This window comes from Pseudomonas sp. PDM24 (assembly GCF_019218905.1).
Classification (GTDB): domain Bacteria; phylum Pseudomonadota; class Gammaproteobacteria; order Pseudomonadales; family Pseudomonadaceae; genus Aquipseudomonas.
On record NZ_JAHUWR010000007.1, the window covers coordinates 115,203 to 229,203 of the forward strand.

At 59.4% G+C, this 114,001-nt stretch carries 102 protein-coding genes, 3 tRNA genes and 2 pseudogenes (2 of these 107 only partly in view); 62 read left to right on the top strand and 45 right to left on the bottom strand.

The genetic code is table 11. The features are described from left to right. The 13 genes from glmM to KW837_RS22300 all read left to right on the top strand — a co-directional run. Positions 1 to 109, top strand: the end of a protein-coding gene (gene glmM, locus KW837_RS22240; protein ID WP_218398643.1) for a phosphoglucosamine mutase. The gene continues 1,229 nt to the left of window position 1, outside the view; the window shows 109 of its 1,338 coding nt (coding positions 1,230-1,338); its start codon lies beyond the left edge, outside the window; its stop codon occupies positions 107 to 109. Positions 110 to 175: 66 nt separating this feature from the next. After that, the gene (gene tpiA / locus KW837_RS22245) at positions 176 to 931 is read left to right on the top strand and encodes a triose-phosphate isomerase (protein ID WP_218398644.1); all 756 of its coding nucleotides are present in this window, start codon (positions 176 to 178) and stop codon (positions 929 to 931) included. 4 nt (positions 932 to 935) lie between these two features. Continuing rightward, positions 936 to 1,319: a preprotein translocase subunit SecG gene (secG, locus tag KW837_RS22250; RefSeq protein WP_030128079.1), complete on the top strand. Its 384-nt coding sequence runs from the start codon at positions 936 to 938 to the stop codon at positions 1,317 to 1,319. A 22-nt stretch (positions 1,320 to 1,341) separates the two neighbouring features. Continuing rightward, positions 1,342 to 1,427 (top strand) — tRNA-Leu (locus tag KW837_RS22255). Positions 1,428 to 1,523: 96 nt separating this feature from the next. After that, positions 1,524 to 1,600 (top strand) — tRNA-Met (locus KW837_RS22260). A gap of 138 nt (positions 1,601 to 1,738) precedes the next feature. Then, on the top strand, positions 1,739 to 2,197 hold the full coding sequence (gene rimP / locus KW837_RS22265; RefSeq protein ID WP_010463487.1) for a ribosome maturation factor RimP: 459 nt from the start codon (positions 1,739 to 1,741) through the stop codon (positions 2,195 to 2,197). Positions 2,198 to 2,244: 47 nt separating this feature from the next. Beyond that, positions 2,245 to 3,726 (top strand): transcription termination factor NusA, encoded by a 1,482-nt coding sequence (gene nusA, locus KW837_RS22270; protein ID WP_007900474.1) that lies wholly within the window; start codon positions 2,245 to 2,247, stop codon positions 3,724 to 3,726. 27 nt (positions 3,727 to 3,753) lie between these two features. Continuing rightward, entirely contained in the window at positions 3,754 to 6,279 is a 2,526-nt protein-coding gene (gene infB, locus KW837_RS22275) for a translation initiation factor IF-2 (RefSeq protein ID WP_063341586.1), read from the top strand. Positions 6,280 to 6,438: 159 nt separating this feature from the next. Beyond that, positions 6,439 to 6,840, top strand: a complete 402-nt coding sequence (rbfA, locus tag KW837_RS22280) for a 30S ribosome-binding factor RbfA (protein ID WP_123355979.1) — start codon at positions 6,439 to 6,441, stop codon at positions 6,838 to 6,840. Positions 6,841 to 6,843: 3 nt separating this feature from the next. Beyond that, complete coding sequence (gene truB, locus KW837_RS22285) at positions 6,844 to 7,761, top strand: tRNA pseudouridine(55) synthase TruB (RefSeq protein ID WP_008067213.1); 918 nt, start codon at positions 6,844 to 6,846, stop codon at positions 7,759 to 7,761. Between the two features lie 142 nt (positions 7,762 to 7,903). Continuing rightward, positions 7,904 to 8,173: a 30S ribosomal protein S15 gene (rpsO, locus tag KW837_RS22290; protein ID WP_003176135.1), complete on the top strand. Its 270-nt coding sequence runs from the start codon at positions 7,904 to 7,906 to the stop codon at positions 8,171 to 8,173. A 195-nt stretch (positions 8,174 to 8,368) separates the two neighbouring features. Continuing rightward, positions 8,369 to 10,474, top strand: a complete 2,106-nt coding sequence (pnp, locus tag KW837_RS22295) for a polyribonucleotide nucleotidyltransferase (protein WP_052965657.1) — start codon at positions 8,369 to 8,371, stop codon at positions 10,472 to 10,474. A gap of 242 nt (positions 10,475 to 10,716) precedes the next feature. Beyond that, positions 10,717 to 10,792, top strand: a tRNA-Thr gene (locus KW837_RS22300). An 8-nt stretch (positions 10,793 to 10,800) separates the two neighbouring features. On the opposite strand, the gene KW837_RS22305 is transcribed toward KW837_RS22300, so the two are convergent. Next, positions 10,801 to 11,229: a hypothetical protein gene (locus KW837_RS22305; RefSeq protein WP_218398645.1), complete on the bottom strand. Its 429-nt coding sequence runs from the start codon at positions 11,227 to 11,229 to the stop codon at positions 10,801 to 10,803. A 303-nt stretch (positions 11,230 to 11,532) separates the two neighbouring features. Between KW837_RS22305 and KW837_RS22310 the strand changes: the two genes are divergently transcribed. Then, entirely contained in the window at positions 11,533 to 11,838 is a 306-nt protein-coding gene (locus tag KW837_RS22310) for a DUF6388 family protein (RefSeq protein ID WP_218398646.1), read from the top strand. Between the two features lie 114 nt (positions 11,839 to 11,952). On the opposite strand, the gene nadC is transcribed toward KW837_RS22310, so the two are convergent. Continuing rightward, positions 11,953 to 12,801 (bottom strand): carboxylating nicotinate-nucleotide diphosphorylase, encoded by an 849-nt coding sequence (gene nadC, locus KW837_RS22315; RefSeq protein WP_218398647.1) that lies wholly within the window; start codon positions 12,799 to 12,801, stop codon positions 11,953 to 11,955. Between the two features lie 364 nt (positions 12,802 to 13,165). Here nadC and KW837_RS22320 point away from each other — a divergent pair, with 364 nt between their 5' ends. The 5 genes and pseudogenes from KW837_RS22320 (at position 13,166) to KW837_RS29155 (ending at position 19,216) form a co-directional block, all read left to right on the top strand. Continuing rightward, positions 13,166 to 15,373 (top strand): DUF1631 domain-containing protein, encoded by a 2,208-nt coding sequence (locus tag KW837_RS22320; RefSeq protein WP_218398648.1) that lies wholly within the window; start codon positions 13,166 to 13,168, stop codon positions 15,371 to 15,373. Between the two features lie 64 nt (positions 15,374 to 15,437). Beyond that, on the top strand, positions 15,438 to 16,007 hold the full coding sequence (ampD, locus tag KW837_RS22325) for a 1,6-anhydro-N-acetylmuramyl-L-alanine amidase AmpD (protein WP_218398649.1): 570 nt from the start codon (positions 15,438 to 15,440) through the stop codon (positions 16,005 to 16,007). 2 nt (positions 16,008 to 16,009) lie between these two features. Continuing rightward, positions 16,010 to 16,846 carry a regulatory signaling modulator protein AmpE gene (gene ampE / locus KW837_RS22330; RefSeq protein WP_218398650.1) on the top strand — a complete coding sequence of 279 codons (837 nt, stop codon included), beginning with the start codon at positions 16,010 to 16,012 and terminating at the stop codon, positions 16,844 to 16,846. Between the two features lie 1,308 nt (positions 16,847 to 18,154). Then, positions 18,155 to 18,358 (top strand): annotated as a pseudogene (locus KW837_RS29150) (HAMP domain-containing protein); the annotation flags it as partial. Positions 18,359 to 18,511: 153 nt separating this feature from the next. Next, positions 18,512 to 19,216: a methyl-accepting chemotaxis protein gene (locus KW837_RS29155; protein ID WP_371317165.1), complete on the top strand. Its 705-nt coding sequence runs from the start codon at positions 18,512 to 18,514 to the stop codon at positions 19,214 to 19,216. Between the two features lie 125 nt (positions 19,217 to 19,341). Here the strand turns inward: KW837_RS29155 and KW837_RS22340 are convergent, their stop codons facing one another. Together KW837_RS22340 and cra are read right to left on the bottom strand one after the other, a co-directional pair. Next, entirely contained in the window at positions 19,342 to 20,121 is a 780-nt protein-coding gene (locus KW837_RS22340) for a TatD family hydrolase (RefSeq protein ID WP_218398652.1), read from the bottom strand. A 3-nt stretch (positions 20,122 to 20,124) separates the two neighbouring features. Continuing rightward, a complete protein-coding gene (gene cra, locus KW837_RS22345; protein ID WP_007900424.1) occupies positions 20,125 to 21,120 on the bottom strand; it encodes a catabolite repressor/activator in 996 nt (331 codons plus the stop codon). 300 nt (positions 21,121 to 21,420) lie between these two features. Between cra and ptsP the strand changes: the two genes are divergently transcribed. The 4 genes from ptsP to KW837_RS22365 all read left to right on the top strand — a co-directional run bounded on the left by ptsP (position 21,421) and on the right by KW837_RS22365 (position 28,612). Next, complete coding sequence (gene ptsP, locus KW837_RS22350; protein ID WP_218398653.1) at positions 21,421 to 24,282, top strand: phosphoenolpyruvate--protein phosphotransferase; 2,862 nt, start codon at positions 21,421 to 21,423, stop codon at positions 24,280 to 24,282. Continuing rightward, positions 24,282 to 25,223 (top strand): 1-phosphofructokinase, encoded by a 942-nt coding sequence (pfkB, locus tag KW837_RS22355; protein ID WP_218398654.1) that lies wholly within the window; start codon positions 24,282 to 24,284, stop codon positions 25,221 to 25,223. The genes ptsP and pfkB overlap by 1 nt, the downstream gene beginning before the upstream one ends. A gap of 11 nt (positions 25,224 to 25,234) precedes the next feature. Continuing rightward, positions 25,235 to 26,974, top strand: coding sequence for a PTS fructose-like transporter subunit IIB (locus KW837_RS22360; RefSeq protein ID WP_218398655.1), 1,740 nt, complete (start codon positions 25,235 to 25,237; stop codon positions 26,972 to 26,974). Between the two features lie 96 nt (positions 26,975 to 27,070). Continuing rightward, a complete protein-coding gene (locus KW837_RS22365; protein ID WP_218398656.1) occupies positions 27,071 to 28,612 on the top strand; it encodes an alkaline phosphatase in 1,542 nt (513 codons plus the stop codon). Positions 28,613 to 28,743: 131 nt separating this feature from the next. Here KW837_RS22365 and KW837_RS22370 read toward each other — a convergent pair whose 3' ends face one another. Beyond that, positions 28,744 to 31,272 carry a sulfite reductase flavoprotein subunit alpha gene (locus KW837_RS22370; RefSeq protein WP_218398657.1) on the bottom strand — a complete coding sequence of 843 codons (2,529 nt, stop codon included), beginning with the start codon at positions 31,270 to 31,272 and terminating at the stop codon, positions 28,744 to 28,746. 277 nt (positions 31,273 to 31,549) lie between these two features. Further along, positions 31,550 to 33,808, bottom strand: a complete 2,259-nt coding sequence (locus KW837_RS22375) for a TonB-dependent siderophore receptor (RefSeq protein ID WP_218398658.1) — start codon at positions 33,806 to 33,808, stop codon at positions 31,550 to 31,552. A 207-nt stretch (positions 33,809 to 34,015) separates the two neighbouring features. Between KW837_RS22375 and KW837_RS22380 the strand changes: the two genes are divergently transcribed. Continuing rightward, complete coding sequence (locus KW837_RS22380; protein ID WP_218398659.1) at positions 34,016 to 34,696, top strand: Fe2+-dependent dioxygenase; 681 nt, start codon at positions 34,016 to 34,018, stop codon at positions 34,694 to 34,696. 57 nt (positions 34,697 to 34,753) lie between these two features. After that, entirely contained in the window at positions 34,754 to 35,452 is a 699-nt protein-coding gene (locus KW837_RS22385; RefSeq protein WP_218398758.1) for a tetratricopeptide repeat protein, read from the top strand. A gap of 87 nt (positions 35,453 to 35,539) precedes the next feature. On the opposite strand, the gene KW837_RS22390 is transcribed toward KW837_RS22385, so the two are convergent. Continuing rightward, complete coding sequence (locus tag KW837_RS22390) at positions 35,540 to 36,703, bottom strand: type III PLP-dependent enzyme (RefSeq protein ID WP_123355945.1); 1,164 nt, start codon at positions 36,701 to 36,703, stop codon at positions 35,540 to 35,542. 579 nt (positions 36,704 to 37,282) lie between these two features. Between KW837_RS22390 and KW837_RS22395 the strand changes: the two genes are divergently transcribed. Beyond that, positions 37,283 to 38,203: a hypothetical protein gene (locus KW837_RS22395; protein ID WP_218398660.1), complete on the top strand. Its 921-nt coding sequence runs from the start codon at positions 37,283 to 37,285 to the stop codon at positions 38,201 to 38,203. 76 nt (positions 38,204 to 38,279) lie between these two features. Here KW837_RS22395 and KW837_RS22400 read toward each other — a convergent pair whose 3' ends face one another. Genes KW837_RS22400 through KW837_RS22415 form a run of 4 tightly spaced genes read right to left on the bottom strand, consistent with a single transcriptional unit; the run spans position 38,280 to position 41,730 of the window. Beyond that, positions 38,280 to 39,437 carry a betaine/proline/choline family ABC transporter ATP-binding protein gene (locus KW837_RS22400; RefSeq protein ID WP_218398661.1) on the bottom strand — a complete coding sequence of 386 codons (1,158 nt, stop codon included), beginning with the start codon at positions 39,435 to 39,437 and terminating at the stop codon, positions 38,280 to 38,282. Next, a complete protein-coding gene (locus KW837_RS22405; RefSeq protein WP_063341568.1) occupies positions 39,434 to 40,087 on the bottom strand; it encodes an ABC transporter permease in 654 nt (217 codons plus the stop codon). The genes KW837_RS22400 and KW837_RS22405 overlap by 4 nt, the downstream gene beginning before the upstream one ends. A 12-nt stretch (positions 40,088 to 40,099) precedes the next feature. After that, positions 40,100 to 40,993: a glycine betaine ABC transporter substrate-binding protein gene (locus tag KW837_RS22410; RefSeq protein ID WP_218398662.1), complete on the bottom strand. Its 894-nt coding sequence runs from the start codon at positions 40,991 to 40,993 to the stop codon at positions 40,100 to 40,102. Positions 40,994 to 41,013: 20 nt separating this feature from the next. Then, positions 41,014 to 41,730, bottom strand: coding sequence for an ABC transporter permease (locus KW837_RS22415; RefSeq protein WP_192346293.1), 717 nt, complete (start codon positions 41,728 to 41,730; stop codon positions 41,014 to 41,016). Between the two features lie 489 nt (positions 41,731 to 42,219). Between KW837_RS22415 and KW837_RS22420 the strand changes: the two genes are divergently transcribed. Both KW837_RS22420 and KW837_RS22425 read left to right on the top strand, forming a co-directional pair. Beyond that, entirely contained in the window at positions 42,220 to 43,803 is a 1,584-nt protein-coding gene (locus KW837_RS22420) for a peptide chain release factor 3 (RefSeq protein ID WP_123498922.1), read from the top strand. A gap of 351 nt (positions 43,804 to 44,154) precedes the next feature. Then, complete coding sequence (locus KW837_RS22425) at positions 44,155 to 44,370, top strand: hypothetical protein (protein ID WP_123498924.1); 216 nt, start codon at positions 44,155 to 44,157, stop codon at positions 44,368 to 44,370. A 178-nt stretch (positions 44,371 to 44,548) separates the two neighbouring features. Here KW837_RS22425 and KW837_RS22430 read toward each other — a convergent pair whose 3' ends face one another. From KW837_RS22430 to KW837_RS22480, 11 genes are all read right to left on the bottom strand, one after another. Next, positions 44,549 to 45,529, bottom strand: a complete 981-nt coding sequence (locus KW837_RS22430) for a peptide ABC transporter ATP-binding protein (protein ID WP_192346289.1) — start codon at positions 45,527 to 45,529, stop codon at positions 44,549 to 44,551. Then, on the bottom strand, positions 45,529 to 46,497 hold the full coding sequence (locus tag KW837_RS22435; protein ID WP_218398663.1) for an ABC transporter ATP-binding protein: 969 nt from the start codon (positions 46,495 to 46,497) through the stop codon (positions 45,529 to 45,531). Before KW837_RS22435 ends, KW837_RS22430 begins: the two co-directional genes overlap by 1 nt. A gap of 10 nt (positions 46,498 to 46,507) precedes the next feature. Next, on the bottom strand, positions 46,508 to 47,419 hold the full coding sequence (locus KW837_RS22440) for an ABC transporter permease subunit (protein WP_095631254.1): 912 nt from the start codon (positions 47,417 to 47,419) through the stop codon (positions 46,508 to 46,510). A gap of 10 nt (positions 47,420 to 47,429) precedes the next feature. Next, complete coding sequence (locus tag KW837_RS22445) at positions 47,430 to 48,440, bottom strand: ABC transporter permease subunit (RefSeq protein WP_007900379.1); 1,011 nt, start codon at positions 48,438 to 48,440, stop codon at positions 47,430 to 47,432. A gap of 73 nt (positions 48,441 to 48,513) precedes the next feature. Continuing rightward, positions 48,514 to 50,109 carry an ABC transporter substrate-binding protein gene (locus KW837_RS22450; protein WP_218398664.1) on the bottom strand — a complete coding sequence of 532 codons (1,596 nt, stop codon included), beginning with the start codon at positions 50,107 to 50,109 and terminating at the stop codon, positions 48,514 to 48,516. A 75-nt stretch (positions 50,110 to 50,184) separates the two neighbouring features. Continuing rightward, complete coding sequence (locus KW837_RS22455) at positions 50,185 to 51,618, bottom strand: OprD family porin (RefSeq protein ID WP_218398665.1); 1,434 nt, start codon at positions 51,616 to 51,618, stop codon at positions 50,185 to 50,187. Positions 51,619 to 51,788: 170 nt separating this feature from the next. After that, positions 51,789 to 53,390 carry an ABC transporter substrate-binding protein gene (locus KW837_RS22460; RefSeq protein ID WP_192346281.1) on the bottom strand — a complete coding sequence of 534 codons (1,602 nt, stop codon included), beginning with the start codon at positions 53,388 to 53,390 and terminating at the stop codon, positions 51,789 to 51,791. Positions 53,391 to 53,685: 295 nt separating this feature from the next. Then, on the bottom strand, positions 53,686 to 55,311 hold the full coding sequence (locus tag KW837_RS22465; RefSeq protein WP_218398666.1) for an ABC transporter substrate-binding protein: 1,626 nt from the start codon (positions 55,309 to 55,311) through the stop codon (positions 53,686 to 53,688). Between the two features lie 258 nt (positions 55,312 to 55,569). Beyond that, the gene (locus tag KW837_RS22470; protein ID WP_218398667.1) at positions 55,570 to 57,180 is read right to left on the bottom strand and encodes an ABC transporter substrate-binding protein; all 1,611 of its coding nucleotides are present in this window, start codon (positions 57,178 to 57,180) and stop codon (positions 55,570 to 55,572) included. 281 nt (positions 57,181 to 57,461) lie between these two features. After that, entirely contained in the window at positions 57,462 to 57,695 is a 234-nt protein-coding gene (locus tag KW837_RS22475) for a hypothetical protein (protein WP_218398668.1), read from the bottom strand. A gap of 4 nt (positions 57,696 to 57,699) precedes the next feature. Beyond that, positions 57,700 to 58,182, bottom strand: a complete 483-nt coding sequence (locus tag KW837_RS22480) for a hypothetical protein (RefSeq protein ID WP_192346274.1) — start codon at positions 58,180 to 58,182, stop codon at positions 57,700 to 57,702. 478 nt (positions 58,183 to 58,660) lie between these two features. Here KW837_RS22480 and KW837_RS22485 point away from each other — a divergent pair. Further along, positions 58,661 to 59,012, top strand: a pseudogene (locus KW837_RS22485) (DUF6124 family protein). A 172-nt stretch (positions 59,013 to 59,184) separates the two neighbouring features. Here the strand turns inward: KW837_RS22485 and KW837_RS22490 are convergent. Then, positions 59,185 to 59,904: an SIMPL domain-containing protein gene (locus tag KW837_RS22490; protein ID WP_218398669.1), complete on the bottom strand. Its 720-nt coding sequence runs from the start codon at positions 59,902 to 59,904 to the stop codon at positions 59,185 to 59,187. A 322-nt stretch (positions 59,905 to 60,226) separates the two neighbouring features. Between KW837_RS22490 and KW837_RS22495 the strand changes: the two genes are divergently transcribed. The 4 genes from KW837_RS22495 (at position 60,227) to KW837_RS22510 (ending at position 64,793) form a co-directional block, all read left to right on the top strand. After that, positions 60,227 to 61,489 carry an ATP-binding protein gene (locus tag KW837_RS22495; RefSeq protein WP_218398670.1) on the top strand — a complete coding sequence of 421 codons (1,263 nt, stop codon included), beginning with the start codon at positions 60,227 to 60,229 and terminating at the stop codon, positions 61,487 to 61,489. Continuing rightward, a complete protein-coding gene (locus tag KW837_RS22500; protein ID WP_007901386.1) occupies positions 61,482 to 62,042 on the top strand; it encodes a response regulator transcription factor in 561 nt (186 codons plus the stop codon). Before KW837_RS22495 ends, KW837_RS22500 begins: the two co-directional genes overlap by 8 nt. Before the next feature lie 96 nt (positions 62,043 to 62,138). Beyond that, positions 62,139 to 63,866, top strand: a complete 1,728-nt coding sequence (locus tag KW837_RS22505) for an ABC transporter ATP-binding protein/permease (protein WP_218398671.1) — start codon at positions 62,139 to 62,141, stop codon at positions 63,864 to 63,866. Positions 63,867 to 64,043: 177 nt separating this feature from the next. Then, positions 64,044 to 64,793 carry a FadR/GntR family transcriptional regulator gene (locus KW837_RS22510; protein ID WP_007901399.1) on the top strand — a complete coding sequence of 250 codons (750 nt, stop codon included), beginning with the start codon at positions 64,044 to 64,046 and terminating at the stop codon, positions 64,791 to 64,793. Here KW837_RS22510 and KW837_RS22515 read toward each other — a convergent pair. From KW837_RS22515 to KW837_RS22525, 3 genes are all read right to left on the bottom strand, one after another. Then, positions 64,790 to 64,936: a hypothetical protein gene (locus KW837_RS22515; RefSeq protein WP_225603831.1), complete on the bottom strand. Its 147-nt coding sequence runs from the start codon at positions 64,934 to 64,936 to the stop codon at positions 64,790 to 64,792. The genes KW837_RS22510 and KW837_RS22515 overlap by 4 nt on opposite strands. Positions 64,937 to 65,247: 311 nt before the next feature. Continuing rightward, the gene (locus KW837_RS22520) at positions 65,248 to 65,439 is read right to left on the bottom strand and encodes a hypothetical protein (protein ID WP_218398672.1); all 192 of its coding nucleotides are present in this window, start codon (positions 65,437 to 65,439) and stop codon (positions 65,248 to 65,250) included. A gap of 14 nt (positions 65,440 to 65,453) precedes the next feature. Continuing rightward, a complete protein-coding gene (locus KW837_RS22525; protein ID WP_218398673.1) occupies positions 65,454 to 66,785 on the bottom strand; it encodes a phospholipase in 1,332 nt (443 codons plus the stop codon). Positions 66,786 to 67,019: 234 nt separating this feature from the next. Between KW837_RS22525 and kdgD the strand changes: the two genes are divergently transcribed. The 5 genes from kdgD (at position 67,020) to KW837_RS22550 (ending at position 73,663) form a co-directional block, all read left to right on the top strand. After that, entirely contained in the window at positions 67,020 to 67,931 is a 912-nt protein-coding gene (kdgD, locus tag KW837_RS22530; RefSeq protein WP_192346260.1) for a 5-dehydro-4-deoxyglucarate dehydratase, read from the top strand. A 60-nt stretch (positions 67,932 to 67,991) separates the two neighbouring features. Further along, positions 67,992 to 69,437: an aldehyde dehydrogenase family protein gene (locus tag KW837_RS22535; protein WP_218398674.1), complete on the top strand. Its 1,446-nt coding sequence runs from the start codon at positions 67,992 to 67,994 to the stop codon at positions 69,435 to 69,437. 148 nt (positions 69,438 to 69,585) lie between these two features. Next, positions 69,586 to 70,974: an MFS transporter gene (locus KW837_RS22540; protein WP_371317166.1), complete on the top strand. Its 1,389-nt coding sequence runs from the start codon at positions 69,586 to 69,588 to the stop codon at positions 70,972 to 70,974. Between the two features lie 11 nt (positions 70,975 to 70,985). Beyond that, positions 70,986 to 72,539 (top strand): galactarate dehydratase, encoded by a 1,554-nt coding sequence (gene garD / locus KW837_RS22545; protein WP_218398675.1) that lies wholly within the window; start codon positions 70,986 to 70,988, stop codon positions 72,537 to 72,539. 182 nt (positions 72,540 to 72,721) lie between these two features. Beyond that, on the top strand, positions 72,722 to 73,663 hold the full coding sequence (locus tag KW837_RS22550) for an AEC family transporter (protein ID WP_123498954.1): 942 nt from the start codon (positions 72,722 to 72,724) through the stop codon (positions 73,661 to 73,663). 154 nt (positions 73,664 to 73,817) lie between these two features. Here KW837_RS22550 and KW837_RS22555 read toward each other — a convergent pair whose 3' ends face one another. The 6 genes from KW837_RS22555 to gatC all read right to left on the bottom strand — a co-directional run bounded on the left by KW837_RS22555 (position 73,818) and on the right by gatC (position 79,042). Further along, positions 73,818 to 74,198, bottom strand: coding sequence for a carboxymuconolactone decarboxylase family protein (locus tag KW837_RS22555; protein WP_218398676.1), 381 nt, complete (start codon positions 74,196 to 74,198; stop codon positions 73,818 to 73,820). Further along, complete coding sequence (locus KW837_RS22560) at positions 74,195 to 75,256, bottom strand: calcium/sodium antiporter (RefSeq protein ID WP_218398677.1); 1,062 nt, start codon at positions 75,254 to 75,256, stop codon at positions 74,195 to 74,197. The genes KW837_RS22555 and KW837_RS22560 overlap by 4 nt, the downstream gene beginning before the upstream one ends. A gap of 50 nt (positions 75,257 to 75,306) precedes the next feature. Then, positions 75,307 to 75,681 carry a septal ring lytic transglycosylase RlpA family protein gene (locus KW837_RS22565; RefSeq protein ID WP_123355900.1) on the bottom strand — a complete coding sequence of 125 codons (375 nt, stop codon included), beginning with the start codon at positions 75,679 to 75,681 and terminating at the stop codon, positions 75,307 to 75,309. Between the two features lie 149 nt (positions 75,682 to 75,830). Next, the gene (gene gatB / locus KW837_RS22570; protein ID WP_217857637.1) at positions 75,831 to 77,276 is read right to left on the bottom strand and encodes an Asp-tRNA(Asn)/Glu-tRNA(Gln) amidotransferase subunit GatB; all 1,446 of its coding nucleotides are present in this window, start codon (positions 77,274 to 77,276) and stop codon (positions 75,831 to 75,833) included. Positions 77,277 to 77,286: 10 nt separating this feature from the next. Beyond that, positions 77,287 to 78,738 carry an Asp-tRNA(Asn)/Glu-tRNA(Gln) amidotransferase subunit GatA gene (gene gatA / locus KW837_RS22575; protein WP_218398678.1) on the bottom strand — a complete coding sequence of 484 codons (1,452 nt, stop codon included), beginning with the start codon at positions 78,736 to 78,738 and terminating at the stop codon, positions 77,287 to 77,289. Positions 78,739 to 78,754: 16 nt separating this feature from the next. Next, positions 78,755 to 79,042, bottom strand: coding sequence for an Asp-tRNA(Asn)/Glu-tRNA(Gln) amidotransferase subunit GatC (gatC, locus tag KW837_RS22580; RefSeq protein ID WP_047537661.1), 288 nt, complete (start codon positions 79,040 to 79,042; stop codon positions 78,755 to 78,757). A gap of 210 nt (positions 79,043 to 79,252) precedes the next feature. On the opposite strand from gatC, the gene mreB reads away from it, so the two are divergent. The 8 genes from mreB to tldD all read left to right on the top strand — a co-directional run bounded on the left by mreB (position 79,253) and on the right by tldD (position 90,524). After that, a complete protein-coding gene (mreB, locus tag KW837_RS22585; RefSeq protein WP_002555108.1) occupies positions 79,253 to 80,290 on the top strand; it encodes a rod shape-determining protein MreB in 1,038 nt (345 codons plus the stop codon). Between the two features lie 142 nt (positions 80,291 to 80,432). Beyond that, positions 80,433 to 81,569, top strand: a complete 1,137-nt coding sequence (gene mreC, locus KW837_RS22590; protein WP_218398759.1) for a rod shape-determining protein MreC — start codon at positions 80,433 to 80,435, stop codon at positions 81,567 to 81,569. Continuing rightward, positions 81,569 to 82,060 carry a rod shape-determining protein MreD gene (gene mreD, locus KW837_RS22595; protein ID WP_218398679.1) on the top strand — a complete coding sequence of 164 codons (492 nt, stop codon included), beginning with the start codon at positions 81,569 to 81,571 and terminating at the stop codon, positions 82,058 to 82,060. Before mreC ends, mreD begins: the two co-directional genes overlap by 1 nt. Before the next feature lie 44 nt (positions 82,061 to 82,104). Further along, positions 82,105 to 82,701, top strand: a complete 597-nt coding sequence (locus KW837_RS22600) for a nucleoside triphosphate pyrophosphatase (protein ID WP_218398680.1) — start codon at positions 82,105 to 82,107, stop codon at positions 82,699 to 82,701. A 57-nt stretch (positions 82,702 to 82,758) separates the two neighbouring features. Then, entirely contained in the window at positions 82,759 to 84,216 is a 1,458-nt protein-coding gene (gene rng, locus KW837_RS22605; protein ID WP_008067330.1) for a ribonuclease G, read from the top strand. A gap of 75 nt (positions 84,217 to 84,291) precedes the next feature. Beyond that, complete coding sequence (locus KW837_RS22610; protein WP_218398681.1) at positions 84,292 to 88,095, top strand: YhdP family protein; 3,804 nt, start codon at positions 84,292 to 84,294, stop codon at positions 88,093 to 88,095. Positions 88,096 to 88,214: 119 nt separating this feature from the next. Next, the gene (locus tag KW837_RS22615; protein WP_218398682.1) at positions 88,215 to 89,069 is read left to right on the top strand and encodes a carbon-nitrogen hydrolase family protein; all 855 of its coding nucleotides are present in this window, start codon (positions 88,215 to 88,217) and stop codon (positions 89,067 to 89,069) included. Between the two features lie 12 nt (positions 89,070 to 89,081). Then, complete coding sequence (gene tldD, locus KW837_RS22620; protein ID WP_123498976.1) at positions 89,082 to 90,524, top strand: metalloprotease TldD; 1,443 nt, start codon at positions 89,082 to 89,084, stop codon at positions 90,522 to 90,524. 51 nt (positions 90,525 to 90,575) lie between these two features. Here tldD and yjgA read toward each other — a convergent pair whose 3' ends face one another. Further along, on the bottom strand, positions 90,576 to 91,100 hold the full coding sequence (gene yjgA, locus KW837_RS22625; protein WP_007901505.1) for a ribosome biogenesis factor YjgA: 525 nt from the start codon (positions 91,098 to 91,100) through the stop codon (positions 90,576 to 90,578). A gap of 108 nt (positions 91,101 to 91,208) precedes the next feature. On the opposite strand from yjgA, the gene pmbA reads away from it, so the two are divergent. The 6 genes from pmbA (at position 91,209) to KW837_RS22655 (ending at position 96,594) form a co-directional block, all read left to right on the top strand. Then, positions 91,209 to 92,555 (top strand): metalloprotease PmbA, encoded by a 1,347-nt coding sequence (pmbA, locus tag KW837_RS22630; RefSeq protein WP_192346239.1) that lies wholly within the window; start codon positions 91,209 to 91,211, stop codon positions 92,553 to 92,555. 247 nt (positions 92,556 to 92,802) lie between these two features. After that, a complete protein-coding gene (locus KW837_RS22635; protein WP_218398683.1) occupies positions 92,803 to 93,198 on the top strand; it encodes a FagA protein in 396 nt (131 codons plus the stop codon). Continuing rightward, on the top strand, positions 93,191 to 94,567 hold the full coding sequence (locus KW837_RS22640; protein ID WP_218398684.1) for an aspartate ammonia-lyase: 1,377 nt from the start codon (positions 93,191 to 93,193) through the stop codon (positions 94,565 to 94,567). The genes KW837_RS22635 and KW837_RS22640 overlap by 8 nt, the downstream gene beginning before the upstream one ends. 27 nt (positions 94,568 to 94,594) lie before the next feature. Continuing rightward, entirely contained in the window at positions 94,595 to 95,032 is a 438-nt protein-coding gene (locus tag KW837_RS22645) for a hypothetical protein (RefSeq protein ID WP_218398685.1), read from the top strand. A 1-nt stretch (position 95,033) separates the two neighbouring features. Continuing rightward, entirely contained in the window at positions 95,034 to 95,645 is a 612-nt protein-coding gene (locus KW837_RS22650) for a superoxide dismutase (protein WP_218398686.1), read from the top strand. 55 nt (positions 95,646 to 95,700) lie between these two features. Beyond that, positions 95,701 to 96,594 (top strand): ZIP family metal transporter, encoded by an 894-nt coding sequence (locus KW837_RS22655; RefSeq protein WP_218398687.1) that lies wholly within the window; start codon positions 95,701 to 95,703, stop codon positions 96,592 to 96,594. Between the two features lie 105 nt (positions 96,595 to 96,699). Here the strand turns inward: KW837_RS22655 and KW837_RS22660 are convergent, their stop codons facing one another. From KW837_RS22660 to KW837_RS22705, 10 genes are all read right to left on the bottom strand, one after another. Beyond that, complete coding sequence (locus KW837_RS22660) at positions 96,700 to 96,975, bottom strand: HPr family phosphocarrier protein (protein WP_123498991.1); 276 nt, start codon at positions 96,973 to 96,975, stop codon at positions 96,700 to 96,702. 15 nt (positions 96,976 to 96,990) lie between these two features. Next, positions 96,991 to 97,848, bottom strand: a complete 858-nt coding sequence (rapZ, locus tag KW837_RS22665; RefSeq protein WP_123498993.1) for an RNase adapter RapZ — start codon at positions 97,846 to 97,848, stop codon at positions 96,991 to 96,993. Between the two features lie 2 nt (positions 97,849 to 97,850). Next, entirely contained in the window at positions 97,851 to 98,315 is a 465-nt protein-coding gene (gene ptsN, locus KW837_RS22670) for a PTS IIA-like nitrogen regulatory protein PtsN (RefSeq protein WP_007901530.1), read from the bottom strand. 12 nt (positions 98,316 to 98,327) lie between these two features. Beyond that, on the bottom strand, positions 98,328 to 98,636 hold the full coding sequence (gene hpf, locus KW837_RS22675; protein ID WP_003178005.1) for a ribosome hibernation-promoting factor, HPF/YfiA family: 309 nt from the start codon (positions 98,634 to 98,636) through the stop codon (positions 98,328 to 98,330). A 79-nt stretch (positions 98,637 to 98,715) separates the two neighbouring features. Continuing rightward, on the bottom strand, positions 98,716 to 100,209 hold the full coding sequence (locus KW837_RS22680) for an RNA polymerase factor sigma-54 (RefSeq protein ID WP_032830276.1): 1,494 nt from the start codon (positions 100,207 to 100,209) through the stop codon (positions 98,716 to 98,718). A 185-nt stretch (positions 100,210 to 100,394) separates the two neighbouring features. Next, complete coding sequence (gene lptB, locus KW837_RS22685; RefSeq protein ID WP_030128011.1) at positions 100,395 to 101,120, bottom strand: LPS export ABC transporter ATP-binding protein; 726 nt, start codon at positions 101,118 to 101,120, stop codon at positions 100,395 to 100,397. Beyond that, positions 101,120 to 101,668 carry a lipopolysaccharide transport periplasmic protein LptA gene (lptA, locus tag KW837_RS22690; RefSeq protein WP_007901540.1) on the bottom strand — a complete coding sequence of 183 codons (549 nt, stop codon included), beginning with the start codon at positions 101,666 to 101,668 and terminating at the stop codon, positions 101,120 to 101,122. The genes lptB and lptA overlap by 1 nt, the downstream gene beginning before the upstream one ends. After that, on the bottom strand, positions 101,655 to 102,227 hold the full coding sequence (gene lptC, locus KW837_RS22695) for an LPS export ABC transporter periplasmic protein LptC (RefSeq protein ID WP_218398688.1): 573 nt from the start codon (positions 102,225 to 102,227) through the stop codon (positions 101,655 to 101,657). Before lptC ends, lptA begins: the two co-directional genes overlap by 14 nt. 7 nt (positions 102,228 to 102,234) lie before the next feature. After that, on the bottom strand, positions 102,235 to 102,759 hold the full coding sequence (locus KW837_RS22700; protein WP_123498995.1) for an HAD family hydrolase: 525 nt from the start codon (positions 102,757 to 102,759) through the stop codon (positions 102,235 to 102,237). Then, positions 102,759 to 103,733 (bottom strand): KpsF/GutQ family sugar-phosphate isomerase, encoded by a 975-nt coding sequence (locus KW837_RS22705; protein ID WP_123498997.1) that lies wholly within the window; start codon positions 103,731 to 103,733, stop codon positions 102,759 to 102,761. Before KW837_RS22705 ends, KW837_RS22700 begins: the two co-directional genes overlap by 1 nt. Positions 103,734 to 104,010: 277 nt before the next feature. Here KW837_RS22705 and KW837_RS22710 point away from each other — a divergent pair, with 277 nt between their 5' ends. The 10 genes from KW837_RS22710 to hisC all read left to right on the top strand — a co-directional run bounded on the left by KW837_RS22710 (position 104,011) and on the right by hisC (position 111,965). After that, positions 104,011 to 104,820, top strand: coding sequence for an ATP-binding cassette domain-containing protein (locus KW837_RS22710; protein ID WP_218398689.1), 810 nt, complete (start codon positions 104,011 to 104,013; stop codon positions 104,818 to 104,820). Further along, entirely contained in the window at positions 104,820 to 105,617 is a 798-nt protein-coding gene (mlaE, locus tag KW837_RS22715) for a lipid asymmetry maintenance ABC transporter permease subunit MlaE (protein WP_123499001.1), read from the top strand. Before KW837_RS22710 ends, mlaE begins: the two co-directional genes overlap by 1 nt. Further along, positions 105,617 to 106,084, top strand: coding sequence for an outer membrane lipid asymmetry maintenance protein MlaD (gene mlaD / locus KW837_RS22720; protein WP_008070583.1), 468 nt, complete (start codon positions 105,617 to 105,619; stop codon positions 106,082 to 106,084). Before mlaE ends, mlaD begins: the two co-directional genes overlap by 1 nt. Before the next feature lie 11 nt (positions 106,085 to 106,095). Further along, on the top strand, positions 106,096 to 106,749 hold the full coding sequence (locus KW837_RS22725; RefSeq protein ID WP_218398690.1) for a phospholipid-binding protein MlaC: 654 nt from the start codon (positions 106,096 to 106,098) through the stop codon (positions 106,747 to 106,749). After that, the gene (locus tag KW837_RS22730; protein WP_008070580.1) at positions 106,746 to 107,051 is read left to right on the top strand and encodes a lipid asymmetry maintenance protein MlaB; all 306 of its coding nucleotides are present in this window, start codon (positions 106,746 to 106,748) and stop codon (positions 107,049 to 107,051) included. Before KW837_RS22725 ends, KW837_RS22730 begins: the two co-directional genes overlap by 4 nt. Before the next feature lie 115 nt (positions 107,052 to 107,166). Further along, the gene (locus KW837_RS22735; protein WP_007912386.1) at positions 107,167 to 107,406 is read left to right on the top strand and encodes a BolA family protein; all 240 of its coding nucleotides are present in this window, start codon (positions 107,167 to 107,169) and stop codon (positions 107,404 to 107,406) included. Positions 107,407 to 107,428: 22 nt separating this feature from the next. Further along, on the top strand, positions 107,429 to 108,694 hold the full coding sequence (murA, locus tag KW837_RS22740) for a UDP-N-acetylglucosamine 1-carboxyvinyltransferase (protein WP_123499005.1): 1,266 nt from the start codon (positions 107,429 to 107,431) through the stop codon (positions 108,692 to 108,694). 128 nt (positions 108,695 to 108,822) lie between these two features. Next, a complete protein-coding gene (hisG, locus tag KW837_RS22745; RefSeq protein WP_007901570.1) occupies positions 108,823 to 109,458 on the top strand; it encodes an ATP phosphoribosyltransferase in 636 nt (211 codons plus the stop codon). A 126-nt stretch (positions 109,459 to 109,584) separates the two neighbouring features. Next, on the top strand, positions 109,585 to 110,910 hold the full coding sequence (hisD, locus tag KW837_RS22750; protein WP_123499007.1) for a histidinol dehydrogenase: 1,326 nt from the start codon (positions 109,585 to 109,587) through the stop codon (positions 110,908 to 110,910). A gap of 2 nt (positions 110,911 to 110,912) precedes the next feature. After that, entirely contained in the window at positions 110,913 to 111,965 is a 1,053-nt protein-coding gene (gene hisC, locus KW837_RS22755; RefSeq protein ID WP_218398691.1) for a histidinol-phosphate transaminase, read from the top strand. 119 nt (positions 111,966 to 112,084) lie between these two features. Here hisC and KW837_RS22760 read toward each other — a convergent pair whose 3' ends face one another. Both KW837_RS22760 and KW837_RS22765 read right to left on the bottom strand, forming a co-directional pair. Next, positions 112,085 to 112,804, bottom strand: coding sequence for a DUF4198 domain-containing protein (locus KW837_RS22760; RefSeq protein ID WP_218398692.1), 720 nt, complete (start codon positions 112,802 to 112,804; stop codon positions 112,085 to 112,087). Positions 112,805 to 112,817: 13 nt separating this feature from the next. Beyond that, positions 112,818 to 114,001: the 3' portion of a TonB-dependent siderophore receptor gene (locus KW837_RS22765; RefSeq protein ID WP_218398693.1), read on the bottom strand. Its footprint extends 922 nt past the window's final position; the window shows 1,184 of its 2,106 coding nt (coding positions 923-2,106); its start codon lies beyond the right edge, outside the window; the stop codon is at positions 112,818 to 112,820.

Consider the following 114,001-nt stretch of genomic DNA (forward strand, 5'->3'; position numbering starts at 1 on the left):
GTCCGGGACAGAGCCGCTGGTGCGGGTCATGGTCGAGGGCGAGGACGAAACGCAGGTTCGCGGTTACGCCGAAGAGCTGGCAAAACTGGTAACTGAAGTTTCTGTCTGATTTCGGCTTGCCAGCCATGATTGTGTTGGGTAACATCTGCGCCCACTTTGACCGACGAGGTACAGCATGCGTCGCCCTATGGTAGCTGGTAACTGGAAGATGCACGGTACCCGCGCCAGCGTCGCTGAGCTGATCAATGGCCTTAGTCATCTGGCCTTGCCAAGCGGTGTTGATGTTGCGGTATTTCCGCCTTGCTTGCATATCAATCAAGTGATTGATGGCTTGAAAGGTAAGTCGATTTCGGTCGGCGCGCAGAATTCTGCAGTGGAATCCATGCAAGGTGCATTGACCGGTGAAATTGCGCCGAGTCAGTTGGTGGATGCAGGTTGTTCCCTGGTGCTTGTCGGGCACTCCGAGCGCCGCCAGGTAATGGGCGAGCAGGATGGAATGCTGATTCGCAAGTTCGCAGCGGCGCAGGCATGTGGCTTGATTCCGGTGTTGTGCGTAGGGGAGACCCTTGAAGAGCGCGAAGCTGGAAAAACTCTTGAGGTTGTCGGGCGTCAGCTTGGCAGTATCATTGAGGAGCTGGGTGTAGGTGTCTTTGCAAAGGCAGTAATCGCTTACGAGCCGGTCTGGGCCATTGGCACCGGGCTGACTGCTTCGCCGCAACAGGCGCAGGATGTGCACGCAGCCATTCGCGCTCAGTTGGCGGCAGAGAATTCTGAAGTCGCGCAAGGTGTGCGGCTTCTATACGGCGGCAGCGTGAAGGCGGCCAATGCGGTCGAACTGTTCGGCATGCCGGATATCGATGGGGGGCTCATTGGTGGGGCTTCCCTGAATGCAGATGAGTTCGGTGCGATTTGTCGCGCCGCGGGAAACTGAAAAAATGCTGGAAACAGTCGTAGTCGTTTTTCATCTGCTGGGTGCATTGGGCGTAGTTGCTCTGGTTTTGCTGCAGCAGGGTAAAGGTGCGGATGCTGGCGCGTCTTTCGGAGCAGGTGCTTCAAATACTGTGTTCGGAAGCCAAGGTTCCTCTACCTTTCTTAGTAAGTTTACTGCTATACTTGCCGCCGGTTTCTTCATAACCAGCTTGGGGTTAGGTTACTTTGCTAAAGAGAAGGCTCATGAGCTGACTCAAGTAGGTTTGCCAAATCCAGCAGTGTTGGAAGTTCCAAAGCAACAACCGGCTTCTGATGATGTCCCGGTGCTTCAAGAGCAAAAGTCGGCTACTCCAGCGACTGACGTGCCTCCAGCTCAAGAGCAGAAGTAAGAAGGGTTTCAAACGTAGTATTGCCGAGGTGGTGGAATTGGTAGACACGCAACCTTGAGGTGGTTGTGCCCATAGGGTGTAGGGGTTCGAGTCCCCTTCTCGGTACCAATTATCAGGAGAGCCCGCTGTTGCGGGCTTTCTTGTAGGTGGAAGGTTACATTGACCCTGTCAGGGATCGGTCGTATACTTCCGCCCCAGCTTTGTCGCGGGGTGGAGCAGTCTGGTAGCTCGTCGGGCTCATAACCCGAAGGTCGTCGGTTCAAATCCGGCCCCCGCAACCAGTTTAAGGAGCCCCTTTTCAGGGGCTTTTTGTTAGCTGGACACTTTCAACGCCGCTGTTCAACGGCGTTTCAAGGATGGGCGTTTCGCCCATTTTTTTATTTTGCACAGCATGCACATACATGCACGAGGGGGTTCAGGTGTCGAGCAAGCTAGAAGAGTTGCAGGCCTTGCTGGCCCCGGTGGTCGTGGCCCTAGGCTATGAATGCTGGGGTATTGAGTTTTCGGCTCAAGGTCGCCACTCAATGTTGCGCGTTTATATTGATAAAGAGGGCGGCGTGCTGGTGGACGATTGTGCCATCGTCAGCCGTCAGATCAGCGGTGTACTGGATGTTGAAGATCCGATCGCCGTTGAATACACCCTTGAAGTTTCCTCGCCTGGCATGGAACGCCCACTGTTCACTATTGAGCAGTTTGCAAAATTTGCCGGTGAACAAGTGAAGATCAAGCTGCGCTCGCCTTTTGAAGGTCGGCGCAACTTTCAGGGCCTTCTGCGCGGTGTAGAAGAGCAGGACGTTGTGGTGCAGGTTGAAGACCATGAGTTCCTGTTGCCGATCGATATGATCGACAAGGCCAACATTATTCCCAGTTTTGACTGAGACGCGGATCCCGCGGATCCAATGGCTTGCGAAAGGCGAGGCGTACGATGAGCAAAGAAGTACTGCTGGTTGTTGAGTCGGTATCCAATGAAAAGGGCGTACCGGCAAACGTAATTTTTGAAGCGCTGGAGCTGGCTCTGGCCACTGCTACCAAAAAGCGTTTTGAGGACGAAGTCGATCTGCGTGTGGAAATCAATCGCCACACCGGTGCTTACGAGACATTCCGTCGCTGGACGGTCGTCGAAGAAGCAGACCTGGACGATCCGGCCATCGAAACCTGGCCAAGCAAGGTTGCCGAAACGCATCCTGGCGCCAAGGTCGGCGATGTTGTCGAAGAAAAGATCGAATCCATCGAGTTCGGCCGCATTGCTGCACAGACTGCCAAGCAAGTCATCGTGCAGAAAGTTCGCGAAGCCGAGCGTGCTCAAGTCGTCGACGCCTACCGCGAGCGCCTGGGGGAAATCATCTCCGGCACCGTGAAGAAAGTCACCCGCGACAACGTGATCGTCGACCTGGGCAATAACGCTGAAGCGTTGCTGGCCCGTGAAGACATCATTTCTCGCGAAACCTTCCGGGTTGGCGTGCGTCTGCGTGCGCTGCTCAAGGAAATCCGCACCGAGAACCGCGGCCCTCAGTTGATCCTGTCGCGTACCGCGCCGGAAATGCTGATCGAGTTGTTCCGCATCGAAGTGCCGGAAATTGCTGAAGGCCTGATCGAAGTAATGGCTGCGTCCCGCGACCCGGGTTCGCGCGCCAAGATCGCGGTCCGCTCCAAGGACAAACGCATTGACCCGCAAGGCGCTTGCATCGGTATGCGCGGTTCGCGCGTCCAGGCAGTGTCCGGCGAGTTGGGCGGTGAGCGTGTGGATATCGTCCTGTGGGACGATAACCCGGCGCAGTTCGTGATCAATGCAATGTCGCCGGCTGAAGTGGCGGCAATTATCGTTGACGAAGATGCCCATGCAATGGACATCGCCGTTGGCGCAGACAATCTGGCTCAGGCCATCGGTCGCGGTGGTCAGAACGTGCGTCTGGCTAGCCAGTTGACTGGCTGGACCCTGAACGTGATGACCGAATCGGACATCCAGGCTAAGCAGCAAGCAGAAACCGGCGACATCCTGCGCAACTTCATCGACGAGCTGGAAGTCGACGAAGACCTGGCACAGGTGCTGGTAGATGAAGGCTTCACCAGCCTGGAAGAGATTGCCTACGTACCGTTGGAAGAAATGCTCAACATCGACGGCTTTGACGAAGAAACCGTCAACGAGCTTCGCGCTCGCGCCAAGGATCGTTTGTTGACTAAAGCCATCGCTACTGAGGAAAAGCTGGCAGACGCCCATCCGGCCGAAGACCTGCTCTCGCTTGAGGGTATGGACAAGGATTTGGCGATGGAACTGGCGGTGCGCGGCGTAATTACCCGCGAAGACCTGGCCGAGCAGTCTATTGACGACCTGCTCGACATCGACGGCATTGACGATGATCGTGCCGGCAAGTTGATCATGGCCGCCCGAGCCCATTGGTTCGAGTAATTAGGCGCGGCCTGAGGAGAGAAGTGCATGACGCAAGTCACGGTGAAACAACTGGCCGATGAGGTCAAAACACCGGTAGAGCGCCTGTTGCAGCAGATGCGTGAGGCAGGTCTGCCGCACACCGCCGCCGATGAAGGTGTGAGCGATAGTGAGAAGCAGTCTTTGCTGACTCACTTGAAGAGCAGCCACAAGGCGAAAGTGGAAGAACCGCGCAAGATTACATTGCAGCGCAAAACCACCAGCACCCTGCGTGTTGCTGGTAGCAAGAGCATCAGCGTTGAAGTACGCAAGAAGAAAGTCTTCGTACAACGCAGCCCGGAAGAAATCGAAGCCGAGCGCAAACGCGAACTGGAAGAACGCCGCGCAGTAGAAAATGCTGCTCGTCAGAAGGCTGAAGAAGAAGCCAAGCGTCGCGCCGAAGAAGAAGCGCGTCGCCAGCCTGCTGCTGCGCAAACCGCTACTAACGACGCCGTTGCAGCGCCTGCTGCAGTTGCCGAACCAGTGCGTGAAAGCGCGCCGGTTGTTGCAGCTGCACCAGCACCTGCGGCCGACACTCGTAAGCGCGACGAACAGCGTCGTCCGGACAAACCACGTGCCGACGATGCCAATCGTCGTGGCAGTGGCGATGGCGAGCGCAAAAACGCTCCGCATCGTGCTTCGGTCAAGGAAAAAGCGCCTGCTCCACGTGTTGCGCCACGTACTACCGACGAAGAAAGCGATGGCTTCCGTCGTGGTGGTCGCGGCAAGGCCAAGCTGAAGAAGCGCAACGCCCACGGTTTCCAGAGCCCAACCGGCCCTGTTGTGCGCGAAGTGAAGATCGGCGAGACCATCACTGTTGGCGATCTCGCCCAGCAGATGTCGGTCAAGGCTGCTGAAATCATCAAGTTCATGTTCAAACTGGGTACTCCAGCGACCATCAACCAGGTACTGGATCAGGAAACTGCCCAACTGGTTGCCGAAGAGCTGGGCCACAAAGTGACCCTGGTCAGCGACACCGCCCTGGAAGATTCCCTGGCCGAGTCCCTGAAGTTTGAAGGTGAAGCGTTCTCCCGTGCACCGGTTGTGACCGTAATGGGTCACGTTGACCACGGTAAGACCTCGCTGCTCGACTACATCCGTCGTGCCAAGGTAGCTGCTGGCGAAGCCGGTGGTATCACCCAGCACATCGGTGCGTACCACGTTGAAACCGAGCGCGGCATGGTCACCTTCCTCGACACCCCTGGTCACGCCGCGTTTACCGCCATGCGTGCCCGTGGTGCCAAGGCGACCGACATCGTGATCCTGGTGGTTGCAGCGGACGACGGCGTAATGCCGCAGACCGTTGAAGCCGTTCAGCACGCCAAGGCTGCTGGTGTTCCGCTGGTTGTTGCAGTGAACAAAATCGACAAGCCGGGCGCCGATCTTGATCGCATCCGTAGCGAATTGTCGGTTCACGGCGTGACCTCGGAAGAGTGGGGCGGCGACACCCCGTTCGTATCGGTTTCGGCGAAAGTCGGTACTGGCGTGGACGAGTTGCTTGAAGCGGTCCTGCTGCAAGCTGAAGTTCTCGAACTGAAAGCGACCCCTTCGGCTCCTGGCCGTGGCGTTGTGGTTGAATCGCGTCTCGACAAAGGTCGTGGTCCGGTTGCAACCGTTCTGGTTCAAGACGGTACCCTGCGCCAAGGCGACATGGTGCTGGTCGGTTCGAACTATGGCCGCGTTCGCGCCATGCTCGACGAGAACGGCAAGCCAATCAAGGAAGCCGGTCCTTCCATTCCTGTCGAGATTCTCGGCCTGGACGGTACCCCGGACGCTGGCGACGAGATGAGCGTTGTTGCCGACGAGAAGAAAGCCCGTGAAGTGGCTCTGTTCCGTCAAGGCAAGTTCCGCGAAGTCAAACTGGCCCGCGCTCACGCTGGCAAGCTTGAAAACATCTTCGAGAACATGGGGCAGGAAGAGAAGAAGACGCTCAACATCGTCCTCAAATCCGACGTCCGTGGTTCGCTGGAAGCGTTGAACGGTGCCTTGAATGGCCTGGGTAACGACGAAGTGCAAGTGCGTGTGGTCGGTGGCGGTGTCGGTGGTATCACCGAATCCGACGCCAACCTGGCCCTGGCCTCCAACGCTGTACTGTTCGGCTTCAACGTGCGTGCCGATGCTGGCGCTCGCAAGATCGTCGAGCAGGAAGGTCTGGATATGCGTTACTACAACGTGATCTACGACATCATCGAAGACGTCAAGAAAGCCCTCACCGGTATGCTGGGCAGCGATGTTCGCGAGAACATCCTGGGTACCGCTGAAGTGCGTGACGTGTTCCGTTCGCCGAAGTTTGGCGCGATCGCCGGTTGCATGGTTATCGAAGGTGTTGTTCACCGTAACCGTCCAATCCGTGTACTGCGTGAAGACATCGTTATCTTCGAAGGCGAGCTGGAATCCCTGCGCCGCTTCAAGGATGACGCTTCCGAAGTACGTGCCGGCATGGAATGCGGTATCGGCGTGAAGAGCTACAACGACGTCAAGGTCGGCGACAAGATTGAAGTCTTCGAGAAGGTGCAGGTTGCTCGCAGCCTCTAACTCGCGCACTTCAAGGGCCACGATGAGCCGCCGCATGCAGATGCGCGGCGCAACGTCCGGACTCTAAACGCAACGCCCGGTCTGGCTTTTGTCAGGCCGGGCGTTTGCCGCTTTCAGACCCCTCGGGTTTCACCGTGGGGCAGTAACAGGTAACAAGACATGGCAAAAGAATACAGCCGTACCCAACGTATCGGCGATCAGATGCAGCGTGAGCTGGCACAGCTGATCCGTCGTGAAGTCAAAGACCCGCGCGTCGGTCTGGTCACCATTACCGCTGTTGAAGTCAGCCGTGACGTCGGTCACGCCAAGATCTTCATCACTGTGATGGGCCAGGACAGCGCTGAAGACATCGCCCAAAGCATCAAGGTGCTCAACGCAGCCGCCGGTTTCCTGCGTATGCAGTTGGCTCGCGAAATGAAGTTGCGCAGCGTTCCGCAGTTGCACTTCCATTACGACGAAAGCGTCGTGCGTGGCGCGCACCTGTCGGCCCTGATCGAGCGTGCGGTGGCTGAAGACAATCAGCACCCGGTAGCGGCTGAACCCGAAGACGCCAAGGAGTAATCGGTGGCTCAGGTCAAACGTATCCGTCGTAACGTCAGCGGCATCATCCTGCTCGACAAGCCGCTGGGGTTCACCTCCAATGCGGCGTTGCAGAAGGTTCGCTGGTTGCTCAATGCCGAGAAGGCCGGGCACACCGGCAGTCTCGATCCGCTGGCCACCGGCGTGCTGCCGTTGTGCTTTGGCGAGGCCACCAAGTTCTCGCAATACTTGCTCGATTCCGACAAGGCTTATGAAACCCTGGCGCAACTGGGCAAGACCACCACCACGGCCGATGCCGAAGGTGAAGTTTTGCTGGAACGCCCGGTGACCGTTGGTCGCGCCGATATCGAAGCTGTGCTGCCGAAATTTCGTGGGCAAATCAGTCAGATACCGCCGATGTACTCGGCGCTCAAGCGTGATGGGCAGCCGCTGTACAAGCTGGCCCGTGCAGGCGAAGTAGTGGAGCGCGAACCGCGTTCTGTTACTATTGCGCGCTTGGAATTACTGGCCTTTGAGGGTGATACTGCGCGGCTTGCGGTGGATTGCAGCAAAGGCACCTATATCCGCACCCTGGTGGAGGATATCGGTGAGCAACTCGGTTGTGGCGCTTACGTGGCTGAATTGCGACGTACCCAGGCCGGGCCTTTCACGCTTGCACAGACCGTCACTCTGGAAGAGCTTGAAGCGGTACATGCTGAAGGTGGCAACGAAGCGGTCGACCGCTTTCTGATGCCCTCGGACAGCGGCCTGCTGGACTGGCCACTGTTGCATTTCTCGGAGCACAGCGCGTTCTACTGGCTTAACGGCCAACCGGTACGTGCCCCGGATGCACCGAAGTTCGGCATGGTACGGGTACAGGATCACAATGGTCGTTTCATCGGTATCGGTGAAGTGAGCGAAGACGGGCGCATCGCGCCACGTCGACTGATTCGGTCAGAATGACCGAAACCGGCCTGTGTAACAGCAGGTCGGCGAGTGTGGCTGTTAACAGGCACGGTCACTACTCATTTATAGATACAGGGATTTGTCCCTGGCCTGTTGAAGCTGTTTCTTTGAAACAGTTTCCTGATAAAAGGATTGCCTCATGGCTCTCGACGTTCAAGAAAAAGCTCAAATCGTAGCTGACTACCAGCAAGCTGTTGGTGACACTGGTTCGCCAGAAGTGCAAGTTGCACTGCTGACCCACAACATCAACAAGCTGCAAGGTCACTTCAAGGCCAACGGTAAAGATCACCACTCCCGTCGTGGTCTGATCCGCATGGTAAACCAGCGCCGTAAGCTGCTGGACTACCTGAAAGGCAAGGATCTGGGCCGTTACCAGGCTCTGATCGGTCGCCTGGGTCTGCGTCGCTAATAAGCGATTGCGCTAGAGGTTGGTTGTTTGCTGTGTGCCAGCGGGTTTCCCGCCGGTACATGGCAGGCTCCCAGCCTCAAGTTTTATCTGGATAGTCGTTTTACCCTGGACAGGCGTTGGGCCGATTCCCGACATTGCCCAAGAATTTCGCAAGAAGACAAGTTCCCCAAGAGCCACAAAAGAAGGTAGGACACCGTGAACCCGGTAATCAAAAAATTCCAGTTCGGTCAGTCGACCGTTACCCTCGAGACTGGCCGTATCGCCCGTCAGGCCTCCGGCGCAGTATTGGTCACCGTTGACGACGACGTCAGCGTATTGGTGACCGTAGTCGGTGCCAAGCAAGCCGATCCAGGCAAGGGCTTCTTCCCTCTGTCCGTTCACTACCAGGAAAAGACTTACGCTGCCGGTAAGATCCCTGGCGGTTTCTTCAAGCGTGAAGGCCGTCCTTCCGAGAAAGAAACCCTGACTTCCCGACTGATCGACCGTCCGATCCGTCCGCTGTTCCCGGAAGGCTTCATGAACGAAGTGCAGGTTGTCTGCACCGTCGTTTCCACCAGCAAGAAAACCGATCCGGACATCGCTGCGATGATCGGTACCTCGGCTGCCCTGGCCATCTCCGGCATTCCTTTCGATGGCCCGATCGGCGCTGCCCGCGTTGCGTTCCATGAAAGCACCGGTTACCTGCTGAACCCGACTTACGAACAACTGAAAGCTTCGAGCCTGGACATGGTCGTTGCCGGTACTTCGGAAGCCGTGTTGATGGTTGAATCGGAAGCCAAAGAGCTGACCGAAGACCAGATGCTGGGCGCTGTACTGTTTGCTCACGACGAGTTCCAGGTGGTAATCAACGCCGTTAAAGAACTGGCCGCTGAAGCCGCCAAGCCAACCTGGACCTGGGCTCCTCAGCCAGAAGCCACCGCACTGCTGGGCGCTATCCGTGCCGAGTTCGGCGAAGCGATCTCCCAGGCTTACACCATCACCGTCAAAGCCGACCGTTATGCGCGTCTGGGCGAGCTGAAAGACCAGGTTGTTGCCAATCTGTCCGGTGAAGAAGGTCAGCCGACCTCCGCTGAAGTCAAAGCGGCTTTCGGTGAAATCGAATACCGCACCGTTCGCGAAAACATCGTTAACGGCAAGCCACGTATCGACGGTCGCGACACCAAGACCGTACGTCCGCTGAACATCGAAGTCGGCGTTCTGCCAAAGACCCACGGTTCGGCACTGTTCACCCGTGGCGAAACCCAGGCCCTGGTAGTCGCGACGCTGGGTACTGCCCGTGACGCACAGCTGCTGGACACCCTGGAAGGCGAGAAAAAAGACCCGTTCATGCTGCACTACAACTTCCCTCCGTTCTCGGTAGGTGAGTGTGGTCGCATGGGTGGCGCTGGTCGTCGCGAAATCGGTCACGGCCGTCTGGCCCGTCGTTCGGTTCAGGCCATGCTGCCTGCTGCCGACGTGTTCCCGTACACCATTCGTGTGGTGTCGGAAATCACCGAGTCCAACGGTTCGAGCTCCATGGCTTCGGTCTGCGGCGCTTCCCTGGCTCTGATGGATGCTGGCGTTCCGATGAAGGCACCAGTTGCCGGTATCGCCATGGGTCTGGTTAAAGAAGGCGAGAAATTCGCCGTCCTGACCGACATCCTGGGCGACGAAGATCACCTCGGCGACATGGACTTCAAAGTAGCGGGTACCGCCAAAGGTGTTACCGCGCTGCAGATGGACATCAAGATCAAGGGCATCACCGAAGAAATCATGGAAATCGCTCTGGGCCAAGCCCTGGAAGCGCGCCTGAATATCCTCGGTCAGATGAACCAGATCATTGGTCAGTCGCGTACCGAGCTGTCGGAAAACGCTCCGACCATGATCGCGATGAAAATCGACACCGACAAAATCCGTGATGTCATCGGTAAAGGCGGCGCGACCATTCGTGCGATCTGTGAAGAAACCAAGGCTTCGATCGATATCGAAGACGACGGTTCGATCAAGATCTTCGGCGAAACCAAGGAAGCTGCAGAAGCTGCGCGTCAGCGCGTTCTGGGCATCACCGCTGAAGCCGAGATCGGCAAGATCTATGTCGGTAAGGTTGAGCGCATCGTCGACTTCGGCGCATTCGTCAACATCCTGCCGGGCAAGGACGGTCTGGTTCACATCTCGATGCTGAGCGATGCTCGCGTTGAGAAAGTGACCGACATCCTGAAAGAAGGCCAGGAAGTGGAAGTACTGGTACTGGACGTGGACAACCGCGGCCGTATCAAGCTGTCCATCAAAGACGTAGCAGCAGCCAAGGCTTCGGGTGTTTAATCACTCCCACGCCTGACCGCTTCAACGTTATAAAAAATGCCCCGCCGTGAAAACGGTGGGGCATTTTTTTGCGTGCAGAAAGATCAAAAGATCGCAGCCTGCGGCAGCTCCTACCCGAGATTGTGTTCAGCCACGATATGGCGGCGTACATCGAAGCTGTGAGCTGCCGCAGGCTGCGATCTTTTGATTTTGCGGTGCGCTAAGTTGCCGGACCCCGAAGCCAGTGCTAGGTTTAGCCCACAGCCCGTGTAGCTCAGCCGGTAGAGCAGCGCACTCGTAACGCGAAGGTCGCAGGTTCGATTCCTGTCTCGGGCACCACTTCTCGCTTATTTCACCTTTCTGCTCAAATCCTCAACAGTGCGCTTGAGCTGATCCATCGCGCGCTCCTGATCACTGATTTCCCGTTTGAGGCTCGAGATTTCGCTGTTGTTCGAGCTTGAGCTGGAGCCGCTGTTGCGTTTGAGTTCTTCGATCTGACGGGCCTGCTCGCTGAGGGTGCGCTTCTGGCTTTCCAGTTCGGTGGCATTGGCCTTCACGGTTTTTTGCAGGCTCTCCAGATCATCGATGCTGACGCTGGTTCTGACGAGTGTGTCCTTGCCGAACGAATTGTGGAGGGCGCAGATTTTGTCGGAGTACAACGCAGGGTCAGAGGTGACTTCGACAGCCGCTTGAGCGGCACTGGCCAATGTCAGGCTGCCAAGCAGCAGGGTAGCGGTGGCAAGCTGGGCAGACAAAAGCTTCGAAAAACTGCGCATCACTGGGGTTCCTTGTGAAGTGCCGATATGGCACATCGCTATGACTTTGGATTTCAACTTATGTTCCTAAAGCCTCCTGCTCCTTATGCACGTGGCTTTTTATGGGATAGATGTAAAGACCCGTGTAATTCATCGACAAAACGTCCTATATTCGTTGTCTGCATGAGCATCGCCCAGCAGTTTTCAGATGATCCCGAATGGTTCTGAAGGCCAGACAAACCGGGCTTCAAACGGTTTTTCTGCGTCAGAGAGATCCTTGATGATCCAGATCCATCTTCCATTCCCCAGATCAGCGAGAACGCCATGACCGTTAAAGAATTGACCCAAGAAGCCAGAAACGAAGAAGCACTTAAAAAGTACCTGCTTGAGTCGCCTCAGTTGGCTGAAGAGATCAAGGACTTGCCAGCCGACGATCAGAAAGACCAGATCCAGTGGGCGTTCGAGGATGAGGCGGAAGCTCAGGGCTTGCAGCCGTGGGAGCTGACGCTCAAGTACACCTCAAGCCCGGAAGAGTACGAGGCTGCGCGCCTGGCGCTGCACAAGGAGGCGGCCGAGGTTTTGGGCGTCGAGTGGGAAGAGTACTGCGAGATGAACAATCTGGTGGTCTGACCTGTGGGAGCGGGCTTGCTCGCGAAAGCGGTGAGTCAGGCGACAATTGCGTCGACTGACACGCCCTCTTCGCGAGCAAGCCCGCTCCCACATTTGAAATGTACGTTTTCTCAATCAGAGGCTTAAACGCATCGACAGGTCCACAGCCTTCACATCCTTGGTCATCGCACCAATCGAAATATAATCCACCCCGGTTTCGGCGATTGGCAGCAACGTGCTTTCGTTGATACCACCGCTGGCTTCCAGTTTTGCCTTGCCGGCGTTCAAGCGTACAGCTTCGCGCATGTCATCCAGGCTCAGCTCATCGAGCATGATGATGTCGGCACCGGCCGCCAGTGCTTCCTTCAGTTCCTCCAGGCTTTCCACTTCGATCTCCACCGGTTTGCCCGGGGCGATCTTGTGTGCGGCGTAGATAGCTTCAGGAATGCCACCGCAGGCGGCGATATGGTTTTCCTTGATCAGGAAGGCGTCATACAGGCCGATGCGATGATTGTGGCAACCGCCGCAGGTTACGGCGTATTTCTGGGCCAGGCGCAGCCCCGGCAGGGTTTTGCGGGTGTCGAGCAACTTCACCTGGGTCTCGGCGACGAAATCGGCCAGGTACTGCGCGCGAGTGGCCACGCCAGACAGCAATTGCAGGAAATTAAGAGCACTGCGTTCACCCGTCAGCAGCGAGCGCGCCGGGCCTTCGAGATGGAACAACACCTGATTGGGTTTCACCCGCTCGCCGTCGCGCACCTGCCAGTGAACGGCAACCCGAGGGTCCAGTTGCCGGAAAACCGCATCCACCCACGCGGTGCCAGCAATGACAGCCTCATCGCGGGTGATGATGGTGGCTTTGGCCAGGCGTTCGGCCGGGATCAGTTGCGCGGTGATGTCGCCGCTGCCGATGTCCTCGAGCAACGCACGGCGCACGTTGGCTTCGATTTCGGCGGTCAAATCGGCGAGACGTAGATTCGGCATAACGGGCTCCACAAACAAAGTGGCCCGATTATAGGGCCATGCTGCGAGGCAACCCAAGGCATCAACGACCATTCCATCGTTAGCAAACCTGCATTTGGTCGATTGGCGCGAGCGATCAGTGCTAAGCAAAGGTCTCTCTCATAACGTCTATTTCTTGGGGAAGGGCAGAGTCTGCTGGCACAAAGAAGGTCTTTTGCAGATAATCCGCCTTGCATTTGACGTCATAGCTTTGACGTAGCTTTGGATTCCTTACTATTGAATGACAACGGGTGGTGACTGTCCCCGTTGAGTGTCGGCTGTATGGCCGGCGTACTCGATCTTTCTTACGAACCGAACCGAAGAATCACCGTTTCAGGAGGCTTGGATGCACAACGACGGGAATGTAGTGCCTTTGCACAAGGCCGCTACCGACCAGGCGACTCACTCGCCGCTCGCCCGCCTGCCCGTGATTCTGCTTCAGGTTCGCGACAAGGCTGCTCAACAGCTCAAGCAAGGTTTGCAGGAGCTGTTCGATAACGCCGATGACACCCTGTTCGAAATGGCCGACCGCGCCCGCAACGACGTCGAGCAAAACATCTTCTTCGAAGCCATGCGCGATTTGCGCCTCAAGCGCAAAAGCATCGAACGCGGTTTTCTTGAGCAATTCTCCGAGGCTTTCGTCGGCCTCATTCATCACGACACCTCTCAGGCTGCCTTTCCCCCGGCACTGGTTTTCGATGCCGCGGTGCCGTTACCCCATGACGACATGGAACGTAATGTGGCGGTGGAGGGCATGGTCGGCAAAGTGCTGAACCGCGACGGTTTCGCCCTCGACCAGCTTACCGCCCGACTCAGCACACTGTTGAGCAAGACGCTGGTCGAACAGCACAACCCCCTGGGGCCGACGCTGCTCTGCGAGTATTTCTTGCAGGCCGGGCGCAACCTGGGGATGGAGATCAAGGTCAAGCTGATCATTCTCAAGCTGTTCGAACGCTATGTGCTCAGCAATGCTGATCAGCTCTACGCCGAAGCCAATCAACTGCTGATCGCCACCGGTGTGCTGCCGGACCTCAAGCCCGCCCCGACGCGGCGTGCCACCGATCGGGCGGCTGCGAGTGTTCGTGCTGACCCCGCCGAGACAGGCGTGCGAACTGGCAATACGCAGATTGACGAAGGCGTGCAGGAAGTCTTCGCCGCCTTGCAGGAATTGCTGTTCCACGTGCGTGGCAGCGTTGCGCCGACCCTGGAGGTCAGCGCCCAGACCCAGCCCATCTCAACCCGCGACCTGCTGCGCCTGCTCTCGCATTTGCAGCAATACGTACCGGTACTGGCGGCTCCAGACGACTTCGATCTGCGTAGCCAGCTCGAACAACTGCTGACCCGGGGCAGTGTCAAAAGCGGCAAGTCGCGCGTGGTGGGGGTGGCCGACGAAGACGTGATCAACCTGATCGCCATGCTCTTCGAATGCATCCTCGATGACCGCAACCTGCCGGACTCGCTCAAGGCGCTGATCGGCCGTTTGCAGATCCCGATGCTGAAAGTCGCGGTGCTCGACAAGAGCTTCTTTAGCCGCAGCAGCCATCCGGCCCGGCGTTTACTCAACGAAATCGCCGCTGCAGCCATGGGCTGGGGCGAGTGTGATGACCATGAGCGCGACAGCCTGTACCTGCGCATCGAGCAAGTGGTGCAGCGCTTGTTGAACGACTTTGTCGATGACCCGGCAATCTTTTCCGAATTGCTGGCGGATTTTCTCGCCTTCACCAGTGACGAGCGCCGTCGCAGCGAATTACTCGAACAACGGACCCGTGACGCCGAAGAAGGCCGCGCCAGGACCGAACTGGCGCGTCAACGCGTAGAGCAAGCACTGAACCAGGCGTTGGTGGGCAAGGTGCTGCCGCACAGTGTGGTGGCGTTTGTCCAGGAGGCCTGGAGCAAGGTGCTGTTGCTGACCTGCCTCAAGCACGGTGATCAGTCCGCCGAATGGCACGCCGATGTGCAGACCATGGCGCAACTGATCTGGAGCGTGCAACGCCATGACGAGCCCGACGCGAGTCTGCGCTTGTTGTCGCTGGTACCGGGGTTGCTCAAGTCGTTGCGCGATGGTTTGAACAGCTCGGCATTCGATCCGTTCGCCACCGGCGAGTTTTTCAGCAAACTGGAAGCTTTGCATGTGCAGCTGTTCGAACGTCCGGGCCAGAAAAGCATGGCTGTTGACGCACCGATGATGGTCCAGGTGCAGCAGCAAATCGTGCTTCGCACCGCTGACGAAGGCCCGGTCGAGACCGCATCGATGCGTTTGCCCCAGGACGATGTCGCTTTGCTTCAAGTCGATCAGTTGCGCCTGGGCTGCTGGGTCGAGTTTCAGGAATATGAGGAAAACACCCTGCGCTGCAAGCTGGCGGCGATCATTGAAGCCACCGACAAGTACATCTTCGTCAACCGTACCGGGATGAAGGTGCTGGAGCACAGTCGCACCGGTCTGGCCCTGGAGTTTCGGCGTGGCGCGGTGCGAACGCTGGACGACACCTTGCTGTTCGACCGGGCGCTGGAATCGGTGTTGGGCAACCTGCGGCGTCTCAATCGCGGCAAGTGATCGCGCGCCGAGGGTCTATCGCGGCATACTGGGCACCAACACAGTCGTCGTTGAAGGAACCTGTATGCAGTTGGACCCCGCGAGCGGTTGGTGTCAGGGCGTGCGCATATGCCCCTCGCCCAACTTCAATGCGCGCCCCGAGGGCGAAATTTCCCTGCTGGTGATCCACAACATCAGTCTGCCGCCAGCGCAGTTTCTGACCGGCAAGGTGCAGGAATTTTTCCAGAATCGTCTGGATGTCACGGAACATCCCTACTTTGCAGGAATTGCCGACCTGCGGGTGTCTGCGCACTTTCTGATTGAACGTGACGGCACCGTCACTCAGTTTGTCTCTTGTCTTGAGCGTGCTTGGCACGCTGGCGTCTCGTGTTTCGAAGGACGGGAAACCTGTAACGATTTTTCCGTGGGCATCGAACTCGAAGGCACGGATGATCTGCCGTTCACCGACGCCCAATATCAAGCGTTGACGGCCCTGACGCGACAGCTGCAAAGCACCTTTACGGGGATCACCGCACAACGCATCTGCGGGCATAGCGACATCGCACCCGGGCGCAAGACTGATCCGGGACCGGCGTTTGACTGGGCACGCTATCGCGTGTCTCTGGCAAAAGCTGCTCTGGAAAAAAAGGAGTAACAATGAGTTTTCTGGTGCTGCTGTTGGCGGTGTGGATCGAGAAGTTCTCGGCCCTGCGCCATCAGGTTCAACGTGATGGCGGTTGGGTGCGCGAGCTGAACAAGCTTGAAACCAACCCACGCATGACAAACCGTCCGTGGCTGATACTGGTGGTGCTGGTGTTGTTGCCGGTGGCGCTGCTGGGTTTGCTGTTGGTGGTGCTGGAGCCGGTAGCCTACGGTTTGCTGGCGTTACCGGTGCACCTGCTGGTGGTGATTTACAGTCTGGGCCGAGGTGATCTGCTGGCCGGCCTCGGGCCGTTTCGCGATGCCTGGCGCCGGGAAGACCTGCAAGCCGCCGCCCATGTGGCCAAACGCGACCTGAATATTTGCGCCGACAGCGGCGAGCAACTGCTGGAGCGAGTTGAAGGGCATCTGCTGTGGCAGGCCTATCAGAGCTTTTTCGCGGTGATCTTCTGGTACTTCCTGCTGGGCCCGGTTGCCGCGTTGAGCTATCGACTGCTGGCGCTGGCCGAGGAGCACGGGCAGAACCCGGCCGTGGTCGAGCGAGCGGCACAGCTGCGTCATGCATTCGATTGGGTACCGGTGCGACTGCTAGCAGCGAGTTTTGCGCTGGTCGGCAACTTTGTCGCGGTCGGCCGGGTGATGTTGAACGAGCTGCTGAATTGGAACATCAGCGCAGTTCAACTGATCGAGAAGGTCGGGTTGGTGGCCGGTGAAATTCCGGCGCCGGTGGTCGGGCCGGACGGTATCAACAGCCTCGACCGGATCTGGGAACTGCTGCTGCGCGCGGCGGTGCTTTGGTATGCCGGGTTTGCGTTGTGGACCGTTTTGTCCTGATTTCTGCTTTGAATCGAAAAGATCGCAGCCCTGTAGCAGCTGGCGAAGCCTGCGTTCGGCTGCGCAGCAGTCGTCATTCCAATCACCTTGGTTTACCTGAAACACCGCATTGGATGACTTTACGACTGCTTCGCAGCCGAACGCAGCCTCGCTGGGGCTCGACAGCTGCTACAGCCGAACGCAGGCTTCGCCAGCTGCTACAAGGCTGCGTGTCTGTCGTTAACCTTAAGTTACAAAACCCTCCGCCGATTTAGGCTATACAGAGATAGCGCCAATAGTGGCTATCTGCTGTCTCTGCGCGCCTGCCATAAAAATAAGAATTCAAAGGGAGACTTCACAGTGAAGAGCTTGCTCTATCCCGCCGTCGCGCTGATGAACCGCTTGAGCTTCGGCATGAAGTTCAGCCTGATCAGCGTGCTGTTCCTCGTGCCGATGCTGGTGACCAACTTCTATCTGGTGCGCGATTCCTATCGCGAATTCCAGGGCACTCGGGTCGAGCTGCAGAGCCTCGACCTGCTGGGCAGCGGCCTGAGCCTGCGCCGGGATCTGGAAACCCTGAACAACCTGGTGCAGATCAACGTTACCCTTGGCCAGTCCGGCAAGGCCGGTCATGTCGAGTCGAATATCAGTGCGCTGGAGCAAAGCGTGCTGGCCCGTTTGCAAGGGCTGGCGGCGATGACCACTGACCCGGAACAAATCACCTTTTTCGATGGCAAGCGCGATGAAATGATCGCCGCGTTCAAGGCCCAGCAAACGGAAACCTCCCTGCAAAGCAAAAGTGCGCTGATCGGCAAGTTGCTCGGCAACGCGCAGATTTTCAGCCAGATCATTGCCAGTCAGGCGGGACTGAGCCGCGACAGCCAGAGCGACATGCGCCAGCTGAGCGAACTCATTACCAACGTCACGCCGGCCGTGACCCAGACGCTCGGCGATGGCCGGGCGATGGGTTCTTACTCGTTGGGGCAGGGCTTTCTCAATTCGGCGTCGAGCACCCGTTTCGATGAGTTACTGGCGCAGATCGAAAAGCTTCAGGCCGAATACGGTCTGAAATTGCAGGACGCTCTGGGCTCCAGTAAAGCGGCGCACGAAACCCTGGCCGCCCAGGCCGAAAGCAGCAAGGCCTCTCTGAAAAAGGCCAGTGAACTGTTCGAAGAGCAGGTGGTGATGGCTGACACCCTCGATGCACCGTGGCAGGCCTTTTACGATCAGGTCACGGGCCTGATCGACCAGACCTACCAACTCAACGAAGCCACCCTGAAGTTTCTCGGTACCCAGCTGCAGCAGCGGCTGGAGCAGCACCGCACTCACATGATCCTGCAGGCAGTGGCGCTGACGGTGGTGTTTGTGTTGATTTTTTACCTCTATGGCGGTTTCTACGCCTCGACCCGCACCACCCTCAAGCGGCTTGGCGCGGTGATGGATAAAGTGGCGGCCGGGGACATGACCGTGACCTTCAGCGCCAACAGCCGCGATGAACTGGGCGAGTTGGGTGAGGTATTCACCGGCACCGTGAAGAAAATCCATGACCTGATCGAGCGGGTGGGCCAGACCGTTGGTGAGGTCGAGCGTCAGGCCGGCCAGGTCGAAAATGTGTCCGCCCAGAGTAATCAGGCGGTAGCGGGGCAACGCACGCAGATCGAGCAGGTCGCCACCGCGATGAACCAGATGTCAGCCACGTCTCTGGAGGTGGCGCGCAGTGCCGCGGCGGCCGTCAGCAGCGCCCATAGCGTCAACGACGAGACCATCAGCGGGCGCGGGCTGGTGGAGTCCCAGCAGGGCAGCATCGCTGCGCTGGCCAATGAGATCGATCAGTCGGTGCGGGTGATCAATCAACTGGCCAGCGACAGTCAATCCATCAGCCGTGTGCTGGAAGTGATTAAAAGCATCGCCGAGCAGACCAACCTGCTGGCCCTCAACGCGGCCATCGAAGCCGCGCGCGCAGGCGAGCAGGGCCGTGGTTTCGCGGTGGTGGCGGACGAGGTCCGGACCCTGGCCAAACGCACCCAGCAATCGACCGAAGAAATCGAGCAGATGATTGCCAAACTGCACAGCGGTGTCGGTGCGGCGGTCAAGGCGATGGGCACCAGCCATCAGATGGCCAACGGCACAGTCGGGCAGTCGGAAAAGGTTCAGCAGGCGCTGGAAAACATCCTCGGCGCCGTCGGCATGATCGTCGACCAGAACCAGCAGATTGCCGCCGCGGTTGAGCAGCAGACTGCGGTGGCTCACGACATCGACCAGAACATCGTCGAGATCAACCGTGCCGGCGAGCGCACCGCCGACGGCGCGCACCAGACCGAAAATGCCAGCCGGGCGTTATCGGCGCAGGTGCTGGAACTCAAGCAATTGATCAGCGCGTTCCGGGTTTGATGCCGCGCAGAGGATCCAATGTGGGAGCGGGCTTGCTCGCGAAAGCGGTCTATCAGTCACATAAAATTTGAATGTGACGGCCTCTTCGCGAGCAAGCCCGCTCCCACAGGGGATGTGTGCGGTGACTAACGCCAGTTGAACAGCTCACAGGCATTTGCAGTGCTGGCGGCAGCCAGTCGTTCGGGGCTGACTGCCATGATGGCGGCCAGTGCCGCGCAGATCGCCGGCAAATGAGCCGGGCTATTACGTTGGCCGGGGAACATGGCGGGGGCCATGTCCGGTGAGTCGGTTTCCAGTACCACCGACTCAACGGGTAAACCGGCGAGCACGCGGTGCATGCGCAGGGCCTGCGGCCAGGTCGCGGCGCCGCCGAGGCCGAGTTTGAAACCCAGCTTGATGTATTCGCGAGCCTCTTCCTGGCTACCGGCGAAGGCGTGAATGATTCCCGCGCGCTTCAAGCGAAACCGTTTGAGCGTGGCAATCACCGCCGCATGGCTGCGTCGTACATGAATCAGCGCCGGCAGATTGAAGTCTGCCGCCAGTTGCAGTTGGGCGTCGAACAGCGCTTGCTGGCGTTCACGATCCAGGGTTTCGATGAAGTAATCCAGACCGATCTCACCCACTGCGCATAGCTGTCGATGGCCCGCCAGACGCGTCAGCCAATCACCGAGTTCGGTCAAATCCTCAGGGCGATGGTCATCCAGATACACCGGGTGCAAACCGAACGCCGCATGCAGATCGGGATCGCTTTGCACCAGATCCCAGACCCGCTGCCAATTGGCCTGATAAACCCCCAGCACCACCATCCGCCGCACGCCGAGGGCGCGGCTCTCGGCCAGCAGCGCCTGACGATCCACGTCGAAATCCGGGAAATCCAGATGAGTGTGGGTGTCGATCAGTTCCACGGCTCAGTCCTGATGAATTCGCTGCTTGAAGGTCCGCGCGATGGCCTGCACGCCGGGTTGGTAATCGGCCTGTTCAATGGCCGCCAACGCCAGTTGCAAAGCTTTGTCGGCGATCAGCTGATGCTGCTGGGACATGGCGTTGACCGGCAGTGGCAGGAAGTCCAGCAACTGCGTATCACCGAAGGTGCCCAGGCGTAGCGGACGGGTTTTCAGCGGGAAGTCATGCAAGGCATCGAACACGCCCTGAAGCAGCACGTAGGAGGTGGTCACCAACGCATCCGGCAAATGGCCCAGGCGCTGAAGCAACTCTTCCATCAATTGCTTGCCGCACTCACGGCTGAACGACTCGCCGTGTTCGATCAGCGCCTCGCCTTTGAAGCCGTTCAGCGCTTCCTTGAAACCCGCCGCCCGTTCCTGGCTGATACTCAATTCGGGACGGGCACCGATCAAGGCGATCTGCTTGGGCAACGGGTCCAACAGGCTGCGGGTAAGCTGCAGACTGGCTTCGCGGTCGTCACTGATCACCGAGCAAAAGTGCTCAGGCTCCATCACCCGGTCGATGGCGATGATTGGAATGCCTTTGGCCTGCAACTGGCGGTAACTGTCATCGCCGGCCGGCAGGCAACTGGCGACGATCAGTGCATCGCAGCGGCGGGCGCGGAACAGTTGCAGCAATTGCCGTTCGCTGTCTGGCGCATCGTCGGAGCTGGCGATCAGCAGCTGATAGCCGCGAGCCCGGGCGCCTTGTTCCAGCAGTTTGGCGATTCGCGCGTAACTGGGGTTTTCCAGGTCCGGCAGAATGAAGCCCAGGGTGCGGGTGTGCCGACTGCGCAGTCCGGCGGCCTGAGGGTTGGGTGTGAAGCCATGTTGTTCGACAACTGCTCGCACGCGCTCGACGGTGGCGCTGCTGATACGTTGCTGTTCGGCCTTGCCGTTGATGACATAACTGGCGGTGGTCACGGAGACGCCGGCCAACTGTGCAATATCACTGAGTTTCAACCCGGTATTTCCTTGTTTATTCGAGCGTGCCCGGCATTTTCGCCAATCCTACCCGATTCGGCAGGCGATCATTGTGGCAGCACATCCGACAATTGGACTTCAAGGATGAGACATTATCGAGTAACGTGCCTAACATTCTAGATTAAACGTTTCAGCAGGCGTATTTTCTACGTTATAGGTCGCTTTGGTCGGTTCTGCCGCGAAACCGCCAAAACTGCCCCTGAAAAGGCGCTCCCAAGGGCCTAAGCTGAATCAATCAAAACAATACCTGGCGTCACACGGCGCCAAAAAGGAGAAAGCATGCTCGAGCTCACCATAGAGCAGATATCCATGGGCCAGTCGGCTGTGGATAAAGCCACCGCCCTGCAATTACTCGCTGACCGACTTGTGACCGATGGCCTGGTGGCGGATGGTTACCTTGCGGGATTGCAGGCCCGGGAAGCCCAGGGCTCGACCTTTCTCGGTCAAGGTATTGCCATCCCCCACGGCACCCCGCAAACCCGCGATCTGGTGTTTTCCACTGGCGTGCGGCTGATGCAGTTTCCTGACGGCGTGGACTGGGGTGATGGCCAGATCGTTTACCTGGCGATTGGTATCGCCGCCAAATCCGATGAACACCTGCGCCTGCTGCAACTGCTGACCCGCGCCCTCGGTGAAACCGATCTGGGCCAGGCTCTGCGTCGCGCCAGCTCCGCCGAAGCCTTGCTGAAACTACTGCAAGGCGCGCCGCAAGAATTGGCGCTGGACGCACAGATGATCGGCCTCGGAGTCTCCGCCGATGACTTCGAAGAACTGGTCTGGCGCGGCGCCCGCTTGCTGCGTCAGGCCGATTGCGTGAGCAACGGTTTTGCCGGCGTCTTGCAGCAGGTCGACGCGCTGCCGCTGGGCGATGGTCTGTGGTGGCTGCACAGCGAACAAACGGTGAAGCGTCCGGGCCTGGCGTTCGTTACCCCGGACAAACCCATGCGCTACCTCGGTCAGCCGTTGAGCGGGCTGTTCTGCCTGGCCAGCCTCGGTGAAGCCCATCAGGCATTGCTCGAACGCCTTTGCGCGTTGCTGATCGAAGGCCGTGGTCATGAGCTGGGCCGTGCCACCAGCAGCCGCGCGGTGCTGGAAGTCCTCGGCGGTGAAGTGCCGGCTGATTGGCCGAGCGCACGCATTGCCTTGGCCAACGCCCACGGTTTGCATGCGCGCCCGGCGAAGATTCTCGCGCAACTGGCGAAAAGTTTTGAAGGCGAAATCCGCGTACGCATCGTCGATGGCCACGACAGTGCGGTGTCGGTGAAGAGTTTGAGCAAGCTGCTCAGCCTCGGCGCCCGTCGCGGTCAGGTGCTGGAATTCATCGCCGAACCAACGATCGCTGCCGACGCCTTGCCCGCCTTGCTGGCAGCCATTGAAGAAGGCCTCGGTGAAGAAGTCGAGCCGCTGCCGGCAGTGAGCCAACATCGCGAAGTGATTGCCGATGTTGCCGAAGTGCTGCTTGCACCGGCCTCCGGCAGTTTGATTCAGGCGATTGCTGCCGCGCCGGGTATCGCCATCGGCCCGGCGCATATTCAAGTGCTGCAAGTTATCGATTACCCGCTGCGCGGTGAGTCCGCCGCCATCGAGCGTGAACGTCTCAAGCAAGCGTTGGCGGATGTGCGTCGCGACATCGAAGGCCTGATCGAGCGCAGCAAGGCCAAAGCGATTCGCGAGATTTTTATCACCCATCAGGAAATGCTCGACGACCCGGAACTGACCGACGAAGTCGACACCCGCCTCAAGCAAGGCGAAAGCGCCGAAGCGGCGTGGATGGCGGTGATCGAAGCCGCCGCCAAACAACAGGAATCGCTGCAGGATGCCTTGCTCGCCGAACGTGCCGCCGACTTGCGCGACATTGGCCGTCGGGTGCTGGCGCAATTGAGTGGCGTCGAAACGCCAGCCGAGCCGGAGCAGCCGTACATTCTGGTGATGGACGAAGTCGGCCCGTCCGACGTGGCACGTCTTGATCCGGCGCGTGTGGCCGGCATCCTCACCGCTCGCGGTGGCGCCACGGCCCACAGCGCCATCGTCGCGCGTGCCCTCGGTATTCCCGCGTTGGTGGGCGCCGGTGCCGCCGTGTTGTTGCTGAAGCCGGGCACGCCGCTGTTGATCGATGGTCAACGTGGTCGCCTGCACGTGGACGCCGATGCTGCGACCTTGCAGCGCGCCACCGAAGAGCGCGACACCCGTGAACTGCGCCTGAAAGCCGCCGCCGAACAACGCCATCAACCGGCGCTGACCACCGATGGTCACGCGGTGGAAGTGTTCGCCAATATCGGTGAAAGCGCCGGCGTCACCAGTGCGGTGGAGCAGGGCGCCGAAGGGATTGGCCTGCTGCGCACCGAACTGATTTTCATGGCCCACTCGCAAGCGCCGGACGAGGCGACTCAGGAAGTCGAGTACCGTCGCGTCCTCGATGGCCTGGCCGGTCGACCGCTGGTGGTGCGCACCCTTGACGTCGGTGGTGACAAACCGCTGCCGTACTGGCCGATCGCGAAAGAAGAAAACCCGTTCCTCGGTGTGCGTGGCATTCGCCTGACCCTGCAACGCCCGCAGGTCATGGAAGCGCAGTTGCGCGCCTTGCTGCGTGCGGCGGACAACCGTCCATTGCGAATCATGTTCCCGATGGTCGGCAGCGTCGATGAGTGGCGTCAGGCTCGGGACATGACCGAACGTCTGCGCCTGGAAATCCCGGTTGCGGACCTGCAATTGGGGATCATGATCGAAGTGCCGTCGGCCGCTTTGCTGGCGCCGGTGCTGGCCAAGGAAGTGGATTTCTTCAGCGTTGGCACCAACGACCTGACGCAATACACCCTGGCCATCGACCGTGGTCATCCGACCTTGTCGGCCCAGGCCGACGGCTTGCATCCGGCGGTGCTGCAACTGATCGACATCACCGTGCGTGCGGCTCATGCTCATGGCAAATGGGTCGGCGTGTGCGGTGAACTGGCGGCCGATCCGCTGGCGGTACCGGTGCTGGTGGGCCTGGGTGTGGATGAGTTGAGCGTGTCGGGCCGCAGCATTGCCGAGGTCAAGGCGCGCATTCGTGAACTCAGCCTGACCCAGACTCAAACCCTTGCTCAACAGGCCCTGGCCGTGGGCAGCGCGAACGAAGTCCGTGCATTAGTGGAGGCCCTGTAATGGCCAAGATCTTAACCCTGACCCTTAACCCGGCGCTGGACCTCACCGTTCAATTGCCGCTACTTACCCCCGGTCAGGTCAATCGCAGCGACGAAATGCACACCCACGCCGCCGGCAAAGGGGTGAACGTGGCGCAGGTGCTGGCCGACCTCGGACATCAGCTGACCGTCAGCGGTTTTCTCGGGGAAGATAATCTTCAGGCGTTCGAAACCCTGTTTGCCAAACGCGGTTTTACCGACGCGTTTGTCCGCGTTCCCGGCGAGACCCGCAGCAACATCAAACTGGCGGAAAGCGATGGGCGCATCACCGACATCAACGGCCCGGGGCCGAGGGTCAGTGAAGCGGCGCAGCAGGCCTTGCTCGATCGACTCGATCAGATTGCTCCAGGGCATGACGCGGTCGTCGTGGCCGGGAGTCTGCCCCGTGGCGTGAATCCTCAGTGGTTGCGGGAGTTGATCCAGCGCTTGAAAAAGCGCGGTTTGAAAGTCGCGCTCGACACCAGCGGTGAAGCCTTGCGCGCAGGTCTGGCGGCCGGCCCCTGGCTGATCAAACCCAACACCGAAGAACTGGCGCAAGCGCTGGATTGCGAAGTGGTTTCCGTGGCCGCCCAAGCCGAGGCCGCGAGCCGTTTGCATGCACATGGTATCGAGCACGTGGTGATTTCCGACGGCGCCGACGGGGTGAACTGGTTCAGTGTCGGCTCGGCCATGCACGCCACGCCGCCCAAGGTCAGCGTGATCAGCACCGTCGGTGCGGGGGATTCGTTGCTGGCGGGCATGCTGCACGGTTTGCTCAGTGCCGATACGCCCGAACAAACCTTGCGCACCGCCACCGCGATTGCTGCCATGGCCGTGACCCAGATCGGTTTTGGTATCGGCGACACCGCGCAACTGGCGCACCTCGAACAGGGCGTGCGCCTGCGCCCCCTGACAGAACAATAAGAGGGTTTGCAATGAAGTTAGCCATTGTTACGGCCTGCCCGAACGGCATGGTCACCAGTGTGCTGTGCGCTCGTCTGCTCGATGCAGCGGCCCAGCGTCAGGGCTGGAGCACCAGTGTTGAAGTCGTTGATGCGGCCCATCCGGAACGCCAGCTGTCGGCTGCGACCATCGAAGCCGCCGAGTGGGTGTTGCTGGTCACCAGTGCGCCGGTGGATATGTCACGGTTCGTCGGCAAACGGGTGTTTCAGAGCACCCCGGCCCAGGCCCTGCAGGATGTCGAAGCGGTGCTGCGTCGTGGGGTGGAAGAGGCTGAGGTTTATGTCGCGCCCGAAGTCGCCGCCGAGCCTGCCGCCGCCGTTAAAAGCGCGCCACGCCTGGTAGCTGTCACCGCGTGCCCGACCGGCGTCGCCCACACCTTCATGGCCGCCGAAGCCTTGCAGCAAGCGGCCAAGCGTCTGGGCTACGATCTGCAAGTGGAAACCCAAGGCTCAGTCGGCGCGCGCAATCCACTCAGCGCAGAGGCGATTGCCGATGCTGACGTGGTGCTGTTGGCGGCAGATATTGACGTTGCAACCGAGCGTTTCGCTGGCAAGAAAATCTACCGTTGCGGCACCGGCATTGCGCTGAAACAGGCCGAAGCGACGCTGAACAAAGCCTTGGCCGAAGGCAAGCAGGAAAGCGCTTCGACCGGCGCCAAAGGCCCGGCCAAGCAAGAGAAAACCGGCATCTACAAGCACCTGCTGACCGGCGTGTCGTACATGTTGCCGATGGTGGTGGCGGGCGGTCTGATGATCGCCTTGTCCTTCGTGTTCGGCATCACCGCGTTCAAGGAGGAAGGCACGCTCGCGGCGGCGCTGATGCAGATCGGCGGCGACACCGCGTTCAAACTGATGGTGCCGTTGCTGGCGGGCTATATCGCCTACTCGATCGCCGACCGCCCGGGCCTGGCGCCGGGGATGATCGGTGGTTTGCTGGCGAGCACCCTGGGTGCCGGTTTCATCGGCGGGATCATTGCCGGTTTCATAGCCGGTTATGCCGCCCAGGCGATCAACCGTTATGCGCGTTTGCCGCAAAGTCTTGAGGCGCTGAAACCGATCCTGATCATTCCGTTGCTGGCGAGCCTGTTCACCGGTTTGGTGATGATCTATGTGGTCGGCAAACCGGTGGCCGGGATGCTTGCAGGGCTCACGCACTTCCTCGACAGCATGGGCACCACCAACGCCATTCTGCTGGGTGTGCTGCTGGGCGGCATGATGTGCGTCGACCTCGGCGGGCCGATCAACAAAGCCGCTTACGCGTTTTCGGTGGGGCTGCTGGCGTCGCAAAGTTATGCACCGATGGCCGCGACCATGGCGGCTGGTATGGTGCCGCCGATTGGCCTGGGCATCGCCACATTCATCGCCCGGCGCAAGTTCGCCCAGACTGAACGCGAGGCCGGTAAAGCGGCGCTGGTGTTGGGGCTGTGCTTTATCTCCGAAGGGGCGATTCCGTTTGCGGCGAAAGACCCGCTGCGGGTGATTCCGGCAAGCATCGCCGGCGGTGCGCTGACCGGCGCGTTGTCGATGTATTTCGGCTGCAAGCTCATGGCACCCCACGGTGGGTTGTTCGTGATGCTGATTCCGAATGCGATCAACCATGCACTGTTGTATCTGCTGGCGATCGTGGCCGGGAGTTTGCTGACGGCGGTGACGTATTCGGTGCTCAAACGGCCTGAGACGGTGGAGTTGGCAGTAGAACCAGTCAGCGCCTGACCCCGCTCCCACAGGGATCTGCAGCATCGGCAGACTTTTGTGTCATGCCGCAGTCATACAGCCATGCTTAAGTTTTCCTTTTTCAGGGAGAACACCATGGGCGAATTCGACCTCGGCCGCCGTCGTGTCATGCAAGCCGTTGGCGCCGGGCTGTTGCTGCCCGGCCTGGCCCCGGCAGTGATTGCTTCGGTCAAGGATCGGCCGCAACTCACCGATGGCGTGCAGTCCGGCGACCTGTTGGGCGACCGGGCGATGATCTGGAGCCGTAGTGACCGTGCGGCGCGGATGGTGGTGGAATGGGACACCCGCAGCCTGTTCAATAACCCTCGTCGATTCGTCTCGCCATTGGCCGATGCCCGCACCGACTTCACCGCCCGGGTCGAACTCACGGGCCTGCCCGCCGATCAGGCGATTTTCTACCGCGTGACCTTCGAAGACGCCCAGAGCGGTGTCGCCAGTGAACCCTGGTTCGGTCATCTGCGCAGTGTGCCAACCGCCCGGCGGGATATTCGGTTTGTCTGGAGCGGCGACACAGTCGGCCAGGGCTTCGGCATCAACCCGGACATCGGCGGCATGCGCATCTACGAAGCCATGCGTCTGCGCCTGCCGGATTTTTTTATCCACAGCGGCGACACCATCTACGCCGACGGCCCGGTGCCGGCGCAACTGACCACCGAAAGCGGCCGGGTGTGGCGCAACATCACCAGTGAAGCCAAGAGCAAAGTCGCCGAAACCCTCGACGACTATCGTGGCAATTACCGCTACAACCTGATGGACGAAAACATCCGCCGCTTCAACGCTGAAGTGCCGCAGATCTGGCAGTGGGACGACCATGAAGTGGTGAACAACTGGTCGCCGGGCAAACAACTGGATGAGCGTTACAAAAGCAAAGATATCCACAGCCTGGTGGGCCGTGCGCGTCAGGCCTGGCTGGAATACGCGCCGATGCGCTTGCAGAGTGCCGATGACGGCGGGCGGATTTATCGCAAGCTGAATTATGGGCCGATGCTGGATGTGTTCGTGCTCGACATGCGCAGTTATCGCGAAGCCAATGACGACAACCTGGGTGCCGCCAAACCGTTTCTCGGTCGCGAACAATTGGACTGGCTCAAACGTGAGTTGAAAGGCTCCCAAGCCCAATGGAAAGTCATCGCCGCCGACATGCCCATCGGTCTCGGCGTACCCGACGGTGAAGTCAGCCCCGGTGTGGCGCGGTGGGAAGCGGTGGCCAATGGTGACCCTGGCCCGGCTCAGGGCCGTGAATTGGAAATCGCCGAACTGCTCGGTTTTCTGCGGGCGCAGCGGGTGCGTAATTTCGTATTCCTCACGGCGGATGTGCATTACTGCGCGGCGCACCATTACCACCCGGACCGCGCGGCGTTTCAGGACTTCGAACCGTTCTGGGAATTTGTCGCGGGGCCGTTGAATGCGGGGAGCTTCGGGCCGAATGCGCTGGATAAAACCTTCGGCCCCGAAGTGGTGTTCGAGAAAGCACCACCGGCGCAGAACACCTCGCCGTTTGCCGGGTTTCAGTTTTTTGGCGAGGTGAACATCGATGGGCAGACGGGGGAGATGAGTGTGGTGTTGCGGGATCTGGATGGGGTGGGGGTGTTTGAGCGCACGTTGCAGCCGGTGTGAGAAGAAGTAAGCCGATACATCGATCAATGTGGGAGCGGGCTTGCTCGCGAAGGCGGCCTGACAGCCAACATCTTTGTTGACTGTTAAATCGCTTTCGCGAGCAAGCCCGCTCCCACATTTTATGGGTTGTGTCAGTAGACGTCGCGGCGGTAGCGGCCTTGTTCGATCAGGCGGTCGACCTCTTCAATCCCAAGCAATTCGTTGAGCGCGTGATCCACCCCTGAAGCCATCCCCTGCAAACTGCCGCAGATGTAAATCACGGCGCCATCGGCCAGCCATTTTTTCAATTCATCGGCAGACTCGCGCAGGCGATCCTGCACATAGATCTTCTCGGCCTGATCTCGCGAGAACGCCAGATCCAGTCGCGTCAGATCACCGTTGATCAACCACTCTTCCAGTTCCGCGCGGCATAGGTAGTCGTGCTCGCGATGACGCTCACCGAACAGCAGCCAGTGACGCTGCTGCCCGTCGGCAATCCGCGCCTTGAGCAAACTGCGCAGCCCGGCCAGCCCGGTGCCGTTGCCCAGCAGAATCATCGGCACGGGTTCGTTCGGTAGATGGAAACCACTGTTGCGGCGTACCCGCAAACTGATGCTGCTACCCACAGGCGCGTGTTCGGTCAGCCAACCGGAACCAACGCCCAGGCTGCCGTCGGCATGCAATTCCTGACGCACGATCAATTCCAGCACGCCGTCGGCGGCGATCGAGGCGATGGAGTATTCGCGCATGGCCAACGGCACCAAGGCGTCTGCCAGCGCTTGTGCATGCAGACCGACCAGATGCGCGCGGTTCTCGGGCAGTTGGCGGCTGGCCAGGGCTTGTTCCAGCGTTTGCGACAGGCCATCGAACTCAACCGTGGCCCGACCGTCGATCCCCAGGCCGTCGAGGAAATGCTCGATGGCCCACGGACAATTGCGCGGCAGCACTTCCACCAGATCCCCGGCCAGCCAACTGCTGGTGGTGGGGGCGCTGAGGCCGAGCAAATACACGGGCGAACCGCTGCTGTCCGGGTTCATCAATTCGCGGCGGGTCAGGGTCCAGTTGTCGTAGCTCGGCGCTTGCCAGGTATCCACCGGCGCCTGGCCCGTCAGCAGGCCGAGTTGCTGTTGCCAGTGACGCAGGGCGTAGGGGTCGCCGCTGTCGACCTCCACCGGGGCGAACAAAGTCTTGCCGCCGTGCTCACCCAGCCAGGTGTGCAAGCGACGGGCGAAGCCGCAGAAGTGTTGGTACTGACGGTCACCGAGGCCGAGCACGGCATAGTTCAGGCTGTCGAAGCTCAGCGCACGCCCCAGTACTTTGCGTTCGAATCCTCGGGCGCTGTCCGGCGCTTCACCGTCGCCGAAGGTGCTGACCACAAACAGCGCGTTGCTGGAATCCTGCAGGTCCTGTTCGCTGACATTGGCCAACGGTTGGACCTTCACCGGCAACCCGGCGGCCTGCAATTGTCCGGCGGTCTGCCAGGCGAGCTGTTCGGCGAACCCGCTCTGGCTGGCGAAGCCGATCAGCCATGCCGGTGCATCACCGCCCGGTTGTGCGAGGCCTTTGCGGGCGTCGTTGATCTGGCGTTTCTTGCGTCGACGGTCCAGGTACAGCAACCAGCCAGTGATGAAAAACAGCGGCATGGTCAGCGCGGCGATGGTCAGGATAATCCGCCCGATCATCCCGAAATAACTGCCGACGTGCAGCGCATAGATGCTGGTCAGCAGTTGTGCCTTGAGGCTCTTGTCGCTGTAGCGGTCATGACGGCTGACGATGCCGGTCGCCGGATCGAGGGTGAGCTGGTTCCGTGCCTGGTCGTGGGGGGAATTCTTCAGCAGGTAGAACACCGTTGCCGGTTGCCCGGCCACGGGCGGCATACGCACGTTGTAGGAGGCAAGCCCTGGGCCGGCGGCGCTGTAGATGCTGCTCCATATCGCCGCGTAATCGGCAGTGGGGGCCGGGCCGCTTGGCGCAGGACCGCGACCACTGCGCACCCGTTCGTTCTGCGGCGAATCGGAAAGCAGTCGGGTCAGGCCTTTGTTGTACCACTCGTACGACCAGGATAGCCCGGTGAGCGCAGCCAAAAGATAGAACACCAGGCACCAGGTACCAGCCACTGAGTGCAAATCCCAGTTGAAGCTGCGACCTTTTTTATTCCAGTCCAGGGTCAGCCAGGCGCGCCAGCTTTTCCACTGGCGTGGCCAACGCAGGTACAGGCCGGACAGGCAGAAGAACAGCAGAATCAGGGTACAGGCGCCGGTGATCTGCCGGCCGATATCGCCCATGGCCAGGACCCGGTGCAGTTGCAGCATCAGGCCAAAGAAATCCTGGCCGGTGACGTCGCCCATGAACTCGCCGGTGTACGGGTCGAAGTAACGCATCGGCCCGCGACGTTCACCGGGTGGCGCCGTGAAGATCACCCGCGCGGCGTTGCCGCTGTCGCTCTCGACCCAGAGCATCGAGACTTTCTTGCCCGAAGCACCTTCGATTTTTTCTACCAGCTCGGCAGGTGGCAGTACGCCGGCAATCTGCTTTTCGACGTGCAGCACAGAGGGGTTCAACGCCCGCAGGATTTCATCCTGGAACGATACCGCCGCCCCGGTGATGCCCATCAGGGCCAGGACCAGTCCGGCGCTGATGCCGAAAAACCAGTGCAACTGGAACAGGGATTTCTTCAACACGTCGCTCGCCTTGTTCGTTCAAAAGTCATCATCACGGCGCGCATTATGCCGTGAGTTGTCGAGAAGCATTCTTTTTTACACACAAAAGCCCCGTTCACTTCGATGAACGGGGCTTTGGCCTGATGCCAGTCAGTTAAGTGAATGAACCGCTTTTCGTAGGAGCCAGGCTTGCCGGCGAAGGCGCTCTTAAGGACGTCTTCGCCGGCAAGCCTGGCTCCTACAGGTCCGATTTACCCTTAACCAACTGGCATTGGGCTTTGGCCTTTCGCTTCTGTTATCAGAAGTGGAAGTTGGCGCTCAGCAGGGCAGTACGGCCCGCTGCAACGTGGGCGTAGTGGTTCTGGAGTATCTGGTCGAAGTAACGCTCGTCGGTCAGGTTCTGTACGTTGAGTTGCAGGTCGACGTTCTTGGTCAGGCGATAGCTGGCCATCGCGTCGTAACGCCAGTAAGACGGGATCTCCACCGAGTTGGCGACGTTGCCGAACTGGGAATCGACGTAGGTCGCACCGGCACCGATGGTCAACTTGTCCGGCACCAGGTCGTAGGTCGTCCAGAACGTGAAGTTGTTCTGGGGAGTGCTTGGCATGTGGTTGCCTTCATCGGCGGCGAGGGTGGTTTTGACCACTTCGCTGTCCATGTAGGTGTAGCCGCCGAAGACTCTCCAGTTACGGGTCAGCTTGCCGGCGTAGCTCAGTTCCAGGCCATTGACCTGCTGTTCGCCGTCCAGTACTTGCGTGGTGCCGCCGTCCGGATCGTTGATCCGCGCGTTGGTTTTCTCGGTGCGGAACAGCGCGGCGGTCAGCGACAGATCGTCACCGAAGAAGTCCCACTTGGTGCCGATTTCGTAGTTGCGGTTCTTTTCCGGATCCAGACGGCTGTTGTTCGCGGCCAGTTCAAGGCCACCGTTGCCGCTGGTTTCGCCGGCCGGGTTGCTGGAGGTCGAGTAGGCCGCGTAAATGCTGCCGTTAGGCAACGGGTTGTAGACCACGCCGATCTGGTAGTTCACCAGGTCGCTGGTGTTCGCACGGGAGAAGTCGTTCGCTGGCGCTGTGCTGCTGGCGTTGGCGTGGCCGCTGGATTCGACCTGGTAGTTGTCATAACGCAGGCCCAGGTTCAGGGACCATTGCTCGTTGAACTTCAGGGTGTCGAATACGTAGGCTGCGGCGGTTTTGGTGTTGGTGTCAGTGAACGCGGTGCTGTCGGTGATCCTGCCATTCCAGTTATCCCCAGGCGTCGGGTTGTACAGGCTGGTGCAGTCGCCGGAGTTGAACAGGGCGCGGTTGCATCGAGTGCCGCTGGCGGTGGAGGTCAGGGTGTACGGGCGGTTGTGGGTGTCCTGATAGGAAAACTCCAGACCGGTCACCAGACTGTGCTCGATGGCGCCGGTGTTGAACTTGGCGCTCAGGTCGGTCTGGTTGATCCAGCCGCTGGACGTCGAGTTACGGCTCTTCGCACCCCGGTACACGTTGCCATTGACCACGTTGCCCTTGCTGTCGTCCGGGTTGGTGACGATGTAGTCCAGGGTCGAACGGGACATGCGGAAGCTGTTCGAGACGGTCAGGTCATCATTCAGATCGTGTTCGATCTTGAGGGTGCCGCTGTCATTGGTGGTCTGGCGAAAGTCGCGACCGGTGAGGCCGTAGAAGTTGTCGCGATCGACATGTGCAGGTTTATCGACGTTGTACTTGCTGCGGTTGGGACTCAAGGTCAACGGGATGCCGTAGTCCGGCATGTCGTCGGTCTCGACGTGGTAGTAGCCGACGGTCAAGCGGGTATCGGTGCCCAGGCCGAAGGCGAAGGACGGTGCGACGCCCCAGCGACTGACATCCACGGTATCGCGGCCGGCGACGTTGGCTTCGTGCTTCATCAGGTTCAGGCGCAAGGCCGAGGTGTCGGTCATCTGCTGGTTCAGATCGAGGGTGGTGCGCTGGGTCTGGTCCGAGCCCCAGGTGAAGCCGCCGTTGTAGGAATTGCCCAGCTTGGGGGTCTTGCTCACCAGGTTCAGGCTGCCACCGGTGGAACCGGCGCCAGTGAAGGCTGAGCCCGGGCCCTTGCTGACTTCGATCGATTCAACGTTGAAGATCTCGCGGCTTTGGGACGCAGGGTCGCGCATGCCGTCGACGAACGTGTCGCTTTCGGCGTTGAAGCCGCGAATGATCGGACGATCGCCGGCCGGGTTACCGCCCTCGCCGGCACCGAAGGTGATGCCCGGGGTGGTGCGCAGGGCGTCGACCAGGCTGGTGGCGCCGGTGTCGCGAATCACTTGTTGCGGGATTACGGTGACGCTTTTCGGCGTCTCGCGCAGTGGCGCGGTGTACTTCTTGGAGGCCGAAGTATCGGTCTTGTAGGAGGTGTCGTTCTGCTCGCCCACAACGCTGGTCGCGTCCAGGGAAATCGCATTGTTCGGTGCTTTTTCGTCAGTCTTTTCGGCCGCGAAAACCATATGGCCCGCAGAGCCGGCAGTGATCGCCACGCCAATTGCAGACGCGAGCAAACGCGGTGAACCGACCGTTAATTGTAGTTGTTGGCGTGACATGTGAATTCCCCTCCCCAAGGATTTGAGGCCGCGGAATGTAGAGTAAATACGTATCTGTATCAATTGCGAAAAGTTGCTATTCGCGACAAATTTACATTCTTTACAATTTACCTTTACGGTTTTTGCGGTTTCATTCGTCACGCGGGTTTTACACGGGCAATAAGAATCAATACCATTGGCGCCCCTTTGCCTTCAGGTGGTCTTTCCATGTTGCTGCATATTCCCGGCGTGTTCGCGAAAGAAGAAGTGCAGCGCATTCGCGAGGCCCTGATGCAGGCGGATTGGGCCGATGGCAAAATCACCGCCGGTTACCAGTCGGCCAAGGCCAAGCACAATCTGCAACTGCCGGAAGGGCATCCGTTGGCCAAGGAAATCGGTGCGGCGATGCTCGAGCGGTTGTGGAAAAATCCGCAGTTCATGTCAGCGGCATTACCGCACAAGGTCTTCCCTCCGTTACTGAACTGCTATACGGCCGGTGGCAGTTTCGACTTCCACATCGACAACGCCGTGCGTCAGCCCAAGGGCAGCATCGAGCGTGTGCGCACCGACCTGTCGGCGACGCTGTTCTTCAGTGAACCGGAGGACTACGACGGCGGCGAACTGGAAATCCAGGACACCTTCGGCACCCAACGCGTGAAATTGCCGGCAGGCGACATCGTCCTGTATCCCGGCACCAGCCTGCACAAGGTCAACGCCGTCACTCGCGGCACCCGTTACGCCTCGTTTTTCTGGACGCAAAGCCTGGTGCGTGAAGACAGCCAGCGCGCCTTGCTGTTCGAGATGGATGGGGCGATTCAACAGTTGACCCAGGACATGCCCGACCATCCTTCATTGATCCGCCTGACCGGCACCTACCACAACCTGTTGCGTCGCTGGGTCGAGGTGTAAGTGACGGACTTTCGGTTGCACCGCGAGGAAATCCTCGACGGCGACCGCCTCAAATCGATGCTCGAAGAAAGCCCGACGCGAGCGGCTCAGGCGATCCTGATCGCCGCCCGTGAAGGCGTGCTCGATGCTCAGGCGTTGCTCGGGCAGATCCTGCTGGACGGCCGTGGCATCGCTCAGGATCAGCCGCTGGCGCTGCGCTGGTTCGAGATCGCCGCCCAGGGTGGACACTCTATGGCGCGCAACATGCTCGGCCGTTGTCATGAACATGGTTGGGGTTGCACCGCCGATGCTTCGATAGCCGCGGGGCATTATCGTGTTGCCGCTGAAGCCGGACTGGATTGGGCGATGTACAACTACGCCAATCTGCTGGCTACTGGTCGTGGAGTGATCGGGGATCAGGTGCAAGCGCTGGGTCTGTATCGGCAAGCAGCGGAATTGGGCCACGCGAAGTCGATGAACCTGCTGGGGCGTTATCTGGAAGAGGGGCAGTTTTGCCCGGCAGATTCGCAAGCAGCCCGTGACTGGTATCGACGCTCGGCGGTCGGCGGGGATTTTCGTGGGCAATTCAGTTATGCAGCGGTGTTGGCGGATGAAGGCAAGATCGACGAGGCGCTGGGTTGGCTGCACAAGGCACTGGATGGCGGGAATCTGAATTTCTTGCGGGTGGCGAGCAAAGCACTGTTGAACGCGGTGAATCCGCAAATTCGTAAGTTGGCCAAAGACTACACGCAACGCTGCGCAGAGCTGAACCTGTAGGGAAAAATGCGGGTTTCCCGAGGCGTATTTCAGACACAAAAAAGCCCATGACACGTCATGGGCTTTTTGATTTTCTGCGTGTGGTTTTTACACGTAGAACGACTTCAGCGGCGGGAAGCCGTTGAATTCAACAGCGCTGTAGCTGGTGGTGTACGCACCGGTCGACAACCAGTACAAACGGTCACCGATCGCCAGGTTCAGCGGCAGGCCGTACTTGTAGTTTTCGTACATGATGTCGGCGCTGTCGCAGGTTGGACCGGCGATGACCACTTCTTCCATCTCGCCTTTCTTCTCGGTCCAGATCGGGAACTTGATGGCTTCGTCCATGGTTTCGATCAGGCCAGAGAATTTGCCCACATCCGTGTACACCCATCGCTCGACGGCGGTACGGGATTTACGCGCGACCAGCACCACTTCACTGACCAGGATGCCGGCGTTGGCGATCAGCGAACGGCCTGGCTCGAGGATGATTTCCGGCAGGTCGTCGCCGAAGTCTTCCTTGAGGAAACGGATGATTTCTTCAGCGTAGGTTTCCAGGCTATTGGTGCGGGTGATGTAGTTGGCCGGGAAGCCACCGCCCATGTTGATCAGCTTCAGGTGGATGCCGTCTTCTTCTTTCAGGCGTTCGAAGATCACTTTGACCTTGGCGATCGCCGCGTCCCAGACGCTGATGTCGCGCTGCTGCGAACCAACGTGGAACGAGATGCCGTACGGCACCAGGCCCAGGTCGCGAGCGAGGATCAGCAGGTCCATGGCCATGTCGGTCTGGCAGCCGAATTTGCGCGACAAAGGCCAGTCGGCGGTGGTCGAGCCTTCAGTCAGGATGCGCACGTAGACTTTCGAGCCCGGAGCTGCCTTGGCGATGTTGCGCAGGTCGGCTTCGGAGTCGGTGGCGTACAGACGCACGCCCTTGTCGTAGAAGTAGCGAATGTCTTTGGATTTCTTGATGGTGTTGCCGTAGCTGATGCGATCCGGGCCGACGCCCTGGTTCATCACTTTGTCGAGCTCGTAGATCGAGGCGATGTCGAAGTTCGAGCCTTTTTCTTTGAGCAGGTCGATGATTTCAACGGCCGGGTTGGCCTTGACTGCGTAGTAGACCTTGGCGAATTCGAAACCGGCGCGCAGGTCGTCGTAGGCCTGGCTGATCATCGCGGTGTCGATCACCACGAACGGGGTTTCTTGTTTGTCGGCGAACGCCTTCATTTTCTGGAAGGTATCGCGCGCGAAATAGTCTTCGACGTTGATCGACATGCTGGGAACTCCTACTGGCAAACTGAAATTATCAATGGGTGCAAATGAACGCCCTCCGTATCCCCACTTTGGTTCGCCTACTTCCCAAGGCATGTCGCCGAAAGCAAAAAGGCCATGGGAGGCGGTGCTTTCCCTTGGCCTTGCTGTCTCGTCGTCAGTACTTGAGCCGGATGGATCGTTTCCAGCATGGACGTTCGGCGCGAACTTTAGGGCGTGAGGCGCTTGAGATCAACAAAAAATGTCGCGTTTTTGCACGCTTCCGTCGTGCGGTCCCGCTCAGCCTCTGATGTAACCGACCCACATGACAGGTTGATGTTCCCCTGATCCTTCATTTTTCGTCGGGTGCAGTGATCGACGAGATGGTTATAAGTGGTGGGTTTTAATCTCGAACAATTATGGCCAAGGCATCATTACTGTTATTTCTAGCAGGTGTGGGATGGCTGCGATCTTATTAAGGTAACAACACTTTTATTTTATCTGTGGGCTCTTTCGGGCACGCCATCAAAATGAACAGCTGTCGCTGTGGTGCTGTGTGTGTTTGTTTCTACCTTGAATATTAGTCGCAGGGAGTGCATGAAGATGAATAGAATAATTGTCTGGTTGATGGCATTAGTGCTGGCTGGCTGTGCGACACAAGAAGTTGCACCGGTCAAGGGGCAGGGTTCCGATGAGCAAGTTATCGAGTCTTCCGCGGTCGGTACATTAGGCGCGGCATCCGGCCCGGTGACCGCGCAATACCTCACGGAACGTTACCACAATAAGGTGAGCATGTGCGGCAATAACCCTTCTGCACCGGCCTTCCTGTGTTCGGGCGTGCTGTTACGTGCCACCCAACATTCCACCCAATTTCACTTCTGGAACCCGAATCCCACAGCTACCGGGGTTTCGTTTTCCTATCTGCGGGCGGACGCCAAGTTTAACAAACTGGTGTTTGGCTACAATAATGGCTTTATTTTTTATCCGATATTTTTTGCTCCTGGCGATAAGATGGATCCGGAAATACTCTGTTTCTTTCCGGTGGATGGGGCAACTAACAGTCGAGAACAACAGGGGTGCGGACAAGTTCCCGGCGTTCCTTCCGGAAGGCCCTGTCAGTCTCAAGGCATTAACACCGCAGCTCAATACATGACTCATTACAATAGCCATCCGTCCAAGTATGGCAAATTGTGCGGATTTGACGTTCGCGACGCTTTAGACCAGGGGGCAACCACTGCCTTCAATGAAGCGATTAAAGCACAGGGGATGGGTGGCACCTTTGCTTTCAATACGCAGAACGAATTCCGCATGGCCAAATGGGCTCAGAATATGGGTAAAACCCTCCCGGTCGAGGCGGTTTTCTATATCAACGATGCCGGTAAGGTGGGGGCGCAATATGACCAGCGAGACTTCAAGACGCAAACCGGCATCTGGATCCCGATGATCCGTATAACGTTTCCGCAAACGACCACTGCTGATGCGATCTTCCAGTTCATTCCCGCCGATCAGGCGATCTCCTCCTGATTGAACTACTTGGCCGCGCTCCCACAGGTACGGCGGAGAACCTGTAGGAGCGAGGCTTGCCCGCGAAGACGTCAGATCAGGCGACAGCAGTCTCGGCCGGCGAAACAATACTGGTCTTGCCCCCACGAGACTTGCCGGAGCTCAAGTACTCGGCAATCGATTCCTGAGTCACCTCACCCAGGAACACCCGCTCGGCATCCATCACCGGCAGCCACGAGCGGTTGAACTCGTACATGCGCGACAGCAGGATGCGCAAATGCTCGTCGTACGCCGCGGTGGCGTTGAACTCGCGCAGGTATTGCGCGCAGGTGCCGGTCTGGCGGTGCAGGTCGCGACGGCGCACGTAGCCCAAGGCTTTGTTGTCGGCACAGGTCACCACCACGTATCGACGGTCCAGTTCGTCCATCAATTCCAGCGCTTCGGCCACCGGCGTTCCCGGGCTCACCGAGGGCGCGTTGTCCGCCGCGTCTTCGGCTTTCACCAGCAACAGGCGCTTGAGGGTGCTGTCCTGGCCGACGAAGTTGCTGACAAAGTCGTCCGCCGGGTGCGCGAGAAGCGTGTCCGGATGGTCGATCTGCAGCAGTTTGCCCGCGCGGAAAATCGCGATCTTGTCGCCAAGCTTGATCGCTTCGTCGATGTCGTGGCTGACCATGATCACGGTCTTGTTCAGTGCCCGTTGCATCTCGAAGAACTCGTTCTGAATCATCTCGCGGTTGATCGGGTCGACCGCGCCGAACGGCTCGTCCATCAACAACAGCGGCGCATCCGCTGCCAGCGCGCGAATCACGCCGATCCGCTGCTGTTGGCCACCGGACAATTCACGCGGGTAGCGAGTCAGATACTGCTTGGGTTCGAGCTTGATCATGCTCATCAACTCGCGGGCGCGGTCGTGGCATTTCTGTTTGTCCCAGCCCAGCAGGCGCGGAACGATGGTGATGTTTTCCTCGATGGTCATGTTCGGGAACAGACCGATCTGCTGGATCACATAACCGATGTTGCGGCGCAGGGTCACGGCGTCGAGGTCAGTGGTGTCTTCGCCGTTGATCAGGATCTTGCCCGAGGTTGGCTTGATCAGGCGGTTGATCATCTTCAGCGTGGTGCTTTTACCGCAACCCGATGGCCCGAGGAACACACAGATTTCGCCTTCATTGACGGTCAGGCTCACCGAGTCCACGGCTTTCACATCTTTGCCGTTGCTTTGGAAGGTCTTGCTGAGGTTTTGAAGTTCGATCATTTCAGGAGTCCTTTTGGAGTCAGCGTGCGTTGCAGCCATTGCAGAAGCAGGTCGGCGAAGATGGCCAGGAGACTGACCAGCACGGCGCCGACGATCAGCATCGACATGTCGCTGCGGCTGATGGAAGCGAGAATGAGTACACCGAGGCCACCGGCACCGATGGTCGCGGCGATGGTCATTACACCGATGTTCATGACCACGGCGGTGCGGACACCGGCGAGGATCACCGGCACGGCAATCGGCAATTCGACCATGCGCAGGCGCTGGCCGAAGGTCATGCCAATACCGCGCGCTGCTTCGCGAATGCCAGGTTCCACGCCGGTCAGCGCCAGATAGGTGTTACGCATGATCGGCAGCAGGGAGTACAGAAACACTGCGGTGATCGCCGGCATCGGGCCGAGGCCCTGGCCGAATTTCGAATAGAACGGCAGCAGCAGGCCGAACAGCGCAATCGATGGCACGGTCAGCAACACCGTAGCGCTGGCTTGCAACGGGCCGGCCAGTGTCGGGAAGCGGGTCATCAGGATGCCCAACGGCACGCCGACCACAATCGCCAGGGTCACGGCGATGCCAACCAGGGTGATGTGCTGCCAGGTCAGGTGCAAAACCTGCGGCCAATCGAGATGGGAAAAGGCGTTCAAGAATTCCATGGCTTTTCCTCCTCAGTTGATGGGGTGCTGGCGCAGGAAATCTGCAGCAACGGATGAAGGACTTTCGTGATCGACATCGACCCGCGCGTTGAGCTGACGCATGGTGGCGTCGTCGAACAGTTCGGCCAGCGGCTTGAGCTCTTCGGCGAGTTTCGGGTGGGCGTCGAGGTAAACCTGACGCACCACCGGCGCGGCGGTGTAGTCCGGGAAGTAGTGCTTGTCGTCTTCCAGCAACTTGAGCTTGAAGGCGTTCAAACGACCGTCGGTGGTGTAGACCAGACCGGCGAACACCTGGCCATTGCGCAGGGCGGTGTAGACCAAACCAGCATCCATCTGCCGGATGTTTTTGCGGGTAAGGTTCATGCCGTAGAGGTCTACCATGCCGTCCAGACCATCGGAACGGTTGGCAAACTCGGTGTCCAGGGCGACGAGGTGATTGGTCTTCGCCTCAGCCTGCAGCACTGTGTTCAGCTCGCTGATGGTGTTGATCTGCGGATACGCTTTTGCGGTGTTTTCCGGCAGTGCCAGGGCGTAGGTATTGCTGAACTTCGACGGGGTGAGCCAGACCAGGCCTTTTTTCGCGTCGAGTTCTTTCACCCGGGCGTAGGACTGAGCGCTGTCGAGCTTGTCGGTGACGTGGTTGTAAGCCACCAGCGACACGCCGGTGTATTCCCACATCAAATCCAGCTGGCCACTTTCGTGGGCGCTGCGGGCGAGATTACTGCCCAGACCGCCGGTCACTTGGGTGTCATAACCCTTGGTGCGCAGGTATTGGGAAGTGATTTCCGCCAGCAGGGTTTGTTCGGTGAACACCCGGGCGCCGATGCGGATCACTGGTTTTTCAGCGGCTTGGGCAAATCCTGCGAACAGCAGGGCGCAGCCTAAAAATAAGCAGATTTTTTTCATGTTAATTCCTTTGCCGAGGCTTAAGACGGGCGCAAGCCGCGTTCGAGCCAGAGGCGGCTGGCGAGTGTCACCAGTCCGTCGAGCAGCAAGGCCAGCAGGGCGGTGCAGGCCGCGCCGAGCAGCAGTTGCGGCTGATTGTTCAGGGCGATGCCGGGGAAAATCAGGCTGCCCAGGCTGTTGGCGCCAATCAGGAACGCCAGCGGTGCGGTACCGACGTTGATCGCCAGTGCCACGCGCACGCCGCCAATGATGATCGGCACGGCGTTCGGCAGTTCGACCCGCCATAGCACCTGAGTCGGTGTCATGCCGATGCCAACAGCCGCTTCCTTGAGTGAACCCTGGACGTTTTTCAGCCCTTCGTAGGTGTTGCGCACAATCGGCAACAGTGAGGCGAGGAACAAGGCGAAGATCGCAGGGCCGCTGCCGATGCCGAGGATACCCAGGGCGATGGCCAGTACGGCGAGAGGCGGCACGGTGTTGCCGATGTTGAAGATCTGCATGAAGCGTTCGGCGCGGCCAACCATGGTCGGGCGGCTGAGGAAGATACCGGCGGGTATGCCCACTACAAGGGCGGCCAGCATGGAAACGAGGACGAGAATCAGATGAGCTTGCAGGTAAAACAACAAATCGTCGCGGTACTGTTCGATCGTGTTGATGCCAATCCAGTGGATCAGCAGGGCCAGAAGGGCGACGACAACCGCACCTCCTATCAGCCCCTTGCCATAGCGAATAGCCACAGGCGGACTCCTTTTTCTTTGTCGGCGAACGCAGTCCCGTGTGGCAATGCCATTCCTGGCTGCCGGGAAAACAACGTTCGCGAGAAGCAGCTCTTCATGCTGATAAAACCGCATGAGATCGAGCCATAAGCGCAGCCTCGTCAGGCCAACTTGCTGATTTTTCAGCCCCTGGTACGAGTGCCGTAACAGGGAAGTGGACGCCTCCACCTTTTAAAAGGTTCCATAATTAGCAGCAATTAGCTACCACGCATCTTGTTTGGCCCGTGTAGCAGCTGCCGAGCCTGCGAGGCTGCGTTCGGCGGCGAAGCCGTCGTAGAGTCGGCACGCTCGGTCTGCCTAATACACCGCAACGTCTGGTTTGACGACGGCTTCGCCGCCGAACGCAGCCTCGCAGGCTCGGCAGCTGCTACAGGGCGAACGGTGGTCCGTCAGGCTCGGTTTGCGCTATACTCGCCGCCCTTTTTTGAATCACCTGCCAGGCGATTTCCCATGACCAAACAGGCCGCCGAAGTCGCGAAACGCCGCACTTTCGCCATTATTTCCCACCCCGATGCCGGTAAAACCACCATCACCGAGAAGCTCTTGCTGATGGGCAAGGCGATTGCGATTGCGGGCACGGTGAAATCTCGCAAGTCCGACCGCCATGCCACCTCCGACTGGATGGAAATGGAAAAGCAGCGTGGTATCTCGATTACCACGTCGGTCATGCAGTTCCCGTATCGCGATCACATGATCAACCTGCTCGACACCCCGGGCCACGAAGACTTCTCCGAAGATACCTATCGCACTCTGACGGCAGTGGACTCGGCATTGATGGTCCTCGACGGCGGTAAGGGCGTTGAGCCACGGACCATCGCCCTGATGGACGTCTGCCGTCTGCGTGACACGCCGATCGTCAGCTTCATCAACAAACTCGACCGTGACATTCGCGACCCGATTGAACTGCTCGACGAAATCGAAGCGGTCCTGAAGATCAAGGCTGCGCCGATCACCTGGCCGATTGGTTGCTACCGCGATTTCAAGGGCGTTTATCACCTCGCCGACGACTACATCATCGTCTACACCGCTGGCCACGGCCACGAGCGCACCGACGTGAAAATCATCGAGAAGCTCGACTCCGATGAAGCCCGCGCGCACTTGGGCGACGAGTACGACCGCTTCGTGGATCAGCTGGAACTGGTGCAGGGCGCCTGCCACGAATTCAATCAACAGGAATTCCTCGACGGCCAACTGACACCGGTATTCTTCGGTACTGCATTGGGCAACTTCGGTGTCGATCACGTGCTTGACGCCGTGGTCAACTGGGCGCCGAAACCGCTGGCCCGTGTCGCCAACGAGCGCACCGTGGAACCGGTTGAAGAGAAATTCTCAGGTTTCGTGTTCAAGATCCAGGCGAACATGGACCCGAAACACCGCGACCGTATCGCCTTCATGCGGATCTGCTCTGGCAAGTACGAAAAAGGCATGAAAATGCGCCACGTGCGCACTGGCAAAGACGTGCGGATCGGCGATGCGCTGACGTTCTTCTCCTCTGAGCGTGAGCAGCTGGAAGAAGCGTTTGCCGGCGACATCATCGGTTTGCACAACCACGGCACCATCCAGATCGGCGACACCTTCACCGAAGGCGAAGTCCTGGGCTTCACCGGCATCCCGCACTTCGCCCCGGAACTGTTCCGCCGCGTGCGTCTGCGTGATCCGCTGAAATCCAAGCAACTGCGTCAGGGCTTGCAGCAACTGGCCGAAGAAGGCGCCACTCAGGTGTTCTTCCCCGAGCGCAGCAACGACATCATCCTGGGTGCCGTCGGTGTGCTGCAGTTCGACGTGGTCGCCAGCCGTTTGAAAGAGGAATACAAGGTTGAGTGCTCGTACGAGCCGATCACTGTTTATTCCGCGCGCTGGATTGATTGCGACGATAAGAAGAAGTTCGAGGAATTCCGGGTCAAGGCCGTGGAAAACCTTGCGGTCGACGGTGGTGGTCACCTGACCTACCTGGCTCCGACGCGGGTTAACCTGGCGCTGATGGAAGAGCGTTGGCCGGATGTGAAATTCCGTGCGACGCGTGAGCATCATTAAGCGCTGAGTCGTAACACCAAAGCCCCGATGCGTAAGCCTCGGGGCTTTTTTGTGCCGCCTCGGTCAACTGTGGGAGCGGCGGTGCGGCGATCCGACTTGCTCGCGAAAGCGTCGGGTCAGTCGACATCAATGTTGAATGAAAGGGCCCTTTCGCGAGCAAGCCCGCTCCCACATTGGATCATTGTTGTTAGTGGGTTTGGATATAACCCCTATTCCAAACCAATCTCCCCGCAAACGACATTTTCTGCTACCCGGTAGCGTACTGTCTGGAGAACCCGGTCAATCGGAACTAAATTTCATTCATTACCTGTCAGGCATCCGTGCTTCACCCCACAAAGGATGGAATCGGCTATGAGTATTTACCAACGCATTGTGTTGTTGCTTAAGGTTTTGGTGCTGCTGTCCCTCGGCACATCGGCGGTGGCGTGGGCGGAATGTGAGAACCACGAAACACAGGCCTTGAACGGGCAAGGCGTGCACAGCGAGCAGATGATCGCTGCGACCGAATCAGGCGATGATGATCCAGACGCCGATGAGGAAGAGGATGAGGAAGACACGCAAACGTAAATCACGGACAAAAGAAAACCCCTCGCCGGACTGATACGCAATCTGGTGGAAGGGGTCTGGTCAACTCGGTCCCTGTGGGAGCGGGCTTGCTCGCGAAAGCAATCTGTCAGTCGACAGAGATGGTGACTGAAACACCGACTTCGCGAGCAAGCTCGCTCCCATTTTTTTCAGGCCGTTTTTACGCCGCGCCGTCGAGGAATTGCTCGGCGTAGTGGCAAGCCACCTGACGGGTGTCGACCAGGCGCAGGAGCGGTTCTTCTGTGGTGCAGCGCTCGGTCGCATACGGGCAGCGCTTGTGGAAGGCGCAGCCGGACGGCGGGTTCAGCGGGTTTGGCAGTTCGCCGACGATCTTGATTTTCGGCTTGTTCGGGTCCGGGTGGATGGTCGGAGTGGCCGACAACAGCGCCTGGGTGTAGGGGTGCAGAGGGCGAGTGTAGATGTCCTCCTTCGGGCCCATTTCCACCGGACGGCCGAGGTACATCACCATCACGTGATCGGCGACGTGGCGCACCACCGCCAGGTTGTGGGAGATGAACACGTAAGCGGTGTTGAACTCTTGCTGCAAATCCATGAACAGGTTGAGCACCTGCGCCTGAATCGATACGTCCAGCGCCGAGGTCGGTTCATCCGCCACCAGCACTTTCGGTTGCAGCATCATCGCGCGGGCCAGGGCAATCCGCTGGCGCTGACCGCCGGAGAACATGTGCGGGTAGCGCTGGTAATGCTCAGGCCGCAAGCCCACCTGTTTCATCATCGCCTGGACTTTCTCGCGACGTTCCGAGGCGCTCAGGTTGGTGTTGATCAGCAGCGGTTCGGCGAGCTGATCACCGACTTTCTGTCGTGGGTTCAGCGACGCGTACGGGCTCTGGAACACCATCTGCACATCTTTGCGCAGCTGCTTGCGCTGAGCCTTGTCGGCACCCGCGACTTCCTGCCCGGCGATTTTCAAGGAGCCGGAGGACGGTTCTTCAATCAGCGTCAGGGCCCGGGCCAAGGTGGATTTGCCACAACCCGATTCGCCCACAACGGCGAGGGTCTTGCCGGCTTCCAGTTCGAACGACACACCGTTGAGGGCGCGCACGGTCGCATGCCCCTTGAACAGGCCACGGGACACTTCGTAGTGACGGGTCAGGTTGCGGGCGGTTAGTACGACGGCCATTACGCCACCTCCTGATTCAGCGGGTAGAAGCAGCGGGCGAGGCTGTTGCTTTTCTGGTCAAGGGCCGGACGCTGGGTGCGGCAGTTGTCTTGCACGTACGGGCAGCGTGGCGACAGCAGGCAGCCTTGCGGGCGGTCGTAACGACCGGGAACGATGCCCGGCAATGTCGACAGGCGCGCGGCGCCCAGGCTGTGTTCCGGAATCGCCTTGAGCAGTGCTTCGCTGTACGGGTGCGCCGGAATGTCGAACAGTTGTGGCACCTGACCGACTTCAACCGCTTGGCCGGCGTACATCACGCACACGCGCTGGGCGGTTTCGGCCACGACCGCGAGGTCGTGGGTGATCAGCACCAGGCCCATGTTCTGCTCTTTCTGCAGGGCCAGCAGCAGGTCCATGATCTGCGCCTGAATCGTTACGTCCAGCGCGGTGGTCGGTTCGTCGGCGATCAGCAGTTTCGGTTCGCCGGCAATCGCCATGGCGATTGCAACACGCTGGCTCATGCCGCCGGAGAGTTGATGCGGATAGGCGTCCATACGGCTGGCGGCGCCTGGGATTTCCACTTTTTCCAGCAGTTCGATGGCACGCTTGCGGGCGTCCTTGCGGGACATTTTCAGGTGCAGGCGCAGCACTTCTTCGATCTGGAAACCGACGGTGTAGCTCGGGTTCAGCGCGGTCATCGGGTCCTGGAAGACCATGGCCAGGTCTTTGCCGACGATTTGCCGACGCTGACGGTTGCTGAGCTTGAGCATGTTCTTGCCGTCGAAGTTCAGGGCATCGGCGGTGACGATCCCCGGATGCTCGATCAGGCCCATCAGCGCCATCATGGTCACGGACTTGCCGGAGCCCGATTCGCCAACGATGGCCAGCACTTCGCCCTTGTCCACGGTAATGTCGAGACCGTCGACCACCGGAACGGCGTTGGCGTCGCCGAAGCGAACGTTGAGATTCTTGATTTCTAACAGTGACATTTGAATCTCCTCAGGCGGCGTTCTTGAGTTTCGGGTCCAGCGCATCGCGCAGGCCGTCGCCCATCAAGTTGATTGCCAGCACGCTGAGCAAAATGGTCAAACCAGGCAAGCTCACCACCCACCAGGCACGTTCGATGTAGTCACGAGCCGAAGCCAGCATGGTGCCCCACTCAGGTGTTGGCGGTTGTACGCCAAGGCCGAGGAAGCCCAGTGCCGCGGCATCGAGAATTGCCGAAGAAAAACTCAAGGTGGCCTGAACGATCAGCGGCGCCATGCAGTTGGGCAGCACGGTGACGAACATCAGGCGTGGCAGACCGGCACCGGCCAGGCGCGCGGCGGTCACGTAGTCGCGGTTCAATTCGCCCATCACCGCGGCGCGGGTCAGACGAACATAGGACGGCAACGAAACCACGGCGATGGCAATAATGGTGTTGATCAGGCCAGGGCCGAGGATGGCGACAATCGCCACGGCCAGCAGCAGGGACGGCAGGGCCAGCATGATGTCCATCAGACGCATGATGGTCGGGCCGAGCACGCGCGGGAAGAACCCGGCGAACAGACCCAACAGGATGCCCGGAATCAGCGACATCACCACCGACGACAAGCCGATCAGCAAGGACAGGCGCGAACCGTTGATCAGCCGCGACAGCAGGTCGCGACCCAGTTCATCGGTGCCGAGCAGGAACTGGATTTGCCCGCCTTCCAGCCAGGACGGCGGGGTCAGCAGGAAGTCGCGGTATTGCTCGCTTGGGTCATGCGGTGCAACCCATGGCGCGAAAATCGCGCAGAAGATCACCAGCAGCATGAACATCAGGCCGGCGACGGCGCCTTTGTTCCTGGAGAACGCGTGCCAGAATTCTTTATACGGGGACGGGTACAGCAGGCTTTGATCGACTGCTACCGGTGTAATGAGAGTGGTCATGGTCTTGATCTCAGCGCTGATGACGGATGCGTGGGTTGGCAAAGCCGTAGAGGATGTCCACCACGAAGTTGACCAGGATCACCAGGCAGGCGATTAACAGGATGCCGTTCTGCACCACGGGATAGTCCCGTGCGCCAATGGCTTCGATCAGCCATTTGCCGATGCCGGGCCAGGAGAAAATGGTTTCGGTCAGGACCGCACCGGCCAGCAGCGTGCCGACTTGCAGGCCGACCACGGTCAGTACCGGAATCAATGCGTTACGCAGGCCGTGAACGAACACCACGCGCGATGGCGACAGGCCTTTGGCGCGGGCGGTACGGATGTAGTCTTCACGCAGCACTTCGAGCATCGACGAGCGGGTCATCCGCGCGATCACCGCCAGCGGGATGGTACCGAGCACGATGGCCGGCAGGATCAGGTGATGCAGGGCATCGAAGAACGCCCCGACGTCGTCGGCCAGCAGCGTATCAATCAGCATGAAGCCGGTGCGCGGCTCGATGTCGTAGAGCAGGTCGATCCGCCCGGACACCGGGGTCCAGCCCAGGCTCACCGAGAAGAACATGATCAGGATCAGGCCCCACCAGAAGATCGGCATCGAGTATCCCGCCAGGGAGATGCCCATCACCCCGTGGTCGAACAGGGATCCTCGTTTGAGTGCCGCGATCACCCCGGCCAGAAGGCCCAGGATGCCGGCGAATAACAGGGCGGCCATGGACAGTTCCAGGGTCGCGGGGAATAGAGAGCTGAACTCGGTCCAGACGCTTTCACGGGTACGCAGGGATTCGCCGAGATCGCCGTGGGCCAACTTGCCGATGTAATCCAGGTATTGGGCATACAGGGGTTTGTTCAGACCTAGGCGTTCCATTGCCTGAGCATGCATTTCGGGGTCGACTCTACGTTCGCCCATCATTACTTCCACGGGGTCGCCAGGAATCATGCGAATCAACGCGAAAGTCAGCAAGGTGATGCCGAAGAACGTGGGGATCAGTAACCCCAATCGGCGGGCAATAAAACTAAACATCGTGTGGTGTACCTCATCAGCCGGTTAGGCGTGCCCGGCAGCGCTGGGGTCAGCGATGCCGGGCGTTTCTTATCTACTTCACCTGGGTGGTGGCGAAGTTATTCGTGGTGAGGGGGCTAATGTGATAGCCCTCTACGTTGGTGCGCATTGCAGTGAACATACGGGTGTGCGCCATGCTGATCCACGGCTGGTCCTGATTGAAAATGGCCTGGGCTTGTTCGTAGAGCGCCGTGCGTTCGTCCGGGTCCACTTTAGCCCGTGCTTCGTCGATCAGCGCCTGGAACTTTTCATTGCACCAGCGAGCGTAGTTTTCGCCGTTCTTGGCCGCTTCGCAACTGAGCATAGGCGTCAGGAAATTATCCGGGTCGCCGTTGTCGCCAGCCCAGCCGGCGGACACCATGTCGTGCTCGCCGTTTTTCGCGCGCTTGAGCATTTCGCCCCATTCCATGACACGAATATCGATCTTGATACCAACCTTGGCCAGGTCGGCCTGCATCATCTGTGCGCCGAGCATCGGGTTCGGGTTGGTCGGGCCGCCGCCGTTACGGGTGAACAGGGTAAACGTGGTGCCTTCCGGTACGCCGGCGTCCTTGAGCAGGGCGCGAGCCTTGTCCAGATCACGCGGCGGGTTGGTCAGTTTGTGGTTGTAGCCCAGCAGGGTGTCCGGGTAGGGGTTGACCGCCACGGTCGCATTGCCTTTGCCGAACAACGCGTTGACGTACGCAGCCTTGTCGAAGGCGATGTCGATGGCTTTACGCACGCGCACGTCGCTCATGTACGGGCGGGCGGTGTTCATGGCGACATAGGACACTGTCATCGCGTTCAGCTCATCAACCTTCAGGTTGGTGTCTTTCTTGATGCTCGGGATATCATCCGGTTTCGGATACAGCGCGATCTGACACTCGTTGGCCTTGAGCTTTTGCAGGCGCACGTTGTTGTCGGTGGCAATCGCCAGGACCAGCGCTTCAGCCGGTGGCTTGCCACGGAAGTAGTCCGGGTTGGCCTTGAAGCGAACCTGAGCATCCTTGGCGTAACGCTGGAAGACGAACGGGCCGGTGCCGATCGGCTTGTTGTTCAGGTCGCCGGCCTTGTTGGCCTTGAGCAACTGATCGGCGTACTCGGCGGAGTAGATCGAGGAGAAGGCCATGGCGATGTCGGCCAGGAACGGCGCTTCACGGCGGGTCAGGGTGAATTTGACCGTGTTGTCGTCGACTCTCTCGACGCTTTTGAGCAGCTCTTTGAAGCCCATGCTTTCAAAGTACGGGAAGCCCACGCTCGACAGTTTGTGCCATGGGTGTTTCGGGTCCAGCTGTCGCTGGAAGCTCCAGACCACGTCGTCGGCATTCATGTCGCGGGTCGGCTTGAAGTAATCGGTGGTGTGAAACTTGACGCCTTTGCGCAGGTGGAACGTGTAGGTCAGACCGTCGTCGCTGATGTCCCAGGACTCGGCCAGTGCCGGGATCACTTCAGTGGTGCCGGGCTTGAAGTCCGCCAGACGATTGAAGATGGTTTCGGCCACCGCATCGGCTGTGACTGCAGTCGTGTATTGGGCCATATCGAAGCCTTCCGGGCTGGCTTCGGTACAGACCACCAAGGGTTTGGCCGAGACGCCGACGGCGACACTCAGCAACGCGGCAGCGATGGCCGCTCGTAGGGGAAGCATTTTCATCTAGAGCCCTCTGCAATCGGTTGAACAGAAAAGCCAGACGGCCGACTCATCATGAGTCAGCCGCCGGCATGGGTTTTACAAAATATTGAACGGGATGGTGGTCACGAGACGGAACTCGTTGATGCTGCCATCCACCTGGTTTTCGCTGGCGCGGTGAGCGGTGTAGGTCGCGCGGATAGCGGTGGCCTTGAGTGGACCGCTCTGTACGGCATACGAAGCACCGATGCCGTATTCATAGTGGTGTTCGCCATCCTGGTTCTGGATACCGTCGTAACCCTTGTCCGCCACGCCGCCGTTGCCGGTGTAGTGAGTGCCGTCGATGCCCCAGCCGCGAGCCTGGTAGATGTTGAATTTCAGGCCAGGCACGCCGTATTCAGCCATGTTCAGACCGTAGGCAATCTGGAAGGACTTCTCGTTCGGGCCGTTGAAGTCCGACAGCAGGGAGTTGGCCAGGTAGATGCCGTTGGTTTCGTGCAGGTAGTCGAAGTACTCGTTACCGTTAATTTCCTGGTAAGAGAAGGTCAGGCTGTGAGCCTGGTGGGTCAGGCCGAACGACAGGGAGTAGGTGTCGTTATCGATCTTGCCGATAAGGGCTTTACCTTCTTCCTGGGTTTTGTAGTAGTTCAGGCCAGTGGTCAGGCTCAGGATCGAGCTGTCGCCCAGCACATGGCTGGCGCCGAAGTAGTACTGGTTCCACAGGTCTTCAGCCTGGGTGCCCCATAGACTGGTGGTCAGGCTGGCAAATGGCGTGTAAGTGATACCGGCCGTGTGGACGTGATCGGTTTCAACGATGCCGTTGGCGTATTCGGTGCGGAACTTGCGCTGGCTTTGTTCGGTTCGTGGAGAGTTGCGATCGAACGTGCCGACGTCGAAGCTCAGGTTTTCCAACTCTTCGCTGTGCAGGCTCACACCCTGGAAGCTCGAAGGCAACGCACGGTTACCGATGACATCGACCATCGGGCTGCTGAAGTTCTGGCGGCCAGCAGTGAGGGTGGTGTTGGACACGCGGGCCTTGACGTTGGCCAGGCCCAGCTTGCTCCACTGGCCGACGGCGTCGCCACCTTCCTCGGTCAGTGTGCGGTTGTTGCCCGCGCCAGAACGGGTACCCGGTGCGCCACCATTATTGGACGCCAGATCCTTGCGATCACGATCCAGAGCAATAGCGTTGTAGGCCGCCACTTCGGTGCTGAAACCTACGGTGCCTTCGGTGAAACCGGAGTTGTACTTGAGGATAGTGCCCTGAACCCAGTTGATACGACGATCAGTCGGGGTCGATACACCATTCTTCTTGTAGCTGAACGTGGCGCCGCGCTTCAGTTGCTCATTGGCATACCAGTTACGCGTGCTGCCGGTGATCGATTGGCCTTCGACAAAGCCTGTGGCTTCACTCTGGGCACTTTTCTCTTTAACGGTAACCGGCGTAAATGCCTGGCTTTGGGATTCTGCGTACGCCGTGGCGGTCACGCTGCTGATGGCCAAGGCCAATAACGCGGTGCTGCTCAGTTTCATGGGTGAAGCTCCTTGTTTTCTTTTTTTATGCCGGTCTTTTTTTGGTGATCCGGCTATTTGGTTAGAACACATTTAAGGCATTGCAAACGTTTGCTACAGGCCAGATTGGCGAATTACGGCAATACGCTTGCGTGGGAGCGCAAGCCCCCCCAGCGATTCTGGCTAATCGGTTATTGGTCGATACTGACGCCCGAGAACACGTTACGACCGAAAGGACTCACCTTGAATCCTTCGACTTTGGCGCTCAACGGCTGGTTGACCGTCGAGTGGGCGACCGGCGTGATGGGCACCTGCTGCTTGAGGTACTGCTGCGCCTGTTTGTAGAGCACCGTGCGCTGGTCACGGTCAGTGACGACTTTGGCCTGCTTGATCAGCTTGTCGTAAGCCGGATCACACCACATGGAGTAGTTGTTGCCGCCAATGGCATCGCAGCTGTACAGCGTGCCGAGCCAGTTGTCCGGGTCGCCATTGTCACCGGTCCAGCCGATCAGGCTGATGTCGTGCTCGCCGTTCTTGGTGCGCTTGATGTACTCGCCCCATTCGTAGCTGACGATCTTGACCTTGAGGCCGATCTTCGCCCAATCCGCCTGGAGCATTTCGGCCATCAACTTGGCGTTGGGGTTGTACGGACGCTGAACCGGCATGGCCCAGAGGGTGATTTCGGTGCCTTCCTTGACGCCGGCGGCCTTGAGCAATTCCTTGGCCTTTTCCGGGTTGTAGGCGGCGTCTTTAATCGTCTCGTCGTAGGACCATTGAGTCGGTGGCATGGCGTTCATTGCCAGTTGACCGGCGCCTTGATAGACGGCGTTGAGAATGCCTTGCTTGTTAACCGCCATGTCCAGCGCCTGGCGCACTTCGAGCTGGTCGAACGGTTTGTGCCGCACGTTATAGGCGATGTAACCAAGGTTGAACCCGGGCTTTTCGATCAATTGCAGTTTCGGATCGTTTTTCAGCGCGGTCACGTCGGCGGGGCGTGGGTGCAGGGTGATCTGGCATTCGTTGGCCTTGAGCTTCTGCACGCGCACCGAGGCGTCGGTGTTGATGGCGAAAATCAGGTTGTCGAGCTTGACCCGGCTCGGGTCCCAGTACTGCTTGTTGCCGCTGTAACGGATATTGGAATCTTTCTGGTAGCTCTTGAACACGAACGGGCCAGTGCCGATCGGCTTCTGGTTGATGTCGCTCGGCTTGCCGGAGGCCAGCAGCTGATCGGCGTATTCGGCGGACAGGATCGCAGCGAAGCTCATGGCGATGTTCTGGATGAACGCGGCGTCGACGCTGTTGAGCGTCATCACCACGGTCAGCGGCCCGGTCTTCTCGACCTTGGCGATGTTCTTGTTCAGGCTCATCCCGTTGAAATACGGGAACTCGGTTGGATAAGCCTTGCGGAAGGGTTGCTGCGGATCGAGCATGCGATTGAAGGTAAAAAGCACGTCATCGGCGTTGAAATCGCGGGTCGGCGTGAAGTATTTGGTGGTATGAAATTTCACCCCTTCGCGCAGGTGAAAAGTGTACTTGAGGCCGTCCTCGGAAATATCCCAGCTCGTTGCCAGGCCCGGTACGACGTTGGTGGCGCCTTTTTCAAACTCTGCCAATCGGTTGTACAGCGGCTCGGCGGCGTCGTTATCGGTCGCCGTGGTGTATTGCGCGGTGTCGAAGCCCGCCGGGCTGCCTTCGGAGCAGAACACCAGGCTGTTATTGGCGGCCTGGCTAACGGAAGTGACGGCCAGCAGGCCGGTGCCCAGCAATGCGGATAAAACCAAGGTATGGCGCATGACGCTCCCTCTTTTTGTAGTGTTTATTCAATGCGCCGCGACCCCGAGTGGGGGGCTGCATTGAGCTCAAACCAATACGGGCAGCAAACCGATAGCCACGCAATCGCTGGTCAGATCCCGACGGTAGGTGCCGTGGGTCTGGCAGTAAATGCGCTGAGTCCTAAAGACTCGTAGGAAAAGGCAACGCGTCCTAACCCCTAGCTGCGTCAGACAGCGGATTAGGATGTAGGCAAATTCCTATCTTCTCGGCAGAAAAAAGCAGCGGCGTCGCTGAAAACGTCGCCGCTGCCTTTTCTTATTTGCTGACGCTAACGCCGTAGAAGGAGTTCAAGCCAAACGGGCTGATCTTGAAGTCCTGCACGTTGTTGCGCATGGGTTGGAACACCGTCGAGTGAGCGATAGGTGTCATTGGAACAGCATCTTTGAGGACGTGTTGCGCCTGCTTGTACAGTTCGGTGCGCTTGGCCTGATCGGTCGTGCGTTTGGCTTCCTTGACGATGCCGTCGAACTTCTTGTCGCACCACTTGGAGAAGTTGTTGCCTTGCAGCGAATCGCAGCCGAACAGCACGTTCAGCCAGTTGTCCGGGTCACCGTTGTCGCCGCTCCAGCCAATCAGCATCGCGCCGTTTTCGCCGCCTTTGGAACGCTTGATGTACTCGCCCCATTCGTAGGTGACGATCTTGGCCTTGATACCGATCTTGGCCCAGTCGGACTGGAGCATTTCGGCCATCAGCTTGGCGTTGGGGTTATAGGGACGTTGCACCGGCATTGCCCACAGGTTGATCTCGGTGCCTTCCTTGATGCCGGCTTCCTTGAGCAGCTCTTTGGCTTTCTCAGGGTTGTATGGCGCGTCCTTGATGGTGGTGTCATAAGACCATTGGGTCGGTGGCATGGCGTTGACGGCCAGTTGGCCAGCGCCCTGGTAAACCGAATCGATGATCTGCTGCTTGTTGACGGCCATGTCCAGTGCCTGACGCACTTTCAACTGAGCCATCGGGTTTGGCTGATCGCTGCCCTTGATTTTGTCCATCACGTTGTAGGCGATGTAACCCAGGTTGAAACCGGCCTGGTCAGGCACCTTCAGGGTTTTGTCTTCCTTCAACGCTTTCAGATCGGCCGGACGAGGGAACAGGGTGATCTGACACTCGTTCTTTTTCAGCTTCTGGATGCGTACCGACGGGTCGGTGGTGATGGCGAAGATCAGGTTATCGATCTTCACGTCGTCAGGCTTCCAGTAGTCCTTGTTCCCGGTGTAGCGGATGTTGGAGTCTTTCTGGTAGCTCTTGAACACGAACGGGCCAGTACCGACCGGCTTCTGGTTGATGTCGGCGGCTTTGCCTTCCTTGAGCAGCTGGGCAGCGTACTCAGCGGACTGGACCGAGGCGAAACTCATGGCCATGTTCTGGATGAACGCGGCATCAACTTCTTTGAGCGTGAACTTGACGGTGTGGTCGTCGACTTTATCGATCTTGGTGATGTTGGTATCCATCCCCATGTCGGTGAAGTACGGGAATTCAGTCGGGTACGCCTTACGGAACGGATCATCCTTGTTAATCATGCGATTAAAGGTGAACAGCACGTCGTCGGCGTTGAACTCACGAGTTGGCTTGAAGTACGGGGTGGTGTGGAACTTGACGCCTTCGCGCAGGTGGAAGGTGTAAGTCAGGCCGTCATCGGAAATGTCCCACTTGGTCGCCAGGCCAGGAATAACGGCGGTGCCGCCGCGCTCGAACTGGGTCAGGCGGTTGAACATGGTTTCTGCAGAGGCGTCGAAGTCGGTTCCGGTGGTGTACTGACCAGGATCGAAACCGGCCGGGCTCCCTTCGGAGCAAAACACCAGGTTAGTCGCCGCTTGGGCGAATGGTGCGCTGGCTAACAAGCTTGCGCCGACTAAAAACGGAATGACCGCGTGTTTAAGCATGGTGGCCTCATGATTTGTTGTCATTTTTGGAATTAGAGGACGACCTCGTGAGTCGACCTGCGGATACTTATGCAGGGGCCATACCCAATGCAAGATCCTGAATGGCTCCAAACCTTAAACAGTGGCACGAACGTACCTTAATGTCGCATATGTATAAATTCCCGCACATTTGACCGTTTGCGCAGGTTTTTTACGGTGCAAAACGCGCACCGACACGGGGCAACCGGGGCGTCTGGTGCACCCGGTTGGCGCCTGGTGTTACTTATTTATACCCACTCCATAGAAGGGTGTAAGGCCGAAAGGGCTGATCTTGAAGTCGGTGACTTCCTTGCGCAGTGGCTGGAACACGGTCGAGTTGGCGACAGGCGTGATAGGTACTTGTTGCTTAAGGATTTGCTGTGCCTGCTGGTACAGTTTGACCCGCTGCTGTTTGTCAGTGGACACCTTCGCTTGCTGCACCAGCTTGTCGTAGGCCGGGTCGCACCATTTGGCGTAATTGCTACCTTTCACCGCAGCGCAGCTGTAGAGCACGCCGAGCCAGTTGTCCGGGTCACCGTTATCGCCGGTCCAGCCGTAGATCATCGCGTCGTGCTCGCCGTTCTTAGCGCGCTTGATGTACTCGCCCCACTCATAGCTGACGATGTTGGCCTTGATCCCGACTTTCTCCCAATCCTGCTGGATCATCTGCGCCGACATCCGGGCGTTGGGGTTGGAGGCACGCTGCACGGTCATGGCCCACAAATTGATGGTGGTACCGGGCGCAACCCCTGCTTCTTTTAGTAGCGCGCGGGCTTTGGTCGGGTCGTGCGGTGCATCCTTGATGGTCGGGTCATAGGACCATTGCGCCGGGGGCAGGGCGTTCTGCGCCAGCTGCCCGGCACTCTGGTAGACCGCTTTGATGATCGCCGGTTTATCGATAGCCATGTCCAGCGCCTGACGGACCTTGAGCTGGTCCAGCGGCGGATGGGTTACGTTGTAGGCGAGGAAACCGAGGTTGAAACCGGCCTGTTTGAGCACGGTCAGGTTCGGGTCTTTCTCCATGACTTCGATGTCTGCCGGGCGCGGGTAGCCGCTGACCTGACACTCGCCGGCCTTGAGCTTCTGCAAGCGCACGGCGGCATCGGGGGTGATCGAGAAAATCAGGTTATCGAGTTTCACGTCCTCGGGCTTCCAGTAGGCCTTGTTGGCGGCGTAGCGGATCTGCGAGTCCTTTTGATAGCGCTTGAACACGAACGGGCCGGTGCCGACCGGTTTCTGGTTGAGGTCGGCGGCTTTGCCTTCCTTTAACAGTTGGGCGGCGTACTCGGCGGACTGCACCGAGGCGAAGCTCATGGCGAGGTTCTGCACGAACGCGGCGTCGATGTTGTTCAGGCTGAAGCGCACGGTGTGGTCGTCGATCTTGTCGATGCTTTTGATCGTGGTGTTCAGGCCCATGTCGGTGAAGTACGGCGATTCGGCGGGGTAGGCTTTACGGAAGGCATTCTGCGGGTCGAGCAGGCGCTGGAAGGTGAACAGGACGTCATCGGCGTTGAAGTCGCGGGTCGGGGTGAAGTAGTCGGTGGTGTGGAATTTCACGCCGTCGCGCAGGTGGAATGTGTAGCTGAGGCCGTCCTTGCTCACATCCCAACTTGTCGCTAATCCGGGTTCGACTTCGGTGCCACCGCGTTTGAATTGGGTGAGGCGGTTGAAGACGGTTTCGGCTGAGGCGTCGAAGTCGGTGCCGCTGGTGTATTGGCTGGGGTCGAAGCCGGCGGGGCTGGCTTCTGAGCAGTAGACCAGGGTGGTGGCGGCTTGGGCGGTTTGTGCGAGTGATGCGGTTGTAGCGAGGGCGAGAGCAAGCAGAAGTGGTTTGACGGTGGTTCTTTCCATGGAGTCCCCGTGGGTTTGGCGGCGGTGTTTTTCTGAGGGTAGCGTTGTTGGCGGGGCGGGCGGAAATATCGTTTTTTGAGGGGGCCCCCTCTATCCGGGCATAGTCGGCCGGTTTTTGCGTTGATGGCGGACTGTAGGAGCTGCCGAAGGCTGCGATCTTTTGATCTTGAAAATCAACGTCATAAGATCGCAGCCTTCGGCAGCTCCTACGCAAAGCGGTGTCAGGCGGGCGTTGTGGGTGAAGTGAATTCCGTTTCACGTTGCTTGAATGAGCGCATGGCTCACGCCGCATACCGGGTCCGACTAAAAAACAGCGCAGCCCCGAGGGCGATAGCATTGGTTGAAACGATGCCCAGATCGAAGCCTGCGATGAAAGGCGGCAGCATCAAAATACTCGAAAACCCCAGAGCGACCAGCGCAATGCCCAGCCATTTTCTGAGGCCATAGGATTTCAGATAGAAGAACAACAGCAGGAACACTGCATAAGCCACGGCGTACAGGCCATATTCTTTCATGGTCTCACCCGCCTTGAGTCTTGATGATCATGGACGATGCTGAGTGCTGAGGGCCTATGCCGCCGCTGACCTGTGCATCCAGGCTGACGATGACATCGCCGGCGTGATAAGTCGGCAATGTGCTCAGCGTGAACTCGCGGACTGCCCATCCCACCGGGATGGCCGCAGCGGGCATGAATTTACCTGCCGCTGCGGCGAAAACACCACTGGTGAGGTTGGCGATACTTGTTCGTTGGGCATTGAGTAAATCCCCCTGTAGCCGGGTCAGGGGTTTGGAGATCCCGACCATCATTTGGCAAGGCAAATCCTTGGCGAGCATTTTGTCGTAGAGCTCCACCACCAGATTGCTCACTTCATAGTGGGCGGCTTTCGCTTCACCAAAATGCAGTGTTCTGAGGCCACCCCGTTCACTGGCTGACAGAGTGAAGCGCGATACGTTGAAGACAATTCCATGGTTGCCGGAAAACTGATCCCTTTCAAACTTCAATGCTCGCATCCTTATCGAGTCTGGAAAGGCAGGGAGTTTCTCTTAGCTCCTGGGCTTTCGCAAATGCAAAATCAAAAGCAGATGACACCGCCCTGCTGTGTGCGGGCTTGCTCGCGAAGGCTGCCTGACAACCGGCCAATCTGTTAATGGGTGTTTAAGAAATTAGTCTTGGCCATAGAGCTTTCCCACGCATTTTTCAGGTTGCCGGGTAGGAAGCAGTGCCTCTAATCTTTGGCTGTCGCTGAAAAATCAGTGATCGGGAGTGAGATCCCGGCTAAACGATTGGAAACCCACGCGAGCCACTCCATAATTGCCGCCAGCTTATCCGCTGCCAGCAAATGCGTTATGGCGGCTGTGTGCGGGCAGACCTCGGTCTGGCCGGGTTCCTTTTGCCGGTAATCTCACACCGCACATAGCTGCCACCTCTTCGCCGAGTGAGATCGGAAATTGATGGCTCCAACTTCAAAAGGAAAATTGCATGGATAAGTTAATCCCGGACCCACCCTTCAACACCACCACCCCCAACGCCGAAGCCTTGCGCACCGAAGAATTACTCAAAGACCGCGAAGCCATAAAACGCGCCCTCAATTACTACCTCGATCCACCCGCCCCATACGCCCCGACACCCCGTCGTCCCAGCACGATGTATATGATCGCCCCCAACATGGATACCGAAAGCCTGTTGGCACTCGGCCAGCGTCCTGGCCAGTGATTTCGCCACCCACCTGATCGGCCCGCAGCGCAACACAGTGTTGGCGATTCAACAAATCATCATGTTGGCGGAGCTGGCGGTGAACCGAGCGTTGGATAACGTCGATCCGCAGGTGTAGGCAGGCGTTCGGTCAAGTTGACCGTGTCATCGTTCTTCGCGAGCAAGCCCGCTCCCACAGTTGATTTGTGTCGTACACAAAATTTGTGAATGACGATGAAAAACTGTGGGAGCGGGCTTGCTCGCGAAGGCGGTGGATCAGTCACTACAAAACTGACTGACCCGCCATCGCATCAAGGCATCAACACTTCAATCGCCCCATCCGCCGTCATGCTGACCTGGCTGGTCCCGGCTTCAACTTCTGGCGTCACCGGTGCCGAATCCATGCCGGCAGCGGCTTTCATCATCATCGGCCCGCGCATGTACGGTTGTGGATAACCGTTGCTGTTGAGGTTCAGGTTGACGATTTTGTAGCTCTTGCCGCCCAGGGCGTCGGTGGCCAGTTGGGCACGGGACTTGAAGGCGGTCACGGCTTCCTTGAGCAGGGCGTCTTCGCTGGCTTTGCGGGTTGGGGTGGCGATGGCGAAGTCCATGCCGCCCATTTTCAGGTCGGTGAGCAGTTCACCGGTGAGTTTGGAGAGGGCGGCGAAGTCCGAGCTTTCCAGGCGCAGTTCGGCGCGTTCACGCCAACCGATGATTTTCTGGCCTTTGGTGTCGTAGATCGGGTAGCTGTTGCGGCTGCCCTGGCGCAGGGTGATGTCTTTGACTTCTTTAGCCTGTGCCAGCGCCTTGTTTATGGTGGTGCTGACGTCGGCGGCGAGTTTGGCCGGGTCGCTGTTTTGCTCTTCGGTGTAGAGGGTCACGATCATCAGGTCGCGGGCCACTTCCTGGCTGACTTCGGCGCGCAGGGAGATCTGGTTGTAATGCAGTTCGTCGACGGCCAGGGCCGGAAGGCTGGCGACGGTGCCAACGCTTAAGGCAAGAAGGGCGGCGCTGCGGCGCAATGTGTGCATGAAAAGCTCCTTGGACGATGCGCAGGGGTTAAGGTCCGAACCTGCGTGAAACCATCAGACTCTAGCTTCAATGGTCCGGTTCGCACAGTTACAACTTCTATACAGATAATCAGCAGGTGGCTGCTTCGCAGCCAATCGCGGGCAAGCCACGCTCCCACAGGGGAACGCATTCCAATGTGGGAGCGTGGCTTGCCCGCGAAGGCGTCCTTATAGACGCAGCAATTCTTTCTGCCATGTGGTCGTTTGCCGCACTTTTGCCTCTCAGGCCCGCGGCTTGGTTATACTCCGTGCGATCCGCCTGGAGCGCTCATCAGGAGAGCTCATGCTCGCCCCCGTTCAAATCACTTCCGCCACTCGTCAGAACCTCTGGCGGCTTACGTTCATCCGCACCTTGGTGCTGGCCGCTCAGGCCGGTTCTGTGGGGCTGGCCTACTGGTTCGACCTGCTGCCGTTGCCGTGGGTGCAACTGGCAATGACCCTGGGTTGCTCGATGCTGCTGTGCGCGTTCACGGCGGTTCGTCTGCGCACGTCGTGGCCGGTGACCGAGCTCGAATACGCCTTGCAACTGGCCTGTGACCTGTTTATCCACAGTGCCTTGCTGTACTTCTCCGGCGGCTCGACCAATCCGTTCGTCTCTTATTACCTGGTGCCATTGACCATCGCCGCCGTGACGCTGCCATGGCGTTATTCGGTGATTCTGTCGGGTATCGCGCTGGCGCTTTATACGTTGCTGCTGGCGCGGTTCTACCCGTTGGAAACGTTCCCGATCGCCCGGGAAAACCTGCAGATCTACGGCATGTGGCTGAGCTTTGCCCTGGCGGCGGCGGTGATTACGTTCTTCGCCGCCCGCATGGCCGAAGAGCTGCGTCGTCAGGAAGAATTGCGCGCCATTCGTCGCGAAGAAGGCCTGCGCGATCAGCAATTGCTGGCCGTCGCGACCCAGGCGGCGGGTGCCGCCCATGAGCTGGGCACACCGCTGGCGACCATGAGCGTGCTGCTCAAGGAAATGCGCCAAGACCATCCAGACCCGCTGTTGCAGGACGATTTGAGCGTGCTGCAGGATCAGGTCAAACTCTGCAAAGAGACCTTGCAGCAGTTGGTCCGGGCGGCGGAAGCCAATCGTCGCTTGGCGGTGGAGATGCAAGACGTCACCGATTGGCTCGACGAAGCCCTGAACCGCTGGCACTTGATGCGCCCGGAAGCCAGTTATCGCTTCCAGCGCCTGGGCCAGGGTACCGTGCCGCGCATGGCACCGCCGCCGGACCTGACTCAGGCCCTGCTGAATTTGCTGAACAACGCCGCCGATGCGTGCCCCGAAGGCTTGCAAGTGACGCTGGACTGGAATGCCGAGGACTTGACCATCAGCATTCGCGACCATGGCGCCGGTGTGCCACTGGCTATTGCCGAGCAGATTGGCAAACCGTTTTTTACCACCAAGGGCAAAGGTTTCGGCCTGGGCCTGTTTTTGAGCAAGGCCAGCGTGACACGCGCCGGCGGCTCAGTGAAACTCTACAGTCATGAGGAAGGTGGCACGCTTACCGAGCTGCGCCTGCCCCGTGTCGCCCGAGGAGACGAACATGAGTGACGAGATCCAAGTCGAAGGCGAAGAACTGCCGCATTTGCTGCTGGTAGACGACGACGCAACCTTCACCCGTGTGATGGCCCGCGCCATGGCCCGCCGCGGTTTTCGCGTGAGCACCGCAGGGTCCGCCGAAGAAGGCCTGACCATCGCCCAGGCCGACATACCGGATTACGCCGCCCTGGATCTGAAAATGGACGGCGATTCGGGCTTGGTGTTGTTGCCCAAACTGCTGGAACTCGACCCGGAAATGCGCGTGGTGATCCTCACCGGTTACTCGAGCATTGCCACCGCCGTCGAGGCGATCAAGCGTGGCGCCTGCAATTACCTGTGCAAACCGGCGGACGCCGATGACGTGCTGGCCGCGTTGCTCTCCGAGCACGCCGACCTCGATACCCTGGTGCCGGAAAACCCGATGTCCGTGGATCGCCTCCAGTGGGAGCACATCCAGCGCGTATTGACCGAGCACGAAGGCAACATCTCCGCTACTGCCCGCGCCTTGGGCATGCACCGCCGCACGCTGCAGCGCAAACTGCAGAAGCGTCCGGTCCGTCGCTGAACCGGCGCTGAACAATTGTTGTCACACTTCGTTACAAGCCGGGCCGATCATTTATGATCGGCTCGTGTGTGTTCTTTTCTTTATCGAGCCTTATCCATGAATCAGAACGCTGAATATTCCGCGGTCAACGATGCTGTGCGCGGGCAGTTTTTTCGCAAAGTCTGGGCGATGACCACGCCTTACTGGCGCAGCGAAGAGAAGGGCAAGGCCTGGACGTTGCTGATCGCGGTGATCGCGCTGTCGTTGTTCAGCGTGGCGATTTCGGTGTGGATAAACAGTTGGTACAAGGATTTCTACAACGCCCTGCAGAGGAAGGATGACGCGGCGTTCTGGCAATTGATCCTGTACTTCTGCGGCATCGCCGCCGTGGCGATTCTCGGCGCGGTGTACCGGCTTTACCTGACTCAGATGCTGACCATTCGCTGGCGAGCCTGGCTCACCGAGAAACACTTCGCCCGCTGGCTCGGCGACAAGAATTACTACCAGCTGGAGCAGGGCGGTTACACCGATAACCCGGACCAGCGGATTTCCGAAGACCTCAATAAATTCACCACCAACACCTTGGGCCTGGGCCTTGGTTTGATCCGTAACGTCGTCAGCCTGGTATCGTTTTCGATCATTTTGTGGGGCGTGTCGGGCAGCATCGAAGTGTTTGGTTTCACGATCCCCGGCTACATGTTCTGGTGCGCACTGGTTTACGCCGCGGTCGGCAGTTGGCTGACGCATGTGATCGGTCGGCGCTTGATCGGCCTCAACAATAACCAGCAACGTTTCGAAGCCGACCTGCGTTTCTCCATGGTGCGGGTCCGTGAGAATGCCGAAAGCATTGCGCTGTATAACGGTGAGCCGAACGAGAACCGTCGTCTGAGCAGTCGCTTTGGCCTGGTCTGGCACAATTTCTGGGACATCATGAAAGTGTCCAAGCGCCTGACCTTCTTCACCTCCGGTTATGCCCAGATCGCAATTATTTTCCCGTTCATGGTCGCTGCGCCGCGTTACTTCGCCGGCAAGATCGAGCTCGGTGAGCTGATGCAAATCAACTCCGCGTTCGGCAACGTGCAGGAGAACTTCAGCTGGTTCATCAGCGCGTACCAGGACCTCGCCGAGTGGCGTGCCACTTGTGATCGTCTGCTGAGTTTCCGCCAGGCAATGACTGACAACGAAGAGCGTTCGCCAGCCATCGACGTGCAGAATCAAGGCTCGGCGTTGAAGGTGCACAACCTTGGCCTCGACCTCGCTGACGGTCGTCATCTGCTGACCAATGCCGACATGACCGTGGAGGAGGGCGAGCGCGTCATGCTCAGCGGTCGTTCCGGCAGCGGGAAATCGACTTTGCTGCGGGCGATGGGGCACCTTTGGCCGGCCGGCCACGGCAGCATCCGTCTGCCGACGGGACGGTATTTGTTCCTGCCGCAAAAACCCTATCTGCCGATTGGCACCCTGCGCGAGGTGCTGAGTTATCCACAGCCGGGCGACACCTACCCGCACGAGCGCTACGTCCACGTGCTGGAAACCTGCCGCTTGCCGCACCTGGTTTCGCGTCTGGATGAAGCCAACCACTGGCAGCGCATGCTTTCGCCGGGCGAGCAGCAACGTCTGGCCTTCGCCCGCGCGCTGCTTTATGCGCCGCAATGGCTGTACATGGACGAAGCCACTTCGGCGATGGACGAAGAAGATGAAGCGTCGTTGTATCAGGCGTTGATCGATGAATTGCCTGGACTGAGCATCGTCAGCGTTGGCCATCGCAGCAGCCTGAAGCGTTTCCATCCACGGCATGTGCGTATCGAGAATGGGCATCTGGTAGACCAGGCCGTGACCGCCTGACACCACACCCTCTGTAGGAGCGAGGCTTGCCCGCGAAGGCCTTCACGCGGTTTCCGACTGAGGGCCGCGTTATCGTTCTTCGCGGGCAAGCCTCGCTCCTACGGGTGTGGTGGTGATCGTACAACTCGCATGCGCTATGATGCGGATTCAGCCGAATTTTTGAGACAGACGTTCACCATGGAAAACCCGATCGACGCACCTCGCCTCCCTCGCAAGCGCCGCAGCCTCGCTCAGGAACTGGTGACGGTGCTGTCCGAGCAGATCCGCGACGGTCACCTCAAGCGTGGCGACAAGTTGCCCACCGAGTCGGCGATCATGGATGCCCATGGCGTCAGTCGCACCGTGGTGCGCGAAGCGATTTCCCGTTTGCAGGCCGCAGGCCAGGTCGAAACCCGTCATGGCATCGGCACCTTCGTGCTCGATACCCCGAGCCCGAGCGGTTTCCGTATTGATCCGGCCACCGTGGTGACCTTGCGCGATGTGCTGGCGATTCTGGAATTGCGCATCAGCCTGGAAGTGGAATCCGCCGGCCTTGCCGCGCAACGCCGCAGCCCCGAGCAACTGGCGTTGATGCGCGCGGCGCTGGATGCATTGAATGAAAGTGTCTCCCATGCCAGCGATGCCGTGGCGTCCGACTTCCAGTTCCACCTGCAAATCGCCCTGGCGACGGGCAACCGCTATTTCACCGACATCATGACCCACCTGGGCACCAGCATCATTCCGCGAACGCGCCTGAACTCCGCGCGCCTGGCCCATGATGATCAGCAGCACTACATGAGTCGCCTGAGCCGTGAGCATGAAGAGATTTACGATGCGATTGCACGGCAGGATTCCGATGCGGCGCGAGCGGCCATGCGGTTGCACCTGACGAATAGCCGCGAGCGGTTGCGCCAGGCGCATGAAGAGGCGCAGGCGCAGCGGGGTTAGGCCCCCTTCGCTTCGTAGTCGACGTACTCGATTGTGTTGTCCATCAGCACCTTGAATTTCTTCCGAGTGATGAGCCAGTTTTTTCCGGGGATCATCTCAAACTCGACGAAATCTCCAACGTTCACGTGGAGATCGAAGTTCATGAGCATTTCCAGAGGCGCATGCTTGGTTCTGACTGGAAATTTAAATCGATGGGTTGTGTTCATGGACGCTGACCTGAGCAGTGATTGAGCGGCGATTTAGCCTTGTTCAGGGACTGCTTAAAACTGTTAGAAATAGCAGTTTCGATGAACGGTCAGTGTGCATTTTCACTTTCCGTTGGGCCTGGAATAACGCCTTCGCGAGCAAGCCCGCTCCCACACTTGATCCCGGTTGTTCACAAAAAATGCGTTCACCAAGATCCAATGTGTGCGGGCTTGCTCGCGAGAGGGCCGGCGGCCATCTCGCAGTAGCTTCAGCCAGTCCTCAAAATCGAACGATCCACCCTCACCGCCAACCCGGCAGCCCCAGGTTTGGCATCGAAAATCGCATGCCCGCGTTCATCCACAAGCGCCCGGGCAATCGGCAAGCCTTTCGACAGCAACTCCAGCGGCGCGCCTTTCAGTGACTGGCCAGAAGCCAGTTCCAGTTTCAATTTGATAGTCATCAGTGATCTCCTTATCAGGCATTGGCCGCTGAATTCAGCACGCCAGTTGGTTGGTAGTCCTTGAGCAGCAGGTACGTGCTCCAGCCCCACCAGTCGTCCACGGTGGCGGTATCGTTCAGGTTGTTGACGTCCTTGCGCCGCAATACCTTGTCGCCCTCGACCTTGAACAGTGGCGAGAAATTGCCGGCCGGGTTCAGAACCGCTTGCAGGTCGGGCAGCCTTTTCAACGCAGCAAAGCTGCCAGCCGATGGTGCAGTGCCACTGAGGTACGCCGCGAACACTTCATCCGCAGACACCTGAACGGCCTGATTCACCTGGGCGCGATTGGCACTGTCGATCGCGTCGAAGTAGCGCTTGTCGCCATAGGCGTGCCAGCGATCGCCATTGCCATTGCTCACGTTGAGGCCGAACTTGCTGTCTTCATCGTGCATGAAGCGGGTAATCAACGAGCCGAGATCACTGGGCGTGACCACTGCCGCCAGCTGTTTACGCGGTACTCGCAAGTGACCGGCGGAAAACAGGTCGGTCAAAGAGTGATCGGCAAAAGCGTTCATCGCATAGGCCAGTTCCAACTGCTTTTCATCGCCGCTGTTGTGGGCTAGCACCGCTTGTTGCAGCGCTGCCGTGTGCCCGGCGATGTAAGCCAGCAACGCCCATTCTGCAAAGTGGTCAGCATTGTTGGCGGCCAGTTTCAGATAACGCCCCAAAGGGAATAGCGCCGAAACGAAACTGCCGCCACCGGTGATCTTGTTCCACTCTTCCGACAACGTATCACCTAGGGCGTCATAAGCCTCATGAGGCTCTTTACCGTCCCTGATCGCTTGATTGATGGCGGCGATTTCTTTCTGCATGACACCGAGGATCAACTTCGCCTCGGCGTTTGAGGCCGGCAGTACCGCCAGGGAGTTGAAGGCGTTGGTAAAGCGCTGGGTTCGGTCTGCGGCTGTTGCGCCTTCGCAGATCGGTTGGTCGGGAATTCCATAAAAATCACCCCCCAGTGCAATCACTTGTCCATAGGTCAATGCCAGGCCATTGGGCAGGTGCAACTCCACCTGCGAGGCCGGTATGGCAGGAGCATCCTTGACGAAACGCAGCAGGGTGCTGTCGCCGATCGCGGTATGTTCTGCACCTTCAAACCTCAGCTGCGGCGTGCCTTTCAGCGATTTCTCCGGTGGCGTCGGCAGCGGGCCCTGACGCTGATGTTTGAGGTTGTGATGGCTGCCGGCAGTGAGTTTAAGTGTGTCGCCATTGCCAGAAAGGGCGATGCCGTGCTCGGTAAAAAGATCATCCAGATCGGCGATGATCTGTCGGGTATTTTCCTTCGGTTGTGCGTATAGACCTGACATTTCTAGCTCCTTGATATGTCGTAGGTAGAATCAAATTTAACTGTATGCATATACAGTTGTCTGGATCATAGATCAGAAATTTCCTACGTCAAGGGATTACTTTTTCCGACGCAAATTTTGCGGCTCGCGATGAAATGCAGTTGACGGTTGTATTTTAAGTTGTACGATGACCTACAACTTCGGCGAAGGCTGAACGGTTTTCTCACACAACGTTGCTACCAGGGTGTTCGAATAATGAATCCACAAGAACTGAAGTCCATCCTCTCTTCCGGTCTGCTGTCATTCCCGGTCACCGACTTCAATGCTCAGGGCGATTTCCATCGCGCGGGCTACATCAAGCGTCTCGAATGGCTGGCCCCATACGGCGCCTCGGCATTGTTCGCCGCGGGCGGCACCGGTGAGTTCTTCTCTCTGGCGGCCAGCGAATATTCGGAAATCATCAAGACTGCCGTCGACACTTGCGCTACCAGCGTGCCAATTCTTGCCGGCGTAGGCGGCGCCACCCGCCAGGCCATCGAATACGCTCAGGAAGCCGAGCGTCTGGGCGCCAAAGGCCTGTTGCTGCTGCCGCACTACCTGACCGAAGCCAGCCAGGACGGTGTTGCCGACCACGTTGAAGCGGTATGCAAATCGGTAAAAATCGGCGTGGTGGTTTACAACCGCAACGTCTGCCGCCTGACCGCGCCACTGCTGGAACGTCTGGCCGAGCGCTGCCCGAACCTGATCGGTTACAAGGATGGCCTGGGCGATATCGAGTTGATGGTGTCGATCCGTCGCCGCCTCGGTGATCGCTTCAGCTACCTGGGCGGTTTACCGACCGCTGAAGTCTACGCCGCGGCCTACAAGGCGCTGGGCGTACCGGTTTACTCCTCGGCGGTGTTCAACTTCATCCCGAAAACCGCGATGGATTTCTACCACGCCATTGCTCGCGAAGATCACGCCACCGTCGGCAAGATCATCGACGACTTCTTCCTGCCGTACCTGGACATCCGTAACCGCAAGGCCGGTTACGCCGTGAGCATCGTCAAGGCCGGGGCAAAAATTGCAGGCTTCGACGCAGGTCCTGTGCGTGCGCCGCTGACCGATCTGACGGGCGAAGAGTACGAAATGCTCGCCGCGCTGATCGACAAGCAAGGTGCGCAATAACACTCGATTAAACCAAGGCCGCTGAGCAATCAGCGGCTTCTTGCGTGAGGAGATCTTCAAGTGGCTGATGCAAAGCGTTACGACAACTACATCAATGGCGAATGGGTGGTGGGCAGTGATTACTGCGCCAACATCAACCCCTCCGAGCTGACCGATACCATCGGCGATTACGCCAAGGCTGATCTGGCTCAGGTCCACGCCGCCATCGACGCCGCTCGCGCCGCGTTCCCGGCCTGGTCCACTTCGGGCATCCAGGCTCGCCACGATTCATTGGATAAAGTCGGCACTGAGATCCTCGCCCGCCGCGAAGAACTCGGCACGCTGCTGGCCCGGGAAGAGGGCAAGACCTTGCCCGAAGCCATCGGCGAAGTGACCCGCGCCGGCAACATCTTCAAGTTCTTCGCCGGTGAATGCCTGCGCCTGTCCGGCGACTATTTGCCGTCGGTGCGTCCGGGCGTGAACGTTGAAGTGACTCGCGAAGCGCTGGGCGTGGTCGGTCTGATCACGCCATGGAACTTCCCGATCGCGATCCCTGCGTGGAAAATTGCCCCGGCCCTGGCCTACGGCAACTGCGTTGTGCTGAAACCGGCGGATCTGGTGCCGGGTTGCGCCTGGGCGCTGGCGGAAATCATTTCCCGAGCAGGCTTCCCGGCCGGCGTGTTCAACCTGGTGATGGGCAGCGGTCGCGTGGTTGGCGATGCGCTGGTGCAGAGCCCGAAAGTTGATGGCATCAGCTTCACCGGTTCCGTGGGTGTGGGTCGCCAGATCGCTGTTAGCTGCGTGTCGCGTCAGGCCAAGGTTCAGCTGGAAATGGGCGGCAAGAACCCGCAGATCATTCTCGATGACGCCGACCTCAAGCAAGCGGTCGAGCTGTCGGTACAGAGCGCGTTCTATTCCACCGGCCAGCGTTGCACCGCCTCGAGCCGCTTCATCGTCACCGCCGGGATTCACGACAAATTCGTCGAAGCCATGGCCGAGCGCATGAAGTCGATCAAGGTTGGCCATGCGCTGAAAACCGGCACTGATATCGGTCCGGTCGTCTCGCAGGCTCAGCTTGAACAGGACATGAAATACATCGACATCGGCCAGTCCGAAGGTGCGCGTCTGGTCAGTGGCGGTGGTCTGGTGACGTGCGATACCGAAGGCTACTTCCTCGCGCCGACGCTGTTTGCCGACAGCACAGCTGCGATGCGCATCAGCCGCGAAGAGATCTTCGGCCCGGTGGCCAACATCGTTCGCGTCGCCGATTACGAGGCAGCGCTGGCCATGGCCAACGACACCGAGTTCGGCCTGTCAGCGGGTATCGCCACCACGTCGCTGAAGTACGCCAACCACTTCAAGCGCCACTCCCAGGCCGGGATGGTGATGGTCAACCTGCCGACCGCCGGCGTGGATTACCACGTTCCGTTTGGTGGGCGTAAAGGTTCATCCTATGGCTCACGTGAGCAAGGTCGCTATGCACAAGAGTTTTACACGGTCGTGAAGACTGCCTACATCGGTTCCTGATACACCGCAGTACCCCCTGTAGGAGCTGTCGAGTGAAACGAGGCTGCGATCTTTGCTTTTAAAGATCAAAAGATCGCAGCCTCGTTTCACTCGACAACTCCTACAGCCCCTACGGGGAACACAACAGCTTCACCCGCGCATAAAAATAATCAGTGGGAGTACATCTACAATGCAATCGACCAAGCCGACTCACGTCCGCTATTTGATCCTGCTCATGCTGTTTCTGGTGACCACGATCAACTACGCCGACCGGGCCACTATCGCAATCGCTGGCTCCAGCCTGCAAAAAGACCTCGGCATCGACGCGGTCACCCTCGGTTATATCTTCTCCGCATTCGGTTGGGCCTACGTGGCTGGGCAAATTCCCGGTGGTTGGCTGCTGGACCGTTTCGGTTCGAAAAAAATCTACGCGCTGAGCATTTTCACCTGGTCGCTGTTCACCGTGCTGCAGGGGTATGTCGGTGAGTTCGGCATGTCCACGGCGGTGGTTGCGCTGTTCATGCTGCGCTTTTTGGTGGGCCTGGCCGAAGCGCCATCGTTCCCCGGCAACGCGCGCATCGTGGCGGCCTGGTTCCCGACCGCTGAACGCGGTACGGCGTCTGCGATCTTCAACTCGGCGCAATACTTTGCCACCGTGTTGTTCGCGCCGCTGATGGGCTGGATCGTCTATAGCTTCGGCTGGCAGCACGTGTTCATCGTCATGGGGGTGATCGGCATCATCTTCTCGGGGATCTGGCTGAAGGTGATCTACAGCCCGCGCCAGCACCCGATGATCAACGACGCCGAGTTCAAGCACATCGCCGACAACGGCGGCATGGTCGACATGGACCAGGATAAAGGCAAAGGCAAAAAAGGCGACGGTCCGAAGTGGGACTACATCCGCCAGCTGCTGACCAACCGGATGATGCTCGGCGTGTATCTGGGCCAGTACTGCATCAACGGCATCACTTACTTCTTCCTGACCTGGTTCCCGGTGTACCTGGTGCAGGAGCGCGGCATGACCATCCTCAAGGCTGGTTTCATTGCCTCGCTGCCGGCGATCTGCGGGTTTATCGGTGGTGTTCTTGGCGGGGTGATTTCCGATTACCTGCTGCGCAAAGGCCACTCGCTGACCTTCGCCCGCAAGGCGCCGATCATCGCCGGCCTGTTGGTGTCCAGCAGCATCGTGGCCTGCAACTATGTGGACGTGGAATGGATGGTCGTCGGCTTCATGGCCCTGGCATTCTTCGGCAAAGGCGTGGGCGCGTTGGGCTGGGCGGTGGTGTCCGACACCTCACCGAAACAGATCGCTGGTCTCAGCGGTGGCCTGTTCAACACCTTCGGCAACATCGCGTCGATCACCACGCCGATCGTTATCGGCTACATCATCAGCTCCACCGGCTCGTTCAAATGGGCGCTGGTGTTCGTCGGTTGCAACGCGCTGGTAGCCGTCTTCAGCTATCTGGTGATCGTTGGCCCGATCAAACGTGTGGTACTCAAAGAGCCGCCTGTCAGCGGTCCTGAAACCAACAATAAGTTATCTGAAGCGCATTCCTGAGGAGCGGCGTCATGCAGTTGATTGAACATTCCGACTCGCCGCGCTACATCCGCCTGCACGAGCGGGACAATGTGGTGATCGTGGTCAACGATCAGGGCGTACCGGCCGGCACCGAATTCCCCGATGGTTTGGTCACCGTGGATTTCGTGCCGCAGAGCCACAAGGTCACTCTCGAGGACATTCCCGAGGGTGGCCAGGTGATTCGTTACGGGCAAACCATCGGCTACGCCTTGCAGCCGATTCCGCGCGGCAGCTGGGTCAAGGAAGATCAACTGCGCATGCCGACCGCGCCGCCGCTGGACAGCCTGCCGCTGTCCACCGAAGTGCCGGCCGCGCAGGCACCGCTGGAAGGCTTCACCTTCGAGGGTTTTCGCAACGCCGACGGCACCGTCGGCACGCGCAACATTCTCGGCATCACCACCACGGTGCAATGCGTCACCGGGGTGCTGGATCACGCGGTGAAACGCATCAAGGACGAACTGCTGCCCAAGTACCCGAACGTCGATGACGTGGTGGCGCTGACCCACAGTTACGGCTGCGGCGTGGCGATCACCGCCACCGACGCGTACATCCCGATCCGCACCGTGCGCAACCTGGCGCGCAACCCGAACCTGGGTGGCGAAGCGTTGGTGATCAGCCTGGGCTGCGAGAAATTGCAGGCCGGGCAGGTGATGCACGAGAACGACAGCTCGGTGGATTTGAGCGATCCGTGGTTGTACCGCTTGCAGGACTCCAGCCACGGTTTCACCGAGATGATCGAGCAGATCATGGAACTGGCCGAAACCCGCTTGAAAAAGCTCGATCTGCGTCGTCGGGAAACCGTGCCGGCGTCCGAGCTGATCCTCGGCATGCAGTGCGGCGGCAGCGATGCGTTCTCTGGCATCACTGCCAATCCGGCGCTCGGTTACGCCTCGGACCTGTTGCTGCGGGCCGGTGCGACGGTGATGTTTTCCGAAGTCACCGAGGTGCGCGACGCGATTTACCTGCTGACGTCCCGCGCCGAAACCGAGGAAGTGGCTCAGGAACTGGTGCGGGAAATGGACTGGTACGACCGTTACCTGGCCAAGGGCGAAGCGGATCGCAGTGCCAACACCACGCCGGGGAACAAGAAGGGCGGGTTGTCGAACATTGTCGAGAAGTCGCTGGGCTCGATCGTCAAGTCCGGCAGCAGCGCGATCAACGGGGTGCTCGGCCCTGGCGAGCGATTCAAGCGCAAAGGGCTGATTTTCTGCGCGACCCCGGCCAGTGATTTTGTCTGCGGGACGTTGCAGTTGGCGGCGGGGATGAACCTGCATGTGTTCACCACCGGGCGGGGTACGCCTTATGGGTTGGCGATGGCGCCGGTGGTAAAGGTGTCGACCCGCACAGAACTGGCGCAACGCTGGCCGGATTTGATCGATATCGATGCCGGGCGAATTGCTACCGGGCGAGCGTCGATTGAAGAGCTTGGCTGGGAGTTGTTCCACTACTACCTGGACGTGGCCAGCGGCAAGAAACAGACGTGGGCGGAGCAGCATAAGCTGCACAACGACATTACCTTGTTCAATCCTGCGCCGATTACCTGATACCGCGTTATCGTTCTTCGCGGGCAAGCCTCGCTCCTACAGGATCGCGTCGTACGTAATTTCCGCGAACGACACGATCCTGTAGGAGCGAGGCTTGCTCGCGAAGGCGTTCTACCAGACGCCAACGTCCCCAGTGGCTTATCATTAGCCCCCTAACGACGCCCACCCAAGGTTCTCCCGGCATGCTGGCTATTTTCCTCGAAACCCTGAACATCACCGCGCCGGTGTTTGCCATGCTGTTTCTGGGGGCGCTGCTCAAGCGCATCGACTGGATCAACGACAACTTCATTCATACCGCGTCGGCCCTGGTGTTCAACGTCACCATGCCGGCGTTGCTGTTTCTGGGCATCTTGCATGCCGACCTGCATGCCGCGCTGCAACCGGCGCTGCTGATCTACTTCTCGATTGCCACGCTGATGTGTTTTGCGATTGCCTGGGGCTGGGCGATCTGGAAATGCCCGCGGGAAGACCGGGGCATCTACACCCAAGGCGCGTTTCGCGGTAACAACGGCGTTATCGGTCTGGCACTGGCGGCGAGCATGTACGGCGACTACGGGATTTCCCTTGGGGCCATTCTCGCGGCGTTGGTGATCCTGTTCTACAACACGCTCTCGACCATCGTGCTGGCGGTCTACAGCCCGGTGATCAAGTCTGACCCGTGGAGCATCTGCAAGAGCGTGATGGTCAACCCGCTGATCATCAGCGTGTTTGCGGCGACGCCGTTTGCGTATTTCAAGATTGGTTTGCCGGGGTGGCTGGAAACGTCCGGCCAGTACCTGGCACAAACCACCTTGCCGTTGGCTTTGATCTGCATCGGGGGCACGTTGTCGCTGGCGGCGATGCGCAAAAGCGGCACGATGGCGCTGAGTTCAAGCCTGGTGAAGATGATCGGCCTGCCAGTGCTGGCGACGCTTGGCGCCTGGCTCTGGGGGTTTCGCGGGGCGGAATTGGGGATTCTGTTTCTGTACTTCGGCAGCCCCACCGCGGCGGCCAGTTTCGTCATGGCGCGGCAGGCCAATGGCAATCATGAATTGGCGGCAGCGATCATCGTGATTACCACGCTGATGGCGGCGGTCACCACCAACGTCGGGATCTTTTTGTTGCAGTGGGGTGGGTGGATCTAGCCTTGGGGTTTGTGGTGTTTTTCAGATCCATTCGCGAGCAAGCCCGCTCCCACAGTGGATTTTTGGTGTACCCAAAATCTGGGTTCATACCGATCAAGTGTGGGAGCGGGCTTGCTCGCGAAGACGGCAGAACAATCAACACAAATTCCGACGATTACTCCGGCTTCTGATAGCTATCAATCACTTCCTGCGCCGCCCGAAACGCATCGATCGCCGCCGGCACACCGGCATACACCGCGCAATGCAGCAGTGCCTCGCGAATCTCTTCCACGGTGCAGCCGTTGTTCAGCGCACCGCGCACATGGCCTTTCAATTCTTGCGGGCACTTCAACGCGGTCAGCGCGGCGAGGGTGATCAGGCTGCGGGTTTTCAGCGGCAGACCTTCACGGTTCCAGACCCCGCCCCAGGCGTGTTCGTTGACGAAGTCCTGCAGCGGCTGGGTGAACTCGGTGGCATTGCCCAAGGCGCGGTCGACGAAAGCGTCGCCCATCACTTGGCGGCGGACTTCAATGCCAGGTTTCTTATTGTCAGTCATGGCAATTCCCTCTTGTGGTGTTGGCGACGCCAGGCGCGTAGCGAGGTGAACAGCAAAAACGCCCCCAGCGCCGGCAGGACGAAAAACAGCATCAGGTGTTCAAGCTTGCCGGCCAGTGGCATACCGGTGGTGAACGACACCACGTGCAGCCCATAGGCCAGGTACAAACCCAAGAACAGCAGGCCTTCGGCGCGAGTCACCCGGTAGCCGGAATAGAACACCGGCAGGCACAGCACCGCGACACCGAGCATCACCGGCAGGTCGAAATCCAGGGCGTTCGGCGAGACCGACAGCGGCGACGGCGCGATCAATGCGGTAAGCCCTAGCACGCCCAACAGGTTGAGCAGATTGCTGCCGATTACGTTGCCTACCGCGATGTCCCGCTGACCGCGCAACGCGGCGATCAACGAAGTGGCCAGCTCCGGCAGGGACGTGCTGACGGCGACGATCGTCAGGCCGATGATCCGCTCCGACAACCCCAGGTCGGTGGCGACCGCCACCGCGGCGCCGAGCAGCAAGTGCCCGGCGAACACCAGCATCGCCAGCCCGGCGACAATCATCAGCAGGCTGCCGAACCAGGGTGCCTGCCGTGCGTCATGTGCGCCCGATGGCGGGCGGGCCGAGTGCCGCGACTGGCGCAGCAGCAAGCCCAGATACAGCACCAGCGCGGCCAGCAGCAGCATGCCGTCGAACCGGTTCAGTTCTTCGTTCCATGCCAGTACGAACACCAGCAGGCTGGCGCCGATCATCAGCGGAATATCCAGGCGCACCAATTGCCGCGAAACCCGCAGCGGAATAATCAGCGCCGAGAGCCCGAGGGTGACGAGGATGTTGAAGATGCTGCTGCCGATCACGCTGCCAACGGCGATGTCGGCGTTTTGCGCCAGGGTGGCTTGCAGGCTGACCGCCATCTGCGGTGCGCTGCTGCCGAGGGCCACGATGGTCAGGCCGATGATCAGCGGCCGCACATGCAGTCGCGCGGCCAGGCGCACGGCGGCGCGCACCATCAATTCGGCACCGGCGACCAGTAAAAACAGACCGCTGAACAATTCAATCACGCTGATCAGGGGTAAATCGGCAAGTCCGAAAATAGTCAGCGCTCCGTCTATCAGTCGTCGAGGGCTTGCACGCGAACTTTCGCGGTGCCACTGCGCAGCATGCCCAACTGTTCGGCCGCTTCACGTGACACGTCGATCAGGCGCCCACGAGAGTATGGCCCGCGGTCGTTGACGCGTACCACGCAGGACCTGTCGTTATTCAGGTTGGTAATCTTCACCCGGGTGCCGAACGGCAACTGGCGATGGGCGGCGGTCAGGCCGTGCTGGTTGAAACGCTCGCCGCTGGCGGTGCGTTTGCCATGGTGTTTGGCGCCGTAATACGAAGCTACGCCGGTCTTGTCGTAGCCGTGTGGATCGATGGTATCCGTACTGGCACAACCGGCCAATAGAGAGAGCAGGGCGCAGGCACTGAGCAGACGCTTCATTCAATGGTTCCCACATACAAGTGTGGGAGCGGGCTTGCTCGCGAAGAGGCCATCACATCCAGCATAAATGTTGAATGTCATACCGCTTTCGCGAGCAAGCCCGCTCCCACAGGGATTTGAGCCAGGTCTGAGTGCTGGCTCCATTGCCATCAGCCTTCGAGCTTGCTTTTAAGCAGTTCGTTGACCTGTTGCGGGTTGGCCTTGCCTTTGGAGGCTTTCATGGCCTGGCCGACGAAGAAACCGAACATCTTGCCGCGTTTGGCTTCGTCTGCCGCGCGGTATTGTTCGACCTGCTCGGCGTTGGCCGCGAGCATTTCGTCCAGCACCGCCGAGATCGCGCCGGTGTCGGTCACTTGCTTGAGGCCGCGCTTGTCGATGATCTCGTCTGCGCTGCCTTCGCCGTTGGCCATGGCTTCAAACACCACCTTGGCGATCTTGCCGGAGATGGTGTTGTCCTTGATGCGCAGCAGCATGCCGCCCAGTTGCTCGGCCGAAACCGGCGACTGGTCGATGTCCAGGCCTTGCTTGTTCAACAGGCTGCCCAGTTCAACCATCACCCAGTTAGCCGCCAGTTTGGCGTCGCCGCCGATGCTTGCGACTTTCTCGAAGTAATCGGCTTGTTCGCGGCTGGTGGCCAGGACGCTGGCGTCGTACACCGACAGACCGAACTGTTCCTGGAAGCGCTCGCGCTTCTGCGGTGGCAGTTCCGGCAGGGTGGCGCGCACGTCGTTGAGGAATGAGTCCTCGATGACCACCGGCAGCAGGTCTGGATCGGGGAAGTAACGGTAGTCGTTGGCTTCCTCTTTGCTGCGCATCGGACGGGTTTCGTCCTTGTTCGGATCGTACAGACGGGTCTGCTGGATCACCTTGCCGCCGTCTTCGATCAACTCGATCTGACGCTGCACTTCGGTGTTGATCGCCTTCTCGATGAAGCGGAACGAGTTGACGTTCTTGATCTCGCAGCGCGTACCGAACTCTGCCTGACCCTTTGGACGGATCGACACGTTGCAATCGCAACGCAGCGAGCCTTCGGCCATGTTGCCGTCGCAGATGCCCAGGTAACGCACCAGCGCATGGACAGCCTTGACGTAAGCCACGGCTTCCTTGGCGCTGCGCATGTCCGGCTCGGAAACGATTTCCAGCAACGGCGTGCCGGCGCGGTTCAGGTCGATGCCGGTGGCACCGTTGAACTCTTCGTGCAGGCTTTTACCGGCGTCTTCTTCCAGGTGCGCGCGGGTAATACCGACGCGTTTGACCGTGCCGTCTTCCAGCGCGATGTCCAGGTGGCCCTTGCCGACGATCGGCAATTCCATCTGGCTGATCTGGTAGCCCTTGGGCAGGTCCGGGTAGAAATAGTTTTTGCGGGCGAACACGTTGTGTTGGCCGATCTCGGCATCGATGGCCAGACCGAACATCACCGCCATGCGCACCGCTTCCTGGTTCAGCACCGGCAATACGCCGGGCATGCCAAGGTCTACCAGGCTGGCCTGGGTGTTCGGCTCGGAACCGAAAGTGGTGGAGCTACCGGAAAAGATTTTCGACCGGGTGGTGAGCTGGGTGTGAATCTCCAGCCCGATCACGACTTCCCATTGCATGTGTTTCTCCTCAGAAGCCGGTTGGGGTGCGGGTGTGCCAGTCAGTGTTCAACTGATACTGGTGCGCAACGTTGAGCAAGCGGCCTTCCTGGAAATACGGGGCGAGCAACTGCACGCCGACCGGCAGGCCATCGACAAAACCTGCAGGCATGGACAAGCCCGGCAGACCGGCGAGGTTGGCGGTGATGGTGTAGACGTCTTCCAGGTACGCAGCGACCGGGTCGCTGTTCTTGGCGCCGAGCTTCCAGGCCGGGTTCGGCGTGGTTGGGCCGAGGATGATGTCGACCTCATTAAAGGCCGCCATGAAGTCGTTCTTGATCAGGCGACGGATTTTCTGTGCCTTCAGGTAGTAGGCGTCGTAGTAACCGGCCGACAGCGCGTAGGCACCGACCATGATCCGGCGCTGCACTTCCGGGCCGAACCCTTCGCCACGGGAACGCTTGTACAGGTCTTCCAGGTTTTTCGGGTCTTCGCAACGATAGCCGAAACGCACGCCGTCGAAACGCGACAGGTTGGAAGACGCTTCCGCCGGGGCGATCACGTAGTACGCAGGAATGGCGTGCTGCATGTTCGGCAGGCTGATTTCCTTGATCACGGCGCCGAGCTTTTTCAGCTCTTCGACGCTGGCCATGATCAGGTCGGCGATGCGCGGATCGAGACCTGCGCTGAAGTATTCCTTCGGCACGCCGATGCGCAGGCCTTGCAGCGAACCGTTGAGGCCGGCGCTGTAATCAGGCACGGGCTCGTCGATGCTGGTGGAGTCCTGCGGGTCGAAACCGGCCATGCCTTGCAGCAGGATCGCGCAGTCTTCGGCGGTGCGGGCCAATGGGCCGCCCTGATCGAGGCTGGACGCGTAGGCAATCATGCCCCAGCGCGAAACACGACCGTACGTCGGTTTCAGGCCGGTGAGGTTGGTCAGCGCGGCGGGCTGACGAATCGAACCGCCAGTGTCGGTACCGGTGGCTGCCGGCAACAGGCGCGCGGCAACCGCCGCCGCCGAACCGCCAGACGAACCGCCCGGAACGTGTTCCAGGTTCCACGGGTTTTTCACCGCACCGTAGTAACTCGACTCGTTGGCCGACCCCATGGCGAATTCGTCCATGTTGGTCTTGCCCAGGGTCACGGCCCCGGCAGCAGCCAGTTTGGCGACCACAGTGGCGTCGTACGGTGCTTTAAAGTTGTCGAGCATCTTCGAGCCGCAGCTGGTGCGGATGCCCTGGGTGCAGAACAGGTCTTTGTGCGCGATCGGCGCGCCGAGCAGGGCGCCGCTCTCACCGTTGGCCCGACGAGCGTCAGCGGCTTTCGCCTGCTGCAGCGCCAGGTCTTCGGTGAGGCTGATGAAACTGTTGAGCTGCGGGTCGAGCTGGGCGATGCGCGCCAGCAAGACTTTGGTCAGCTCTTCGGAAGAAAACTTTTTATCGGCGAGTCCGCGGGCGATCTCGGCCAGAGTCAATTGATGCATTGCAGGCTCTTTCCCTTTAGTCGATGACTTTCGGAACCAGATACAGGCCGTTTTCGACCGCTGGTGCGATGGACTGATAGGCCTCGCGATGATTGGTTTCAGTCACGACGTCTGCACGCAGGCGCTGGCTGGCTTCCAGTGGGTGGGCCAGCGGCTCGATACCGTCGGTATTGACCGCTTGCATTTCGTCGACCAGCCCGAGAATGCTGTTCAGGGCCGAAGTGATGTGTGGAAGATCGGCTTCATTGAGGCCAAGGCAGGCCAAATGAGCGATTTTTTCCACGTCGGAGCGTTCAAGCGCCATGGGATTCTCCAGTGGAAAACAGAACGGACGGCGTCCGTGTGTTAGATTGTCGGAACACTACCGCATTTCTACGGTCTCAAGGCCGCGATTGTGGGGCTTGGTGCACAGAAAAGCGGCCAATTTAACATATTGGCGCCTTGCCCAAAATCCCTGTCGTTGTTAGAGTTTGCCGCACTTTTTTACCCACGCGTTGCCTAGGGTCCCTTTCCCATGTTCAAGAAACTGCGTGGCATGTTTTCCAGCGATCTTTCCATTGACCTGGGCACTGCCAACACCCTTATTTACGTGCGCGAGCGCGGTATCGTCCTGAATGAGCCATCGGTTGTGGCTATTCGGACACACGGTAACCAGAAAAGTGTCGTTGCTGTCGGCACCGAGGCCAAGCGCATGCTCGGCCGTACGCCGGGCAACATTGCTGCCATTCGTCCGATGAAGGACGGTGTGATCGCCGACTTCAGCGTCTGCGAAAAAATGCTGCAGTACTTTATCAACAAGGTTCACGAAAACAGCTTTCTGCAGCCTAGCCCTCGTGTGCTGATCTGCGTTCCCTGCAAATCCACCCAGGTTGAGCGTCGTGCCATCCGTGAATCGGCCCTTGGTGCCGGTGCCCGTGAAGTGTTCCTGATCGAAGAGCCGATGGCCGCTGCGATCGGTGCCGGCCTGCCGGTTGAAGAAGCTCGCGGTTCGATGGTTGTCGATATCGGTGGCGGTACCACTGAAATCGCGCTGATCTCCCTCAACGGTGTGGTCTATGCCGAATCCGTACGGGTTGGCGGCGACCGCTTCGACGAAGCGATCATCACCTACGTGCGTCGCAACTACGGCAGCCTGATCGGCGAATCCACCGCCGAGCGCATCAAACAGGAAATCGGTACGGCTTACCCGGGCGGCGAAGTTCGCGAAGTCGACGTTCGTGGCCGTAACCTGGCCGAAGGCGTTCCACGCGCATTCACCCTGAACTCCAATGAAGTGCTGGAAGCTCTGCAAGAGTCCCTGGCCACCATCGTTCAGGCCGTGAAAAGTGCACTGGAGCAATCGCCTCCGGAGCTGGCATCGGATATCGCCGAACGTGGTCTGGTACTGACCGGTGGTGGCGCCTTGCTGCGCGACCTCGACAAGTTGCTGGCCCAGGAAACCGGTCTGCCGGTGATCGTCGCCGAAGACCCGTTGACCTGCGTTGCACGCGGCGGTGGCCGCGCATTGGAAATGATGGATAAACACACCATGGATCTGCTTTCCAGCGAATAAGTCGCCGGATCGCCTCTATGCTGTTGAGCGCGCAGGCAGCACTTTGCAGTGCTGCCTGTTGCGTTTATCTTCTGTCAGTCTGCATCCAGGCCGGTTTGATGCCGTATGAATAAAGAGAACATTTGCCTGGGAGGAGCGGCTTATTAAACCGCTTTTCACCAAAGGCCCCTCACTGGGCGTGCGCTTGTTGGTGCTGGCCGTGCTATCGGTCGCGCTGATGGTGGTCGATGCCCGCTTCACACTGCTCAAGCCAGTGCGTAGCCAAATGTCGCTGGTGCTGATGCAGTCTTACTGGATCACCGACCTGCCGCAGCGGCTATGGCAAGGTGTGGCCAGCCAATTTGGCAGCCGGACCGAACTGGTCGCCGAAAACGAAAAACTCAAAACCGAAAACCTGCTGTTGCAGGGGCGCATGCAAAAGCTGGCCGCCCTGACCGAGCAGAACGTTCGGCTGCGCGAGTTGCTCAACTCTTCCGCGCTGGTCAACGAAAAGGTCGAAGTGGCCGAGTTGATCGGCATGGACCCCAACCCCTTTACCCATCGCATCATCATCAATAAAGGTGAGCGCGACGGTGTGATCCTCGGTCAGCCGGTGCTCGATGCCCGCGGTCTGATGGGGCAAGTGGTCGAGTTGATGCCGTATACCTCCCGCGTACTGTTGCTGACTGACACCACTCACAGCATTCCGGTGCAGGTGAACCGTAACGGTCTGCGGGCGATTGCCAGCGGTACCGGTAACCCGGAACGTCTGGAGTTGCGTCATGTGGCCGATACCGCCGACATCAAAGAAGGCGATTTGCTGGTCAGTTCCGGCCTCGGTCAGCGTTTCCCGGCGGGTTACCCGGTGGCGACGGTCAAGGAAGTGATTCACGATTCCGGTCAACCATTCGCCATCGTCCGTGCGGTGCCGACCGCTGCATTGAACCGCAGCCGTTATCTGTTGTTGGTATTCAGTGACGGACGCACGCCTGAGGAACGCGCCAACGACGCCGCCCAGGCTCAGGAAGCGCTGGACCAGCATGGCGGTGGGCCGATCATTCCCGCAACCGTGCCCAAACCGGCCGTGTCGGTGATACCGGCTGCCGTTGCTGCTCCGGCTGCTCCGGCGGTTGCACCTGCTGCCGCAACCCCGGCAAAACCAGCCACTGCTCATGCTGCCAGCAAGCCACCCGCGTCGGCACCGGCCGCCGTCAAACCACCGGCGGCCCAACCCGCTGCCGTGAAGCCAGCTGCCAAACCGCCTGTTTCTGCGCCGGCTACCACTGGGGGAAGAGAATAATGGGCGGTACTACTTCCTCCCGAAACGGCTGGATGGTCTGGTTGACCTTCGCCATCGGCCTGCTGCTCAGCGTCTCGCCGCTGCCGCAGTTCATGGAAATCCTGCGCCCTCTATGGCTGGCCTTGCTGTTGGCCTTCTGGGCGTTGGCCCTGCCGCAGAAAGTCGGCATGGTGACCGCCTGGTGCCTGGGGCTGGCCGAAGATGTGCTGTATGGCACGTTGCTGGGCCAGAACGCGTTGATCCTCACACTCATCACCTTCCTGGTGCTATCGCTGCAACAGCGCCTGCGCATGTTCCCGATGTGGCAACAGAGCCTGGTGATCCTGGTGATCTTCGGCCTCGCCCAACTGGTTCAGTTGTGGCTGAGCGCCCTGACCGGCAATCGTCAGCCAACCCTGGCCCTGGTGTTACCGGCACTGGTCAGCGCGTTGCTCTGGCCCTGGATCAGCTACGGTTTGCGCGGTTTGCGTCGACGCTACAAAATCAATTAATTCGGTCAGGCATTTGCCCATAACCTCGACAGGGAGATGTCTTGATGAAACAGCTGTACCTCGCCTCAGGCTCGCCGCGTCGGCGTGAATTGCTCACGCAGATCGGCGTGCCGTTTTCCGTCATCAGCGCGGACATCGATGAAACCCCTTTACCTGAAGAATGCCCATCGGCCTATGTCGAGCGTCTGGCGCGCAGCAAGGCCGAGGCCGGGCATGGCACGGTCTTGTCCGACGCCGATTTCTGCGTGCTGGGTGCCGACACCGCCGTGGTGCTGGACGGGAAAATTCTCGGCAAGCCGGTGGACGAAGCCGACGCATGCGCCATGCTTATGCTGTTGTCCGGGCGCGAACATGAAGTGCTGACTGCGATTGCGGTGCGCAATGGCGAGCGTTGCGAGTCTTCGGTGGTGCGCAGCCTGGTGCGTTTTCGCACCATCGACCGTGCCGAAGCCGCGGCCTATTGGGTCAGCGGCGAACCCCGGGACAAGGCGGGCGGTTACGGGATTCAAGGACTGGGCGCGGTGTTCGTCGCCGGGCTTAATGGCAGCTACTCGGCGGTGGTCGGATTGCCGTTGTGCGAAACCTGCGAGCTGCTCGGCCATTTCGGCATACCCTGTTGGCAAACCTTTAACGCGCGTTGAGCGTCGTACTGACAAGATGCGGCCATTATCGTGAACATGCCTGAACGAGACCCTGCCATGAGTGAAGAGATCCTGATCAACATCACGCCGATGGAATCGCGCGTGGCGGTGGTTGAAAACGGTGTCCTGCAAGAGGTCCATGTCGAGCGCACGCAAAAGCGCGGGATCGTCGGCAACATCTATAAAGGCAAAGTCGTGCGGGTATTGCCAGGCATGCAGGCCGCCTTCGTCGATATCGGTCTGGATCGCGCCGCGTTCATTCATGCCTCGGAGATTTCTCTTCGCGAAGGCCCGACGGTGGAAAGCATCAGCGCGCTGGTTCATGAAGGTCAAAGCCTGGTGGTGCAAGTCACCAAGGACCCGATCGGCTCCAAAGGCGCACGCCTGACCACGCAATTGTCGATTCCGTCGCGCTATCTGGTGTACATGCCGCGCACCGCCCACGTCGGCATTTCCCTGAAGATCGAGGACGAAGCCGAGCGCGAACGTCTCAAGCAGGTGGTTACCGACTGCGTGGCCAAAGAAGGCATCAAGGAGGCCGGCGGTTTCATTTTGCGTACCGCTGCCGAAGGGGCCGGGGCCGATGAAATTCTCATGGACATCCGCTATCTGCGCAGGCTCTGGGACCAGATCAACGAACAGATCAAGACCATCAGCGCGCCGAGTGTGATTTACGAAGACCTCGGCCTTGCGCTACGCACCTTGCGTGACCTGGTGAGCCCGAAGATCGAGAAGATCCGCATCGATTCCCGGGAAACCTTCCAGAAAACCACGCAATTCGTCGCCGAATTGATGCCGGAGATTGCCGACCGTCTGGAGCATTACCCTGGCGAACGGCCGATCTTCGACCTGTACGGTGTCGAAGACGAAATCCAGAAAGCCCTGGAGCGCAAGGTACCGCTCAAGTCCGGCGGCTATCTGGTGGTCGATCCGGCGGAAGCCATGAGCACCATCGACGTCAATACCGGGGCCTTTGTCGGTCATCGCAACCTCGAAGAAACCATCTTCAAGACCAACCTCGAAGCCGCCACCGCCATTGCCCGTCAGCTGCGCCTGCGTAATCTGGGCGGGATTATCATCATCGACTTCATCGACATGGAAGATGAAGAACATCAGCGTCAGGTGTTGCGAACCCTCGAGAAGCAACTGGAACGCGATCACGCCAAGACCAACATCATCGGCATCACCGAGTTGGGCCTGGTGCAGATGACTCGCAAGCGCACCCGCGAGAGTCTTGAGCAAGTGCTGTGCGAACCGTGCAGCAGCTGCCAGGGTCGCGGCAAGCTCAAGACGCCGGAAACTGTGTGCTATGAGATCTTCCGCGAAATCCTGCGCGAGGCCAGGGCCTATCAGGCCGAAGGCTATCGGGTGCTGGCGAATCAGAAAGTGGTCGACCGTTTGCTCGACGAAGAGTCGGGCAATGTCGCCGAGCTCGAAGGCTTTATCGGGCGCACCATTCGGTTCCAGGTGGAAACCATGTACTCCCAGGAACAATACGACGTGGTGTTGCTCTGAATCGTTGTGTTTCACCTCCACTAGAACGGCTGGCCTCAGCTTTTTGCAGTATTTTTGCCATGGGAGCCAACTGACATGGACCGTCTGACACGCATTTTGGCCGCACTGACCCGCTGGGGTCTGGGCCTGTGTGCGTTGGTTTTAGTGCTGATGGCGTTGTTCGTCAGCCTCGGCCGAGAGCTGACGCCGCTGGTGGCCGAGTACCGTGCCGACGTCGAAGACAAAGCCAGCGATGCCTTGGGCATGCCCCTGCAGATCGGCAAGCTGGAAGGCAACTGGAGCGGTTTCGCCCCAGTTCTTTTGGCCCATGACGTGATGGTTGGCGCGGGTTCCAATGCCTTGCGCCTGGATCAGGTGCGCGCGGTGCCGGATCTCTGGGCCAGCCTGCTGGCGCGCGAAGTGCGCATCGCACACCTGGAACTCAACGGCCTGAAGATCAGCCTCAAGGAAGGTGAGGACGGTCATTGGGCGCTGGAAGGTTTGCCGGTGCAGCAGGACCAGCCGCTGAACCCGGAGCAACTGCTCAATCGCATGCAGAGGGTCCAGCAGCTGTCGGTACTCGACAGCCAGATCACCTTGCAGCCGTTGGGGGAGTCGCCGCTGACCCTGACGTATGTCGGCCTGAATCTGAAAACCGGTCCATCTCGTCAGCGGCTTGATGCCCGTTTGACCCTGCCCGACGGCCAGCCGGTGGCGATGAGCCTGCGCACCCGTTTGCGCGCTGACCAATGGAAGGACGGCGAAGCGGACGCTTACCTGAGCCTGCCGCAAAGCGATTGGTCGAAATGGTTGCCCGAGCGCCTGACCCAGCAATGGAATTTTTCCGAGATCAAGGCCGGTGGCGAGTTCTGGATGAACTGGAGCAAGGGCACCGTGCAACGCGCCGCGATTCGCTTGAACGCGCCGCAACTCAAGGGCGCCTATGCCGAGCGCAAGCCGATCCAGATCAATAATCTGGCGCTGAACGGGTATTTCCAGCGCAGTTCCACAGGCGTTCTGGTGACCCTGGATTCTCTGGCCATGAGCCTGGGTGACAGCCGCTGGGAATCGAAACTGCAATTTCAACAAACGGCGGCGACAGACAAGGCGCCAGAGCTCTTGCATCTGCAAGCCGACCGTCTCGATCTCACACCGCTCACTCCGCTGCTGAACGCATTGGGCCCGCTGCCCGAAGGGATCGCCACGGCGGTCGAGCGGCTCAAGGTCACCGGAGTCTTGCGCAATGTGCTGATCGACTTCCGCCCAGCCGCTACCGATGACACTAAATTCAGCTTTGCCGCCAACCTGGACAAAGTCGGGTTCGACGCTTATCGCGGTGCACCAGCGGTGCGAAATGTCAGTGGCAGCATCAGCGGCGACCTCGGGCAGGGCGAACTGCGCATGGACAGCAAGGATTTCTCCCTGCATCTGGACCCGATTTTCGCCAAGCCATGGCAATACATTCAGGCCAACGCCCGGTTGACCTGGAAACTCGACAAAGAAGCTTTCACTCTGATCGCACCGTACCTGAAGGTGCTGGGTGAAGAGGGCAAGATTGCCGGCGATTTCCTGATCCGCCTGCATTTCGATCGCGCCCAGGAAGACTACATGGACCTGCGGGTCGGCCTGGTCGACGGCGACGGTCGCTACACTGCCAAGTACCTGCCGACGGTTCTCAGCCCGGGGCTCGACGAATGGCTGCGCACCGCGATTCTCAAAGGCGCGGTGGATGAAGGTTTCTTCCAGTACCAGGGTTCGCTGAACCACGGCGCCGCCGAAACGGCTCGCAGCATCAGCCTGTTTTTCAAGGTCCACGATGCCGAGCTGGCGTTTCAGCCGGGCTGGCCGCATGTCAGCAAGGTCAGCGGCGATGTGTTCATCGAAGACAGCGGCGTGCGGATCCTCGCGAGCGAGGGCCAATTGCTCGACACCCAGGTCAGCGACGTCTACGTCAATATTCCCCGTGTGCCTGCCGGGCAGAGCACTCATCTGTTCCTCGATGGCGCGTTCGCTGGCGGGTTGGGCGATGGCCTGAAGATTCTGCAAGAAGCGCCAATCGGCACCGCCGACACGTTCGCTGGCTGGGAAGGCGAGGGCGATCTGCAAGGCAAGCTCAAACTCGATATCCCGCTGGTCAAAGGCGAGCAGCCGAAAATCCTCGTCGACTTCAAAACCGCCAAGGCCCGTTTGAAGCTCAGTGAGCCCACCCTCGAACTGACGCAACTCAAGGGTGATTTCCGTTTCGACAGCACCAAGGGGCTGAGCGGGCAAAAGATCACGGCGCGAGCCTTCGACAAGCCGGTGACCGCACAGATATTTGCTGAAGGCAGCCCGGGAAAGCTCAACACTCGGGTCGCGGCGACGAGTGAGGTCGAGGTCAAAAAACTGACTGAATGGCTGAATGTCACTCAGCTATTGCCGGTGACGGGGACGATCCCTTATCAGCTGCAACTGAACCTTGATGGCGCCGACAGCCAATTGATGGTCAGCTCCAACCTCAAAGGCGTGGCGGTGGATTTGCCGGCGCCGTTCGGCATGGCGGCCGATGTCGGGCGCGATACCGTGTTCCGCATGACCCTGCAGGGGCCGGAGCGACGTTACTGGGTCACCTATGGTGAACTGGCGAATTTCACGTTTGCGGCACCGACCGGCAATTTCGCCGACGGTCGCGGCGAGTTGTTTCTCGGTGGCGGCAGTGCCGTGTTGCCCGGCGCCAAAGGCTTGCGCGTGCGTGGGGTACTGTCCGAGCTGGATGTCGCCCCCTGGCAGGATCTGGTGACCAAATATGCTGGTCAGGATCCTGGCGGCAGTGCCAAACAGTTGCTTAGTGGCGCGGATTTGAAGGTTGGAAAACTCACGGGTTTCGGCACCACCCTCGATCAGGCGTCGGTGCAGTTGGCGCGCAAACCGGCCGCGTGGACCCTGCAACTCGACAGTCAGCAGGCCAAGGGCAGCGTGGGAATTGCCGATGCGAAAGCCGCACCGATTGCGGTCAATCTGCAGTACGTACGTTTGCCGGCACGAGACCCTACCGCGCTGGCTGACGAGAATTCGCCGGATCCGCTGGCCACGGTGGACCCGACGAAGATCCCGGCGCTGGATGTCACTATTAATCAGCTGTTCCAGGGGCCGGATCTGGTGGGCGGGTGGCACCTGAAGGTTCGGCCGACCGACAAGGGCGTCGCCTTCAATGCCCTTGATCTGGGCCTCAAGGGCATTCTCTTGCGGGGCAGCGGTGGCTGGGAAGGCGTGCCGGGTAACTCCAGCAGTTGGTACAAGGGCCGAGTCAGTGGCAAGAACCTTGCCGACGTGCTCAAGGGCTGGGGTTTTGCACCGAGCGTCACCAGCGAAGAGTTTCATATGGACGTCGATGGTCGCTGGCCTGGGTCACCCGCGTGGCTGGCCACCAAACGCTTCTCCGGCAGCCTTGATGCGTCGCTGAATAAAGGTCAGTTCATTGAAGTCGAGGGCGGGGCTCAGGCGCTGCGGGTATTTGGCCTGCTCAACTTCAACTCCATTGGCCGCCGCTTGCGCCTGGACTTTTCCGACCTGTTCGGCAAAGGCTTGAGCTATGACCGGGTCAAAGGCTTGCTGGTTGCCAGTAACGGCGTTTACGTGACCCGTGAACCCATTCTGCTGACCGGGCCGTCGAGCAATGTGGAGCTCAACGGCACGCTGGACCTGGTGGGTGATCAGATCGATGCCAAGTTGTTGGTGACTTTACCGGTGACCAACAATCTGCCGATTGCCGCGCTGATCGTCGGTGCGCCGGCCGTCGGCGGGGCGCTGTTCCTGATCGACAAGCTGATCGGTGACCGCGTGGCGCGCTATGCCAGCGTCAAATACACCGTCAAAGGCCCATGGAAAGATCCGAAAATCACCTTCGACAAGCCTTTTTGAATTCTTTTGAAAAAGCACTCTTTGGGCCTATGGAGTAGCATGTCCGTACGTTCGAATGCGCCGACGCTAATCCCTGTAGGAGCGAGCGGTCATGTGTTGTTTTGAGTAAGGAAATGGCCATGTCTGTAGCGGTGATTCAAATGGTCAGCCAGAGCGACGTGCTGGTCAATCTGGCCCAGGCCCGTCGTCTGCTTGAGCAGGCGGCGAGCGGTGGCGCGCGGCTTGCCGTGCTGCCGGAAAACTTCGCTGCCATGGGCCGGCGCGACATTGCCGACATCGGCCGCGCCGAAGCCTTGGGCGAAGGCCCGATCCTGCCATGGTTGAAGCAGACCGCCCGCGACCTCAAGTTATGGATAGTGGCCGGCACATTGCCGTTGCCGCCGGAGGACCAACCGACGGCCAAAGTGCACGCATGCTCGTTGCTGGTGGATGACCGCGGCGAAACCGTTGCACGGTATGACAAGCTGCACCTGTTCGACGTAGACGTGGCGGATAATCGCGGGCGTTATCGCGAATCCGATGACTATGCTTATGGCAGTGGTGTGGTTATTGCCGACACTCCGGTCGGTCGAGTCGGCCTGACGGTGTGTTATGACCTGCGTTTCCCGGAGCTGTACAGCGAATTGCGTGCGGCCGGCGCGGAATTGATTACCGCACCGTCGGCCTTTACCGCGGTGACCGGCGCGGCCCATTGGGAGGTGCTGATTCGCGCGCGGGCCATCGAGACCCAGTGTTACATGCTCGCGGCCGCCCAGGGTGGGACGCATCCGGGGCCACGAGAAACCTTTGGTCACGCCGCCATCGTCGACCCATGGGGGCGTGTGCTGGCGCAACAGGATCAAGGCGAGGCCGTGCTGCTGGCCCAACGCGACAGCAGCGAACAGGCGTCCATCAGGGCGCGGATGCCGGTGTCCACTCACCGGCGCTTTTTCTCGCAGGGCGCCCAGCGACCTGCATCAGAACGACGAATTTAAGGCGTAAAGCATATGAGCGAGTTGTTGTCCTCCGTCAGTGAACACCTCCTGGCGCCCGGCGGCGTAACGATCGAGAGCCTGCAAGGTGTGCTCGGCGATCTGGCCGGCCCGGGCATCGATGCCGCCGACCTGTATTTCCAGGGGCAGATTTCCGAATCCTGGGCGCTGGAAGACGGGATCGTCAAGGAAGGCAGCTTCAATCTTGACCAGGGTGTCGGCGTGCGTGCGCAATCGGGTGAGAAGACCGGTTTCGCCTACAGCAATGCGATCACCCTCGAAGCACTGGGCGCGGCTGCCCGTGCGGCCCGTTCGATCTCCCGGGCCGGGCAGAACGGCACTGTGCAGGCATTCACCACCCAGGATGTCGCCCAATTGTACGGGCCGGATAACCCGCTGGAAGTGATGACCCGTGCCGAGAAAGTCGAGCTGCTCAAGCGTATCGACGTGGCGACTCGCGCCCTCGACCCGCGTATCCAGCAAGTGACTGTGAGCATGGCCGGGGTCTGGGAGCGGATTTTGATTGCTTCCACCGATGGCGGCCTGGCGGCAGATGTGCGACCGCTGGTGCGTTTCAATGTCAGCGTGATCGTCGAGCAGAATGGCCGTCGTGAACGCGGCGGTCATGGCGGTGGTGGTCGTACCGATTACCGCTATTTCCTCAGCGACGACCGCGCCATGGGCTATGCCCGCGAAGCGTTGCGTCAGGCGCTGGTGAATCTGGAAGCGATCCCGGCCCCGGCCGGTACATTGCCGGTGGTATTGGGTTCGGGTTGGTCCGGCGTGTTGTTGCACGAAGCCGTCGGCCATGGTCTGGAAGGCGATTTCAACCGCAAGGGCAGTTCGGCCTACAGCGGGCGCATGGGCGAGATGGTTGCCTCGAAGCTCTGCACCATCGTCGATGACGGCACCCTCGCCGGGCGCCGTGGTTCGCTGAGCGTCGACGACGAAGGCACCCCGACCGAGTGCACCACGCTGATCGAAAACGGCGTGCTCAAAGGTTATATGCAGGACAAGCTTAATGCGCGCCTGATGGGCGTGGCCCGCACCGGCAACGGTCGTCGGGAATCCTATGCGCACCTGCCGATGCCGCGCATGACCAACACTTACATGCTGGCAGGCGAAAGCGACCCGGCAGAAATCATCGCCTCGGTAAAGAAAGGCATCTACTGCGCCAACCTCGGCGGTGGTCAGGTGGACATCACCAGCGGCAAGTTCGTGTTCTCCACCAGCGAGGCGTACCTGATCGAAGACGGCAAGATTACTGCCCCGGTCAAAGGCGCGACGTTGATCGGCAACGGGCCGGAAGCCATGAGCAAGGTGTCGATGGTCGGTAACGATCTGGCGCTGGACAGCGGTGTGGGCACGTGTGGCAAGGATGGGCAGTCGGTGCCGGTGGGTGTCGGCCAGCCAACGCTGAAAATTGATGCGATTACCGTGGGTGGCACAGGGTCGTAAGAAGGGATGGAGCTTCGGGTGAGTCGCTTGGCAACTCACCCGATTCGGGACTTAACGCAGACCGCGTTGAGTCTCGTCCAGCTCACGGATGTACTTGAAGATTTTACGGCTCGAAGCCGGTGGCTTGTTGGTCGCCAGTTCGTGCTGGGCCTGACGGATCAGGGAGCGCAATTGCTGACGATCAGCTTCCGGGTAGTCGAGCACGAACTTCTCCAGGACTGCATCGTCGCCCGCGATCAAGCGATCGCGCCAGCGTTCCAGGCCATGGAAGCGTTCGTTGTACTGCCGAGTGGAGGCATCCAGTTGATCGAGCAGAGTCAGAATGGCGTCAGTGTCCTGATCGCGCATCAGTTTGCCGATGAACATAAGGTGCCGTTTACGCGCGATATTCGCGGTGTGCTTGGGCGCATCGGCCAAGGCCCGGCGCATAGCGTCGGTCAACGGCAGTTTTGCCAGCAAGTCAGGCTTGAGTGTTGTAAGGCGCTCGCCAAGGTCAACCAGAGCATGAAGCTCGCGTTTAACCTGGGATTTGCTTTTTTCTCCCGTATCGAGGGAGTCGTCGTAAGAATCAACCATGGTGGCCGTCCGCAAAGAAACGCCGCCATGATAACCAGTCGGGGGCCGCTTGTCCGGCCCGGTCGCTCGAAGGCCCCAGCCGAAAGCAGAATTTGAGTGGAGAACAGCATGAGTGCAGTTGAAAGCGTCGGCCCACAAGCGTTGCCGGCACTGCAAGAACAAGTCGAGCAGATCATCGCTGAAGCCAAGCGCCAGGGCGCCAGTGCCTGTGAAGTGGCCGTGTCGCTGGAGCAGGGCCTGTCGACCACGGTGCGTCAGCGGGAAGTCGAAACCGTTGAGTTCAATCGCGATCAGGGCTTCGGCATCACCTTGTACGTAGGCCAGCGCAAAGGCTCGGCCAGCACCTCGGCCAGCGGCCCGGAAGCGATTCGCGAAACCGTCGCCGCGGCACTCGCCATTGCCAAGCACACGTCTGAAGACGAAGCCTCGGGCCTGGCGGATGCCGCGCTGATGGCCAAGGATTTGCAGGATTTTGACCTGTTCCATCAATGGGACATTACCCCGGAGCAAGCCATCGAGCAGGCCCTGGCCTGTGAAGCGGCGGCGTTTGCCGCCGACAGCCGGATCAAGAATGCCGATGGCACCACCCTCAGCACTCACCAGGGCTGCCGGGTTTACGGTAACAGCCACGGTTTTATCGGTGCTTACGCGTCCACTCGTCACAGCCTCAGTTGCGTAATGATCGCCGAAGCCGATGGCCAGATGCAGCGCGATTACTGGTATGACGTGAACCGTCAGGGCAATTTGCTGGCCTCTCCAGAGAGCATCGGCCAACGTGCCGCGCAACGGGCGGCGAGCCGTCTGGGCGCGCGTCCGGTGCCGACCTGTGAAGTGCCGGTGCTGTTTTCCGCGGAACTGGCCGGTGGCTTGTTCGGCAGTTTCCTGTCGGCGATCTCCGGCGGCAGTCTGTATCGCAAATCGTCGTTCCTCGAAGGCACGCTGGGGCAGAAGCTGTTCCCGGAATGGCTGACCATCGATGAGCGTCCGCACCTGATGCGCGCTCTGGGCAGTTCGGCGTTCGATGGCGATGGCCTGGCGACCTACGCCAAGCCGTTCGTGGAGAAGGGCGAGTTGGTGTCCTACGTACTCGGCACCTACTCCGGCCGCAAGCTAGGCATGCCGAGCACTGCCAACGCCGGCGGCGTGCACAACCTGTTCGTCACCCATGGTGACGAAGATCAGGCCGCCTTGCTGCGCCGCATGGGCCGAGGCTTGCTGGTCACCGAACTGATGGGGCAGGGCCTGAACATGGTCACTGGCGATTACTCCCGTGGCGCGGCGGGTTTCTGGGTCGAGAACGGCGAAATCCAGTTCGCGGTGCAGGAGGTGACTATCGCCGGCAACATGCGTGACATGTTCAAGCAGATCATTGCGGTCGGTAATGACCTGGAATTGCGCAGCAATATTCGCACCGGGTCGGTGTTGATCGAGCGGATGACAGTGGCGGGTAGCTAAGCCTCCGATCTCTGCACAAAAAGGCGCGCCACCCCATTGGGTGGCGCGCCTTTTTTTATGCGTTGGAAAAGATCCCTGTGGGAGCGGGCTTGCTCGCGAAGAGGCCATCACATTCGACATCAGCGTCGGCTGGTACACCGCTTTCGCGAGCAAGCCCGCTCCCACAAAGTACTCAGTGCTTTGCTGTGCTTGTTTTGGTTCTCATTATCATCTAATAATAAATCTCATTACCGAATGAGCCCGGATCATGAGTTCTGCCTTGCACGAGCAGCCTTACCTCGAAAGCTGGCGCTGGATGAGTCGCCAGATCCGTTGCGCCATGGACCCTGACGAACCGCGCCTGATCGAACATTACCTGGCCGAAGGCCGGTATCTGGCGTGTTGCACGGCCACCTCTCCCTGGACCATCGCCGAAACCTCTTTCCGTTTGCTGCTCGACACCGCCGTCGATGTCGCGCTGCCCTGGCACTGGCGCAGCCTGTGTCTCGACCAGGCCTGGCGGCCGTTGCGCGATCTCGAACGGCAATCACTCAGCAAATGCCGCCTCAAGCGCTGGCAAAGCTATGCCTGGCAACTGGCGACCTGCGAGTTGCAACCCTCCATCCCTCTCATAGAACTGGTGCAAGGATCTCCTGATGAGTAACACACGTATCGAACGCGACAGCATGGGCGAACTTCAGGTCCCGGTGGACGCTCTCTATGGCGCGCAAACCCAGCGCGCGGTGGATAACTTCCCGATCAGCGGCCAACCGATGCCCGTGCAGTTCATCCGGGCGCTGATTCTGGCCAAGGCCGCTGCCGCCCGAGCCAACGTCGAGCTCAAACAGATCAGCGAATCCCAGGGCAAGGCGATCGTCGACGCCGCTCAAGGCTTGCTCGAAGGCGATTTCATGCAGCACTTCCCGGTGGATATCTTCCAGACCGGTTCCGGCACCAGTTCCAACATGAACGCCAACGAAGTGATCGCCACCCTGGCCAGCCGCTTGTTGGGCGAGCCGGTGAATCCCAACGATCACGTCAATTGCGGCCAAAGCAGCAACGACATCATCCCGACCACCATCCATGTCAGCGCCGCATTGAGCTTGCATGAGCAGTTGCTGCCGGCGTTGGTGCATCTGGTGCAGGTGATCGAGCACAAGGCCGAGCAGGTTCATCCATTTGTCAAAACCGGGCGTACCCATTTGATGGACGCCATGCCGGTGCGCATGAGTCAGGTGCTCAATGGTTGGGCGCAACAGCTCAAGGCCAATATCGGTCATTTGCAGGATTTGCTGCCGAGTCTGCAATCGCTGGCCCAGGGCGGCACGGCGGTGGGTACCGGGATCAATGCTCATCCGCAATTTGCGGCGCATTTCAGCCAGCAACTCAGCCAACTGACGCAGGTTCAGTTCACGCCGGGCAAGGACTTGTTTGCGCTGATCGGCTCGCAGGACACGGCGGTCAGCGTTTCAGGGCAGCTCAAGGCTACAGCGGTTTCTTTGATGAAAATCGCCAACGACCTGCGCTGGATGAATTCCGGGCCGTTGGCCGGGCTCGGTGAAATCGAACTCGAAGCCTTGCAGCCCGGCTCGTCGATCATGCCCGGTAAAGTCAATCCGGTGATCCCGGAAGCTACCGCGATGGTCGCCGCTCAGGTGATTGGCAACGACACGGTGATCACCGTCGCCGGTCAGTCGGGCAATTTCGAGCTGAACGTCATGCTGCCGATCATCGCCCATAACCTGCTGAGCAGTATCCAATTGCTGGCCAACGCCAGCCGTCTGCTGGGTGACAAGGCTATCGCCAGCTTCAAGGTCAACGAGGCCCGGCTCAAGGAAGCGCTGTCGCGCAATCCGATTCTGGTCACTGCACTCAATCCGATCATTGGTTACCAAAAAGCCGCCGAAATTGCCAAGAAGGCTTATCAGCAGGGCCGGCCGGTGATCGATGTCGCCCTGGAACACACCGATCTGACGCGCAGCCAACTGGAAGAATTGCTCAACCCAGAGAAGCTCACCGCAGGCGGCGTGTAATCACCGCTACCGCTTTGGAGGCTCACCATGGAGCACTGGAAACGCACGATCGAAAGAGCAAATCGCTGTTTCATGCTGGGCGAGCTGGTCGATGCTCGCGAGGCTTATTTGCAGGCATTGGCCTTGGCCCAGGTGTTGTTCGAGCGCTGGGCCGATGCCGACGAAGCGGTGGCGGCTTGCGTGATTTCCCACCATAACCTGGCGGACCTGCACCTGCGTCTGAACCAGCCGGAGGAGAGCGCCGAGTACCTGTGTGCGATCCATCAACGACTGTTGCAGACCATGCAGGACCCGCGACTGGCGCCAGCCTTGCGTGAAGCCGCGCTATGCCAGAGCAGCAAAACCTATGTCGAGCTGCTGAATTTCATCAGCGAACACGGCGAGTATCCGCGCACCCAGCGTTTGCTACACCGCGAGACGCCTCCCGCGCATCAGCCTGCGCCCTTACAACATGGAGTTCATTGAAATGGCTTTTACCTTGCCTGCCTTGCCGTACGCCTATGACGCCCTGGAACCGCATATCGATGCGCAGACCATGGAAATCCACTACGCCAAACACCACCAGACCTACATCAACAACCTCAACGCTGCAGTCGAAGGCACTGAATTTGCTGAATGGCCGGTGGAAAAACTGGTGGCGGCGGTCCAGCAATTGCCGGAAAGGCTCCGTGCGGCGGTGATCAATCAGGGCGGGGGGCATGCCAACCATTCGTTGTTCTGGGAAGTGATGGCACCCAACGGCGGAGGCCAACCTGAAGGCGCGCTGGCCAAGGCGATCGACGAACAGCTGGGTGGTCTCGACAACTTCAAGGAAGCCTTCACCAAAGCTGCGCTGACCCGTTTCGGCAGCGGTTGGGCCTGGTTGAGCGTGACGCCGCAAAAGACCTTGATTGTTGAAAGCAGCGGCAACCAGGACAGCCCGTTGATGAATGGCAATACGCCGATCCTCGGCCTGGATGTCTGGGAGCACGCTTACTACCTGCGCTATCAGAACCGCCGCCCGGAATACATCAATGCGTTCTACAACGTGATCAATTGGCCCGAAGTCGCTGCGCGTTATCAGGCTGCGCTGGTTTAGGGGGAACTAGTTGAGAACGCCCCCTAAGTCTCTATAAAACAATCCAGGGCTGACTATGGGCACTGAAACACTGGCGGTCGGAAGTGGACGAATGTTTCGTTACGCACTGGGATCGCTGTTACTGCTGGCGGGCATGACATTATTGGCTGCCCAAGGGCTGAGCTGGCTGGACCTCGAACCGAGACTGCAGCGTGCCCTGCAAGGCGGGGCGATTTGCGCCTTGGGTACGGCTTTGGGCGCGGTGCCGGTGCTGGTGATTCGGCAGATGCCTCAGGCAGTCAGCGACATATTGCTCGGTTTCGGAGCCGGGGTGATGCTCGCCGCGACGGCGTTTTCGCTGATCGTGCCGGGCATTGCCGCGGCAGAAAACCTCGGGCTGACGCCTTGGGCGGCCAGCGGCCTGATTAGCTTCGGCATCCTTCTGGGCGCATTCGGGTTGTTTCTGGTGGATCGCAGGGTGTCTGGCGCTACGCCCGAAATGCTCGTGGGGACACTGAAGCGATCGGTGATTCCACCGCGGATCTGGTTGTTTGTGTTTGCCATCATCGCCCACAACATCCCCGAAGGCATGGCTGTCGGCGTCTCGGCCGGTGGAGGCATGCCTGACGCCGACAGCCTGGCCATGGGCATCGCATTGCAGGATGTGCCGGAAGGACTGGTCATTGCGTTGGTGTTGGCCGGGGCAGGGATGTCGCGGGTCAAGGCGTTCCTGATCGGTGCTGCATCAGGGTTGGTCGAGCCGGTCTTTGCATTGTTATGCGCCTGGCTGGTAAGCCTTGCCGAACTGCTGTTGCCTTTGGGGCTGGCACTGGCGGCCGGTGCGATGTTGCTGGTTGTGACTCACGAAGTCATCCCCGAATCGCGCCGCCATGGTCACGACAAACTGGCCAGCCTTGGGCTGCTGATCGGGTTTTGTCTGATGATGGTGATGGATACAGCGTTGGCTTGAAAAACAGGATCAGAAGATCGCAGCCTCGTTTCACTCGACAGCTCCTACTGTATGCAGATCCTTGTAGGAGCTGTCGAGTGAAACGAGGCTGCGATCTTTTGATGTTTATTCGCCTTCGTCGAAGTAGTTGTTGATCAGCTTCACTAATGCATCCAGCGCTTCCTGCTCCTGTTCGCCTTCGGTAATCAGGTGGATTTTGGTGCCCTTGCCAGCGGCCAGCATCATCATGGCCATGATGCTTTTGCCATCGACCACGGATTCTGGCGTGCGTCCTACCCTGATCGTGCAATCCTTGAACTGACCGGCGACTCCGACAAATTTTGCAGACGCGCGGGCATGCAGACCCAGCTTGTTGATAATTTCGATTTCCAGAGCAGGCATCGCGATGTGAATCCTTTAGCTGAGGTCGCGGTGGCGGACCTGGACGTTCTTCAGGGTTTTTTGCAGGACCTGACCCAGACGTTCGGTCAGGTAGACAGAGCGGTGATGCCCGCCAGTGCAGCCAATGGCAATGGTGACATAGGCGCGATTGCTGGCGGCAAAGCGGGGTAGCCACTTGAGCAAGTATGAGGAAATGTCCTGGAACATCTCTTCGACGTCCGGCTGTGCCGCCAGGTACTCGGCCACCGGTTGATCAAGCCCGGACTGTGCCCGTAGCTCCGGCTTCCAGTAGGGGTTAGGCAGGCAGCGCACGTCGAACACCAGATCGGCGTCCACCGGCATGCCCCGCTTGAACCCGAAAGATTCCACCAGGAACGCAGTGCCGGGCTCCGGCTGATTCAGCAGGCGCAGTTTGATGGTATCGCGTAGCTGATACAGGTTCAGATTGGTGGTATTGACTTTTAGGTCAGCCAGATCGGCGATAGGCCCCAGCAGATTGGTTTCATCCTGGATCGCCTCCGCCAGCGAACGATTGGCGCTGCTCAGCGGGTGACGACGGCGAGTTTCCGAAAAGCGTTTGAGCAAGGTTTCTTCGTCGGCGTCCAGATACAGCACATCGCACTGGATATGCCGGCTGCGGACCTCTTCCAGCAATTCGGGAAACCGTGACAGGTGGCTCGGCAGGTTGCGCGCATCGATGGACACGGCCACCAGCGGTTGTGCCAGTTCGGTGTGAATCAGCGCGCGTTCGGCCAGTTCCGGCAGCAAGCCGGCCGGCAGGTTGTCGATACAGTAGTAGCCGTTGTCCTCGAGCACATCGAGGGCGGTACTTTTACCTGAGCCGGAGCGGCCACTGACGATGATCAGGCGCATGATTAGTGACCGTTCTGCTCGTCCAGGACAACCTGATACAAGGCTTCGTTGCTCGGGGCGCTGCGCAATTTTTCACGCACTTCCTTGCGATCCAGCATGCTGGCAATCTGGCGCAGCAATTCCAGGTGTGCATCGGTGGCGGCTTCCGGGACCAGCAGCACAAACAGCAGGTCAACCGGGGCACCGTCGATGGCATCGAAATCGATAGGGGCTTCCAGGTGCAGCAGCGCACTGATTGGCGAGGTGCAGCCTTTGAGCCGGCAGTGGGGGATGGCGATGCCGTTGCCGAAACCGGTAGAACCGAGTTTCTCACGGGCAATCAGGGCCTCGAAGACGTCCTGCATTTCCAGATCCGGTACTTCGCGGTGGATAAGGTTGGCAATTTGCTCGAGGGCTTTCTTTTTACTGCCACCCGGCGCGTTCACTTGGGAACGGCCGGGGGTCAGGATGGTTTCTAGTCGGATCATGGATTGGGGGTGTTAACGACCGGTCGCGCCCTGGAGGAGGCTCTGGGTCTTTTCCTTATGCTTTTTAAGTTGGCGATCCAGCTTGTCGGTCAGCAGGTCGATGGCGGCATACATGTCCGTATGCTCGGCATTGGCGACCACTTCTCCGCCGGGAATATGCAGCGTGGCTTCGATCTTCTGCAGCAGTTTTTCGACGTTCATCGTGACTTGCACATTGGTGATCTTGTCGAAATGCCTCTCTAATCGGTCGAGTTTTTCGCCGATGTAGGTGCGCAGGGGTTCGGTCACTTCCAGTTGGTGTCCACTGATGTTGACTTGCATACAGCTTCTCCTTCGTTGCCAGTGCATAAAGCGGCAGGCAGAAATGCCTGCCACTGGAACGCTGTGGCCAGCCCGGCGGCTACATCAACCGCTTCCGTTCGCTGGAAGGCGCGATCCCCAGGGATTCGCGGTACTTGGCGACGGTGCGACGGGCTACCTGAATGCCTTGTGCCTCCAGTAAACCAGCGATCTTGCTGTCACTCAACGGCTTTTTCTGATTTTCCGCGGCAACCAGTTTTTTGATGATCGCGCGGATCGCCGTGGACGAGCATTCACCGCCTTCAGAGGTACTGACGTGGCTGGAAAAAAAGTATTTCAGTTCATAGATGCCCCGTGGGGTATGCATGAATTTTTGCGTGGTCACCCGTGAAATGGTCGATTCATGCATGCCGACTGCTTCGGCAATGTCATGCAGCACCAACGGCTTCATGGCTTCGTCACCGTACTCAAGAAAGCCGCGTTGATGCTCGACGATCTGGGTGGCGACTTTCATCAGGGTTTCATTGCGGCTTTGCAGGCTCTTGATGAACCAGCGAGCCTCCTGCAGCTGATTACGCATGAAGGTGTTGTCAGCGCTGGTATCGGCGCGGCGCACGAAACCGGCATATTGGGCGTTGACCCGCAGGCGTGGCACCGATTCCTGGTTCAGCTCCACCAGCCAGCGCTCGTTGTCCTTGCGCACGATCACGTCGGGAACGACGTATTCGGCTTCGGTGGACTCGATCTGTGAGCCCGGGCGCGGGTTGAGGCTCTGGACCAATTCGATGACCTGGCGCAGCTCATCTTCCTTGAGCTTCATGCGGCGCATCAGCTGGCTGTAGTCGCGGCTGCCGAGCAGGTCGATGTAATCGGTGACCAGGCGCTTGGCTTCGGCCAGCCAAGGGGTCTTGGCGGACAACTGGCGCAGTTGCAGCAGCAGGCATTCACCCAGGTTGCGGGCGCCGATGCCAGCGGGTTCGAATTGCTGGATGCGGTGCAGGACGGCTTCGATTTCGTCGAGTTCGATGTCCAGTTCCGGGTCGAACGCTTCGAGGATTTCCTCGAGGGTTTCGTCCAGGTAGCCCTGATTGTTGATGCAGTCGATCAGGGTCACGGCGATCAGGCGATCAGTGTCGGACATCGGTGCCAGGTTCAGTTGCCAGAGCAAATGGCTTTGCAGGCTTTCACCGACCGATGTGCGGGTGGTGAAGTCCCACTCGTCGTCATCGTTGCTCGGCAGGCTGCTGGCGCTGGTCTGGTAGACATCCTCCCAGGCTGTGTCGACGGGCAATTCGTTGGGGATGCGCTCGTTCCAGTCGCCTTCCTCAAGGTTGTCCACCGTCGGGGCGGTTTCCTGGTAGGAGGGTTCCTGAATGTCGGCGTTGGGTTTCTGTTCGGCGCTATCGGCCAAGGGGTCGGCGTTATCGAAGTCGTCGCCTTCTTCCTGGCGTTCGAGCATCGGATTGGACTCCAGAGCCTCCTGGATTTCCTGTTGCAGGTCCAGGGTCGACAATTGGAGCAGGCGGATGGCCTGTTGCAGCTGCGGTGTCATCGTCAGCTGCTGGCCCATTCTCAAGACTAGCGATGGTTTCATGGCAGGGGCTTAACACCTTATTCGCCGGCGCACATGCGCCATCCACTACAGGGCGCCGAAGCGCCAAACATAAGCAAATTATATGCCCGAAACTGAAGTGTTTGCCTAGAGCGCTGTAACAATAAAAAGTTATTGATTTTTTATTGAAGTAAGCGCTCCCTCGGCGACCCGGGCACCTCAGGTGCTTACAGGCGGAACTCGTGGCCCAGATACACTTCCTTGACCAGTTCATTGGCGAGGATGGTGGCGGAGTCACCTTCAGCAATCAGTTGGCCGTCGTTGACGATGTAGGCGGTTTCGCAGATATCCAGGGTCTCACGAACGTTGTGGTCCGTGATCAGCACGCCAATGCCTTTAGCCTTGAGGTGATGGATGATCTGCTTGATGTCGCCCACCGAAATCGGGTCCACGCCGGCGAAGGGTTCGTCGAGGAGGATGAATTTCGGGTTGGTAGCCAGTGCCCGGGCGATTTCCACACGGCGGCGTTCACCACCGGACAGGCTCATGCCGAGATTGTCACGGATGTGATGGATGTGAAATTCCTGCAGCAGGCTTTCCAGCTCTTGGCGACGACCGGCCTTATCGAGCTCCTTGCGGGTCTCGAGGATGGCCATGATGTTGTCGGCCACCGACAGTTTGCGAAAGATCGACGCTTCTTGCGGAAGATAGCCGATGCCGGCCTTCGCACGACCGTGCATCGGCTGGTGGCTGACGTCCAGGTCGTCGATCAGTACGCGGCCTTGATCGGCCTGTACCAGGCCGACAATCATATAGAAACAGGTGGTTTTACCGGCGCCGTTAGGGCCAAGCAGGCCGACGATCTGACCGCTGTCGATGGACAGGCTGACGTCGCGCACGACCTGACGGCTCTTGTAGCTCTTGGCCAGATGCTGAGCTTTCAGAGTTGCCATTACTGGGCCTTTTGCTCGTCGGTTTTCTTCTTCGGCTGGATCACCATGTCGATGCGAGGGCGTGCCTCGGTGACCTTGTTACCCGTGGCGCGACCGGCGCTCGCAAGCTTTTTGACCGTGTCGTAGACGATTTTCTCGCCTTGGGTGACGTTGTTGTCCTTATCGATGACTTTGGCGCGATCGATCAGCACGACGCGGTTTTGCGAGGCGTGGTACTGGATAGTTACGCCATAGCCCTGGACCGGCTTGGTATCGCCCGCCGTTTGCAGTTGCTCGAAGTAGGCAAGGTTGCCCACCGAAGTCACCACGTCGATGTCGCCGGTCGGGGTGCGGGTGATGGTCACGGTATTGCCGGTGACCTTCATCGAGCCCTGGGTGATGATCACATCGCCCTTATAGGTGGCAACGCCGTTCTTGTCGTCCAGTTGGGCATCGTCGGCCTGAATGCGGATAGGCTGCTCTTGATCGTTCGGCAGAGCCCAGGCGCTCACGCTTCCCAGTGCTGCGCCCAGACTGAGCAAAATAGGGAGAGTTTTAACGAGCCTCATACTGTCCTCTTACGTTCGATAGCAGGTGTATCCTGCTTTCTTTCAAGTACGCTTTCATTCCGTTGCCTGTCGATACACCGCCGGCGCCGTCGATTCTAACGGGTTGATCGGTCTGCGCATATTGCTGCTGCGGGAACACGGTCATACGGGTGGTGGTAATCAGGGTTTTACGGTTTTTTTCGTCGAAACGCGTGATACGTACCGAGTCAATCAGCTCGACCTGAGTGCCGTCCGGGTTGACTTCGCCGCGCTCGCTCTGGACGTGCCAGGGGAATTCGGTGCCACGGAACATGTTCAGGTCCGGATTGCTCAGCAACGTCACCTCGCTCGCTTTCACGTGTTCGACCTTGTCCGACGTCATCTCGTATTGCAGTTTGCCGTCGGGCAGGTACTGCACGCTGTGGGCGTTGATGGCGTAATAGTCGATCGCGGTTTCATCGACCTTCACCACCGGCTTGTCGAGGAAACGCTCCGGGCTGATGTTCCAGTAGCCGACCGCTGCAAAAATCGCGGCGATGCAACCGAACACCAGGATGTTACGAATTTTCTTGCTCAGCATGATGGGCTCACAGGTACGCGGCGTTGGCCGCATCGAGGCGGCCCTGGGCGCGCAGGATCAATTCGCAGAATTCGCGAGCGGCCCCCTCGCCACCGCGGGCCTGGGTGATGCCGTGGGCGTGTTCGCGCACGAAACTGGCAGCGCTGGCCACCGCCATGCCAAGGCCTACGCGGCGAATCACCGGCAGGTCCGGCAGGTCGTCGCCCAGGTAGGCCACTTGTTCATAGCTCAGGTTGAGCTGGCCAAGAAGTTCGTCGAGCACCACCAGTTTGTCTTCGCGACCCTGATAAAGGTGCGCAATGCCGAGGTTCTTCGCGCGCCGTTCAACCACCGGGGTCTTGCGACCACTGATGATAGCGGTCTGCACGCCCGCGGCCATCAACATCTTGATGCCCTGGCCGTCGAGGGTGTTGAACGTCTTGAATTCGCTGCCGTCCTCGAGGAAGTACAGGCGCCCGTCGGTCAGCACGCCATCGACGTCGAACACCGCCAGTTTGATCTGTTTGCCGCGTTGCAGCAGGTCCGTGCTCATTACATTACTCCCGCACGCAGCAAATCGTGCATGTTCAAGGCGCCGACCGGACGGTCTTCGCTGTCGACCACTACCAGTGCGTTGATCTTGTGGTCTTCCATGATTTTCAGGGCCTCGGCGGCGAGCATCTCGGCGCGGGCGGTCTTGCCGTGGGCGGTCATCACTTCATCAATGGTCGTGCTGTGGATATCGATGGTACGGTCCAGCGTGCGACGCAGGTCGCCGTCGGTGAAGATCCCGGCGAGTTTGCCATCCGTGCTCAGTACAACGGTCATGCCCAATCCCTTACGGGTCATTTCCATCAAGGCATCCTTGAGCAGCGTACCGCACATCACTTGCGGCAATTCGGTGCCGGCATGCATGACGTTTTCCACTTTCAGCAACAAGCGGCGGCCAAGGGCGCCGCCCGGGTGGGAAAAGGCGAAATCTTCGGCGGTAAAGCCGCGAGCTTCAAGCAAGGCAACGGCGAGAGCATCACCCATGACCAGTGCCGCGGTGGTCGACGAGGTAGGTGCCAGATTCAGCGGGCAGGCTTCGTGTTCGACGCTTACATTGAGGTTGACTTCCGCTGCCTTGGCCAGCGGCGACTCGGGGTTGCCGGTCAGGCTGATCATTTGAATGCCCTGGCGTTTGATCAGCGGCAGCAAGGTGACGATCTCGTTGGTGGAGCCGGAATTCGACAGCGCCAGAATGATGTCATCGCGGGTGATCATGCCCATGTCGCCATGGCTGGCTTCGGCCGGATGCACGAAGAAGGCTGTGGTGCCGGTGCTGGCCAGGGTGGCGGCAATCTTGTTGCCGATGTGCCCCGATTTGCCCATGCCGACCACGACCACGCGGCCTTTGCTGGCCAGAATCATCTCGCACGCACGTACGAAATCCGCATTGATATTGGGTAGCAAGCCTTGTACGGCTTCCAGTTCGAGGCGGATGGTACGTTGTGCGGATTGAATCAGGTCGCTGGATTGGTTCATGTCGGAAATCGAATAGCCTGATGAAAAGGCGGCGATTATAGCGGTAATGATCAAAACCCTCACGCTAGTTCGTCGCGGTTTGTCATTCCTTGTTACCTAATCCTCTCTAAATAGATGATTTCGGGTGGTCATGTTGCTGAACATGCCCGGCTTGGGCCTTGGGCGCTTGAGCTTTGCAGTGATATAGTTCGCCGCCAGTTCGGCCTGCCCGGGGAGGTATGTGCTTTCGCCAGAAAGCCAGGCGTCCGAGTGAGAGGCTGCATCGCAAGGAGTTTAGATGAGTGCCGATAACGCCTACGCGGTCGAGCTGAAGGGACTGACCTTCAAGCGCGGTACGCGCAGCATTTTCAATAACATCGATATCCGCATCCCGCGCGGCAAGGTTACCGGCATCATGGGACCTTCCGGGTGTGGCAAGACCACGCTGTTGCGGCTGATCGGCGCACAATTGCGCCCCACCAGCGGCGAAGTCTGGGTCAATGGCCAGAACCTGCCAACACTGTCGCGCAACGATCTGTTCGATGCGCGCAAGCACATGGGTGTGCTGTTTCAGAGCGGTGCATTGTTTACCGACCTTGATGTGTTCGAGAACGTCGCCTTTCCGCTGCGTGTTCATACAGCGCTGCCGGAAGAAATGATCCGCGACATTGTCCTGCTCAAATTGCAGGCTGTTGGCTTGCGTGGCGCCATCGACCTGATGCCTGACGAATTGTCCGGGGGCATGAAACGTCGCGTCGCGCTGGCTCGGGCAATTGCTCTCGATCCGCGAATCCTGATGTACGACGAGCCTTTCGTCGGCCAGGACCCGATCGCCATGGGCGTGCTGGTGCGCCTGATCCGCCTGCTCAACGATGCGCTGGGCATCACCAGCATTGTGGTTTCCCACGACCTGGCCGAGACCGCGAGCATCGCCGACCACCTCATCGTGGTGGGCGATGGGCAAGTGTTGGGGCAAGGCACGCCCAAGGATCTGATGAAATCGGATGAGCCACGTATTCGTCAATTCCTGACTGGCGAACCCGACGGCCCGGTCGCATACCACTTTCCAGCGCCGGATTACCGCGCAGATCTTCTGGGGAAGCGTTGATGCGCAAGATCACACTAATAGAAAGGGTGCGCCGTTTCGGTCATGCCGGCATCGATGTGATGGCGGTGTTCGGGCGTTCGGCGTTGTTCCTGTTTCATGCCTTGCTCGGTCGTGGCGGCATCGGCGGCGGTTTTGGCTTGCTGGTCAAGCAACTGCATTCGGTGGGCGTGATGTCCCTGGTGATCATCGTGGTTTCCGGGGTGTTCATCGGCATGGTGCTGGCCCTGCAGGGGTTCAATATTCTGTCCAGCTACGGTTCGGAACAGGCCGTCGGGCAGATGGTTGCGTTGACGTTGCTGCGTGAGCTGGGGCCGGTGGTCACGGCCTTGCTGTTCGCCGGCCGCGCAGGGTCGGCGCTGACCGCTGAAATCGGCAACATGAAGTCCACCGAGCAATTGTCCAGCCTGGAAATGATCGGGGTCGACCCGCTCAAGTACATCATTGCCCCGCGCCTGTGGGCCGGCTTCATTTCCTTGCCGGTGCTGACGACGATTTTCAGCGTGGTGGGTATCTGGGGCGGTTCATGGGTGGCCGTCGACTGGCTGGGTGTCTATGAAGGCTCCTACTGGTCGAACATGCAAAACAGCGTGACGTTTGTCGACGATGTGCTCAACGGCATTATCAAAAGCATGGTTTTTGCCTTCGTCGTGACCTGGATCGCCGTATTCCAAGGCTATGACTGCGAGCCCACTTCCGAGGGGATCAGTCGTGCCACTACCAAGACCGTGGTGTATGCCTCTTTGGCTGTACTTGGCCTGGACTTTATCTTGACCGCCTTGATGTTTGGAGATTTCTGATGCAAAACCGCACCCTGGAAATCGGTGTCGGCCTTTTCTTGCTGGCTGGCATCCTGGCTTTGCTGTTGCTTGCGCTGCGGGTCAGTGGCCTGGCTCCGACGGCGAGCACCGATACTTATAAACTTTATGCGTATTTCGACAATATCGCCGGTTTGACGGTCAGAGCTAAAGTGACCATGGCCGGTGTCACCATCGGCAAAGTCACCGCAATCGATCTGGATCGCGACAGCTTCACCGGTCGGGTGACCATGCAACTGGAAAAGCGCGTAGATAATCTGCCGACCGACTCCACTGCATCTATCCTGACCGCTGGCCTGTTGGGTGAGAAATACATCGGTATCAGCGTGGGTGGGGAAGAAACCCTGCTCAAGGAGGGGGGAACCATCCACGACACGCAGTCGTCGCTGGTGCTCGAGGACCTGATCGGTAAATTCCTGCTCAATACCGTTAGCAAAGACGCCAAATGAGGAGCTTTTGAATGATCTCTATCTTGCGACGTGGCCTGTTGGTGATACTCGCGGCCTTGCCGTTGATGGCTAACGCCGTGGCGGCGCCGTCGGCGCACGAACTGGTGCAGGACACCACCAACCGGTTGTTGGCGGATCTTTCTGCCAACAAAGAGAAATACAAGCAGGATCCGCAGGACTTCTATGCGGCGCTGAACAGCATTGTCGGGCCTGTCGTGGATGCCGAGGGTATTTCCAAGAGCATCATGACAGTCAAATACTCGCGCAAAGCCACGCCTGAGCAGATGAAGACGTTTCAGGAAAACTTCAAAAAGGGTCTGTTCCAGTTCTATGGCAATGCCCTGCTGGAGTATGACAACCAGGGTATCGTCGTCGATCCTGCCAAGGATGAGTCGGGAGACCGTACCAGCGTTGGCATGACGGTCAAAGGCAGCAGTGGCGCGATTTATCCTGTGTCTTACACACTGGAAAAGATCAATGGCGAGTGGAAACTGCGCAACGTGATCATCAACGGCATCAACATTGGCAAGCTGTTCCGCGATCAGTTCGCTGATGCGATGCAGCGCAATGGCAACGATCTGGACAAGACCATCAACGGTTGGGCCGGGGAAGTCGCCAAAGCCAAGGAAGCCACCGAAAAATCTACCGAGAACCAAACCCAATGAGTGAGTCGGCCATTCGCATGAGCGAATCCGGCGAGCTGCTGCTCAGTGGCGTGCTGGATTACCGCACAGGCCCGAACCTGCGCAAGCAGGGGCAGGCGCTGATCAAGTCCAGCAACGCGGCTGCGCTGGTGGTTGATTGCTCAGCGGTGGAGAAGTCCAGCAGCGTCGGCTTGTCGCTGTTGCTGTGCTTCATGCGCGATGCCCAGGCGGCCGGCAAGGCCCTGAGCATTCGCGCGATGCCCGACGATATGCGCGAAATCGCTCAGGTCAGCGAATTGACCGAGCTGTTGGCGCACCCCTGAACCGCATCTATAAAGAAGCCCCCCGTCAGAGTCCTGTGAATGCGGGGTTCGCAGGCGCGGGGCTTTTTTGTATGATGTCCGACCCGCGCGCACAGGGCGCCGATTGAGGTTGAGCATGCAGGCCGTAGAAGTGAAGAGCTTCCTTGAAGGAAAGCTGCCAGGAACCCTAGTAGAAGTCGAGGGCGAAGGCTGCAACTTTCAGCTGAACGTGATTAGCGATGAACTGGCGGCGTTGAGCCCGGTGAAGCGTCAGCAGCAGATCTATGCCCATTTGAACCCATGGATCACCGATGGCAGCATCCATGCGGTCACTATGAAATTTTTCAGCAGCGCGGCCTGGGCCGAGCGCACCTGAGCCCAAGGGCGTCGAGATTCTTATGGATAAATTGATTATTACTGGCGGTGCTCGTCTTGACGGCGAAATCCGCATCTCCGGGGCAAAGAACTCTGCCCTGCCGATCCTGGCTGCAACCCTGCTGTGCGATGGCCCGGTGACCGTTGCCAACCTGCCGCACCTGCACGACATCACCACGATGATCGAGCTGTTCGGCCGCATGGGCATCGAGCCGGTGATCGACGAGAAGCTCAGCGTCGAAATCGACCCGCGTACCATCAAGACCCTGATCGCGCCGTACGAACTGGTGAAAACCATGCGTGCCTCGATCCTGGTGCTGGGCCCGATGGTTGCCCGTTTCGGTGAAGCCGAAGTCGCACTGCCTGGCGGTTGCGCCATCGGTTCGCGTCCGGTCGACCTGCACATCCGTGGCCTCGAAGCCATGGGCGCGGTCATCGACGTCGAAGGCGGCTACATCAAGGCCAAGGCCCCTGAAGGCGGCCTGCGCGGTGCGCACTTCTTCTTCGACACCGTCAGCGTGACCGGTACCGAGAACATCATGATGGCGGCCGCTCTGGCCAAGGGCCGTAGCGTGCTGGCGAACGCCGCTCGCGAGCCTGAGGTCATCGACCTGGCGAACTTCCTGAATGCCATGGGCGCCAAGATCACTGGCGCCGGCACCGACACTATCACCATCGATGGCGTCGAGCGTCTGCACCCGACCACTTACAAGGTGATGCCTGACCGTATCGAGACCGGCACCTACCTGGTGGCGGCGGCGGTGACCGGCGGTCGTGTGAAGGTCAAGGACACTGATCCGACCATCCTCGAAGCCGTTCTGGAAAAGCTCCGCGAATCGGGTGCCGAAATCACCTGCGGCGAAGACTGGATCGAGCTGAACATGCATGGCAAGCGGCCAAAAGCCGTCAACGTGCGGACCGCTCCATACCCGGCGTTCCCGACCGACATGCAGGCGCAGTTCATCTCCCTCAACGCCATTGCCGAAGGCACTGGTGCGGTGATCGAGACGATCTTCGAAAACCGCTTCATGCACGTTTACGAGCTGCACCGCATGGGCGCTCACATCCAGGTCGAAGGCAACACGGCCATCGTCACCGGCATCGAGAAGCTCAAGGGCGCGCCAGTAATGGCCACCGACCTGCGTGCTTCGGCCAGCCTGGTGATCTCGGCGCTGATCGCCGAAGGCGATACCCTGATCGACCGCATCTACCACATCGACCGTGGTTACGAGTGCATCGAAGAGAAACTGCAGATGCTCGGCGCGAAGATCCGCCGCGTACCGGGCTAGTTTCTGCTGCATGGGCGCAAGGACGCGCCCGTTGATTTTGTTCAAGTCGGGGCTGGTAACGGCCTCGATGTATGTCCGGCGCCGTTTGCGACCGGGCATGAGTACCTTGATAAGGACTGACGTTTCCCATGTTGACCATCGCACTGTCCAAGGGCCGCATCCTTGACGACACCCTGCCGCTTCTGGCTGAAGCGGGCATCGTGCCGACCGAGAATCCGGACAAGAGCCGCAAGCTGATCATCCCCACAACCCAGGCCGATGTGCGCTTGCTGATCGTGCGCGCCACCGATGTGCCGACTTATGTCGAGCATGGTGCCGCGGACCTCGGCGTCGCCGGTAAAGATGTGCTGATGGAATATGGCGGTCAGGGTCTGTACGAGCCTCTGGACCTGCGAATTGCCCTCTGCAAGCTGATGACCGCCGGCCGTGTCGGCGATGTCGAGCCCAAGGGCCGTCTGCGGGTGGCGACCAAATTCGTCAACGTCGCCAAGCGTTACTATGCCGAGCAAGGCCGTCAGGTCGACATCATCAAGCTCTACGGCTCGATGGAGCTGGCGCCGCTGATCGGTCTGGCGGACAAGATCATCGACGTAGTCGACACCGGTAACACCCTGCGTGCCAATGGCCTGGAGCCCCAGGATTTCATTGCCGACATCAGCTCCCGGCTGATCGTCAACAAAGCTTCGATGAAAATGCAGCACGCCCGAATCCAGGCGTTGATCGACACCCTGCGCAAAGCAGTGGAGTCTCGACACCGCGGCTGATTCACCCGCGCGACCTTGAGTCGCGCCCGTCTATCCGCCTCATAGCCAGAATTCTCAGGTGCCCAAGCGGAAACGACTGCTAAGTTAGGGCGCCTGAGTTTTTGCCAATCCTATGAGGCTCTCGCTATGACCGCACCGACTGCAATTCGCCGACTCAACGCTGCTGACCCGGATTTCGCGCATCATCTGGATCATCTGCTGAGCTGGGAAAGTGTGTCTGACGACTCGGTCAATCAGCGGGTGCTGGACATCATCAAGGCTGTGCGCGAACGCGGCGACGCGGCGCTGGTGGAATTCACACAGAAGTTCGACGGCCTGCAAGTCGCCTCCATGGCAGACCTGATTCTGCCGCGCGAACGCCTGGAGCTGGCCCTGACCCGCATCACCGCGCCTCAGCGTGAAGCCTTGGAAAAAGCCGCGACTCGCGTGCGCAGCTACCACGAAAAACAGAAGCAGGATTCCTGGAGCTACACCGAAGCCGACGGCACGGTGCTGGGCCAGAAGGTTACGCCGCTGGATCGCGCCGGTCTGTATGTGCCGGGCGGCAAGGCGTCGTACCCGTCTTCGGTGCTGATGAACGCGATTCCGGCCAAGGTTGCAGGCGTGAGCGAAGTGGTCATGGTCGTGCCGACGCCTCGCGGCGAGATCAACGAGCTGGTGCTGGCCGCGGCCTGCATTGCCGGCGTTGACCGGGTGTTCACCATCGGCGGCGCCCAGGCCGTTGCGGCGCTGGCTTACGGCACTGAAAGCGTGCCGAAGGTCGACAAAGTGGTCGGCCCTGGCAACATCTATGTCGCCACCGCCAAGCGCCACGTGTTCGGTCAGGTCGGGATCGACATGATCGCCGGGCCGTCGGAGATTCTAGTGGTGTGTGACGGCCAGACTGATCCGGACTGGATTGCCATGGACCTGTTCTCCCAGGCCGAGCACGACGAAGATGCCCAGGCGATTCTGGTCAGCCCGGACGCCGAGTTCCTCGACAAGGTCGCAGCGAGTATCGCCAAACTGCTGCCGACTATGGAACGCGCCGAGATCATCGAAACCTCGATCAATGGTCGCGGTGCGCTGATCAAGGTTCGCGATATGGAACAAGCCATTGAAGTGGCCAACCGCATTGCGCCGGAACACCTGGAGTTGTCGGTTGCCGACCCGCAGGCCTGGTTGCCGCAGATCCGCCACGCCGGTGCGATCTTCATGGGCCGCCACACCTCAGAAGCGCTGGGCGACTACTGCGCTGGCCCGAACCACGTGCTGCCAACGTCCGGCACCGCGCGCTTCTCTTCGCCGCTGGGTGTTTATGACTTCCAGAAACGTTCGTCGATCATCTTCTGCTCCGAGCAGGGTGCCTCCGAACTGGGCAAAACCGCTTCCGTGCTGGCCCGTGGCGAGTCGCTGACCGCCCACGCCCGCAGCGCCGAATACCGCATCGTTGACGATAAGAAGGGCAGCTAAGCATGAGTAAATTCTGGAGTCCCTTCGTCAAGAGCCTGGTGCCCTACGTGCCGGGCGAGCAGCCGAAGCTGGCGAAACTGGTGAAGCTCAACACCAACGAGAACCCGTACGGTCCATCGCCCAAAGCGTTGGCCGCGATGCAAACCGAACTGAACGATAACCTGCGTCTGTACCCGGACCCGAACAGCGACCTGCTGAAGAACGCGGTGGCCAGGTATTACGGCGTGCAGAGCAATCAGGTATTTCTCGGCAACGGTTCCGATGAAGTCCTGGCGCACATTTTTCACGGCTTGCTGCAACACGATAATCCAGTGCTGTTCCCGGACATCAGCTACAGCTTCTATCCGGTTTACTGCGGTTTGTATGGCATTGCTTTCGACGCGGTGCCGCTGGATGAGCACTTCCAGATCAACCCGGCGGACTACGCCAAGCCGAACGGCGGGATCATTTTCCCCAACCCGAACGCGCCGACCGGTTGCCTGTTGGCGCTGGACGCGGTTGAGCAAATCCTCAAGGCCAGCCCGGATTCGGTGGTCGTGGTGGATGAGGCTTACATTGATTTCGGTGGTGAAACGGCGATCACGCTGGTGGACCGTTATCCGAACCTGTTGGTGACTCAGACCCTGTCCAAGTCCCGTTCACTGGCGGGCCTGCGGGTTGGCCTGGCGGTGGGGCATCCGGATCTGATCGAGGCGCTGGAGCGGATCAAGAACAGCTTCAACTCCTATCCGCTGGATCGTCTGGCGATTGTCGGGGCTGCGGCAGCGTTCGAGGATCGTGAGTATTTCGACAAGACCTGCCGGTTGGTCATCGAGAGTCGCGAGAAGGTGGTCGCGCAGCTGGAGGCGAAGGGGTTTGAGGTGTTGCCTTCGGCGGCAAACTTCATTTTCGCCCGTCACCCGAAGCACGATGCGGCAGGGCTGGCGGCGAAGTTGCGCGAACAGGGCGTGATCGTTCGGCACTTCAAGCAGGAGCGGATTGCCCAGTTCCTGCGGATTTCCATCGGCGCGCCGGAGCAGAATCAGGCGCTGATCGACGGCCTCGGCGATCTCTAATCCATCGCTGATCCCGTAGGAGCGAGGCTTGCCCGCGAAGAACGATGACACGGTTTACCTGTTACACCGAGTTATCGTTCTTCGCGGGCAAGCCTCGCTCCTACAGGGGGTGGTGGGGTTTACTCGTGATGCGCTTCGCCCAGGAAGGTCAGCGATGTGAACAACCCACGTGTCGCCACGTCCGGGTTGTCCTTCAGCGCAATCTCCATCTGCGCCGCAATCACATTCAACCCTTCATTGCGCACCAATACTTGCGCCCGACCCTCTGCATCGGTCTCGGTGCTTAAGGTATTCGGCGCGCTGCGATAGTCGCCCACCAACTTCACACCCGCCGCCGGCTTACCGTCCAGCAGCACTCGAACCGGCAACGACTTGCCCGGCCCCACGGTTAGCGGATCAACCTCCGGCAGAATCAGCAGTTTCATCTGATCGAGCTTCGGCAGCTTCGCCCCCGGCTGGTAGATCGCCAGGCTGTATTTGAAAGTCTGGGTCGACTCAATGGCCCCCGGCACTTTGCTGCGTCCTTCGTTGATCCATTTCTTATCCGCCGTCTGCGACCACATGCCATTGTTCAACGCCACGGCCATCACTGCTGGTGGTTTCAACGGTTGCAGGCGGGCGTGGTCGGCCAGCCGTTGCACGTTCACCGGGATCATTTTTCCGGCTACGTCATAGGCCCACGCGCCGCTGATTTTCTGTGCCTTGAAGGCGTTGTCTTCGGCACCGTGGCCGTAGATGACTTCGATGTTGCCGCGACGTTCTTCGGTCCAGAGACCGTGGGCCGAGACTTGGCCGGCACACAAAAGACTGAGTAGCGCCAGGGATTTTAGGTGTTGCATGGTGGACGTCCTTTTACAGGTTGAGTGTCAGGCTGACGGTGAAATTGCGCGGTTCTCCGGGGTTGACCCAGTAGTTGCTGTAGGAACGCTCGAAGTATTTCTCGTCGAAAAGATTGTTCAGGTTCAGGCCCACGGTGACGTTTTCGCTGGCCTTGTAATGGGCCAGCAGGTCGACGGTGTGGTAGGCCGGCAGTTCGAAATCGCTGCCGGCTTCACCCGAGCGATCGCCGACATAGGTGAACGCTGCGCCAAGGTCCGAACCGCGCAAATGACCGTCCTGAAATTCATAAACACCCAACAGACTGCCACTGCGTTTGGCCACGCCGAGAATTCGGCTGCCGGTGGGAATGACCTTGTCGCCCTGGGTGACTTCGGCGTCGATGTAAGCGAAGGCGCCGATCACTCGCACTGCATCGGTCACTTGTCCGGTGACTTGCAGGTCCACTCCCTGGCTGCGGGCCTTGCCCATGGCGCGGCTGGAGTCGGTGCTCGGGTCGAGGGCCAGGACGTTTTCCTTTTCGATATGGAAGGCGGCGAGGGTGGTGCTCAAGCGGTCGTCGAACAGCTCGCTCTTGATCCCGACTTCATAACCGACGCCTTCTTCCGGGTCGAAGGATTTGCCGGCGGCGTCCAGCCCATTGTTCGGTTTGAACGAAGTGGAGGCGTTGGCGAACAACCCCACTTCGGGCGTCAGTTGGTAGAGCAGGCCGGCTCGCTGGGTCAGTGCGTCGTGGCGCTGGCGGCTGGTGGCGTTGCGGCTGTGATCGTCGATGCTTTGTTCGAAATGCTCGAAGCGCGCACCGAGCATGCCGCGCAGTTTGTCGGTGAAGACGATCTGGTCCTGAAGGTTCAGCGCCTGGCTTTCGACGTGCTCGAAGAAGTCGGTCCCGGAGCGCGCGCCATCAGGTTTCGGCTGGCCGTAAATCGGCCGATAGATATCGATAGCGTAAGGGCCGCCGGCAATGGTCGTGACCCGTTCGTTCTTGCGGAAGTTCTCGTATTCGCTGCCGATCAGCAGTTCGTGTTGCCAACTGCCGATGTCGAACAAACCGCGCAGTTCGAGTTGGGTGATGCTGTCGTGCCAATTGGTGTCGCGCTCGCGATAGCGGCGGTTGACGGTGTGGCCGTCGGCGTTCAAGGGACGAGTTTCGGAGGCGAAGCCCCAGAGCTTGCCTTCCTTGTAATGGCTGGCGAGGC

What these genes read in the sequence shown, in the direction of transcription:
- nusA (WP_007900474.1), top strand. Translation starts at nt 2,245, where the DNA reads ATGAGCAAAGAAGTACTGCTGGTTGTTGAGTCGGTATCCAATGAAAAG.
- KW837_RS22410 (WP_218398662.1), bottom strand. Translation starts at nt 40,993, where the DNA reads ATGAAAAAAATCTGCTTATTTTTAGGCTGCGCCCTGCTGTTCGCAGGA.
- KW837_RS22640 (WP_218398684.1), top strand. Translation starts at nt 93,191, where the DNA reads ATGAGTAACACACGTATCGAACGCGACAGCATGGGCGAACTTCAGGTC.
- KW837_RS22380 (WP_218398659.1), top strand. Translation starts at nt 34,016, where the DNA reads ATGTTGCTGCATATTCCCGGCGTGTTCGCGAAAGAAGAAGTGCAGCGC.
- KW837_RS22555 (WP_218398676.1), bottom strand. Translation starts at nt 74,198, where the DNA reads ATGACTGACAATAAGAAACCTGGCATTGAAGTCCGCCGCCAAGTGATG.
- KW837_RS22520 (WP_218398672.1), bottom strand. Translation starts at nt 65,439, where the DNA reads ATGACTATCAAATTGAAACTGGAACTGGCTTCTGGCCAGTCACTGAAA.
- KW837_RS22650 (WP_218398686.1), top strand. Translation starts at nt 95,034, where the DNA reads ATGGCTTTTACCTTGCCTGCCTTGCCGTACGCCTATGACGCCCTGGAA.
- KW837_RS22525 (WP_218398673.1), bottom strand. Translation starts at nt 66,785, where the DNA reads ATGTCAGGTCTATACGCACAACCGAAGGAAAATACCCGACAGATCATC.
- KW837_RS22320 (WP_218398648.1), top strand. Translation starts at nt 13,166, where the DNA reads ATGCACAACGACGGGAATGTAGTGCCTTTGCACAAGGCCGCTACCGAC.
- KW837_RS22615 (WP_218398682.1), top strand. Translation starts at nt 88,215, where the DNA reads ATGTCTGTAGCGGTGATTCAAATGGTCAGCCAGAGCGACGTGCTGGTC.
- lptB (WP_030128011.1), bottom strand. Translation starts at nt 101,120, where the DNA reads ATGGCAACTCTGAAAGCTCAGCATCTGGCCAAGAGCTACAAGAGCCGT.
- mreD (WP_218398679.1), top strand. Translation starts at nt 81,569, where the DNA reads ATGGGCGGTACTACTTCCTCCCGAAACGGCTGGATGGTCTGGTTGACC.
- garD (WP_218398675.1), top strand. Translation starts at nt 70,986, where the DNA reads ATGCAGTTGATTGAACATTCCGACTCGCCGCGCTACATCCGCCTGCAC.
- rng (WP_008067330.1), top strand. Translation starts at nt 82,759, where the DNA reads ATGAGTGAAGAGATCCTGATCAACATCACGCCGATGGAATCGCGCGTG.
- KW837_RS22470 (WP_218398667.1), bottom strand. Translation starts at nt 57,180, where the DNA reads ATGGAAAGAACCACCGTCAAACCACTTCTGCTTGCTCTCGCCCTCGCT.
- KW837_RS22565 (WP_123355900.1), bottom strand. Translation starts at nt 75,681, where the DNA reads ATGAAGCGTCTGCTCAGTGCCTGCGCCCTGCTCTCTCTATTGGCCGGT.
- KW837_RS22550 (WP_123498954.1), top strand. Translation starts at nt 72,722, where the DNA reads ATGCTGGCTATTTTCCTCGAAACCCTGAACATCACCGCGCCGGTGTTT.
- KW837_RS22725 (WP_218398690.1), top strand. Translation starts at nt 106,096, where the DNA reads ATGATCTCTATCTTGCGACGTGGCCTGTTGGTGATACTCGCGGCCTTG.
- KW837_RS22440 (WP_095631254.1), bottom strand. Translation starts at nt 47,419, where the DNA reads ATGACCACTCTCATTACACCGGTAGCAGTCGATCAAAGCCTGCTGTAC.
- KW837_RS22645 (WP_218398685.1), top strand. Translation starts at nt 94,595, where the DNA reads ATGGAGCACTGGAAACGCACGATCGAAAGAGCAAATCGCTGTTTCATG.
- KW837_RS22400 (WP_218398661.1), bottom strand. Translation starts at nt 39,437, where the DNA reads ATGATCGAACTTCAAAACCTCAGCAAGACCTTCCAAAGCAACGGCAAA.
- gatC (WP_047537661.1), bottom strand. Translation starts at nt 79,042, where the DNA reads ATGGCGCTTGAACGCTCCGACGTGGAAAAAATCGCTCATTTGGCCTGC.
- KW837_RS22660 (WP_123498991.1), bottom strand. Translation starts at nt 96,975, where the DNA reads ATGCCTGCTCTGGAAATCGAAATTATCAACAAGCTGGGTCTGCATGCC.
- KW837_RS22510 (WP_007901399.1), top strand. Translation starts at nt 64,044, where the DNA reads ATGGAAAACCCGATCGACGCACCTCGCCTCCCTCGCAAGCGCCGCAGC.
- tpiA (WP_218398644.1), top strand. Translation starts at nt 176, where the DNA reads ATGCGTCGCCCTATGGTAGCTGGTAACTGGAAGATGCACGGTACCCGC.
- rapZ (WP_123498993.1), bottom strand. Translation starts at nt 97,848, where the DNA reads ATGCGCCTGATCATCGTCAGTGGCCGCTCCGGCTCAGGTAAAAGTACC.
- KW837_RS22730 (WP_008070580.1), top strand. Translation starts at nt 106,746, where the DNA reads ATGAGTGAGTCGGCCATTCGCATGAGCGAATCCGGCGAGCTGCTGCTC.
- KW837_RS22365 (WP_218398656.1), top strand. Translation starts at nt 27,071, where the DNA reads ATGGGCGAATTCGACCTCGGCCGCCGTCGTGTCATGCAAGCCGTTGGC.
- KW837_RS22445 (WP_007900379.1), bottom strand. Translation starts at nt 48,440, where the DNA reads ATGTTTAGTTTTATTGCCCGCCGATTGGGGTTACTGATCCCCACGTTC.
- hisD (WP_123499007.1), top strand. Translation starts at nt 109,585, where the DNA reads ATGACCGCACCGACTGCAATTCGCCGACTCAACGCTGCTGACCCGGAT.
- ampD (WP_218398649.1), top strand. Translation starts at nt 15,438, where the DNA reads ATGCAGTTGGACCCCGCGAGCGGTTGGTGTCAGGGCGTGCGCATATGC.
- pfkB (WP_218398654.1), top strand. Translation starts at nt 24,282, where the DNA reads ATGGCCAAGATCTTAACCCTGACCCTTAACCCGGCGCTGGACCTCACC.
- KW837_RS22375 (WP_218398658.1), bottom strand. Translation starts at nt 33,808, where the DNA reads ATGTCACGCCAACAACTACAATTAACGGTCGGTTCACCGCGTTTGCTC.
- tldD (WP_123498976.1), top strand. Translation starts at nt 89,082, where the DNA reads ATGAGCGAGTTGTTGTCCTCCGTCAGTGAACACCTCCTGGCGCCCGGC.
- KW837_RS22475 (WP_218398668.1), bottom strand. Translation starts at nt 57,695, where the DNA reads ATGAAAGAATATGGCCTGTACGCCGTGGCTTATGCAGTGTTCCTGCTG.
- KW837_RS22455 (WP_218398665.1), bottom strand. Translation starts at nt 51,618, where the DNA reads ATGAAACTGAGCAGCACCGCGTTATTGGCCTTGGCCATCAGCAGCGTG.
- pmbA (WP_192346239.1), top strand. Translation starts at nt 91,209, where the DNA reads ATGAGTGCAGTTGAAAGCGTCGGCCCACAAGCGTTGCCGGCACTGCAA.
- lptC (WP_218398688.1), bottom strand. Translation starts at nt 102,227, where the DNA reads ATGCTGAGCAAGAAAATTCGTAACATCCTGGTGTTCGGTTGCATCGCC.
- KW837_RS22515 (WP_225603831.1), bottom strand. Translation starts at nt 64,936, where the DNA reads ATGAACTTCGATCTCCACGTGAACGTTGGAGATTTCGTCGAGTTTGAG.
- KW837_RS22760 (WP_218398692.1), bottom strand. Translation starts at nt 112,804, where the DNA reads ATGCAACACCTAAAATCCCTGGCGCTACTCAGTCTTTTGTGTGCCGGC.
- KW837_RS22710 (WP_218398689.1), top strand. Translation starts at nt 104,011, where the DNA reads ATGAGTGCCGATAACGCCTACGCGGTCGAGCTGAAGGGACTGACCTTC.
- gatB (WP_217857637.1), bottom strand. Translation starts at nt 77,276, where the DNA reads ATGCAATGGGAAGTCGTGATCGGGCTGGAGATTCACACCCAGCTCACC.
- kdgD (WP_192346260.1), top strand. Translation starts at nt 67,020, where the DNA reads ATGAATCCACAAGAACTGAAGTCCATCCTCTCTTCCGGTCTGCTGTCA.
- KW837_RS22680 (WP_032830276.1), bottom strand. Translation starts at nt 100,209, where the DNA reads ATGAAACCATCGCTAGTCTTGAGAATGGGCCAGCAGCTGACGATGACA.
- KW837_RS22500 (WP_007901386.1), top strand. Translation starts at nt 61,482, where the DNA reads ATGAGTGACGAGATCCAAGTCGAAGGCGAAGAACTGCCGCATTTGCTG.
- KW837_RS22420 (WP_123498922.1), top strand. Translation starts at nt 42,220, where the DNA reads ATGACCAAACAGGCCGCCGAAGTCGCGAAACGCCGCACTTTCGCCATT.
- ptsP (WP_218398653.1), top strand. Translation starts at nt 21,421, where the DNA reads ATGCTCGAGCTCACCATAGAGCAGATATCCATGGGCCAGTCGGCTGTG.
- KW837_RS22360 (WP_218398655.1), top strand. Translation starts at nt 25,235, where the DNA reads ATGAAGTTAGCCATTGTTACGGCCTGCCCGAACGGCATGGTCACCAGT.
- nadC (WP_218398647.1), bottom strand. Translation starts at nt 12,801, where the DNA reads ATGCCGAATCTACGTCTCGCCGATTTGACCGCCGAAATCGAAGCCAAC.
- KW837_RS22600 (WP_218398680.1), top strand. Translation starts at nt 82,105, where the DNA reads ATGAAACAGCTGTACCTCGCCTCAGGCTCGCCGCGTCGGCGTGAATTG.
- gatA (WP_218398678.1), bottom strand. Translation starts at nt 78,738, where the DNA reads ATGCATCAATTGACTCTGGCCGAGATCGCCCGCGGACTCGCCGATAAA.
- KW837_RS22735 (WP_007912386.1), top strand. Translation starts at nt 107,167, where the DNA reads ATGCAGGCCGTAGAAGTGAAGAGCTTCCTTGAAGGAAAGCTGCCAGGA.
- hisC (WP_218398691.1), top strand. Translation starts at nt 110,913, where the DNA reads ATGAGTAAATTCTGGAGTCCCTTCGTCAAGAGCCTGGTGCCCTACGTG.
- KW837_RS22390 (WP_123355945.1), bottom strand. Translation starts at nt 36,703, where the DNA reads ATGTCGATCAACGTCGAAGACTATTTCGCGCGCGATACCTTCCAGAAA.
- KW837_RS22610 (WP_218398681.1), top strand. Translation starts at nt 84,292, where the DNA reads ATGGACCGTCTGACACGCATTTTGGCCGCACTGACCCGCTGGGGTCTG.
- lptA (WP_007901540.1), bottom strand. Translation starts at nt 101,668, where the DNA reads ATGAGGCTCGTTAAAACTCTCCCTATTTTGCTCAGTCTGGGCGCAGCA.
- mlaE (WP_123499001.1), top strand. Translation starts at nt 104,820, where the DNA reads ATGCGCAAGATCACACTAATAGAAAGGGTGCGCCGTTTCGGTCATGCC.
- KW837_RS29155 (WP_371317165.1), top strand. Translation starts at nt 18,512, where the DNA reads ATGTCAGCCACGTCTCTGGAGGTGGCGCGCAGTGCCGCGGCGGCCGTC.
- KW837_RS22490 (WP_218398669.1), bottom strand. Translation starts at nt 59,904, where the DNA reads ATGCACACATTGCGCCGCAGCGCCGCCCTTCTTGCCTTAAGCGTTGGC.
- KW837_RS22460 (WP_192346281.1), bottom strand. Translation starts at nt 53,390, where the DNA reads ATGCGCCATACCTTGGTTTTATCCGCATTGCTGGGCACCGGCCTGCTG.
- rpsO (WP_003176135.1), top strand. Translation starts at nt 7,904, where the DNA reads ATGGCTCTCGACGTTCAAGAAAAAGCTCAAATCGTAGCTGACTACCAG.
- KW837_RS22495 (WP_218398670.1), top strand. Translation starts at nt 60,227, where the DNA reads ATGCTCGCCCCCGTTCAAATCACTTCCGCCACTCGTCAGAACCTCTGG.
- KW837_RS22405 (WP_063341568.1), bottom strand. Translation starts at nt 40,087, where the DNA reads ATGGAATTCTTGAACGCCTTTTCCCATCTCGATTGGCCGCAGGTTTTG.
- KW837_RS22505 (WP_218398671.1), top strand. Translation starts at nt 62,139, where the DNA reads ATGAATCAGAACGCTGAATATTCCGCGGTCAACGATGCTGTGCGCGGG.
- KW837_RS22425 (WP_123498924.1), top strand. Translation starts at nt 44,155, where the DNA reads ATGAGTATTTACCAACGCATTGTGTTGTTGCTTAAGGTTTTGGTGCTG.
- hisG (WP_007901570.1), top strand. Translation starts at nt 108,823, where the DNA reads ATGTTGACCATCGCACTGTCCAAGGGCCGCATCCTTGACGACACCCTG.
- yjgA (WP_007901505.1), bottom strand. Translation starts at nt 91,100, where the DNA reads ATGGTTGATTCTTACGACGACTCCCTCGATACGGGAGAAAAAAGCAAA.
- KW837_RS22310 (WP_218398646.1), top strand. Translation starts at nt 11,533, where the DNA reads ATGACCGTTAAAGAATTGACCCAAGAAGCCAGAAACGAAGAAGCACTT.
- mlaD (WP_008070583.1), top strand. Translation starts at nt 105,617, where the DNA reads ATGCAAAACCGCACCCTGGAAATCGGTGTCGGCCTTTTCTTGCTGGCT.
- KW837_RS22435 (WP_218398663.1), bottom strand. Translation starts at nt 46,497, where the DNA reads ATGTCACTGTTAGAAATCAAGAATCTCAACGTTCGCTTCGGCGACGCC.
- mreB (WP_002555108.1), top strand. Translation starts at nt 79,253, where the DNA reads ATGTTCAAGAAACTGCGTGGCATGTTTTCCAGCGATCTTTCCATTGAC.
- KW837_RS22465 (WP_218398666.1), bottom strand. Translation starts at nt 55,311, where the DNA reads ATGCTTAAACACGCGGTCATTCCGTTTTTAGTCGGCGCAAGCTTGTTA.
- KW837_RS22430 (WP_192346289.1), bottom strand. Translation starts at nt 45,529, where the DNA reads ATGGCCGTCGTACTAACCGCCCGCAACCTGACCCGTCACTACGAAGTG.
- murA (WP_123499005.1), top strand. Translation starts at nt 107,429, where the DNA reads ATGGATAAATTGATTATTACTGGCGGTGCTCGTCTTGACGGCGAAATC.
- rbfA (WP_123355979.1), top strand. Translation starts at nt 6,439, where the DNA reads ATGGCAAAAGAATACAGCCGTACCCAACGTATCGGCGATCAGATGCAG.
- KW837_RS22385 (WP_218398758.1), top strand. Translation starts at nt 34,754, where the DNA reads ATGCTCGAAGAAAGCCCGACGCGAGCGGCTCAGGCGATCCTGATCGCC.
- ptsN (WP_007901530.1), bottom strand. Translation starts at nt 98,315, where the DNA reads ATGATCCGACTAGAAACCATCCTGACCCCCGGCCGTTCCCAAGTGAAC.
- KW837_RS22395 (WP_218398660.1), top strand. Translation starts at nt 37,283, where the DNA reads ATGAATAGAATAATTGTCTGGTTGATGGCATTAGTGCTGGCTGGCTGT.
- KW837_RS22635 (WP_218398683.1), top strand. Translation starts at nt 92,803, where the DNA reads ATGAGTTCTGCCTTGCACGAGCAGCCTTACCTCGAAAGCTGGCGCTGG.
- infB (WP_063341586.1), top strand. Translation starts at nt 3,754, where the DNA reads ATGACGCAAGTCACGGTGAAACAACTGGCCGATGAGGTCAAAACACCG.
- KW837_RS22655 (WP_218398687.1), top strand. Translation starts at nt 95,701, where the DNA reads ATGGGCACTGAAACACTGGCGGTCGGAAGTGGACGAATGTTTCGTTAC.
- KW837_RS22305 (WP_218398645.1), bottom strand. Translation starts at nt 11,229, where the DNA reads ATGCGCAGTTTTTCGAAGCTTTTGTCTGCCCAGCTTGCCACCGCTACC.
- KW837_RS22705 (WP_123498997.1), bottom strand. Translation starts at nt 103,733, where the DNA reads ATGAACCAATCCAGCGACCTGATTCAATCCGCACAACGTACCATCCGC.
- hpf (WP_003178005.1), bottom strand. Translation starts at nt 98,636, where the DNA reads ATGCAAGTCAACATCAGTGGACACCAACTGGAAGTGACCGAACCCCTG.
- KW837_RS22450 (WP_218398664.1), bottom strand. Translation starts at nt 50,109, where the DNA reads ATGAAAATGCTTCCCCTACGAGCGGCCATCGCTGCCGCGTTGCTGAGT.
- secG (WP_030128079.1), top strand. Translation starts at nt 936, where the DNA reads ATGCTGGAAACAGTCGTAGTCGTTTTTCATCTGCTGGGTGCATTGGGC.
- KW837_RS22700 (WP_123498995.1), bottom strand. Translation starts at nt 102,759, where the DNA reads ATGAGCACGGACCTGCTGCAACGCGGCAAACAGATCAAACTGGCGGTG.
- ampE (WP_218398650.1), top strand. Translation starts at nt 16,010, where the DNA reads ATGAGTTTTCTGGTGCTGCTGTTGGCGGTGTGGATCGAGAAGTTCTCG.